Source organism: Rhizobium sp. NXC14 (assembly GCF_002117485.1).
Taxonomy (GTDB): Bacteria; Pseudomonadota; Alphaproteobacteria; order Rhizobiales; family Rhizobiaceae; genus Rhizobium.
Genome location: NZ_CP021030.1, coordinates 3647501 through 3762843, shown reverse-complemented (window position 1 = coordinate 3762843; position 115343 = coordinate 3647501). Strand labels below are relative to the sequence as shown.

The following is a 115343-nucleotide window of genomic DNA, read 5'->3' as shown; positions in this document are numbered from 1 at the left end:
CAAGGTAAAACAGGGAGAAAAATCAGACCAATTCACCGCTTGGAAAACTGTCTGAGATCCAGAGAAAGCCTGGATGAGTACAGTAATACCTCATAAAGCTTAATATTTTATTAACATTGTGCCGAATGAAGACTTGAGGCTGGCTCATTTTCCTGCCCATGCTCTTGTTTTCGGAGGCTTTTAGCGGATCACGAGCGGAAGAAGCTTTCAGCGGCCTGTCGCCCGGATGCCTTGCGACTAGCTTCAGCTTCGAGCCGGGCGATCTCGGTTTTCAGCAATTCCACTCGCGCCTTCAACTCATCCACTGAAAGCATAGAGAGATCGCCGCCGATCTCGTGGGCGGTTTTCTTCTGCGGTCGGTCGTCATCGATAAAGCTCATCGGTTCTCCTCCTTTTGCTGCCGGCAGCATAATGCCGAAAAATGCGGCCGACACGGAATCGGAATTTAGGTCGATCCGGCCCAAATCCAGCCTCGCCCTCCCCATTTTTATTTTTCCCGAGCCAGGGCGAAAACCGCAGTGCGGCTTTTGTAGAGAGGGCCTAACCGAACTTTACAGCAGGATCGCTGCTTTCGGGAGATTTGCCTGTGCCGCGATCGGCCAGCGACATGCTCTGCGGCGTCAGCATCGGCGAAGTGCCGGTCGGGATCGTCGTATAGGCGTCGCGGTCGCTGACTGGGACGGCCGCGCGGATGCGGCTTCTGATGATGGCGTAAACGGTGATCAGCACATGAGCGACGGCGGTGACCAGGAAAAGCGCATGCGGGGTGATTGCCGACATGACCGGGCCGCCGAGCGTCGGGCCGATGACTGTGCCGATGCCGTAGAGCAGCAGCAGGCCGCCGGAGACCTTGACGAAATCCTCCGACGCCGCGAAGTCGTTCGCGTGAGCCACAGCAATCGGATAGAGCGTGTTGGCCACCGCGCCGTAGAGGACAACGAGCCCGATCAGCAAGGCAGGGGATGTCGGGTGAAGCAGAAAGATCAGCAAGCCGGCGATGGCGGCAATCGCCGACAGGGCGGCGAGCACGTAGCGCCGGTCGATGCGATCAGAAAGCCGGCCGGCCGGCAGCTGCATCATCGCGCCGGCGAAGATGGTAGAACTCATCATGACGGCGATGCTGGTGTCGGAAAGGCCGGCGCCGGCGCCGAAGACAGCCCCGAGCGTGCCGTAAGCGCCGTTGGCAATGCCGACGAGCAGAATGCCGAGGCAGGACACGGGCGAATTGCGGTAGAGCGCCGGCAGGTCGAGGCGCACAGCTTTTAGCGGCTGCGGTGAGGCTGCGGTCGAAAGCGTCGTCGGCAGCATCGCGATGCAATAGAAGATGCCACAGATCATGAACAGCACCGGCGTGCGCACATCTTCGAGCGGGATCATCATCTGGCCGCCGACGACGCCGAGCAGGGTGATGCCGATATAGAGCGAGAAAATCGCGCCACGGCTCTCGTTGCTGGCGCGCTCGTTCAGCCAGCTTTCGATGATCATGGACGTGCCGGCGGTGGAGAAGCCAGTCACCGCACGCAGGATCACCCACCAGAACGGATCGATGATGATGCCGCTGACCAGTGCGATGATGGCGATGATCGAGATGAAGCCGGAGAAGGCTCTGACATGGCCGACGCGGTGCACCAGTTTCGGCGCCACCAGGCAGCCGATGACGAAGCCGCCCGCCCATGAGGTGCCGAGCAGGCCGAGCGTCGTCGTGGCATAGCCTTCGAGATTGCCGCGCACGGGAAGCAGGATGCCCTGCAGACCATTGCCCATGAAAAGGAAGAGCGTGCCAAACAGCAGCGCAGCGACAGACAGCAGATTTCTCTTCATTTCCCCAGACTCGGTCTTAACGATTTACGATGGACATAAGGCACGACCTCAGTCAGCCCAGTCTCAAGATGATTGATTGTGCCCCGGAATGTCTTTACGGCGTGTCGAGATCCTCTTGTTCGCGCGGAAAAATGTCCGTCCTGTGACATTCCGAAAAACGGAAAAAATAAAGCATGACAAAGCTGATAGCCTTGCTGCTCATCCTTGCCATGGCGATACAGGTGATCAAGCCGCTCGGGCTTCCCGGCCTCAGGCGGCGGATGGATTTCTGGAAGATCGCGCTGATCGCCTTCGGCATATGGGCAGTGGCGCTGCTGTCGCGCGACTTCCTGATGTAAGCCTCGGCAGAAGCCGCGATGTGGCCGTCAGTTCTGCAGGATGATTTCGCCGCGCATCACGGAAACGCAGCTTCCCGAGATGACGACGTCAGTGACGGTGCCATCGCACTTCGTGACATCAAGGGCGATGATGCTGCGGCGGCCCATTTCCACGCCCTGTTCGATGGTGATGCGGACGTTCATGTCGGCCTCCGCCGTCAGTGTGACGAGATAGGCACCGAGGGCTGCGGAAGCGCTGCCGGTCGCGGGGTCTTCGGGCACGTTATCGAGCGGCGCGAACATGCGAGCGCGTATATTCCACGGATCTTCGGATGTCCTGACATAGACGAAGAGCGAGAAGTCATGGCCGCTCGTCGTCTGGTGGCCGGCAGCCGCCTGGAATCCGGCAAGGTCCGGTCGGGCGGCGGAGAGCGCTTCAAGCCCGCTCAACTCGGCAATGGCGAAGTTCAGACCGAGCGAGGCAAAGACCGGGGCGTGGTTGGTCTTGACGATTGCGCCGGGTTCGAGCCCGATGCAGCGGGCGATAGTTTCCTCGGCAATGACATCGCCGATTGTCAGCGGCTGCGGCGCGCGGATGGCGGCGGCCGCGACCTTTCCGCCGCTGCGTTTGAGGGCGACTTCGACGATGCCAGCCTGTTCCTCGAAACGCAGCTTCTCGCCAACGGGCTTGCCGAAGATCTCCGCCTGCCGGCCGAGTACACAGGCGGTGCCGACGTTCGGATGACCGGCGAATGGTATTTCCATCGTCGGAGTGAAGATGCGGACACGGGCCGAATTGCGAGGATCCTCCGGCGGCAGGACGAAGGTCACTTCGGAATAGTTAAATTCGGTGGCGATCATTTGCATCGCTGCATCGCTGAGCCCGCGCGCATCGGAAATGACGGCAAGCGGATTACCCTCGAAACGCGCGGAGGTGAAGACATCGACGGTGACGTAGGGGATGGTATCCATAGCGGCTCCTGTTTCGGCGGGCCTTTATGAATAATCACGATTTTTCGTCAGGCGAAGCGTTATCTTGTCGCCGAGACAATGAGGAAGGGCGGCAACATAGCGTTGCCGCCCTTCCTGCAGGCGATTAAAGGCCCATTATAATCAGGCTGCCTTTTCCAGATCCTTCTGCCAGCTGCCCTTGGCGGCAAGGCTGTTCATTTCGGCGCGGTGCGTGAATTCGCGCTGGCCGGCGGCGACATTTTCCGGTTTGCCGTTCCAGGCCTTGAGCGCACTGTCCTGAAGGGCGCGGCCGTAGGAGAAGGTGACGAACCAGGGCAGGTCGGCCGTGGCATTGATGGCGGAAAGATGTGCGGTTGCCTCTTCGGTCGACTGGCCGCCGGAGAGGAAGGCGATGCCCGGAACCGCTGATGGGACCGTGCGCTTCAGCACCTGCACGGTGCGCTCCGCGACCTCGGCGACAGAGGCCTTGCGGGCGTTCTTGCCGTCGATGACCATATTCGGCTTCAGGATCATGCCTTCGAGGCTGACTCGGGCTTCGGCCAGCTCTTCGAAAACGATGCGCAGCGTGGATTCGGTGACTTCGGCGCAGCGGTCGATATTGTGGTCGCCCGGCTTGCCGTCCATCAGGCATTCCGGCTCGACGATCGGAACGATCTTGGCTTCCTGGCAGAGGGCCGCGTACCGGGCAAGCGCCTGAGCGTTGGCGCGAACCGAGCCGCGGGTAGGCAGCGTCGAGGAGATGGCGATGACGCCGCGCCACTTGGCGAAACGGGCGCCGGCCTCATAATAGCGAGCAAGGCGCTCGCCGAGGCCATCGAGGCCTTCGGTGATGGTTTCGCCCGGGAACTTGGCCATCGGCTTGGCGCCGGTATCGACCTTGATGCCGGGAATGGAACCCGCAGCGCGAATGATGTCGACGAAAGGCGTGCCGTCTGCGGCCTTCTGGAAGAGCGTCTCTTCGAAGAGGATGACGCCGGAAATATATTTCTTCATCGCCTCGTCGGAGCGGAAGAGCATCTCGCGGTAATCGCGACGGCTCGTTTCGGTCGATTCGAGATTGATCGTGTCGAAACGCTTCTTGATGGTGGAGGTCGATTCATCAGCCGCAAGCAGTCCCCGGCCGCCTGCAACCATTTGCACTGCAATGTCTTCCAGTCGTTCGCTCATTCGTTCTCTCCACAGCATGAAACATCGGCGGTTTAAGAATATAGGACGGCGATAACAGAAGTTTATAGGGAGGAAAATGGAAGGCTAAGTCATTGAAACGATTGAAATCATTTCAATCGTTTGAAAGACTGAGAATTTTTCCGGCGCTTGAGCAAAAGACCGCGGAAGGCTTCTCGCCGCCGCGGTCTATCCACATGTAAAATCTGCCAAATCCGCTTAGCGTCATTTATCGGCGTTGAGAACGGCGACGCCGGGTAACTCCTTGCCTTCCATCCATTCGAGGAAAGCGCCGCCTGCGGTGGAGACATAGGTGAAGTCGTCGGCAACGCCGGCATGGTTCAGAGCTGAGACGGTATCGCCGCCGCCGGCTACGGAGGTCAGCTTGCCGGCCGCCGTGCGCTCGGCGGCGTATTTTGCGGCAGCAACCGTTGCGGCATCGAAGGGCTCGATCTCGAAGGCGCCGAGCGGACCGTTCCAGACGAGCGTCGAGGCGCGCTCGATCCAGGCATTGATGGCCTGAACGGATTGCGGCCCGACGTCGAGCACCATGGCATCGGCGGGAATTGCGTTAATACCGACCGTCTCATTGGCGGCACCCGCCTTGAACTCGCGGGCGACGACGCCGTCTTCCGGCAGGATGATGGCACAGCCTGATGTCGCGGCCTCGATCATGATCTGCTTGGCGGTTTCAGCGAGATCATGCTCGCATAGTGACTTGCCGACATTGGTGCCACGCGCGGCGACGAAGGTATTGGCCATGCCTCCGCCGATGACGAGAGCATCGACCTTCTTCACGAGATTCATCAAAAGATCGATCTTGGTCGAAACCTTGGCGCCGCCGACGATTGCGACGACGGGACGGGTGGGATTGCCGAGACCTTTTTCAAGCGCCTCCAGCTCGGCCTGCATGGTGCGGCCGGCATAGGCCGGCAGGTGGTGGGCAAGGCCTTCGGTGGAAGCATGGGCGCGGTGGGCGGCGGAGAAGGCGTCGTTGACATAGATATCGCCATTGGCGGCAAGCGCCTTGGTGAAGTCAGGATCGTTCTTTTCCTCGCCCTTGTGAAAGCGGGTGTTTTCCAGCAGCAGAATATCGCCATTCTTCATTGCGGCAACGGCGGAGGCGGCGGCCTCGCCGATGCAGTCGGAGGCCGTCAGCACGGCATGATCGAGCACTTCCTCGACGGAAGGGGCGATTAGCGACAGCGACAGATCCGGCGACGGACCGTCCTTTGGCCGGCCGAAATGAGCAAGCAGGATGACCTTGGCGCCCTTGCCCGATAGTTCGAGGATCGTCGGCGCCACCCGCTCGATGCGCGTCGTATCAGTAACCTTGCCGTCCTTGACCGGGACGTTGAGGTCGACGCGGATGAGCACGCGCTTGCCGCTGATGTCGGAGAGATCGTCGAGGGTCTTGAAAGAAGGCATGGGGAAGATCCAGTCTTGGTTGGCGGAAGTCGCGCCGACCATAGCAAGGATCATTCGAGACGCAAGGCGTTCAGCGACCGTTTTCGCGTCTGGCTTTCTCGCCTCCGACCGATGTTTTCGGCATGGTTTCGGGGACCGCCGCTTCGCGGTTGCGGCGTCCCTTCAACCGGTCGCGGATGCGCTGAATAATGTCCTTGAGGTTGATGAAGATCGGCAGGGTGGTGGCGGGTTCGACCGCTTCGAGAGACATGCCGACGGAGGTGATATGGTCGTGCTCGTCGAGATCGCGGACGATGAGGATGATCGAGCCGAGACGGACGCGATCGGCATAATCGGCCTTGCCGCCGAGGCGCTGCCGCATCAGTTCCGCGATCGTCAGGCCTTTCTCGGATTCGTTGAGCAGGCCGGGCCCATAGGCGGCATCGAGATCGGCGGCGGGACGGGCAGGCGAGAGCGCGAAGGCGCCGAAGAATTCGGCATCATCCTCGTCCACCGGCGCCCGGCTGGCGAAGAGCCGGTCGAGCAGCCGGGAATAACTCGGCACGATGAAGAGATAGATCAGATCGTTTTCGCGCAGCCGCCCGGCATACTGATAACGCATTGACTTGCCGTCGCGAATGACAAGCGAAGGGGTAGCCCATCGCGGAATGCGCTCGCCGCGCAAAACCGGGCTATCCTTGATGACACGGTAGGAGAGAAGCTCATGGTTGGCAGCGCCCGGAAGATCGACCTCGACCTTGTCAACGGCGCCGATGCGCGGCGGAATGATCAGACCGAGCTTCTTGGCGATTGGCTTGATCGTCCAGCCCTGGACGAGCAGGGAAACCAACACAATGATGAAGGCGGTGTTGAAGAAGAGCTGACCGTTTTCCAGGCCGCCGAGGATGGGCATGATAGCAAGCAAAATGGAGACGGCGCCGCGCAGGCCAACCCAGGCGACGAAACCGATCTCCTGCTGCGTATAATCGAATGGAAGCAGCGACAGCCAGATTGCCAGTGGTCGGGCAATGAAGATCAGGAAGAGGGCAAGCAGGATGGCCGGTATGACGATGGCGGGAAATTGTGATGGAGTGGCGAGCAGGCCGAGCACCAGGAACATGATGATCTGCGCCAGCCAGGTCATGCCGTCCTGGAAGCGTTTGATGGTGCCGAGCGCCTGCATTCTCCGGTTTCCGGCGTAGATGCCGGCGACATAGACGGCGAGGAAGCCGCTGCCGCCGACTGCGCCGGCGAAGGAGAAGACGAGAAGTGCAAGCGCCAGCACGAAGATCGGCGTTAGGCCACGATCTGTATCGAGCTTGCTGACGATCAACACGATCATCATGCCGCCGAGCAGGCCGAGGATTACGCCGAGCCCCATCTGCTGCACGAACATGGCGAGCATGCCGATATTGATGCCGGCATAACGCTCGCCGCTCGCCAAGACCTCGACAAGGGCGATGGTGAGGAAGATCGCCATCGGGTCGTTGGTGCCGGATTCGACTTCCAACGTCGAGCGCACCTTATCGCGGATGTTGATGCCGCCGATGCGCAGCAGGAAGAAGACGGCGGCGGCATCCGTCGATGCGACGATCGAACCGAGCAGCAGGCCTTCGAGCCAGGTGAAGTTCAACAGCCACATGGCAGCGACGGCAAAGAGGGAGGCGGTGATCAGAACGCCGACCGAGGCGAGCGTCAGAGAAGGCACGGCCGCGAGCCGAAAGGCCTGCATCGGCGTGCCGAAGCCGGAATCGAACAGGATGACCGCGAGAGCAATAGAACCGAGAATATAGGCGAGATAGTTGTTGCTGAATTCGATGCCGAGCCCGTCGACGCCAGCGGCAAGGCCGATCATCAGGAAGAGCAGCAGCAGCGGGGCGCCGAAGCGGAAGGCGAGCAGGCTCGAAAAAGCGGCAAGAAGCACGAGCGCCGTCGCGACCAGCACCACGATATAGAACGCTTCCATGCCCACCCCTTTCTATCGAATCCTTCGCGGATGTGGCCACCCCCGACCGATCCGCCTGTCTCAACCCCTCCATTCCACGTCGATCCATCAGTAAACGGCAAACCGGCATAGAAGGGTAGGCCTTGCGGCTTAACCTCGTCTCGTGCTGCATCATGCTGCTGAACGGCTGCCGGACACCGACACGGAAATGCTACGGGAGAAACTCTCTACAAAGAATGTATAAGAAAATCAGGCAAGAGCAGGGCGAAAGACGGTACGATCGATTTTTCCTGCAGCTACCCATAGATCGCAATAGTATAGGACACATTCCTCCGCGCGGCCGGTTTGGCTTTGCCCGATGAAGCGAATAGTCTGCGGCGATGAGCCGACTGTGGCTATGTGGCCGGCCATTGCTCCGCTATCAAAACACCGCCTGAAGTATGATGACGGCGAGAAACGCAACACCGATGAACGCGGCGACCCGGACGACCAGACGATTGGCCTTTGCCAGCACGGCAGGTCGGACGTCCCGCTTGGGGTGAAACCGCTGCCGCCGCTTGAGGGTGCTGTGGGGCAAGCGTTTTTGCACCTCTGCCATTTATCGCCTCCGCTTGGATCAATCAGCCATTGTGCAACGTGATGCACCCTTCAGTTTATCACGCTTGGGCAGGGGATTGCCAACCGTGATTCCGTCCCGCGGCCGCAGCGAAATCGTCGCTTCGAGATTGGCTTTTAAACTTGGAAGGCCGATACATATCGACTGTCAGTCTTCGGTGTCCTCACCCTCGTCGGTCAGTTCTTCGACCGGGACCAGGAAAACCACGAACTCGTCGTCGATGGTCCTTTCCGGATCGTCGTCGAATTCATAGGCGTGCTCGACTTCGCTTGCTTCTTCAGCAGTCGCCTTTCGCAGGCTGAGCGTCGCCTTGCGGTCCCACAGGGGCTTGCCCTCGGACTCAAGGATGGTCAGGTCGTCGCGAAAATCTTCTGCCTCGAAGAAATGCGTCGCTTCCTCATGGTTTTTCGAACGGAAGCTGGCAACGGCGCGACCGGCGATTTCAACGGTAAAATAATCCATCCATCCCTCTTATCTCCCCGGGTGCGACTGCGGCTCCGGGGTTATCAACAATGCCATCACCGGCTTCGGACGCCTATAACAAAACGGCCCGGTTTCCCGGGCCGTCTGCGATTTTCGATAGTCGGGCGCTCAGATGAGCTTGGCGAAGGCCACGGCCGTATCCGACATGCGGCTGGAGAAGCCCCACTCGTTGTCGTACCAGGACAGGACGCGCACGAAATTGCCTTCCATGACCTTGGTCTGATCGGTTGCGAAGATCGAGGAGTGGCTGTCGTGGTTGAAGTCGCGGGAGACGAGGGGCTCGTCGGTGTAACCGAGGATGCCCTTCAGCTTGCCGATGGAGGCAGCCTTGATGGCTTCGTTGATTTCGCCGACTGTCGTGGCCTTCTTGGAGACGAACTTGAAGTCGACGACCGAGACGTTCGGGGTGGGAACGCGGATCGAGGTGCCGTCGAGCTTGCCCTTGAGGTGCGGCAGCACGAGGCCGACTGCCTTGGCGGCGCCCGTCGAGGTCGGGATCATGGAGAGGGCGGCAGCGCGGGCGCGATACAGGTCCTTGTGCATCGTGTCGAGCGTCGGCTGGTCGCCGGTGTAGGAGTGGATCGTCGTCATGAAGCCGTGGTCGATGCCGACGGCGTCGTCGAGAACCTTCACGACCGGCACCAGGCAATTGGTGGTGCAGGAGGCGTTGGAGATGACCATGTGCTCCTTGGTGAGCTGGTCATGGTTGACGCCGAAAACGACAGTCAGGTCAGCGCCGTCGGCGGGAGCCGAGACGATGACGCGCTTGGCGCCGGCCGTCAGGTGGGCGGCAGCCTTGTCGCGGGCGGTGAAGATGCCGGTGCATTCCATGGCGATATCGACGCCGAGCTCGCGGTGCGGCAGCGTTGCCGGATCCTTGATCGCGGTGACCTTGATCGGCTTGCCGCCGCCGACGATGATCGTGTCGCCTTCGACCTTCACCTCGGCCGGGAACTTGCCGTGGATCGAGTCGTAACGCAGCAGATGCGCATTGGTCTCGACCGGACCGAGGTCGTTGATGGCGACGACCTCGATGTCGGTACGGCCGGATTCGACGATAGCGCGGAGGACGTTACGGCCGATGCGGCCGAAACCATTGATGGCAACCTTGACTGTCATGTTCATTCACTCCCGATAGAATAGGGCCCGATAGGCCGGGCGGCCTGGAATTGAGGAGATGGAGAGCGCCTCAAGGCGCTCTCATTAAAGCTTTGCTTCGGCGGCCGCAACGACAGCGTCGGCGGTGATGCCGAAATGCTTGTAAACGTCCTTGACCGGACCAGACGCGCCAAAACCCTTCATGCCGATGAAGCTGCCTTCCGGTCCGATGAAGGCGTCCCAGCCTTCGCGAACGGCGGCTTCGACGGCAATCTTGACCGGTGAGTTGCCGAGCACGTCCTTGCGGTAGGCGTCCGGCTGCTCGAAGAACAGTTCCGTGCAGGGCACCGAGACGACACGCACCGAAACGCCCCTGGCTTCCAGAGTTGCGCGGGCGGCAACGGCGATTTCGACCTCGGAGCCCGAAGCGAAGATCGTCACCTTGGCATCGGCATTGCCGGCAAGCGTGTAGGCGCCGAGTTCGCAGAGGTTCTTCGCATTATACTCTGTGCGGACGGTCGTCAGGTTCTGGCGGGTGAGAGCCAGCGCGGACGGGCGGTTCTTGCTCTTCATGGCGATCTGCCAGCATTCCGCCGTCTCGACGGCGTCGGCCGGACGGAAGACCTGCAGGTTCGGAACGGCGCGCAGCCCGGCGATCTGCTCGACCGGCTGGTGAGTCGGGCCATCTTCGCCAACGCCAATCGAGTCATGGGTCAGGACGTGGATGACGCGAATGCCCATCAGAGCCGAGAGGCGGATCGGCGGGCGGCAATAATCCGAGAAGATCATGAAGCCGCCGCCATAAGGGATGAGACCGCCGTGCAGCGAAATGCCGTTCATGGCAGATGCCATGCCGTGCTCGCGGATACCCCAGTGCATATAACGGCCCTTGAAGTCCGTCGGGGTGATGGAGACCATCTGGCTGGTCTTGGTGTTGTTCGACGGCGTCAGGTCGGCGGAACCGCCGAGCGTTTCCGGCACGAAACCGTTGATGATTTCAAGCGCGTCTTCCGATGCCTTGCGGGTCGCAACCGTCGGCTTGGTTTCCGCGAGCTTCTTCTTGTAATCGTCGATCGCCTTGTCGAAACCTTCGGGCAGATCGCCGGCAAAACGGCGGGTGAACTCGGCCTTGGCAGGCGACTTGGCAAGCGTTTCTTCCCATGCCTTGACGATGTTGTCGGAGCGGGTGCCGGCCGCGCGCCATTCATCGAGAAGATCGGAGGGGATGACGAAGGGCTCGTACTCCCAATTCAGCGCCTTGCGGGTGGCTGCGATCTCATCGGCACCGAGCGGGCTGCCGTGAACCTTGTGGCTGCCGGCCTTGTTCGGGGCGCCGAAGCCGATCACCGTCTTGCAGGCGATGAAGGTCGGACGATCGGACTTGTGAGCGGCTTCGATCGCATCGGCGATGGCGGCCTGATCGTGGCCGTCGATCTCGATCGTGTTCCAGTGAACGGCTTTGAAGCGGGCGATCTGATCGGTCGAGTCCGACAGCGAGACGGCGCCGTCGATGGTGATCGAGTTGTTGTCCCAGAAGAGGATCAGCTTGTTGAGCTTCAGGTGGCCGGCAAGGGCGATGGCTTCATGGCTGATGCCCTCCATCAGGCAGCCGTCGCCATTGATCACGTAGGTGTAGTGGTCCTGGAGGTCCGCACCGAATTCCTCACGCAGCTTGCGTTCGGCGATCGCCATGCCGACCGCATTGGCGATGCCCTGGCCGAGCGGCCCGGTGGTGGTCTCGATGCCGGTTGCGTGGCCGTATTCAGGGTGGCCGGCGGTCTTGGAGCCGACCTGACGGAACTGCTTCAGGTCCTCGATCGTCATGTCGGGATAACCGGTCAGATACAGCAGCGAGTAGAGCAGCATCGAGCCATGGCCGGCTGACAGCACGAAGCGGTCGCGGTTTGGCCAATGCGGCTTCTTGGGGTCGAAGCGCAGATATTTGGTGAACAGGACCGTCGCCACATCAGCCATGCCCATCGGCATACCAGGGTGGCCGGAATTCGCCTTTTCCACGGCGTCCATGGCGAGGAAACGGATCGCGTTCGCCATCCGGTCGTTTTGTTGGAGAGAGGTCATGGCTTTTCTGCAAGCTCCGGGTGTCGGGGGATGGCCTCGAGCCTCCAAGACCATCGAGTGAAAGCGGCTGACACATAGCAGTTGGGGCTGGCGAGTCAATCAATGGCCGGGCAAAACCCAGCGGCCTGCGGCAATTTTTTGACATTTGCTCGCGCAACTTTACAAAAGACCAAAGCGGCACGGCGGGCCTGCCCAAACGTTCATCCACAGATAGGCAGGCCGCCGGGTGACGGGATTTATTGACGGGCCGTTGGCGAGCTGCATATCCTCTTGAAATCAAAAGATCGGCAGATGTGGCCGATTCGCAGGTCCTGCACGGGAATCGGAAAGGCATGATGCCCACAGGCAAAACCATGGAAGCAGCGCTGGACGAATTGAGACAGGCGATTTCGAGCCTCGAAAACGCCGTCGACATGCGCATTGAGCGGCAGCGAGAGCAGGGTGAGATCGAGGGCGAGGTGCGACGTGTGCATGCCGACCGCTCCCGTCTAGCCCAGGAGCTCGATCAGGCCGAGTTTCGCGCCAACCGGCTGGAAGAGGTCAATCGTGAGGTATCGCGGCGGCTGGTGACGGCCATGGAGACGATCCGCGCGGTTCTGGACCGCTGATGAGAGAGAATTTGATATGGCGCAGGTGACGGTAACGATCGACGGCAAGGCCTATCGGATGGCCTGCGAGGAAGGGCAGGAGGATCATCTGACCGACCTCGCCACCCGTTTCGACAGCTATGTCGGCCATCTCAAGGGCCAGTTCGGTGAGATCGGCGATCTCCGGATCACCGTCATGGCCGGTATCATGATCATGGATGAGATTGCCGAGCTGACACGTCGCATCGCGGAGCTGGAAACCGAGCTCGAGTCGCTGCGCGGCAACCGCGACACCGTGCTTGCCGCGACTGCCCGCACCGAGGAAAGCCTCGCGGCGGCGCTCGGCGAGGTGTCGAGCCGCATTCGCGGCATCACCGACAAGCTGAATGGCCGGGCCGCCCCCGAACTCAATTGATGTCAATTAAATAGAGTCGGGCTGCGGTCGCCACTGGCGCGCCGATGCAAACGACCTTATATATCGCGATGCGGTCTGCGCCTCTCGACAGGAACCACAATCCCTGGGGCCATACTCGATCCAAAGGGAGCTGTCCCTGTCCGGGCTCGTGGGCCTGGACACACGGTGCCCACCTACGTTTGTAGGCGCCCAGGATCGTAAACATCCATCGGTCGTCGTGGATCGCACTTTCTCTTTATCGTTGGCAGGGCGCCGGATGCAGGAGCGAACGTGAGTTGCACGTCCGCCCCTTTCAAGATGTCCTTATTTCTTCAGGGAAGGGTGACCTGGAAGACCTGGAACATCGTGTCGACGTCGGCGCCGCGTCCGCCTTGTAGGCTGCGCCCACCTGGAAGCCATCCTGTGTGAGGAAGTCGTTGTCGTTGGCGACAAACAGGAAGTAATCGTCCGGCGACTGCGGATTGAGAACGCTTGCAAGGCCCATGGCTTCGATGACGCTTTGCGATCCCGGCATTCAGCGTCTTATCTCAGGCGACCGGATAGGGTCCTTCAGCGAAGACTTCGTCATGATAGCCCTTGGAGCCGACGTCGATCGCCAATGGGCTTCGCCATTCCCGGCGCTCGCGCAGGCAGTCGACCACGAAACGGAAATCATAGCGCGGCTGCCAGCCAAGTTCGCGCCTTGCGCGTTCGTTGACGTAGACGCGATCGAGCGTCGGGAACATTTTCCAGCCGCGTTCGGCGTAAAGGGCGTTTGCACCTGGAAACAGCCGCTCGACGACAGCAGGCGCGTCACGCCTGAGCTCAGCAACGTCGCCCGATAGAAACGGCGTCGTGGCCGAGATGATATAGCGGCCGAAGCCGATCGCCGGTGCCTTTTCGAGCGCCAGCAAATGGGCGCCGACCACGTCGCTGATATCGACGCGGCGATGAAGCAACTCGTTGGCCTGCGCATTTTCCGCCGAATAGCTGTTGCGAATCTCGGGATCATCATCGCTTTCGGGAAAGAAACGCGATGTTCTGAGGATGACGACAGGCAGGCGGAATTTGCGGGCGAAGAGTTCGCAGACGCCTTCGGCGGCGAGCTTCGTCACGCCGTAGATATTCTTCGCTATAGGAGGCACGTCCTCGGTGACCCACGCGGCAGGTTCGCCGGCGGCCGGCGTCAATGCGGCACCGAAGGCGCTGGTGGTGCTGGTGAAGACGAAGCTTGCAACGCCCGCGGCGGTCGCCTCTTCAAGCAGGTTCAGCGTGCCGCCGACATTGGTGTCGAGGAAATCGCGATTGCCGTGGGTCGCCACATGCGGCTTGTGGAGTGTCGCGGCATGGACGACATGGCTGATGCCCGACATCGCCCGCCGGATGAAGCCTCGGTCACCGATGGAACCAACCATATCGGTAAAAGCCGATGGCTTGATGTCGATGCCCCGCGCCCACCGGCTCTGAGCTCTCAAGCTGCGCATCAGCGCCTCGCCGAGATGGCCTGCGCTTCCCGTCACCAATATCGTCATCGCATCCTCTCCTGACCGTGTCGGCGGCGGACCCTATAAAGACCGGTGTCGTGGGACAACGCATAAATTATGCATGGGCATGCAGGAAAGCTGCAGGCTCAGCGGATTGTGGTGACGAGGCGGCCAGCGCTGCCGTCGGAAAGCCTGATCCGCTCCCAGGTGACGCGGCCGGGGGCAATCGGCAGGCGTGCATTGCCGTTGGCGCCGGTATCGAAGGTCAACGACAGCAGCCTGCCCTCGTGCCAGCCTCTTACCTCCAGAGACTGTTCGGCGGCCGCGATCTCGGTGGAAGCGTAAGAGAAAAGAGAGCGGCCGACAAAAGTGCTGAGCGGGGCGCGCCATTCCGCCTGCCGCGAGCGAGAGGCAGATAGCAGCCGATGGGTGCTATCGCAGATCAGATGTACAGGCCGGACGGAATCCTCGACCAGGCGCCTTAAAGCCGCGTCGGCCGCAGCATGTTGCGGCGAGGCGAAGATCCGCTCCAGCTTGACGGCCTGTTCGGGCGAGGGTCCAAGCTGGCCGCGCTCCCAGCGCGAGACGGTCGCTTGGTTGACGCCGAGGAGTTCCGCAAGGTGCTGCTGCTTCATGCTGCGCAGCAACCGCATGCGGCGTATGCCGGCTCCTGATATCGTCATTTGTCGTGAGCTCCCATGCATCTCTGCCAGGATAGGAGTTCGGCGGGCCGGAAGGCAAGCCGATCCTCACGCCGGATCATTGTTCCGGCTGGTCTTCGAGATCGCTTCTTAGCTGATCGAGGATCGACAGGGCATGACCTGCATAGGCGCTGATCCAGCGGTCGTAGATATGCTTGATCGGCAGGCTGTTCAGGTGGTTCCAGCGTTCGCGGCCCTCCTTTCTGACGATGATCAGATCCGCTTCCTCAAGCACCTTCAGATGCTGCATCACCGTGCAGCGGTCCATTTCCGGAAACATTTCGCAAAGCGTTCCGGTGGTGCGGGGCGCGTCCTTGAGCAGGTCGAGAATCTCGCGGCGGCGATGATGCGCTAGCGCCTTGAAGACAGAGTTGTCGGTTGATTCACTTGACATGTTATATTTTTATAACATAATGGCATCAGGCACAATGGAGAAGAGGAGAAGTGCCATGTCTCTCGGAATCCGCGTTTCCGGCCGGATCGGCCGTCCTGTTGCCGAAGTGTTCGATGCCGTCGTCAACCCGAAGAAGCTCAGCAGCTATTTCACCACGATCGGCGGGGCGAGCGCCCCGCTCGTTCAAGGCACGACAGTAACCTGGTGGAAGGATGCGCCGGTCGAGGTTGTTGAGCTTGTGCCGGAAAGCCGCATCGTGCTTCGCTGGGACGGCGGCACCGCTGAGGACAAGACAAGGTATAAGACGCTGGTGGAAATGAATTTCAAGCCGCTGGAGGACGGCGGCACGCTGGTGACGATTGCCGAGAACGGCTGGCGCGAGGACGAGGCCGGCCGGCGCGGCACCTATCTCAACTGCGAAGGCTGGACGCAGATGCTTTGCAGCATGAAGGCCTTCGTCGAATACGGCATCAATTTGCGCGACGGCATGTATCTCAGCGAGATGAAGGGCGAGCCGGCCAGCGCCCCGGATGTCTGACGAGGCTGTCTCGAAGGAGATCGGCGGCCATCGCCAGACTTTGCTTGCCTGTCACACTGCGGGTGCTAGTTTCCGGAGTCGATACTTCATCTCGGTTTCCAGGAGATTCATTATGCAGCTTGGTATGGTCGGTTTGGGCCGCATGGGCAATTATATGGTCCAGCGCCTGATGCGGGGCGGTCACGAATGCGTCGTCTACGACACCAGGCCCGAAAGCGTTGCCGATTTGGCAGGTCTCGGCGCGACCGGCAGCGCTTCGCTGGAGGAATTCGTCTCGAAGCTCACGCATCCGCGTGCGATCTGGCTGATGCTGCCGGCGGCGATCGTCGACAAGGTGCTGGCGAGCCTGGTGCCGCTGCTGCAGAACGGCGATATCGTCATTGATGGCGGCAATTCCTACTATCATGACGACATCCGCCGCGGCGCTGAGCTGATCACCAAGGGCATTCATTATGTCGACGTCGGTACCAGCGGCGGCGTCTTCGGCCTGGAGCGTGGCTATTGCCTGATGATCGGCGGCGAAAAGGGCATCGTCCAGCACCTTTCGCCGATCTTCGCGACGCTGGCGCCAGGGGCCGGCAAGACGGAGGCCTCGCCGAACCGCAGCGCCGAGGCGGCCGCGGCCAGCACCGCGGAACAGGGCTATCTGCATTGCGGCCCGCATGGCGCCGGCCATTTCGTCAAGATGGTGCATAACGGCATCGAGTACGGTTTGATGGCCGCCTATGCCGAGGGCCTCAACATTCTGAAACATGCCAATATCGGCGCCGCTTCGCATGATGCCGATGCGGAAACTGCGCCGCTCGCACATCCCGAACATTTCCAATACGACTTCAATCTGCAGGATGTCGCGGAAGTCTGGCGCCGCGGCAGCGTCATCACCTCCTGGCTGCTTGATCTCACCGCCGATGCACTGCATGCCGACCCCGCACTTTCGAAATTTGCCGGGCGGGTCTCGGATAGCGGCGAGGGCCGCTGGACGATCATGGCGGCAATCGATGAAAGCGTGCCGACGCCGGTGCTGAGTGCGGCGCTCTACGGCCGCTTCTCCTCGCGCGACAATGACGAGTTTGCCAATAAGGTGCTGTCGGCAATGCGGGCGGGTTTCGGAGGCCACGTGGAAAAGCCGGCTTCGAAATCCTGAGGCTCCCTTCACTGAGTCCAAGGCGACCGTCGCCCCGTAAATGGCGGATTGAAGGCGTGGCTCGGGCAGGCGACAGCCGCGGCTGTTCCTAGCCATCGGCATGGTTTTTCTACCGCTTGCTGGCGGCAGCAGTCGCGAGTATCCATTGCAAGATGTCGGCCTCGTTTCGTGCAAGCGCCGACACTTCGTTGGAGGGCGGTCGTGAAGCGTGACAGGGCAGGCGGCTTGACGGCCGCCATATCGGGCATATTGGCATTCATTGCGCTTTTCTCCGTGGCTTCGCCCAGCTTTGCCCAGGCCCAGCCGGCGCAAGCGCCAGCCGCGGCCAACCCGCCGGCCCAGGTGCGTGAGATAATGCAGCTCATGCAGACGCCCGAGGTGAAGCAATGGATGTCGACCCAGATGGCGGCGACGCCCGCGGGCGATACAGCGGCGGAAAACCAGATGTCCGTCTTGTCGGGTTTGCTGCAGCATTCCCGTCGTCATGTCTCGATGGTTTCCGATGCCGCGATGACGCTGCCCTCGCAGATTAGCAATGTATCCTCGCTGCTTTTCGGCGAAATCGCCGCCACTGGTCGGGTCCGTATGATCGCCCAGTTCCTGGCGATCTTTCTGCTGGGCGCGATCATTGAAAGCATTGCCCGTTATGCCTTCCGCCGCCGCCGTCGCCGTCTGGCTCAGATGGCAGGCATGCATCTGGCGCCACGCGTCATCCCGGCACTGATCTTCGCGGCGGCGACTGTGTTGACGCTGCTCAGCCTCTACTGGCCGCCGCTCAGCCAGAGTATCGCGATCGTCTGTGTCGTTGCGCTGATCGTCCAGCGTTTTACAATCTGCCTCGGCGGTGTGCTGGTCGATCTCATCGGACTGGCGCGAGCCGAGGAAGAACGGCAGGGCGTCCCCGCGCCGACCATGCCGGGACGTGCCGTCGCACTCTTCTGGTATCGCCGCTCTGCAACCTTCGTCATCTATTTTATCTTTGGCTGGGCGGCCATTCAGTCGATGGAGCCGCTCGGCTTTTCCCCGAGCGCCCGGCTGTTTGTGGGGTACATTCTCGGCATTGGACTGCTGCTGATCGCCATCGAGGCGGTCTGGTCGCGGCCTCATAAGGACGAGAAGCGCGGTCACGAGATTTCCTGGACGCTCACCGTTTATTTCCTGCTGCTCTGGGGCCTCTGGGTCACCGGCTTCAACTGGCTGCTCTGGCTCGGCATCTATGTGCTGATGCTGCCGCGGGTGCTCGCCGTCGCGACGATCGCGGTGAAATCGCTGCGGCAGACCGAGGCGAGTTTCCTTGCAACGCGCCGCATCGCCACCGTGTTGCTTGATCGCGGTGTGCGTGCGCTGATCATCGCAATCGCGGCAATCTGGCTCGGTCGATTGCTTGGTGTCGGCGCTGACACGATGGCTGCCGGCGACAAGATGGTCGACAAGATCGCTCGCGGCGTCATCGGAGGCATTGTCATCCTGCTTGCGGCTGATCTGCTCTGGCACGTCGTCAAAGCCTATATTGACGGCAAGCTGCTCGATTCACCCCTGGATGGTACCGCGACGGACGAGGAAAAGGCGAAACATGCGCGGATCCAGACGCTGCTGCCGATCTTCCGCAATATCCTTGCCGTGGTTATCGCTGTCATCGCGGTTCTGATGGTGCTCTCCGGCCTCGGCATCGAGATCGGGCCGCTGATTGCCGGAGCCGGGGTCGTCGGCGTTGCCGTCGGCTTCGGCGCCCAGACGATCGTCAAGGACGTCATCAGCGGCATGTTCTATCTCTGGGACGATGCTTTCCGCGTCGGCGAATATATCGAAAGCGGCAGCCACAAGGGCGTCGTCGAAGCCTTCAGCCTGCGATCGGTGAAGCTCAGACATCATCGCGGGCCGCTGACAACAGTGCCGTTCGGCGAACTCGGCGCGGTGAAGAACTTGAATCGCGACTGGACGATCGACAAGATCAGCCTAAACGTCAAATACGACACCGATCTCGTTAAGGCGAAGAAGGTGATCAAGCAGATCGGCCAGACACTGCTCGAAAACCCGGAATTCGGCCCGCACATCATCGAGACACTGAAGATGAAGGGCGTCGAGCAATTCGGAGAATTCGCGATCGAGATCCGCCTGTCGATGATGACGAAGCCCGGCGAGCAATTCGTCATCCGACGCAACGCACTGGCGATGATCCGCAACGCCTTCAAGGAAAGCGGCATCGAGTTCGCCGTGCCGACGGTGCAGGTGGCGGGCGATCGAGAGGCCGATTTGGAGGCTGCCGTCGCGCGTTACGCTTCTCATATGCGAGCCAACGGCGAACCGGCTGCATGAATGCCGCCACCTGAACCTCATTACCGCCGCAAGGCATTCAAGCTTACGAAAATGCAATGTGCCATCAGGTATTCCTGCGCAAATTCGCCCCAATTGAAGATGATTGAGGCGCAGGCGGCGGGGTTGGGTAGCGTCGGCATGGCTTCATAGAGCTTCTATGCCCGTCATGTTACGTCTTCGAAAAATGATTCCCGTCGAATTGGAAACTGCGCAGGTAAGAGATGTCGGGTCACGGCAATTTGGAAGAGATCGAGGCGACGGACGGTTTTTCTTTTCGCACGCTTTTCAGACGTTACAGAACGCCGCTCACTGCGGCAGCGACGCTTATCGTCTTCTGTCTCGTCGGTTACGCGATCATGCAGCTTACCAACGAGGTGCGCTATGACGATGTCGTCGCAGCGCTGGCTGCGACGAGGCCGAGCGCGATCCTGCTTGCTCTGTTCTTCACGGCGCTGAGTTTCCTTTCGCTGGTCTTCTATGATCTCAATGCGATCGAATATATCGGCAAGAAGCTGCCCTTTCCGCATGTGGCGCTGACGGCATTCAGCGCCTATGCCGTCGGCAACACCGCCGGCTTCGGCGCACTGTCGGGCGGGGCGATCCGCTATCGCGCCTATACGCGCCTCGGGCTCTCGCCGGAAGATATCGGCCGCATCATCGCCTTCGTCACGCTCTCCTTCGGCCTTGGGCTGGCGGCCGTCGCGTCGATCGCCCTCATCATCATCGCCAGCGAGATCGGGCCGCTGGTCGGTGTCAGTCCATTTCTTCTGCGGCTGATTGCCGGCTCGATCATCGCCATTCTCGGGTCTGTAATGATCATCGGCCGCGAGGGTCGTGTGCTCGATTTCGGCGCCGTGGCAATCCGCCTGCCGGACTCGCGCACCTGGTCGCGCCAATTTCTGGTCACCGCCTTCGATATTGCCGCCTCCGCGTCGGTGCTCTACGTGCTCTTGCCGCAGACGGCGATTGGATGGCCGGTCTTCCTCGCCGTCTATGCGATCGCCGTCGGTCTCGGCGTGCTCAGCCACGTTCCGGCCGGGCTCGGCGTGTTCGAGACCGTGATCATCGCTTCGCTCGGCAGCGCGGTGAATATCGACGCGGTGCTGGGATCGCTGGTGCTCTACCGGCTGATCTACCATGTCTTGCCGCTGTTGATCGCCGTGCTCGCGGTCTCGGCGGCGGAGTTGCGCCGTTTCGTCGATCACCCCGCCGCCTCCAGCGTCCGCCGTATCGGCGGACGGCTGATGCCGCAGCTGTTGTCAACCTTGGCGCTGCTGCTCGGCGTCATGCTGGTGTTTTCGAGCGTCACGCCGACGCCGGACCAGAACCTGGAATTTCTTTCCAACTATCTGCCGTTGCCGATGGTCGAAGGGGCGCACTTCCTCTCCAGCCTGCTCGGGCTCGCGCTGGTGGTCGCGGCGCGCGGCCTCGGTCAGAGGCTCGACGGCGCATGGTGGGTGGCCGTGTTTTCGGCCGTTGCCGCATTGACCTTGTCGCTTCTGAAGGCAATTGCCCTCGTCGAAGCAGCCTTTCTCGCCTTTCTCATCTTCGGGCTCTTCGTTAGCCGGCGGCTCTTCACCCGGCATGCATCGCTGCTCAACCAGGCGATGACGGCATCCTGGCTGATGGCGATCGCCGTGATCGTCGTTGGCGCCGTCGTCATCCTGCTCTTCGTCTATCGCGATGTCGAATACAGCAACGAACTCTGGTGGCAGTTCGAATTCACCGCCGAGGCGCCGCGGGGACTGCGCGCCTTGCTCGGCATCACCATCATCTCCTCGGCGATCGCCATTTTCAGCCTGCTCCGACCGGCTGCTTTCCGGCCCGAGCCGGCGACAGAGGAGGCGCTGACGCGTGCCGTCGACATTGTCAGGAAGCAGGGCAATGCCGATGCCAATCTGGTGCGCATGGGCGACAAGAGCATCATGTTTTCGGAAAAGGGCGACGCTTTCATCATGTACGGCCGGCAGGGCCGCTCATGGATCGCACTGTTCGACCCGATTGGCGATCATCGCGCCGTGCAGGAACTTGTCTGGCGGTTCGTCGAAGCGGCGCGCGCTGCCGGCTGCCGCGCCGTCTTCTACCAGATTTCGCCGGCGCTGCTTTCCCATTGCGCCGATGCCGGCCTCCGCGCCTTCAAGCTCGGCGAACTGGCGGTGGTTGACCTCCGGACCTTCGAAATGAAGGGCGGCAAATGGGCGAACCTTCGCCAGACGGCGAGCCGAGCCCAGCGCGACGGGCTGGAATTCGCGGTGGTAGGGCCCGAGGACGTGCCTGATATCATCGATGATCTCGCCGCCGTTTCCACGGCCTGGCTCGAACATCACAATGCCAAGGAAAAAGGCTTCTCGCTCGGTTCCTTCGATCCCGATTACGTTTCCTCGCAACCGGTCGGCATCCTGAAGAAGGACGGCAAGATCGTCGCCTTCGCCAATATCCTCGTCACCGAATCACGCGAGGAGAGCACGATCGATCTCATGCGCTTCTCGCCGGACGCGCCGAAGGGCTCAATGGACTTTCTCTTCGTGCAGATCATGGAATATCTGCGTAACCAGGGTTTCACCCACTTCAATCTCGGCATGGCGCCTCTCTCCGGCATGTCGAAACGCGAAGCAGCGCCCGTCTGGGACCGTATCGGTAGCACCATCTTCGAGCACGGCGAGCGCTTCTATAACTTCAAAGGCCTTCGGGCATTCAAATCCAAGTTTCATCCGCACTGGCAACCGCGCTATCTTGCGGTTTCCGGAGGAGGCAATCCGATGATCGCGTTGATGGACGCGACATTTCTGATCGGGGGCGGATTGAAAGGGGTAGTGAGAAAATGATCAGGACAATCCTTCTTGCCACGGCATGCGTCTGCATGCTCGCGGCCGCGCCGGCTGATGCCGCCGAGGAAACCACGCAGAGCTTCGAAAGTGGGCTCATCCCATCGCCGCACATCTTCCTGCCGGAAGGGGAGGTGAAGGGCACCGTGATGCTGATCTCGGATGCCGCCGGCTGGGGCGATTATGAGAAGGCCGAGGCCGACAGGCTGGTCGCCGAAGGCGCTGTCGTCATCGGCGTCGACTTTCCCTCTTATATGCAGGCGCTCAGCCGCTACGACGTCAGCCTCAACGACGGCTGCATCTACATGGTCTCGGATATCGAATCGCTGAGCCAGCAGGTTCAGCGCGCGACCGGCAACAATGCCTATCACCTGCCGATCGTCGCCGGCATCGGCGAGGGCGGGGCCTTGGCCTTGGCGATCGCGGCTCAGACGCCGGATGCGACGATCGGTCAGACGCTTGCGGTCGATCCGCTGGCCGGCATTCCGCTAACCAAGGAGCTTTGCACGCCGGCTTCCAAGAAGGTGATCGGCCAACGCACGGTCTATGGCCTCAGCGACGGCGCCCTGCCGGATCCGATCATATCAGTTTTCACGCCTAAAGCTGACAAGGACGGCCGGGCGCATGCCGAGGCGCTACAGAAAGCCCATTCCGAGATCGAGATCCGCGATTCCACAGACGATGCACAGACGGTATTCGGCGACACGCTCGATGACCTCGTCACTGCCTCCGGCGCCTTCGGCAATCCGCTCGGCCTGCCGCTGGCGGTGCTGGAAGCAACGCCTGCCTTTGATACGATGGCCGTGATCTATTCCGGCGACGGCGGTTGGCGCGACATCGACAAGGAGGTCGGCGGCACGCTGCAAAAAGAAGGCATTCCCGTCGTCGGCGTTGATTCACTTCATTATTTCTGGTCGGAGCGCAAGCCCGAGGAGACGGCCAACGATCTTTCGAAGATCATCGATTTCTATCGTAAGCAGTGGAAGGTGAAGCATGTTCTGCTCGTCGGCTACTCTTTCGGCGCCGATGTCGTGCCCGCTACCTATCAGCTGCTCAAACCGGCCGAGAAGTCCTCCGTGGTGCAGTTGTCGCTGCTGTCGCTCTCGCACCAAGTTGATTACGTCATCTCCGTTCTCGGCTGGCTCGGCCAGAAGACCGAAGGGGCAGGGGGAGATCCGGTCAGCGACCTGAAGAACGTCGATCCGAAGTTGGTGCAGTGCATCTACGGCAAGGAAGATGACGATGATGTCGCTTGTCCGGCACTCAAAAATAGCGGCGCCGAAGTGGTCGAACTGCCCGGCGACCATCATTTTGATGAGAACTACGATCTTCTCACCAAGTCAATCATCGATGGGCTGAAGAGACGGCTGCAGGATTAACGCATCAGCCGTTCTTCACTCCAGCCGAGTTCGGCGAGTTCCCTGCCGCGAAACCGCGCATCATCGGCGACGATGAATTCGTCGAGCTGCGGCGGGGCAACGCTGGTGCCGGCAAGCATTGCATGGACCTGGCCGCGATGATGGGTCTGATGCTGAAAAAGGTGGGCAAGCACGTCGTCCATCCGCTCCTGCTGAATACGATCGCCGCGATGGAGACTGACGATCGAGATCAGCCTTTCCGGCGTCAGGACTTCGCAAAGGTCGATCAGGCGCTGATCGACCTTTGCCTGCGCTTGGGTCAGTGACTCGACATCGTCGAACGGTTCGTCCACCTCGAAAGCCTGGAAGCCGAGCGTGCCACCTTCCATGCCGTCGACATAGAACCAGTCGACGGTGATGATATGATTCAGGGTCTCCTTGATCGACGGAAAGAAGCTCGTGCGCGGCGCTTCGAATTCGCCCGCCTTCAACGCCGCGCAGGCGTGAAGCAGCCGGTGGTTGGCAAAGGCGTTGTTATAGGCAAACTTGCGAAACGCCCTGGCGGGATCGAAGGTCGACATCGGCGGCTTTCCTCTTTCAGCACTCCGGAATGTTTGCGTCAGTCATCGAGATTGCCGTCGAGCCAGACGAGATGACGTGGTGCCCCGGACAGGTTCTCGATTTCATCAGCGATGAAATAGGGCGGGATGTCGAGCGCGGTCAGGGCCGCGCGCGTTGCCGGCACCCATTTGAATTCGAGATGGTTGTCGCCATCTTCGACGCGATGGATGATCTCATGCGGCTGAAAGGGAAATTCCGCCGGGATTTCCATCAGATAATAGAAGCCGAGTTCATGCCAGTCGCGTTGTTCGTAGTGGAAAAAGTTCTCGACGATCCAGAGCAGGCGCAAGACGGTGACCTTGAGGCCAATCTCCTCCACCATCTCGCGTTTCAGCGTTTCCTCCGACGTCTCGCCGATTTCCGCCCGACTGCCCGGAAAGGTCCAGAAGGGCTCGTGCACGGCGCGATGAACAAGCACGTGCCCATCGCGAAAGCCGAGGCCGGCAATGCGGTAATTGAAACGCGCAGCACCCTGAGTCAGGCGGATGGGAGTGCGCTTGCTCATGTCGTTCTTATCCGAGATCGATTACGACGATTTCCGGCGGTACGCCGAAGCGGACAGGAGCAATGGAGCAGCCGAGCCCACCGGAAATGATGATATTACGCCCCTCCTCGACGATATGGCCATAGGCGTAGCGATCGCCGTAGCGCGACGGGACAATCGGTGAACGACCGAAGAAGCGGATCTGTCCGCCATGGGTGTGACCCGAGAGCGTCACCGAGACGCGCTCGGGCACGCGAGGAAATATATCGGGCTCATGGGCAAGTAGGATGACGGGCGCGTCATCAGTGACCTGAGCCATCGTTCCATCGAGATCGTCGAGGCCGGTCATGCGTGTGCGACCCCATTTCCTGCCCGGGAGCAGCGCCAGCTGATCTTCGAGCCCTGCGAGCCAGAAGCCGCGGCCATCCTTTTCGAGCCGGACGGCGCGGTTGCTGTAGACAGGGATGCCGACATCGGCAAGAGCCCGGTGCCCGAAGGTTTCCATCCCGCCGTTCTTCTGGGCGGTCCTGTCTTCCCACCAGTCGTGATTGCCCATGATTGCGTGGACGCCGAGTGGTGCCTGGAGTGCGGCCAGCGCCTTGGACCATTGGCTCGAATGCACGTACTGCGTCACCATGTTCATGCCCGAGGCGTAATCGCCGAGCAGGACGGTCACGTCGCCTTCGAGTTCATTGGCCCGGTGGCAGATCGAGGTAATGCGGTTTGCCGACATCCAGGGTTCGCAGGCATGGATATCGGCGAGTGCGACAACGCGAAGCTTCAGCCCCGATGTCCATCCCGGCGGCGTCAGTCGGTAGCGGGTGATGCCGAGCCGCGCCAGCGGTTCATAGGCGAAGGCATAACCGCCGAGCGCCATGACGCCTGCGACACCCCCGCCAAGAACGTTGAAAAATCCGCGGCGGGTGATCACTCAGTCGTCCTCCTGGAACAGCCGGAACTGCGCAGCCTCCATCTCCTTGGGCGGTTGCATTCCCAGATGTTTCCACGCGATTGCGGTCAGAACGCGGCCGCGCGGCGTACGCTGAATGAAACCCTGCTGGATCATGTAGGGCTCGATAATGTCCTCGATCGCGTCGCGCGGTTCCGAAAGGCCGGCGGCGATGGTTTCGATACCGACCGGTCCGCCGCCGAAATTGACGGCGATCATGTTGAGGTAACGTTTGTCGAGCTGGTCGAAACCGACATTGTCGACCAGCAGGCGGGTCAGCGCTTCGTCGGCGATCTCGCGGGTGACGGCCTCGGCCCTTGCCACTTCGGCGAAATCACGCACGCGCCGCAGCAGCCGGCCCGCAATGCGCGGCGTGCCGCGGGCGCGCCTGGCGATCTCGCGGGCGCCTTCTTCGGTCATCGGCAGGTTCATCAGCCGCGCGCCGCGGCGCACGATCAGCTCCAGTTCCTCGACGGTATAGAAGCTGAGACGTACCGGGATGCCGAAACGATCGCGCAGCGGTGTCGTCAGCAGGCCGAGGCGGGTAGTGGCGGCGACAAGCGTGAATTTCGAGAGGTCGATCTTCACCGAGCGAGCGGCAGGGCCTTCACCGATGATCAGGTCCAGTTGGAAATCCTCCATAGCGGGATAGAGGATTTCTTCGACCGCGGGGTTGAGGCGATGGATCTCGTCGATGAAGAGTACGTCGCGCTCCTCGAGGTTGGTAAGCAGGGCGGCGAGATCGCCGGCCTTGGCGATGACAGGACCGGATGTCGATCGGAAGTTGACACCGAGCTCCTTCGCCATGATCTGCGCCAGCGTCGTCTTGCCGAGGCCGGGCGGGCCGACGAACAGCACATGATCCAGTGCCTCGCCGCGGTTCTTCGCCGCCTCGATGAAGATCTTGAGATTGGCGCGCGCCTCAGCCTGGCCGGTGAACTCGTCCAGCGATTGCGGGCGTAGGGTGACATCAAGGTCTTCACCCCGCTTTTCCGGCGATATCAGGCGGGCGGGCTCGCTCATGCTCTCATTCCGTTTTGAAACCTGTTACAGCAATACACCAAAAGTCGGCTGCCTCGACATCCATTCCTAGGTTTTCCGGTCGTCACCGTGCCAGTTCTTTCAATCCGAGCCTGATCAGCTTGGCGCTGTCTGCGCCTTCGCCAGCCGTTTTCAATGCCGAGGCGACGGCATTCGCAGCCTGATCTCTGCTGTAGCCGAGGTTGGTCAGCGCGGACACCGCATCGGCAACCGGTGCGGCGGCGACACCTTCGCCGAGTTCCTGCTTGAGGGCGATATTGATCGCTTCCCCGGCATAGGCGGGCGCGCGGTTCTTCAGTTCGGTGACGAGACGCATCGCCACTTTCGGGCCGACGCCCGGTGCGCGCGAGACGGCGGCGCGGTCCTGCAGGGCGATCGCATTGGCAAGCTCGCCCGGCGTCAGCGTCGAGAGCACGGCGAGCGCCACCTTGGCGCCGACGCCCTGGACGCTCTGCAGCAGGTTGAACCATTCCCGCTCCAGTGCGGTCATGAAGCCGAAGAGCTTGAGCTGATCCTCGCGAACATAAGTCTCTATGAACAGTACGCAGGCCTCGCCGGCCGAGCCGAGCTTCGACAGCGTTCGGGCCGAGCAATAGGCGACGTAGCAGACGCCGTGCACATCGACGAGCACGTAGTCTTCGCCGATCTCGTCTATAGTGCCTTTCAGCTTGCCGATCATGGGTCGCGGTCTCTCAAGGGTGCGTTTCGGGAGAAATGATGTCCAATTCCGGGAAATAGGAGCGGTAGCGCGCGCCATCGCGTGTCAGAAGACGATGCGATCGAACGACGGCGTGCGCACCGATGAAAAAATCCGGCAGGGTGCGCTCGCGCGGGCCGCCGCTCCTCCGGTACTGTGCGTGCGCCATGCCGGCCCGGTAAGCGGCGGAAAACGGCAGGGCCTCACGGATCAGGTTTAACCGTGACAGGAGAAACGCAAGCGTTTCCTCGCGCGGGGTCATGCTTGCCAGCTCCGCCCAGACGACGGGTGTCATGATGAATTGTGATTCCGGGCGCAATGCGCTCAATGCGCGTGCGGACCATTGCCTGAAAGGATTGTCCGGGCCGAAGATATCGATGAAGATGTTCGTATCAACGAGGACTGAGGTCATCGCGTGGTCCCCTCAGCCATTCCATGAATTCATCGGTGGTCATGCCGTTGGTGTCGAAAGTACCGCTCATGCTGCCGAGCCAGGATTCAAAATCGTCCTGCGATGATTCCGTGCGGCTGGACAGAACGACGAGGCGGGCGCCCTTTTCATCCGCAATGAAATCGACCTCGGATCCCGGGCCGATCTTCAAGCGATCCCTGATGTCCTTGGGAATGGTCACCTGGCCTTTTTCGGTCACGCGCATGGTAATACCTCCGCGGTATTACTTACCAGGAGAAAAGAACAAGTCAAGAACGAATTATCCGGCCATCGCTTGACGCATCCGGTGGCCGCCGCGATTGTGAGCATGACAAATTGCGATCGCCAAGGCGTCGGCGGCGTCATTACCTTTGAATTCGACCTTCGGCATCAGGATCTTCAACATCATGTGAATCTGCTGCTTTTCGCCGTGACCGACACCGATGACCGCCTTCTTCACCGCGTTCGGGGCATATTCGGAAACCGGCAATCCAGCGCGCGCCGGCACTAGCATGGCGATGCCGCGGGCCTGGCCGAGCTTCAGGGTCGCCACCGCGTCCTTGTTGACGAAGGTTTGTTCGACGGCGGCTTCATCTGGCTGGTAGCTATGGACGATGTCGGCCAACCCATCATGCAACTGGCAGAGGCGGGAGGCGAGATCCATCTCGCCATCTGAGGTCACCGTCCCTGAGGCCACGAATTTCAGGGAATTGCCTAATGTGTCGATGATTCCCCAGCCAGTGCGGCGAAGACCGGGATCGATACCGATGATGCGAATCGTATTTTGCATGGTTCAACCTATAGCGATTGCAAAATAAGTGCCATCGATATGTGAACAAAACAAAAACATCGTTGTTTTCGGATGCGCCATTTACCGCGAATTAAAAGAGATGCCTGAATTCTTGTTCGTCGAATGTGCGTGGGGCTTCGTTCCGCAAGAATAAGCCCCCGATATTCTGTTGAGGTCAGCCGGCCGCGCGCCCAGGCTGGCAGGCGCCGTTCAGAGGGTTCGTCGTATATGGCTCAGAGATTTCAATCCCTGTCCTTCAAGGTCATTGCCACATTCATCCTGATGACCGTGCTGTCGATCGCGGTCATCGATGTGCTCGCCTATTTCGCCAGCAGCCGCATCTCCGACGAGCAGGCGCTGAAGGCCAAGGAGAGCGTGCTGATCTTCCGTGGCGACATGCTGCAGGACCAACTGGTGCAGCTCGAAAACCAAGCCAATTCCATCGCGCGCATCGAGGCGCTGCAGATGTCGATCACCAGCTTGAAGAGCGGCTGGAAGACAATCCAGAAGACTTCGGGGGATGCCCGCGCCGAGCTGAAGAAGGTTTTTGTCACGGGCAATCCCAACCCGGCAGACCAGCGCGAGAAGCTGATGAAGCCGGAAGGGCCGAGCGGGTTCTATTATTCAAACCATGAGCAGACGCAGGGCGAAGTTGCCCGTGACCTCGAAAACACCGCTTTCAGCGATCTGCTGATCGCCGATCTCGATGGTAGCGTACTCTATTCCTACAAGAAGGACGACGACTTCGCGGAGAATCTGAAGTCGGACGCCTGGAAGACAACCGGCGCCGGCGTCGCTTTCGCCAAGGCGATCGAGAATGCCGCCAAGGCGACGGATGACGCCGCACCGACGGGCTTCTCCGGCCTCCGTGTCGATGCGGCAAGCGGCAAGCCCGCGATCTTCTATGCCGTGCCGATCGTCAAGCTCGGAGCGGCCAAGGGCATTATCCTGTTCAAAGTGCGCGACGACATCATCTCGAGCATCCTTGCCAAGGGCATCGTCCAGGGCAGCACCGCGCGGGCTGCGATCGTCGCCAGCGATGGCTCCGCTATCGCCCTCGATGCCGGCGGCAAGCTTGCGACGCTCGATGCCACCCCCTTCACCTTCATCAAGGACGCGCTTGCCAGTTCCGCGATGACCGTGGCCGATTTCGACAGGGCGGATGGCGCGGCCCGTGCCTATGTCCGCGGCATCGACTATCGTGGCGACCGCTTTCTCGTGGTCGAGAGCGTGCTGCTCAGCGAGCTCAATGCCGGCTCGATCGAAATCGCCACTTTGCTGACGATGATTGGCTTGGGTGTGCTCGTCGTCATGGCGGTCGCAACCGGACTCGTCACGAATTTCCTGTTTTCGCCGCTGGCGCGGCTCGCCGGTGTGACTCGCGACGTCGCCGACGGCAAGCTCGACAGCGAGATCGGCAGCCTGAACCGCAAGGACGAGATCGGCACGATGGCGAAAGCGCTTGCCCGCTTCCGGCAGTCGCTGATCGAAGGCCGCGAACTCGAAGCGGCGAGCGAAGAGACACGCCTGCAGGCCGAGCAGGAGCGCCAGCAGAATCTCGCAGAACGGGAGGCCGAGGCGAAGTCGCTGCAGCAGGTGGTGGAAGCGCTCGATGACGGTCTGCATCATCTGGCAAGCGGCGATCTCGCCTACCAGATCGACACCCGCTTCCCGAACGAGCTCGAAAGCCTGCGCGTCAATTTCAACGAGGCGCTCGCAACGCTCAGCGAAACTATGACGGCGATCGGCGGCAACTCGATGGCGGTGCGTGCCGGCTCCGAGGAGATGCGCACCGGCGCCGACGAGCTTGCCGGGCGCACCGAACGTCAGGCCGGGTCGATCACCGAGACGGCGAATGCGATCAGCGCCATTACCCAGTCCGTTCGCCGTCAGATCGAGCGGGCAGAGCAGGCTGAGCGTATCGCCCGAGACGCCAAGAAGGAGACGACCGGCTCCAGCCAGATCATGCGTGAGACGATTGCGGCGATGGAGGCCATCCAGACTTCATCGCGCCAGATCAACACCATCATATCGGTTATCGACGACATCGCCTTCCAGACCAATCTTCTGGCGCTGAACGCTGGCGTTGAGGCGGCCCGCGCCGGGGAATCGGGCAAGGGCTTTGCCGTCGTCGCCATGGAAGTCCGGGAGCTCGCCCAGCGCTCATCGAGTGCGGCAAAGGAGATCTCCAGCCTGCTGCAGAAGTCCACGCATGAGGTCGAAAGCGGTGTCGCGCTGGTCGAGAAGGCCGGCGTTGCCCTTACCGGCATCGGCGCCCACGTAGAGGCGATCAACGGCCAGATCAACGAGATCATGGAATCGACCCGCGACGAAGCCAATACGCTGCGCGAGATCAACAATGCAGTGGCCGAACTCGACGCGATGACGCAGCAGAACGCCTCAATGGTCGAGGAGACAACGGCGGCGATCCACCGCCTGGCGACGGAAGCTCTGGAAATGGACCGCCAACTCGGCAATTTCACGCTGCCGCAGGGGCACCACAGATCGAGCGCCGAGGTGCATGTGTTGCGCCGTCACCGGTGAGGCATCGCTTGCAATATTCGACGAGAGCCGCCTTCGCGCGGCCCTTTGTTTGCGTGCACGGTTTGGAATGGGGCGGGCGCCAACCTACATAGACGGGATCCTTCAACTGCCCGGCAGGTTTCCATGGTTCCCTTCTCCATACTCGACCTTTCTCCCATTGCCGAAGGCAGCACCGTGCGCCAGTCGCTCGAAAGCTCCGCGCGGATGGCTCAGAAGGCTGAAGAGTTCGGTTACAAGCGCTTCTGGCTAGCCGAGCATCATGGCATGCCGGGCATCGCCAGTGCTGCGACCGCCATTGTCATCGGCCATGTCGGGGCTGCGACAAAACGCATCCGCATCGGCTCCGGCGGCATCATGCTGCCCAATCATTCGCCGCTCGTCATCGCCGAGCAGTTCGGCACGCTGGAGGCGCTCTTTCCCGGCCGCATCGATCTTGGTCTCGGGCGGGCGCCGGGAACGGACATGCGCACGGCGCAGGCGCTGCGGCGCAACCTCGAGGCCGGCGCGAACAGTTTCCCGAACGACGTGGTGGAATTGCAGCAGCTTCTCGGCACTCCGGTCGAGAACCAGGCGATCCTTGCGGTGCCCGGCAATGGTTCGCATATCCCGATCTGGCTGCTCGGCTCCAGCCTCTACAGCGCCCAGCTTGCCGCCATGCTCGGACTTCCCTATGCCTTTGCTTCGCATTTCGCCCCCGACATGCTGCTCGAGGCCATCGCGATCTACCGAGATCGCTTCCAGCCTTCGGCAACACTCGACAAGCCCTATGTGATGGTCGGCGTCATGGGCGCGGTGGCGGAAACTGATGGGGAAGCCCAATATCATTTCACCTCCGCCCAGCAGCAATTCGTCAACCTGCGCCGCAATGTGCGCGGCCCGTTTCCGCGCCCTGTCACTGATATGGAAGGCTTCTGGTCGCCGATGGAAAAGATGAACGTCGAACACACGCTGCGTTATGCCGTGGTGGGCTCACCGACGACGGCGGAGGCGAAGCTGACGGAGTTCCTCCGGGAGACTCAGGCTGACGAGGTGATCATCTCGATGCCGATCCATGACATCGAGGCGCGGCTGAGGTCGGTGGAACTGTTTGCCAGTCTCGGAAACTTCATGCGGACCGCCGCGTAGCATCACGGTAGCATCCCGAAAAAGCAGAAAACCCGGCGCAGAGGCCGGGTTTCTATTGATGATCGTGCGGAAACTCAGGCGGAGAGCTTGGCCAGAACCTCTTCCGAGACTTCGAAGTTGGAATAGACATTCTGCACGTCGTCGTCGTCTTCGAGCGAGTCGATGAGCTTCATTAGCGACTGTGCTTTTTCCTCGTCCACCGGCACGTTGTTCTGGGCGCGCCAGACAGCCTTGACGGTTTCGGCTTCGCCGAGGCTTGCCTCCAGGGCTTTCGACACTTCGCCAAGGGCTTCGAAAGCGCAGGTGATGTAATGGCCCTCTTCGTCGGTCTCGACGTCATCAGCGCCGGCTTCGATCGCGGCTTCCATTACCTTGTCGGCGTCGCCAGCGGAAAGTTTGTAGGTGATTTCGCCAACATGATCGAACGAGAAGGAAACGGAACCGGTTTCACCGAGAGCTCCGCCTGCCTTCGTGAAGATCGAGCGGACGTTGGAGGCGGTGCGGTTGCGGTTGTCGGTCAGGGCTTCGACGATGATCGCCGTGCCGCCCGGACCATAACCCTCGTAGCGGACTTCGTCATAGTTTTCGCTGTCGGCGCCGGCTGCCTTCTTGATGGCGCGGTCGATGTTGTCCTTCGGCATGGACTGGGCCTTGGCGTTCTGGATTGCCAGGCGAAGACGGGCGTTCATCGTCGGGTCGGGCAGGCCGGCCTTGGCGGCAACGGTGATTTCGCGCGCAAGCTTGGAGAACATTTTCGACCGCACGGCATCCTGACGGCCTTTGCGGTGCATGATGTTTTTAAACTGTGAATGGCCAGCCATGGCACCCCTGTTCACGTCTCATTGTTCGGAATGGGCCGCCTTATAAGAGCGAAACGGCACCCGTTCAAGGAAAAAGCAGTGGATTTGTCGCATGATGCACGGGGTTGCTGCCGTACTCAGTCAACTTTCAGCCGCTTGCGGCTAGCGAAGAAACCATGCCCGTCCTGCCGTCGGCAGCGCACCCCTTCGGTGCCGGAGGTGCAGAAATAAGGCCCGCCCTTCCAGCTATCTCCATAGTCGAGCACATGCTCGTCGCTGCAGCAGGCGGTGTCTCCGACCATCTTGAAGGTATAGGCCTTGCCGCTCGCACCGAGGATGAGGCGGACGTAGAGCGGCTCGATGCGATCGCAAGCAAGTTCCGGCCCGCCGTCTTCTGGCACATACATTTCGACGCCGCCCTTTGGCGTATAGACACAGCCGATATTTCTTGTGGGCGTGACGAAGACGATCTGACCGTTCTGGTCGGGTTTGAACGTCTTTTCCGCTGCAAAGCAGGCAGGTGCACAGGCTGCGCAGAAGATCAAAGTCAGAATCGAATGTCCTGCTCGCATGTGATCCTCCGCCGGTCAGGTGCACTATCGCATATTTCTCTGCGCTGAAAAGACGGCGCCGCCCGCTGCTTGCGAACGGAACAAAGGTAAGAGGATGACGTTTCAACCGAACTCCACCCAACGGAAAGGAACGGTCATGGCAAGTCTCAGCGAGGCGCGGGAGCAACCAGCACGTCAGCTTTGGGATCAGGTCAACGGTGTTCATGCCGGCATGCTCGGAATTTCCGGGCTTGATATGCACATGCAGCCGATGGCGCCGCATGCCGATCCCACCACCAACACGATCTGGTTTTATACCAAGACCGACGCCGACATCGTGCGGGCCATCAAACCCGGTAGTCGCGCGCATTTTTGCGTCGTCGGCAAGGATCACGATTATCACGCCTGCCTTTCCGGCGTCATCGAGGTACGCCCCGACCCGTCCAAGATCGAGGAATATTGGAGTTCGATGGTGGCGGCCTGGTATGACGGCGGCAAGAAAGACCCGAAACTCACCATGCTTTCCCTGCATGTCGATGATGCCGAGATCTGGGTTTCGACAGGCAGCACGCTAAAATTCGGTTGGGAGATCGCCAAGGCCAATCTCGACGACGACAAGATGCCCGAGGTCGGCGTCAAACGCCACCTGCAATTTGCTTGATCAGCAAGGTTTGGAGGGGCCCGCCGGCTTTTACTGCACGCCCTTCATCACATAGATCAGCGGCTTCCTGGGAAGCGTGCGCATGGAAACGGTGAGGCTGTCATCAGGCGCATAAGTGATATCGAAGTCCTTTCCGAACATGGAGACGAAGGCATTGACCGGCGGGCCACGGCGGTGCATCGGCAGGATCAGCGACGAGCGTAGCCGCTTGATGACGCGGCTCATGCTGTCGGCGCCCATGGTCAGGCCGCCGTCGACGGGCACCATGACGACGTCAAGGCGGCCGATTTCGGTATAATGGCTATCAGTCAGCTCGTAGTGCAGATGGCCGAGATGGCCGATGCAGAGACCGGCAATTTCGAAGATGAAAATCGAGTTTCCATCCTCCTGCGACCCGCCGAGGCCGTAGCTGAAGCGGATATCGGTCGTGACGTTGCGGATATAGGCATCGCCGACGACGAGATTGATGCTGGCCTTCTCGCCCGGCACGTCGCTCCAGCCGTGGAGCACATGCTTGATGTCGGGCTCAGGCGTCAGGGTGAAGTGAGTCGTATGAGCCTTGTTCATCGTGACGACATCGGGGGTCGTCGCCGGCTTGTACCAGCCATTATAATCCGTCGCGATAATGATGCCGCCGGGTGTCTCGATTTCGAAGGTGGAATGGCCGAGATAGGCAAATCTAACATTCTCGCCTTCGGATACAGCCGGCATCGGCGCCGGGGCGACGGAGAAACTGACGAAGGTCGCCCTGGGCATATTCTCGGCGATCACGTGGCATTGGCTGGCTCGCCGGCGCTGCTCCTGTGCCTCGGCGGGATCTGATGCGGCGAAGGCCGTCAGGCATGTGATAGCGAGGATAAGATAATGCGGCCTCATGCCACCCCTCCGGCGCTTTCATTGAGCGGCGGAGGATGCGTCATGAGGTCGCAGCGGTCCAGAGCCGCGATGCTCACAATTGCGTGTTGGAGCGGCTGGATTACCGCCAGAACTCCGGCACCGTTTCGGCCAAACGCGGCCCGAGCCGAAGCGGCGCGATCTTTTCGGCCAGTCCCGTGGCATCGGAAATCTCGACGCCGACGCCGCAGATCGTCGCCGGGCCGCTTGCCGCTTCCATGCGGCCCTTCGGCATCTTGGAGATGAAGCGGTTGAGTGGCTCCTCCTTGTCCATGCCGAGGGAGGAGTCGTAGTCGCCGCACATGCCGGCATCCGACATATAGGCGGTGCCGCCGTTCAGGATCTGCGCATCGGCGGTCGGCACATGGGTGTGGGTGCCGACGACGAAACTGGCGCGGCCGTCGACGAAATGGCCAAAGCATTGCTTCTCGCTGGTCGCTTCGGCATGGAAATCGAAGACGATTGCATCGGCCTGCTCTTTCAGCGGGCAGGCATCGAGGATCGCTTCCGCCGATTTGAAGGGGTCGTCGAGTTCCGGATGCATGAAGACGCGGCCCATGACATTGGCAACGAGCACCCGCGCACCGTTCCTGGCATAGAAAAGGCCGGAGCCGCGCCCTGGCGTGCCTTGCGGATAATTGGCCGGCCGCAGGAATTGATCGTGCCGCCCGGCAAAGGCGACGGCTTCCTTCTGGTCCCAGACGTGATTGCCGGTCGTCACCACATCGGCACCGGCATTGATCGTTTCGAGAAAGATGTCCTCGGTGATGCCGAAACCGCCGGCGGCATTCTCGCCGTTAACGACGACAAAATCGAGCCTGAGGTCGGAGATCAGGCCGGGGAGGCGGTCCCAGACCGCCGTGCGTCCCGTCTTGCCGACCATGTCACCCAAAAAAAGCAGCCGCATTCCCTATCCAATCCAAGAAGCAAAAAAGCGAAGGCCGCTTTCTGTCAGGATGGCATCCAGGCTTATGTCATGCGGCTCGTCGGGCACATGTGCCACTTCCTGGCAGTCGAATGCAATGCCGATCAGCTTGGGGTGCAGGCCTTTCTCTCTGAGCCGGCTGATGGCGCGGTCGTAGTGGCCGGCGCCGTAGCCGATGCGGTGGCCTCTGACATCGAAAGCCGAAAGCGGCACCAGCATGATCTCGGGATCCAGGACGGCGGCATGCTCGGTTGGGCCGACCGTGCCGAAACCGGTAGCGACAAGCGGTGCGCCTTCCGCCAATTCGCGAAAGACGATGGTCTGCTTGTCGAGGATCGCCGGCACGCAGAGCCGCGCGCCGCGTGCTGCAAAGCGCGACATCAGCGGCCTGAGATCGGCCTCCGACCGGATCGGCAGGAAGCCGGAGATGATGGTGCCCGGCTCGAAGGCGACCGCCTCGCCGGCGTGATCGGCCATTGCAAGGCTTTTGGAGATGCGCTCTTCAGGAGCGATGGCGTCGCGGGCGGCCAGCCGTTCGTTGCGCAGCTGCGCTTTCAGTTCTTTTGCGGTCATTCGATCTGCCGGATTGAGAGGTCTAACCGAGCATAGCCGGCTGGAGACCCGATGCAAATGCCGGCTGCGACAGGGCTGCACCCGTTTCACGTCGTATCACCCTGCGGTTACCGATCGTCAGACGAGGATGCCTATCGATACTGCGCAGATTCGTGCCGCGGCGACACCGGCAAGGCGGTCGCCAGCCACCGCATCGTTTCCTCGAACAGAGGAGTTCCACCTGGCAGCCAGCCGAGCGCACGGATTTTCGCCGTGTTCATCGGATTGAGGGCAGCCTTGTCGGCGGGGGGCGGCAAAGCGTGGGGACAGCTCGTTTCACGGCGGATAGCCGCGAGAATGTCGCGCGTGTCGACTGTTATGTCCGATATGTTGAAGACTTCGCCCGAGATGCGGGTGCTTTCCGTCTCCAGCATCAGCCGCACCGCGCGGCCGAGGTCGCGACCATGAACCTCCGTCCCGGCGCGAGCAGCGACCGGCCGGCCGGCGAGATAATCGGCGACGAGGCCATCCCATTTGTTCGGTGGGAGATCGCCATAGACACCAGTTGCCCTCAGGCTTACGCCGGCAAAACCCGGCGTCGAGAGATGGCTGAGCGCGCCTTCGGCGTCGAGTTTCACCTGGCCGTAGAGCGTCTCCGGTTTTGGAAGCATCGTTTCGACAAGCTCGGTTCCCGGCGGTTGATCGCCATAGGCAGCGCGGCTGGACAGGAAGACGCAACGGCGCGTCCCGGCGCGTTTGGCCGCTTCGAAGAGCCGGACGGTGCCGTCGAGGTTCAATCTGTGGAAGCTCTCGGGATCGTCGCCCTCGCCGCCGCGATATTTGCCGGGAACATGGCTGAAGGCGGCGTGCACGAAGAAGTAAGCGTCGTCGAAGACGTCGATCTGATCCTTATCGGGATCGAGGGAGAGTGCTGCGTACTCGACCGGGCGAGAGAAGAAACGCGGCAGCGGCGCCCGGCGCCCGCCGACAATCACCTGATAGCCGGCGGCCAACAGCTCCTCGACGACGTACCGGCCGACGAGACCCGTTCCCCCGGATACCAATACTTTCATGCCGTCCCTTCCGGATTTCCCAGCGCCGTGATCTGAGGCAAGTCGCCATGATCGTGTATATTGTGCCACAGGTCGATCAATGGTTGTAGTTGTTTTGCCTTGGGATGATCCTTTTCCCACGGTTTTTCATACTGATAGTGCACGATCGAAATGCTCTTCCAGTCCCAAAGCTCCGGCATGGTGAACCATACATATTGCAGCATGTTGAAATAGACCGGTAGGCCGTGCCATTCCGGGAAGAACGTCTGCAGAAAGGTCTGGTCGGTGCGTCGCCAGAAAGCCTCGGGCCTGTCGAGGCTTTCGAGCATTTTCCCGAATGTGTCATGCGACGGCGTGGCGACGAAGACGCCGGAATTCAAGCGGCGAAAGTCGGCGAGACTTTCATAGACGTTGGGAGCGGCAGAAAATTCCGGATAGAGGAAGAGCCTGTCGACGTTCTTCAGCACCAGGGCGTCGGCATCGATGAAGACGCAGCGCTCATACTCCACCAGCTGCCAGAGCCTGAGCTTGCAGAAATTGTCGAGCGGCGAATGGAACTCCGGCTTGCGGCCTTTAGTGAAGGGGGCGGCGGAGTGGAGATGGCCGCGGGCGTGGCGCTCGTTGAAGGTATCGGAGAGCGGCAGGTGCCCGACCTGGATCAGGCGGCAGTCAAGGGTCTTAAGCGGGGCGAGGGCCGCCGCGTCGACGCCCCCGGTGTGAAGGACGACGAGATCGGCTGCGGTGTCGGTCCGGCGCAGGGAGCGGGCGAGGGCGGTTGCGCCCATCGCATAATCAGCATTGGTGACCAGGGTGACGTAGGCGAAACGGCCGGGGATTTCGATCACTCTCGTCATATCGCCTTCGCTCATGACACAGACTTCAGCCGCTTGCCTTCCGGATCGTGATTGAGCGTCGCGGCAATGTCTTTAGTCCAGGCGGAGACGGCCGGCACGCGAGAGCGGTCGACGCGATAGGCGAATTTCTTCGCCACGTCGACGATTTCGCCCAGCAGCCCGGCTTCCAGCGTGGTCGGTTCAAGGCCAAGGTCGAGGAACTTTTCGTTCCGCACGATCAGCTCGTTTTCGGCAGCCTCCTTGCGCGGGTTGGGCAGCCAGGCGATCTTGGCGCCGCTCATCCTGGCGATCATCTCGGCGAGGTCTCGCACCCGGTGGGTTTCCGTCATTTGATTGAAGATCTCGACGCGGGCGCCGCGGACGGGCGGGTTCTTCAGCGCCAGCTCGATGCAGCGCACCGAATCCTGGATGTGGATGAAGGCGCGGGTCTGGCCGCCGGTGCCGTGCACCGTCAGCGGATAACCGATCGCTGCCTGAATGAGGAAACGGTTCAACACCGTGCCGTAATCGCCGTCGTAATCGAAACGGTTGATCAGCTGCGCGTGGCGGCGCGTTTGCTCGGTATGCGTGCCCCAGACGATGCCTTGGTGCAGGTCGGTGATCCGCAAGCCGTCGTTCTTGGCGTAGAATTGGAAGAGAAGCTGATCCAGGCACTTGGTCATGTGGTAGATCGAGCCCGGATTGGAGGGGTAGAGAATCTCCTGGCTGACCGTTTCGCCGTCCACGGTTTCAACGCCGACCGGCAGATAGCCTTCGGGGATGGCTGCACCGACCGTCGAATAGCCATAGACGCCCATGGTGCCGAGATGGATGAGGTGGGCGTCGAGATTGAGATCGGTCAGCGCGTTCAGGAGGTTGTGCGTGGCACTGACATTGTTGTTGACCGTGTAGTTCTTGTGGCGGTCGCTCTTCATCGAATAGGGCGCGGCCCGCTGTTCGGCAAAATGGATGATCGCGTCCGGCCGGTGTTCCGAAAGCCATTTCTTCAGAAGTTCGTAATCCCTAGCGAGATCGATCAGATTGAAGTGGATACGGCGTCCAGTTTCTGCGTGCCAGATGCGCGTGCGCTCCTGGATCGAATCCATCGGGGTGAGCGACTGAACGCCGAGTTCGGTGTCTATCCAGCGGCGCGAGAGATTGTCGAGGATATGGATGTCATGACCGGCATCGGAAAGGTGGAGCGAGGTGGGCCAACCAATGAAACCGTCTCCGCCCATAACCGCAATCTTCATCGCATCGTCTCCTGATCGGTCGCTATTATCGGGAATAGTTAGGAATTATGACAATCATTCAATGCCGGCCGGCGGCGCATTCCATGCCGGCCGGCCCGGCATTCAATGCTTGCTTGCCGCCAAACGTTGCGCCAAAGAGGGCACCTCACTTTGGAGAAAATTATGACCGAACGCCCTTTTTCCATCTCGGGAGAGCTGACGGAGGCCGGACATCGCCTCGTTCAGCGGGTCTATTATGAAGATACGGATTTCTCCGGCCTCGTCTATCACGCCCGCTACCTGCATTTCCTCGAGCGCGGCCGCACCGATTATCTGCGCTGCCTCGGCGTCGAGCAGCGCGAGCTCGTCAGCGCCGATGAAGAAGGCCTCGTCTTCGTCGTCCACCGCATGGAGATCGACTTCAAGAGTCCCGCGCGCATGGATGACGTGCTGACGATCCTGACGCATACTGAAAAGGCCGGAGGCGCCAAGATGGTGCTCAACCAGCAGATCCGGTCAGGCGAAACTCTGCTGATTGCAGCCAAGGTGATCATCGCCGTCATCAACGCCAAGGGGCGGCCGCGGCGGCTGCCCGAAACGCTGGCGGCAAAGTTCCTGGAAGGTAGCCGGCCGCTGTAGTTCCGAATCGGCCTTGTCAAAACTTGAACTTTATGTGAAGGAATTCCCGCGCTGCAGGATGAGCGCTCTTTCGGCAGCCGGACCATGCTCCGGTCAAGTAATCCATGGAACAAAACCTTCCGAACACAGGCTTTCTGTCATCGTCTGGCACTAACGATCTATTAACCATAATAGTGTCTTACTGGGAAAGTCGGAGTTTGTGCGGTGCACGCCTTCCTTTGACCAAATTTGACGGCAAGAAGGCGGAAGAAGAGCTTGGAAGCTTGACCAGGGCTTTGGGCGGCGGTCCCGGACACTTCTTGCGAGATCATTTTGTGCCGCCCGGTCCAGCGCCGGGCGTTTGGATTCGGGGATTTTGGATCAATGGAACAAGTAGGATTGGCAGCAGCCACGACGGACGTCAGCCTCTGGTCGCTTTTCATGCAGGCCGGCATCGTCGTCAAGCTCGTCATGCTCGGGCTCATCGCAGCCTCGGTCTGGACCTGGGCGATCGTCATCGACAAGTATCTGGCCTATGGCCGCGCAAGACGCCAGTTCGACAAGTTCGAGCAGGTTTTCTGGTCGGGCCAGTCGCTGGAAGAACTCTATCGTTCGCTGTCCGAACGCAACAACACCGGCCTGGCGTCGATCTTCGTCGCAGCCATGCGCGAATGGAAGAAATCCTTCGAACGCGGCGCCCGCTCGCCGATCGGCCTGCAGATGCGTATCGACCGCGCCATGGACGTGACGCTCGCCCGTGAAACCGAATATCTCGGCGCCCGTTTGGGATCGCTCGCGACCATCGGTTCGGCCGGCCCGTTCATCGGTCTCTTCGGCACGGTCGTCGGCATCATGACCTCGTTCCAGGCGATCGCTGGCTCGAAATCGACGAACCTCGCGGTGGTCGCACCCGGTATCGCTGAAGCATTGCTCGCCACCGCGATCGGCCTCGTCGCCGCTATTCCGGCCGTCATCGCCTACAACAAGTTCTCTGCCGATGCCGGCAAGCTCTCGGCGCGCATGGAGGGTTTCGCGGACGAATTCTCCGCCATCCTTTCGCGCCAGATCGACGAGAAGCTGCAGCCCCGCGCTGCCGCGCAGTAACCAACGGAGTATTCTCACATGGGTATGGCTGTTGGAGGCAATGGCGGCGGAGGCGGCGGACGCCGCCGTCGCGGCGGTCGGAACAAGGCCGTGATCTCCGAAATCAACGTGACGCCGCTCGTCGACGTCATGCTCGTGCTTTTGATCATCTTCATGGTCGCGGCGCCGATGATGACCGTCGGCGTACCGATCGACCTGCCGGAAACGCAGGCTAAGGCGCTGAATTCCGAGACGCAGCCGATCACGATTTCAGTCAAGAACAGCGGCGAAGTCTACCTGCAGGAAACTCCGATCCCGGCCGCCGAGATCGCCGCCAAGCTCGAGGCGATCGCTACCACCGGCTACAATGAACGCATCTTCGTGCGCGGCGACGCGACGGCGCCTTATGGTGTCATCGCCGACGTGATGGCTCGCATCCAGGGGGCCGGTTTCAAGAATATCGGCCTCGTGACGCAGCAGAAGAAGGACCAATAGCGTTCAAGATGAAGACCAGCGTCGTCACATCTGCTGTTCTGCATTGCCTGGTGCTCACCTGGGCGATGGTGTCGCTGAGTGCGCCAGAATCCTTCAAGGTCGAGGATTTCGAGGCGATGCCGGTCGATCTCGTGCCGGTAGAATCGATCACCCAGATGCAGCAGGGCGACAAGAAAGCTCCGAAGAAGGAGACGTCCGCGCCCGTGCCGACGACACGGCCGCCGATCGCGCAGCCGTCTGAGAATGCCGGCGACAACAATGCCGACCTGAAGACGCCGCCGGTCCCGAACGCCAAGCCCAGCAACAGCGAAGCTGCGGCGGCGAATTCGAGCGAGAAGCCATTGCCGACGATCGATCCCAAGCCGAACGACGTCAAGGAAGTCAACAAGGAAGAGACTGAGGTCGAGCAGCCGAAGGAGGTTGCCTCCATTCCGCCGCCGAAGCCCGTCGAAGTGACGCCGCCGAAGCCGGAGGAAAAGCCGCCGGAAGAGCAGGCCAAGCCTGAAGAGTCGCCGAAGCCGGATGCGGAAGCGCTACCGGATAAGGTGCCGACGCCTGTTGTCAAGCCGCAGGTAAAGCCGCCGGAACCGCAGAAGCCTGCCGAAAAGCCGCCGGAAAAGCCCGCGGACGAGCCGAAGGCTGCGGAAAAACCGACGGACAAGAAGAAGGCCGACAAGAAGCAGGAAGTGGCGAAATCGGCCTCCACGATGAAGAGCGATTTCAATGCTGACGAGATTTCGGCCTTGCTGAACAAGACCGACCCTGCCACCGGCGGCGCCAAGCGCTCGACGCAGGAGGCATCGCTCGGTGCGAAGAAGAGCAATGGCGGTTCAAAGCTCAGCCAGAGCGAAGAAGATGCTGTGCGCGGCTTGATCGAGGGGAACTGGCTTGTCACGCCGGGGATGGAAGGCCTTTCCGGCATGGTCATCAAGGTACATATGAAGCTCGACAGGGATGGCAACATTATCGGCCAGCCGGAAGTCGAGTCATCGGGCGGCAGCAGCAGCGATGCCACACGCCGTGCGTTGGAAGGCGGCGCATACAGAGCTGTCATGAAATCCGCACCCTTCTCGATGCTTCCGAAGGACAAGTATGACGCTTGGAATGAGTTCGACCTTAACTTCGATCCAAGCAGCATGGGAATCTAGATGCTGATGGACCTGTCCCATGGCAACAAGTCTATTGCAGCCGCCATCATGCTTGGAACGATTCTAGCTTGTGGGCCTGAAGCGTTGGCGCAGCCGGTCGATGCGGCGATCTCTGATAACTCGGCCGCGGATTTGCTCGCAATCGCTTCCTCCTTCAATGTTCCTCCCGGGCAGGCGAGGGACGGCGGAGTCGTGATTACTATCCACCTGTGGCTCGATAAGAATGGTGCGATCGCTGGTTCACCCAAGGTAACAGCCTCGGGCGGCACCGAAGCTGCTCGGAAAAGCCTGTCGGCTGCGGCCCTCCGCGCCGTCCGGCGTTCCGCGCCATTCACCATGCTCCCGAAAGAAAAATATGAATCCTGGAGGGAGGTCGTCCTGCACTTCGATTCCAGCGATCCGACTCCATAGATGCTGAAAGGCTGTTTGGTATGACAAAGTGTTCCTTTTTCCGCGCCATTTTGGTCGCGGTAGGTCTGATGACCACTGCCGTCTTTGCGACGCCGGCCAATGCGCTCGTCACCCTCGACATTCGAAAAGGCAACGTTCAGCCGCTGCCGATCGCGGTGACCGACTTCCTGCAGGGCGATATGGGTGCGCAGGTCTCGCAGGTGATTGCCGCCGACCTGCAGCGTTCCGGCCTCTTCGCGCCGATCAACAAGAGTGCCTTCATTGAGAAGATTTCCAATCCCGATGCGGCGCCGCGGTTCGAAGATTGGAAGGTCATCAACGCGCAGGCACTGGTGACCGGCCGCGTTACTCAGGAAGCCGACGGCCGCCTTCGCGCCGAATTCCGTCTCTGGGACCCCTTCGCCGGCCAGCAGATGACCGGCCAGCAGTTCTATACGCAGCCGGAGAACTGGCGGCGTGTCGCCCATATCATTGCCGACGCGATCTACAAGCAGATCACCGGCGAAGAGGGATACTTCGACACCCGCGTCGTCTTCGTCTCCGAATCCGGCACCAAGCAGCAGCGCAAGCGGCAGCTGGCGATCATGGATCAGGACGGCTTCAACGTGCGGATGCTGACGGATGGCAGCGACCTCGTGCTCACGCCGCGCTTCTCGCCGAGCCGGCAGGAAGTCACCTACATGTCCTTCGCCAACCAGCAGCCGCGCGTCTATCTGCTGCAGCTCGAAACCGGGCAGCGTGAAGTCGTCGGCAACTTCCCCGGCATGACCTTCTCGCCGCGTTTTTCGCCGGATGGCCAGAAGGTGATCATGAGCCTCCAGCAGGAAGGCAATTCCAACATCTATACGATGGACCTGCGCTCGCGCACGACGACGCGGCTGACCTCGACGGCGGCGATCGACACCTCGCCCTCCTATTCGCCTGACGGTGCCCGCATCAGCTTCGAAAGCGACCGAGGTGGCAAGCCGCAGATCTACGTGATGAACGCCGATGGCTCGGGCCAGACCCGCATTTCCTTCGGTGACGGCTCCTATTCGACGCCGGTCTGGTCGCCGCGCGGCGATCTCATCGCCTTCACCAAACAGTCCGGCGGCAAGTTCTCCATCGGCGTGATGAAGCCAGATGGCTCGGGCGAGCGCATCCTGACGTCCGGCTTCCACAATGAAGGCCCGACCTGGGCGCCGAACGGCCGGGTGCTGATGTTCTTCCGCCAAGCGGCAGGCGCGGGTGGCCCGCAACTCTATTCGATTGATCTGACTGGTTATAACGAGCAGCTGGTCAAGACGCCGAGCTATGCATCCGACCCGGCCTGGTCGCCGCTGCTGGAGTAGCGAGTGCATCACTGCCTTTATGTCGCCTCAAAGTCGTGGAAACCGGGCGACACGGGACAAATCAGTAAACTGTTAACCATAATCTTTGAGGGGCGGTTAACCGAGTGCGGTTACTGTCCGGAAACCCTGATGAACTCGCAAGGAGACCGGCCATGAGCCGAATTCATACCCCGGCAATGAGCCGTATGCAGAATTTCGCCCGCAACCCTGTCATGATCGCGCTTCTGGCCGGTCTCGCGCTTGCAAGCTGCGCGAACAAGAAGAACGGCGGCATGCCGAACAGCGCCGGCGACATGGGTCTCGGCGCAGGCGCCGCGACGCCGGGCTCGACCCAGGACTTCACGGTCAATGTCGGTGACCGCATCTTCTTCGATACCGACTCCACGTCGATCCGCGCCGATGCCGCACAGACGCTCGACCGTCAGGCACAGTGGCTCGGTCGTTACCCGAACTACCAAATCACCGTTGAAGGCCATGCCGACGAACGCGGCACCCGCGAATACAACCTCGCACTCGGTGCCCGTCGCGCTGCTGCCACCAAGGACTACCTCGCTTCGCGCGGCGTTCCGGCACAGCGCATGAAGACGATCTCCTACGGCAAGGAACGTCCGGTCGCCGTCTGCGACGATATTTCTTGCTGGTCGCAGAACCGCCGCGCGGTGACCGTGCTCGGCGGCGCCGGCATGTAATCTTCGGATATAATTCGTTTCCGCAGAGGCGGTCCCGCAGCGGGCCGCCTTTCTTTTTGACCACACTTTGGCCAGACTCCGTTGCTTTTTGACAGCAATTGGAAAAATCTCCTGTTCGTGCCTCATGGCGCGAAGAATCACTGGGACAGGACGATACATATGAAGAAACTTGTCGTGGCAGGCATGCTGTGCCTGGCGGCTATCACCGGGAGCGAACGGACGGCTTATTCGGCCTCGTTCTTCGGGCTGCATCTCGGCGGCCGATCCGCGGAACAGCAGTCGGCCCCGCCCGTCGTCAAGGTGCAGAGCGGAGACGCGGAAATCCGCGTGCAGCAGCTCGAAGAGCAGATGCGGCAGCTGAATGGCCGAATCGAGGAGATGAGCTTTCAGCTTCTGCAGATGCAGGAGACGATCCGCAAGCAGCAGGAAGACAATGAATTCCGGTTCCAGCAGCTCGAAAAAACCGGTAGCGGTGGCGGCGCCAAGGCTCCTGTCAAAAAGAGCGAGACCGATCCCGCTCCGGCAGCGTCCGGCAGCGACGACGTCGCCAGAGTGATTCAAGCACCGCAGGGGGCCGAAACGGCTCCCTCCACCGAGGTGCCTGCCAATACCGGCCTCGGCCAGCCGCCGAAGCAGCTCGGCTCGATCGAGTTCGATCAGAACGGCAATGCGATCGGCGGAAGCGTCGATGAAAACGCCACCATCGGTTCCGGCCCGGTTCCCACTGCCAACAGCGGCACGCCGCAGCAGACGGCCTCGCTCGGCGGCGAGGCGGATCAGTATAAGTCAGCATACGGCCACGTGCTCTCGGGCGATTACGGCACGGCCGAGCAGGAATTCAATCAGTACATCGCCCGTTACCCGAGCAGCGCACGCGCGGCGGACGCCAATTTCTGGCTCGGCGAAGCGCTCTATTCGCAGGGCAAATATAACGAGGCGGCCAAGACTTTCCTCAATGCACATCAGAAATACGGCAGCTCGGAAAAGGCGCCGGAAATGCTGTTGAAGCTTGGCATGTCGCTTGCTGCCCTCGACAACAAGGAAACCGCCTGCGCGACCCTGCGCGAAGTCTCGAAGCGTTATCCGAAGGCGTCACGCGCCGTCATAAGCAAGGTTGCGAGCGAACAGAAACGCCTCGCCTGCTGAGGTCTTCCGGAATGTCTCCGGACGCCGCATCGCCCCGACAGGCGATCCGCCAGTTTCTCGCATCGCTTCGAAGTCCTGCGCGCATTCTCGTCGCGATCTCTGGCGGCAGCGATTCCACCGGCCTGCTTCTCCTCCTCGATGAAGTCGTGAAAGCCGCGCCCCAGCTTGAAATTTCCCTTTGTGCCGCGACCGTCGACCACGCGCTGCGCGCCGGTTCCGCAGACGAGGCGCGAGAGGTCGCAGCCCTCTGTGCAGCCCTCGGCATTCCCCATATGAGCGCCACATGGCAGGGCGAAAAACCGAAAACCGGCATCATGGCCGCGGCACGCGAGGCCCGTTACAGCCTTCTAGCCGAGGCAGCCGAAGCGCTCGGCGCCAACCTCATCGTCACCGGTCATACGCTGGACGACCAGCGCGAAACGCTTGCCATGCATGGCATGCGAACGGAGCAGGTTTCCACCGGTATTGCCGATGCCGTGCTTTTCGACCGGCGATTCTGGATTTTGCGCCCGCTTCTATTTTCCACTCGGATGGATATCCGCGCTTTCCTGCGGGCGCGGGGCGTGCGGTGGATCGACGATCCGAGCAATGAGGATACGAATTACGAGCGTGTGCGGATGCGCCGGCAACTTTCGGCCCATACATCTGTGGAGAAGAATATACGCGCCGCCTGGGCGGAGCGGCTCACTCTCTCGTCTCGAGCCGCCGAATGGCTGGATCGCCATTTCCAGCTTCACGGCGGCGTGCTTGGGCAGGTGATGCCTGGCGGGTTGCGGCAGGACCCTGCGGTCCTCGACTATACGATCGGCCGCCTGACGGCGGTATTCGGCGGGCAGCCATTCGCGCCGGGCAGGGTGAAGATGGAACGTATTCTCGCATTCGCCGCCGGCAGCAGCGCGCCGGGACGGATGACCGCCGGCAGAGTGGTGTTCGATCTGAGGCGCGACGGGCTTTATCTGGCGCGCGAGTACCGAGGGATGGTGCCGCTGATATTGCCGTCGAGGGAGACGGGGGTTTGGGATGGCAGGTTCCGTGTTGAAAACCGGTCAGGAACGACCATGAGGGTGGAAGCTCAGGCCGCGCGCTCCTCCCTCCTTCCTGTGCCCGTCACAGGAATCCAGCCACCGCGCGTCGGCGCGGTGAATGACTCACCGATGCGTAAGGAGTCTTCTGCGCCCAAGGGCTTGGGCGCGCTGGATCCCTGTGACGAGCACAGGAATGAGGGAGGGCGCGGCAGGGAGCTTCCCGCATCCGCATGGAAACGCGCAATCGCGTCGGCGCCTGCCTTATCCTCAGATGGAGCCTATTTATCTCCAGAATCCGCTTCCATGGTTGAACTGACGCCTTATTTCGCACCCTTCGACCGCTTTTTGACACGATTTGATTTCATCTTTGCCGACAGGCTTTCGGCGGTTTTCGCGATGGCGCCCTATGCGGGGCTGCCTTTAAGAAGTATTGACGGAAAAACCATCTGACTTGGGGGATTGCCTTGGCAATAGCGCGGGGCAACCCTATGTTAGAACCTAATAAGACGGTCGCCATGAGGCGGCTGTTGCAGTGCTGGGGAGTTCAATGAACCCTAACTTACGTAATTTCGCATTGTGGGCGATCATCGCGCTTTTGCTGATCGCCCTTTTCAGCATGTTTCAGACGGCGCCGGCGCAGACGGGCTCCCGCGATATCCCTTATTCGCAGTTCCTGCGTGAGGTTGATGCGGGCCGTGTGAAGGAAGTCGTGGTCACGGGCAACCGGGTCTCCGGAAGCTATGTTGAAAATGGCTCCACCTTCCAGACCTATTCGCCTGTGATCGACGACAGCCTGCTCGATCGCCTGCAGCAGAAGAATGTGCTGGTGTCCGCCCGTCCCGAAACGGATGGTTCTTCGGGTTTTTTGAGCTATCTCGGCACGTTGTTGCCGATGCTTCTCATTCTCGGCGTCTGGCTGTTTTTCATGCGGCAGATGCAGGGCGGCTCGCGCGGCGCGATGGGTTTCGGCAAATCCAAGGCCAAGCTCCTGACGGAGGCGCATGGCCGCGTTACCTTTGAAGACGTCGCCGGCGTCGACGAGGCCAAGCAGGATCTCGAGGAAATCGTCGAATTCCTGCGTGATCCGCAGAAGTTCCAGCGTCTCGGCGGCAAGATCCCGCGCGGTGTGCTGCTGGTCGGCCCTCCTGGCACCGGTAAGACGCTGCTCGCCCGCTCGGTCGCCGGCGAAGCCAACGTGCCCTTCTTCACCATTTCCGGTTCCGACTTCGTCGAGATGTTCGTCGGCGTCGGTGCAAGCCGTGTGCGCGACATGTTCGAGCAGGCGAAGAAGAATGCGCCCTGCATCATCTTCATCGACGAAATCGACGCCGTCGGCCGCCATCGCGGCGCCGGTCTCGGCGGCGGCAATGATGAACGCGAGCAGACGCTGAACCAGTTGCTCGTCGAAATGGACGGCTTCGAGGCGAATGAAGGCGTGATCCTGATCGCTGCCACCAACCGCCCTGACGTTCTCGATCCCGCGCTACTGCGCCCCGGCCGTTTCGACCGCCAGGTCGTGGTACCGAACCCCGATATCGTCGGCCGTGAGCGCATTCTCAAAGTGCATGCCCGCAACGTTCCGCTGGCGCCGAATGTCGATCTGAAGGTTCTCGCCCGCGGCACGCCCGGTTTCTCCGGCGCCGATCTGATGAACCTCGTCAACGAAGCCGCCCTGATGGCTGCCCGTCGCAACAAGCGCGTCGTCACCATGCAGGAGTTCGAGGACGCCAAGGACAAGATCATGATGGGCGCCGAGCGCCGTTCCTCGGCAATGACCGAAGCGGAAAAGAAGCTCACCGCCTATCACGAGGCCGGACACGCCATCACCGCGCTGAACGTCGCCGTTGCCGACCCGCTGCACAAGGCGACGATCATTCCGCGCGGCCGTGCGCTCGGCATGGTCATGCAGCTTCCCGAGGGCGACCGCTACTCGATGAGCTACAAATGGATGGTCTCGCGCCTCTGCATCATGATGGGCGGGCGCGTCGCCGAGGAACTCACCTTTGGCAAGGAGAACATCACTTCCGGTGCCTCCTCTGACATTGAACAGGCGACCAAGCTTGCCCGCGCCATGGTCACGCAGTGGGGCTTCTCCGACCAGCTCGGTCAGGTCGCCTATGGCGAGAACCAGCAGGAAGTCTTCCTCGGTCACTCGGTCTCGCAGTCGAAGAATGTTTCGGAAGCGACCGCGCAGAAGATCGACAATGAGGTGCGCCGCCTGATCGACGAAGCCTACGACCAGGCCCGCACGATCCTAACGGAAAAGCACGATGAGTTCGTCGCGCTTGCCGAAGGCCTGCTTGAGTACGAGACGCTGACCGGCGATGAGATCAAGGCGCTGATCCGGGGCGAGAAGCCCTCCCGCGACCTCGGCGACGATTCGCCGCCGAGCCGCGGATCGGCCGTTCCGAAGGCTGGGGTGCGGCCAGCCACCAAGGGCGATGAGCCCGAAGGCGGCCTTGAACCGCAGCCGCATTGAGCTGCGACACGATCTCGAAAAAGGCCGGATTTCCGCGATGGGAGATCCGGCCTTTTTCATTGGTAACGGGATATAATCATTTTTCTCGCTAATTTACGTGCCGATTGCCGCAATTTGTGGCATTCCGCTGAAGAGAAGCAAGCATGAATCACGCTCCTGGACTGACGACAATCCATTGAAGCCGGATTTGCTTGGAACGATGCGCTGCCTTGAATGGCACGCCAAAGCGCAGGAGTGCAGATGAAAAGACGCTATTTCGGTACGGACGGTATTCGCGGTCAATCCAACGTCTTCCCGATGACGCCGGATCTTGCCATGCGGGTCGGCATCGCCGCCGGCACGATCTTCCGCCGGGGCAACCACCGTCATCGCGTCGTCATCGGTAAGGATACGCGCCTTTCCGGCTATATGCTTGAGAATGCGATGGTGGCAGGCTTTACGGCTGCGGGCCTCGACGCCTTCATTCTCGGCCCGATCCCGACGCCTGCCGTCGCCATGCTGACGCGTTCGCTGCGCTGCGATATCGGCGTAATGATCTCTGCTTCGCACAATCCTTATGAAGATAACGGCATCAAGCTGTTCGGTCCCGACGGTTACAAGCTGTCGGACGACATCGAGGCCGAGATCGAGGACCTGCTCGAAAAGGACCTTAACGCGCAGCTTGCCAAATCCGACGATATCGGCCGGGCCAAGCGCGTCGACGGCGTGCATGACCGTTATATCGAACATGCTAAGCGCACGCTGCCGCGCGACGTGACGCTGCAGGGACTGAGGGTGGCGATCGATTGCGCCAATGGTGCTGCCTACAAGGTGGCGCCCGCCGTGCTCTGGGAACTCGGCGCCGATGTCGTCACCATCGGCAACGAACCGAACGGCACCAATATCAATCTCAATTGCGGTTCCACCAGCCCCGTCGCATTGCAGAAGAAAGTCGACGAGGTTCGCGCCGACATCGGCATCGCGCTCGACGGCGACGCGGACCGCGTCATCATTATCGATGAGAACGGTTCGATCGTCGACGGCGACCAGCTGATGGCCGTCATCGCCGAGAGCTGGTCCGAGAGCCAGCAACTGCGCGGTAACGGCATCGTCGCCACCGTCATGTCCAATCTCGGCCTCGAGCGTTTCCTCGACGAACGCGGCATGGCGCTTGCCCGCACGAAGGTCGGCGACCGCTACGTTGTCGAGCATATGCGCCAGCACAATTACAATGTCGGCGGCGAGCAATCGGGCCATATCGTGCTTTCGGATTACGGGACGACGGGCGACGGTCTGGTCGCGGCGCTGCAGATCCTTGCCGCGGTCAAGCGCACCGGCCGCACTGTCAGTGAGGTCTGCCGCCGCTTCGAGCCGGTGCCGCAGCTCCTGCGCAATGTCCGCATCAGCGGTGGCAAGCCGCTGGAGGATATTCAGGTGCAGAAGGCGATCGCCGATGCCGAAGCCGAGCTCGCCAGAAACGGCCGCCTCGTCATCCGGCCTTCCGGCACCGAGCCGCTGATCCGCGTCATGGCCGAGGGCGACGACCGCGCCCAGATCGAGCGTATCGTCAACGAGCTGATCGGCACGATCTCCAATGTCCGGACCGCTGCCTGACCCTGCAAGAACAGACGATCAAAAGGCCGGTGCGTGAGCGCCGGCTTTTTTGTTGCGTACGCGGGTGGCATGTATCTCTGCGCAAATCATTTCACGACGCGGTCGATCTTCTGTTTCATGCGGCCGAGAAGCTTGAAATCAAAGTAAACAAGCGTGGTTAAGCACCCTTTAACGTTTCCCATTCATTATCCATGCAAAGCGTATCAGATTGGCAGCGACGGAGCTTGCCGACGCAACGGGATTTTGGAGTGAAATCCATGAAAAGAAGCTTATCCGGCATCTTCGCCGCATTCTTGATAGCGACAAATGCCTATTCTGCGGATCTCGCCCCTGCCGAGCCCATTCCGGAGCAGCCGCCGGAGGTGACTGTCAGCGAAGCGACCGGGTGGTATCTGCGCGGCGATGTCGGTTATGCTTTCACAGATCTCCGCGGCGCGCGCTATTTCCAAGGCAGCAACGCCACCGAGGTCGATTTCGACGACGCCGATCTCGATGACGCATGGACGGTTGGTGGCGGTGTCGGTTACCAGATCAACAGCTATCTGCGCACCGATCTGACTTTCGACTATCTCACCCAGGCGGATTTCAAGGGCTCGACATCCGGGCAGTGCGGCTTCCCGCTGGTGGATTGCACCTCAAGCGACCGCTCTTCGCTGACCGCCTATACGCTACTGGCCAACGCCTATGTCGATCTCGGCACCTACGGCTATGTGACGCCCTATGTCGGCGCCGGTATCGGCGGTTCCTACGTCAAGTGGAAAAACCTGCGCAACGTCGCCTGCGCCGATGACGGCAGCTTCTGCGACGATGAGGTGACCCATGGCGGCAAGGGCAACTGGCGCTTCACCTATGCGCTTATGGCCGGCGCCTCGATCGACGTGACCTGCAACATCAAGGCCGACGTCGGTTACCGCTATCTGCATATCGACGGCGGCAATATGTTCGGCTACGCCGATAATGGCGGCCCGGGCCGCGACAGGGGCCTCAACGCCCATGAAGCCCGCGTGGGCGCCCGCTACCTCTTCGGTGGCTGCGCTCAGCCGGTCGCCTACGAGCCGCCGGCAATCCCGCTGCAGCAGCCGGTCTACAAGTAGGCCGATCAACCATCGCATCAGAAAGCCGCCCTCGCGCCGGGCGGCTTTTTCATTTTTTTCGCCACCCTGCCTGCGTCAAAATATCTACAGCTTGCGACACTTCGATCTTGACTATGACGCTTCCGATCCATACACACGGCGGCGGGACACCCTTCCCCAACGAAGGGCTTTCTATCTGAGAGGATAGCATCATGGCGAAGACCGCAAAGCCGGACATCCGTCCGCACAATACCCATTTTTCTTCTGGCCCCTGCTCGAAGCGCCCCGGTTGGTCGCTCGAAGCCCTTTCCGACGCGGCCCTCGGCCGTTCGCACCGCGCGAAGGTCGGCAAGGCCAAGCTCAAGCAGGCGATCGACCTTACCCGTGAAATTCTCGAAGTGCCGGCGGATTACCGCATCGGCATCGTGCCGGCTTCCGACACCGGTGCCGTCGAAATGGCGCTCTGGTCGCTGCTCGGCGAACGCGGCGTCGACATGCTCGCCTGGGAAAGCTTCGGCGCCGGCTGGGTCACCGATGTGGTCAAACAGCTGAAGCTCAAGGATGTGCGCAAGCTCGAAGCGGGCTACGGCGAGCTTCCCGATCTATCCGCCGTCGATTTCGACCGCGACGTCGTCTTCACCTGGAACGGCACGACCTCGGGCGTGCGCGTGCCGAATGCCGATTTCATTCCTGCCGACCGCAAGGGTCTGACGATCTGCGACGCCACCTCGGCCGCTTTTGCCCAGGAGCTCGATTTCGCCAAGCTCGACGTCGTCACCTTCTCCTGGCAGAAGGTGCTGGGCGGTGAGGGCGCCCATGGCGTCATCATTCTCTCGCCGCGGGCCGTCGAGCGTCTCACCACCTACACGCCCGCCTGGCCGCTGCCGAAGATTTTCCGCATGACCTCGGGCGGCAAGCTGACCGAAGGCATTTTCCAGGGCGAGACGATCAATACGCCTTCGATGCTCTGCGTCGAGGATTATATCGACGCGCTGCTCTGGGCCAAGGAGATCGGCGGTCTCCAGACGCTGATTGCTCGTGCCGACGCCAATGCCAAGGTCATCCACGATTTCGTCGCGGCGAACGACTGGATCGCCAATCTCGCCGTCAAGGCGGAAACGGCCTCCAACACCTCCGTCTGCCTGAAGATCGTCGACAAGGACATCACCGCGCTCGATGACGACAGCCAGGCGAATTTCGCCAAGGGCCTCGTCGGCCTCCTGGAAAAAGAAGGTGTCGCTTATGACATCGGCCATTACCGCGACGCGCCGTCCGGCCTGCGCATCTGGGCCGGCGCCACGATCGAAGCATCCGACATGCAGAAGCTGATGCCTTGGCTTTCCTGGGCTTTCGAAACGCAGAAGGCGCAGCTCGCTCAGGCCGCTGCCTGACGTGATCGCATCCGGCTCCGCCACTGGGCGGAGCCCCTGATTTCAATCATCGCTGAACACTTTTGAAGGAGGCCACAATGGCACCTCGCGTTCTCGTATCCGACGAATTGTCGGAAACCGCTGTCCAGATCTTCCGCGACCGTGGCGTCGAAGTCGATTTCGAGCCGCAGCTCGGTAAAGACAAAGATCGTCTGCTCGAAGTCATCGGCAAATATGACGGCCTTGCCATCCGCTCCGCCACCAAAGTGACGGAAAAGATCATCGCAGGGGCGACGAATCTCAAGGTCGTCGGCCGCGCCGGCATCGGCGTCGACAATGTCGATATCCCGGCCGCCTCGCGCCGCGGCATCATCGTCATGAACACGCCCTTCGGCAATTCCATCACCACGGCCGAACACGCAATCGCGCTGATGTTCGCCGTCGCCCGCCAGCTGCCTGCGGCCGATGCCTCGACGCAGGCCGGCAAGTGGGAAAAGTCGAAATTCATGGGCGTCGAAATCACCGGCAAGACGCTCGGCGTCATCGGCGCCGGCAATATCGGCTCGATCGTCTGCGCCCGCGCTATCGGCCTGAAAATGCATGTCGTCGCCTATGACCCGTTCCTGTCCAAGGAGCGCGCCGAGGAGATGGGCGTCACCAAGGTCGAGCTGGACGAGCTTTTCGCCCGCGCCGATTTCATCACGCTGCACGTGCCGATGACCGACAAGACGCGCGGCATCCTCAACAAGGAAGCGCTGGCCAAGACCAAGCCCGGCGTGCGCATCATCAACTGCGCCCGCGGCGGCCTCGTCGATGAGGCAGCCCTTGCCGAAGCCATCAAGTCAGGCCACGTCGCCGGCGCTGCCTTCGACGTCTTCGAGGTCGAGCCCGCCAAGGAAAGCCCGCTCTTCGGCCTGCCGAACGTCGTCTGCACGCCGCATCTCGGCGCTTCGACGACCGAAGCCCAGGAAAACGTCGCCCTGCAGGTCGCCGAACAGATGTCGGATTACCTCGTCAACGGTGCCGTCTCCAACGCCATCAACATGCCGTCGATCACCGCGGAAGAGGCGCCGATCCTGAAGCCGTTCATCCGGCTTGCCGACGTTCTCGGCGCCTTTGTCGGCCAGGTCACCGAAGAGCCAATCAAGGAAATCGAAATCCTCTATGACGGCATGACCGCCAACATGAACACGCGGGCGCTGACGAGCGCAGTTCTCGCCGGCCTGATCCGTCCGCAGGTCGCCGACGTCAACATGGTTTCCGCGCCGATCATGATCAAGGAAAAGGGCATCGTGCTCTCCGAGGTCAAGCGCGACAAAACAGGTGTCTTCGACGGCTATATCAAGCTGACGGTCACGACCGAAAGTATGACGCGCTCCGTCGCCGGCACGGTGTTTTCGGATGGCAAGCCGCGCTTCATCCAGATCAAGGGCATCAACCTCGATGCCGATGTCGGCTCGCATATGATCTACATCACCAATACCGACGTCCCTGGCATGATCGGCTTCATCGGCACGACGCTCGGTGGGGCCGGCGTCAACATCGCCAACTTCCAGCTTGGCCGCGACAAGCAGGGTGGCGACGCCATCGCGCTGCTCTATGTCGACGGCGAGGTGGAGGATGGCGTGCTCGCACAGCTGACGGCCCACCAGGCGATCCGCCAGGCGAAGCTGCTGACCTTCAACATCGACTAAAGCGCGTCGCGGCGCGACCTGCTCTGGTTTCCTCCTCCCAAGGAAAACATGGAAAACCCGGTGCCAGAAACGGCGCCGGGTTTTCTACGTTGGGGAATGATGATTTTCAGTGGTGCCGGCGTTTGCGGCGGACCATCTTGCCGAAGCGGGCTCTGTCGTCCTCGGCTTTCGTGCGGTGAAGGAAGGCGAGTCTGCTTTCGTCAAAACCCTGGAAGAACTCGTCCCAGGAGATCTCCTCCTGTGAGTCCGCCGAGAAATCGACGCGAACAGTTTCGCTATCCCTCGCATCCTTGATCCGGGCGGGATGACCGCCGCGCGCCTCGATCCAATCTCTGATCCTGCTGTAATCTGTCGTCGTGCCGAACCTGGCCATCAAACCCTCCGCAGCATTCGATTGCGACATTGATTACTTGCAACGCATGATCGACGGAATAGTTCCATAGGGTGATGATTAATTGTCCGGCGATCTCCAGTTGAGCTAGTTGATGCTCAAGCGTTCGTTATTTTGAGTTAATTCATATGGGCTGAAACGGAGGATGATGTGAAACGCCATTCATTCTCGATAATCGGACTGGCGATCGTGTCTGTTGTCATGGCCAATCCAGGCATCGCATTCGCCTGCAACGAGCTGATCGGCACCTGAGCCGCACCCCGCTTCCAAGGCGTGACTTCGGCCGCGCCTTCCTTTGTGACGCGATTGCGAAACGATCGGCTCCCCTTGCGTCCTGCTGCAATCCTTTCTATATCGGTCGCTTACCCAGAAAGGCGGCCGATCCCGCCTGAGATCAGCAATCCGCCGCAATTGCAGCGCAAGGGCGGGTTATGAGCGCGCAGAATTTGGCACCACCGTTGAACACACTGGATTTTGATAAGAAGCCGGAAGAGACCCGCGTTGTCGTCGCCATGTCGGGCGGCGTCGATTCCTCCGTCGTGGCCGGCCTTCTCAAGCAGCAGGGTTACGATGTGCTTGGCATCACGCTGCAGCTCTACGATCACGGCGCCGCTGTTCACCGTGCCGGCTCCTGCTGCGCCGGCCAGGATATCGACGACGCCCGCCGTGTCTGCGAAACCCTCGGCATTCCGCATTATGTGCTGGATTACGAGAAGCGCTTCCGCGAGACGGTGATAAATCCTTTCGCCGAAAGCTACGTGGCCGGCGAAACGCCGATCCCCTGCGTTTCCTGCAACCAAACCGTCAAGTTCGCCGACCTTCTGGCAACGGCGAAGGAGCTCGGCGCCGACGCGCTGGCGACCGGCCACTATATCCGTTCGCGACCGAACCCCTCGTCTGAACATCCCGGCCGCCGCGCGCTATTCCGTCCGGCCGACGCCGACCGCGACCAGAGCTATTTCCTGTTTGCCACGACGCAGGAGCAGATCGACTATCTCCGCTTTCCCTTGGGCGGCCTGCCGAAGGCCGAGACCCGCCGGCTCGCCGAGGAGATGGGCCTCGTCGTCGCGAAGAAGGCCGACAGCCAGGACATCTGCTTCGTGCCGCAGGGCAAATATTCCGACATCATCACCAAGCTGAAGCCGAATGCGGCGCTCGCCGGCGAGATCGTCCATCTCGACGGCCGCGTGCTGGGAACCCATGAAGGCATCCTGCATTTCACCATCGGCCAGCGCCGCGGCATCGGCATCGCCACGGGCGAGCCACTCTACGTCGTCTATCTCGATGCCCGCTCGCGCCGCGTCATCGTCGGTCCAAAAGAGGCGCTGGAAACGCACCGCGTCTATTTGCGCGACTTCAATTGGCTGGGCGACGTCTCGCTCGCAGAAGCCGCTGCCGACGAAGGTTTCGCCTGCTACGCCAAGGTCCGTTCGACGCGGGCACCGGCGCCTGCCGTACTGCATATCGATGCGACAGGCACCTATGTCGATCTGACCGTCGGCGAGGCGGGCATCGCGCCCGGCCAGGCCTGCGCGCTTTATTCCGCGCCCGGCGACGACGCCCGCGTCTTCGGTGGCGGTTTTATCGAACGCTCCGAACGCGAACCTTCGGCCGAAGCCTCGCTGAAGGCTCTGCTGGCCGGCCCCGTCGCCGCCTGAAACCCATTGGAAACGACGGGCGGCAAAGCTCAGCGTTTTTCTCCATCCTGCGCTTGACACAGAGCCGAAGCGCACCTTATAAGCCGCTCATCCCACGAGCCCGCAGCGCTTCGCGAGCAGGTATCGTTTGACCAGTGGCGGAGTAGCTCAGTAGGTCAGAGCAGAGGAATCATAATCCTTGTGTCGGGGGTTCAAATCCCTCCTCCGCTACCATCTCTTTGTTAAAGAATTTGTGTTCCTTGCGGCTCGATATTGAGCGGCATTCACGCGGGCGCGGTAGCACATTCCAGCTCCAAACGCTGCGGCAGGCGGACAAAACAGTTCAGGCTCAACGCTACGCCCAAGAACAGTTATCTGTAGAGCGCTAAATGCAACAGCGGCATTTTCATCGCGTAGAGATGGGATGCGGCAGCGATGATAGCAGCCCATACGGCCAGTGAGAACATCACCGCCGCTAACTTAACCCCGACTGACTGCATCATTTCCTCCATCCGAGTATGATCGTGCTCCTCCGCACGATCGAAGGCTAGCAGGGTGGAGGCCGATCAGCTATCGCAAGAAATCGCTACCAGAAAAGCCGCTCGGTAAGCTGGGAAAGCCTTCGGGAACTCGACGCCCTCCCCATTCTCAAACGACAAAGTAAAAATTGTCGTATTGCGCGCCATAATAATCAGGCCCGCTCGTTTCGGGGATGACGGGTTCGGTGTCGAGTATGAGATAGTCGATCAGCCCATAGGCGCTGAGATCAATCACTTGCGGGTCATGAATGCTGTCGGCGGTCACGTCGACCGTGACCAAGAACACGGTATCGCCGTTCAGCCTACCTTCGATCGTCAGAACGTTGTCGTAGTCTGATGTGCCGTTTGCCACGCTGAATTGCTCGATCTGAAAGGTGCCGCCATCTGCGGCCTGGATGGGCGTCCAGAATACGCCGCCTGAGAGATAATGATTGCCATCAGCTTCCTTTTGTATCGTCGCATCATCGCCATCGTGCCAGGCGCCCCAATCGAAGCCTTTGTAGCCTGTGGGGAAATCGTGTTTGCCGACATCCTCGAAATTGACGAAGATGTCGCCGCGCTCCGGCAGGTCGACAGCAATATTGAGCAAGCCGAAGTCGGTAGCGCCTCTACCGTCCGAAATCTTGAAACTGAACTGGTCGAGGAGTTGATCTCCCGGGCCGAGCGCTGATACCACCGGATTGGAGGGATCGAGTTTATAGGTGAAATAGCCGTTGGAATAGACGGTCAGCGTGCCGTACTTTCCCTCGATCGTCGTCGTGGCCGGTCCATCCGGATTGGGCGGTTGCGGAATTCGCTGCCCGTTCACGAAGTTGAGACGCACAAGATCTCCGTCGGCATCCATGTAACTGGTGCTGTCCAGAATGTTGCCGTCAATCGGCTTGTCGGCATCGAAAATAGGCTGGTATACGTCACCTGCGATAGGCTTGTGGTTTGCCATTTCCACCTCCCGTCTGAAGTATTGTTGGAATATGCAACCCTATCGGGTGCTTGGCAACGAAATTGACGGAGCGTCAGATCAATTCAGCTGTCAAATCCAACAGGCGCAATTTTTCTGCAGCTCAAATATCCAAGTAGAGGCGTCGGCTTCGACGTCTGCGAGCCGATGATGACGTGATCCCGACGATATGCTGCATTGATTGCTTCAATGCAGGCCGCCCACTCCGAGCAAGCTTTCTACTGCTTGGTGATCCTTCGACAAGTCCGACGGCGTACCGGTCCAGGCCATCCTCCCGCGTTCGAGAATGATGACCCGATCGGCGAAATCAAGCGCGCTCTGAATGCGTTGTTCGACCAGAAGGATCGTCATGTCGCCTGATTTGGCGAGTTCTGTGAAGGCCGCCATCAGTTCCTCGCAGATCACGGGGGCCAGGCCCTCCAACGGTTCGTCGAGCAACAGCACGGACGGGCGTCCGAGAATGGTGCGGGCTGTTGAAAGCATCTGCTGCTCGCCGCCGGAGAGTTGGTTGCCGAGGTTTCGGCGGCGCTCCTTCAGGCGCGGGAACATGGCATAGGCTTCCTCCAGCGCCGTCTTCGGCCGCGCCTTCAGCCCGACGAAAAGGTTCTCTTCGACCGTCAACGTCGGAAAGACGCAGCGTGTCTGAGGCACATAGCCGAGACCCTTATGGGCGCGCATTGCGCTCGGTGCTGCGGTGACATCCGAACCACCGAGGTGGATCTGGCCTTGATACCGCCTGGTCTGGCCGGCAAGCGTTGCCAGGAGCGTGGTCTTGCCCATACCGTTACGGCCGAGCACTGCTAGACGGGTGCCCGCCGGCACGGCGAAGGAGATGCCTTCGAGCACCCGCGTCGGCCCGTATCCGGCCGACAGGTTTTCAACCTCAAGCGACAGGGCTGGCATTGGCATAGCTCCCGAGATAGGCCTCGCGCACGCGGGCATCCTTGGTGACATCGGCCGGCAGGCCGTCGAAGATGATCGCGCCGGCCGCCAGCACGATGACGCGCTTGGCAAAACGGAAGACGAGGTCCATGTCGTGTTCGATCATCAGGACGGCGAGATCGGCGGGAAGGTCGGCCAGCGCCTGTTCGATTCGGCCGGTATCGCTTTGCGGCACGCCGGCCGCAGGCTCGTCGAGCAGCAGCACCTTCGGCCTCAGCGCCAGCGCCACGGCAATTTCGAGGAGCCGCTGCTGGCCATAGGCGATCTCGCTGACTCTGCGATGCATCAGCGAGGCCAGCCCGAGTTTACCCAGGAGATCGTCGACCTCCGCCATGACGTCGGGCATGGCGAGGAAATTCCCGAACATCTTGCGGGTCTTTCCGTCACGCTGAAGGACGGCGAGCCCCACATGTTCGGCGGGCGTCATATCCTGAAAAAGCCGCGTCACCTGAAAGGATCGGACGAGGCCGCGTTTGACCCTGCCGATCGCATCCACCTTCGTCACCGCCTCGCCGCCGAGGCGAACCTCGCCGGAATCGGGGGAGAGATTGCCGGTGACGAGGTTGACGAAGGTGGTCTTGCCGGCGCCGTTCGGGCCGATCAGCGCGATGCGGTCGCCGGGCGCCATTGCCAGCGAGACATCATTGGTGACGGCAAGGCCGCCGAAGGCTTTCCTGAGATTGGTTACTTCGAAGACCGGGCTCATGCGCGCGTCTCCTTCCGGCGGCCGATCAAGGCGGCGGCCGTTCCGTAGAGGCCTTTCGGCGCAAACAGCACGACGGCGATCAGCAGGGCGCCGACCATGGTCAGCCAGTGAAAGGGGTTGGCGGCCGAGACATAATCTTCGAAGAACATGAAAATGACGGTGCCGGAGAGCGCGCCGAACAGGGAACCGGTGCCGCCGAGCACGAGCATGACAAGCGCTTCGGCCGATTGCGTGAAGGACAGGCTGTCGAGCCCGACGACCTGGGTCGAGATCGCATTCAGCGCGCCGCCGACGCCGGCAACGGCGCCTGAGATCACGTACGTCTTGATGAGAGCGGCCTTCGGCGAGCCGCCCATGGCGCGGATGCGCAGCGGGTCTTGCCGGATGCCGCGGCAGAGCATGCCGAAGGGTGAGCGAACCAGCAATCGCAGCAGCACGAAGACGATGACGAGCAGTGTCGTTCCGAAGAAGAAGGCGGTATGGCCGTAAAGATCGAATTCGAAAATGCCGAATATCGGGTCCGGCGCAATGCCGGAAAGCCCGTCGCTGCCTCCCGTCCAGGCGGAGGCCTTGTTGGCAAATTCATGGAAGAGGTGGATGAGCGCAATCGACAGCACGAGTTGCGGCAGCCCATGCGCGCGCAGGATGATCGCGCCGCAGAGCAGCCCGGCAACCGCGCCTCCTGATATGCCTGCAAGCATCATCAGCAGCGGATCGTTGATGCCGTAATGCGCCGACAAAATTCCGGCGGCATAGGCGCCTGAGCCAAAAAGCGCGGCATGGCCGAGCGTTGCGACACCGCAATAACCGGTCACGAGATCGAGCGACAGGACGAGCAGGGCGATCGTGATCATCCGCGTCAGAAGCGCCAGATTGTCGGGAAAGGCGAAATAGCCGACCGCGGCGATGGCCGTGATGGCCGCTACTCCGAGAAGATCGGCATTCACTGCGCGCCGATGCCGGAGGCGTTCGGTTTCGTTGTTCATGACGAGCGTCATCCTATTTCATCCTTCCGGCAAGGCCGCGCTGGAAGATGCAGATGATGGCGATCACGGCGAGATAGAAGAAGAATTCCCCGAATTCCGGCATCAGATAGCGTCCCGTCGTATCGATGGCGCCAAGCAGCAGGCAGGCAATCAGCGCGCCCGGAATGGAGCCGGCGCCGCCGACGGAGACGACGACGAGGAAGGTCACCATATAGCGAAGCGCGTAGTAAGGTTCGACCGGCAGCAGTTCGGCGCCGACCACACCGCCGAAGGCGGCAAGCCCGACGGCAACGGCAAAGCTCACCGCATAGATGATCTCGGTGCGCACGCCGAGTGCGGCAGCCATCGCCGCATCGTCGACGGAGGCGCGCAGCTTGACCCCGAAGCTCGTTCGCTCGATCGCGAACCACAGGGCGAGCGCAACGGCGAGACCGCAGAAGATGACGAAAAGCCGGTGCACGGGAATGGTGCGGAATCCGAGATCGGCCGATCCCTGCAAGGCGCCGGCAAGCGGTATCGTCTTCAGCGTCGGTCCCATCACGTAGTTCGCGATGCCGATGACGCAGAAAGTGATGCCGATTGTCATCAGCACCTGGGTCAGTTCAGGGGCGCCATAGATTCGGCGGTAGAGAAAACGCTCGAGCGGAATTGCGATGATGATCGTGACGAAGACGGCCGCGACGACTGCGACAGCATAACCAAGACCGAGGTCACGGGCGGCATAGGAGGCGATGTAGCCTCCGATCATGGCGAAGGCGCCATGCGCCAGGTTGACGACACGCATCAGCCCCATGGTCACGGAAAGGCCGATCGAGATCACGAAGAGCGCCATTCCATAGGCAAAGGCGTCGACGGCGATGCTGAAGACTGTCTGCATGAAAATACCTTACTTCGATGCGGCGGGCGCGATGCGCGAGCCCGCCGCCGGTCCGGATGCCGCAATCTTACTTGGCCGCCGCGAGGCCCGGATCGCCCTGCTTCTCGAACGTCTGGATCTCCTTGTTGATGTAGGTCCCATCATCGGCCTTGACGACTTCGCGCAGATAGATGTTCTGGGTGATGTGCCGCCTTTCCGGATCGATCGAGACCGGGCCGCGCGGGCTCACCCAGGCTAGGCCCTTGACCGCGTCGACGGCCTTCTCTGCATCCTGCTTGCCACCCGTCGCCTCGATCATCTTGTAGATGACATACATGCCGTCATAGGCGCTGACCGAGGGGAAGGAGAGCTCTGCCTTGTTGCCGATCGCCTTGGCGGCAGCCTCGACGAAGGCCTTATTCTCGGGCGAGTCGTGGGAAACGGCATAGTGGAAGGTCGTCTGGATGCCGAGTGCGGCATCGCCGAGCGCCGGCAGATCGGATTCCTGCGTCAGATCTCCCGGCGCGAAGAACTTGATTCCGGCGGCCTTCAAGCCATTCTCGTTATAGGCCTTGACGAAGCCGAGCGTCGTCGGGCCCGACGGCAAGAAGGCGAAGACGCCCTCGGCGCCGGAATCCTTGATGCGCTGCATGATCGGGCTGAAGTCGTTGGTGGCAAGCGGCATGCGGATGGCCTCGACCACCTGACCGCCGGCCTTTTCGAAGCCGGCCTTGAAGGCATTCTCGGCGTCGATGCCGGGGCCGTAATCGCTGACGACCGAGATCACTTTCTTGACGCCTGCGTCGAAAGCGACCTTGGCGATCGGCGTCGAGGTTTGCCAGGTCGTAAAGGAGGTACGCACCACGAGCGGGCTCTTGGTCACGATCGCCGAGGTGGCGGCGTTCATGATCACCATCGGCACGTTGCCCTGCTTCAGGATCGGCGTCACGGCCATGGCGTCGGGGGTGAAATAGAAGCCGGCGAGATACTGGACCTTTTCCTTGACGATCAGTTCCTGCGCCAGCGCCTTGGATTGGGCCGGATCGGCCTGCGGCACGTCGCGGTAGACGATCTCGACCGTGTCGCTGCCGACCTTGTTGCCGTTGACAGCCATATAGGCGTCGATGCCGGCCTTGAAATTCTTGCCCTGGAGCGCGAAGGGACCGGAGAACGGCCCGATGACGCCGACCTTGATGGTGTCGGCATAGGCGCTGGTGCCCATAACAATTGCCGCAGCGGCGGCCAGAAACAGCTTCCTCATTTTTCTCTCTCCCTTTTCGGCGTACTCCAGCGCCGTATTGAATTCCTGGTTAGCTTGTCATGCGAAATGGTGATGTAAAATGAAATAAATCCCCAAACACATGATTTGCCGGTTATGGTTCTGCGTGGTCATGACCACTCGTTGTTCGCTGCGTCTATGCGCGACTTTCATGCTCGATCTTCGTGTCAGAACGGCAATCCCACGTAGTTTTCCGCGAGCACCGTCGAGGCCGCACGGGAATGTGTGAGATAGTCGAGTTCGGCTTCCTGGATCTTCTGATCGAAATCGCCGGTATCGGGAAATCGGTGCATTATGGTCGTCATCCACCAGGAAAACCGCACGGCTTTCCATACGCGGGCGAGCGCCGTCTGCGAATAGGCGTCGATGCCGCTGTCGGAGCCTTCGCGGTAATGCTCGAGGAGCCCGCAGAACAGGTAATGGACATCGCTAGCTGCAAGGTTCAGCCCCTTGGCGCCGGTTGGCGGCACGATATGGGCGGCGTCGCCGACGAGAAAGAGCCGGCCGAAACGCATGGGCTCGGTAACGAAGGAGCGTAGCGGAGCGATCGATTTTTCGAAGGATGGGGCGGTCGGCATTGCTTCGGCGTGATGGGCCGGCAGGCGCCGTCTCAACTCGTCCCAGAAGCGCTCGTCGCTCCAGTCTTCGATCTTGGCGTCAAGCGGGCACTGGATATAGTAGCGGCTGCGCGTGGCCGAGCGCATCGAACAGAGCGCGAAGCCCCTCGGGTGGTTGGCGTAGATCAGTTCATGGCTGACCGGCGCCACGTCGGCGAGTAGGCCGAGCCAGCCGAAGGGATAGACCTTCTCGAAACTTCGGATCGCCCGTTCGGGAACGGCTCTGCGGCTTATTCCATGAAAGCCGTCGCAGCCGGCGATGAAATCGCAATCGATGCGGTGGCTGATACCATCCTTCGCGTAGGTAACGAAGGGCGAGCCACCGTCGAAATCATGCGGAGCCACATCGGCGGCATCATAGATCGAAAGGGCGCCACAAGCTTCCCGCCGCTCCATGAGATCGCGCGTCACCTCGGTTTGTCCGTAAACGGTCACACGCCTGCCGCCGGTCAATTCGTGAAGATCGATACGATGGTCGCGGCCGTCGAAGGCTAGCGAGAAGCCGTCATGGGGCAAGCCTTCGGCATGCAATCTTCTTCCAGCTTTGGCCTCGTCCAACAGCCCGACAGTGCCTTCCTCCAGCACGCCGGCGCGGACGCGGCCGAGGATATAGTTTTTGCTCACGCGGTCGAGGATGACGTTGTCAATTCCAGCTTCGGTCAGAAGCTGACCGAGCAGAAGGCCGGATGGCCCCGAACCGATGATGGCGACCTTAGTTCGCAAATGCTTCCTCCCTCGTATTTTTGCGTTTTGTCAGATTCTGCCGTGCCGCCATTGCCGCAACAATGGACATTCCGACCGGAAAATTGCACTTATCGAACATGGGCGCAGGAGAGACCCGATGAGCAGGCATATACCGACCTACGAGCTCTATGGCGAAAACACCGGGCGATCTCCGGAATTCTGGTTGCATTGCGAAACAATCCGCTCCCGCAGCAGCCTGCATCAATGGGAAATTCGGCTTCACCGCCACGAGAGCTTCTTTCAGATATTGTACATCGAAGCCGGTTCGGGCGATGCGATCTTCGGCAACAGGAATCACGTCATCCGCCCGCCTGCGATCATCACGGTTCCCCCTGGGCTTGATCACGGCTTTCGCTTCTCACGTGATATCGACGGCCTCGTGATCACTATCTTGAGGTCCCATCTTAGCCACCCGCCAGGCGAGCGAAGCCAGCTGGGCGAGTGGCTGGCGATGCCGCATCTGACGCCGCTCGCTCCCGATAATGCCGAGGCTGCCTATGTCATGCAGACGCTGAGGCGGCTCGGCGACGAATTCGAAAACCGCCGCGGTGGTCGCAACGAGGTATTGGCTGCCTATGTCGGGCTGGCGCTGCGGCTGACGGCGCGGATCTCGCATGAAGGACATGCACAGGAGCTTCCGTCAAACGAGAACGAGCGGCGGATGGAGATGCTGGACGAACTGATCCAGCAGCATTTTCGATCGCACAGGCCGGCGTCCTTCTACGCCAGGGAACTCGGCATTTCGTCGACGCATCTCACCCGTATCGTTCGCTCCATGACGGGAAACACCCCGCATGAGCTGATCGCCGGGAAATTGATCGAAGAGGCGAAGCGCCAGCTCGTCTTTACCATCGGCAGCGTTCAGGAGATCGGATTTCGCCTTGGCTTTGCTGATCCCGCTTATTTCTCGCGCTTCTTCCTGAAATATACGGGCGAAACGCCGCGGGTCTGGCGGATGAACGAAAAAGCTCGGCTTGAACGGGCATAGGGTCCGGCATTCGGTCATCCGACATCGCGTGCGTCAGTCGCAGATGTCTCACGCCGCCGGCCACATCCAGTTCCGCACCTCCGGCATGTCCTCGCCATGTTCCCTGACGTAATCATGATGTTCCGCGAGCTTGCCGCGGAAGGCGGCCAGCGTGTCCTTCGCCTTCTCCTTCAGGCCCGGCACGCGCTCGATGGCTTCGATGGCGAGATGGTAGCGGTCGAGTTCGTTAAGGACGGTCATGTCGAAAGGCGTGGTCGTCGTTCCCTCCTCGACGAAGCCGCGGACGTGGATGTTTTCGTGGTTGGCGCGCTTATAAGTCAGGCGATGAATGAGATAGGGATAGCCATGATAGGCGAAAATGACCGGCTTATCGGCGGTGAAGATCGCGTCGAAGGCCTCGTCGGCAAGGCCGTGCGGATGCTGGTCTCTGGATTGCAGCGCCAAGAGGTCGATGACATTGACGGTGCGGATCTTCAGCTCGGGAATGGCCTTGCGCAGAAGATCGACGGCGGCGAGCGTTTCCATGGTCGGGACATCGCCGGCGCAGGCCATGACGAGATCAGGCGAGATCGTGTCCTCCTCGTTGCTTGCCCAGTGCCAGATGCCAATGCCGGCCTCGCAATGTTTCACCGCCTCGTCCATCGACAGCCATTGCGGCTCCGGCTGCTTGCCAGCGACGATGACGTTGACGCGGTCATAGGTGCGCAGGCAATGATCGCCGACCCAGAGCAGGCTGTTGGCGTCCGGCGGCAGGTAGATGCGGACGATGTCGGCCTTCTTGTTGGCGACGAGATCGACGAAACCAGGATCCTGGTGGCTGAAGCCGTTATGGTCCTGTCGCCAGACATGCGAGGTCAGCAGGTAGTTCAGCGATGAGATCGGCTTTCGCCATTCGAGCTCGCGCGTCACCTTCAGCCATTTGGCGTGCTGGTTGAACATGGAATCGATGATGTGGATGAAGGCCTCGTAACAGGAAAAGAGGCCGTGCCGGCCAGTCAGGAGATAACCTTCCAACCAGCCCTGGCAGAGATGTTCGGAGAGCACCTCCATGACACGCCCATCGCGAGAGAGGTGGACATCATAGGGTTCGATGTCCTCCATCCAGACACGGTCGGTGACGTCGAAGACGCTGCCGAGGCGGTTCGATTCCGTCTCGTCGGGGCCGAAGATGCGGAAGTTTGCCGCCTTGGCGTTGAGCTTCATCGTGTCACGCAGGTAATGGCCAAGGATCTCCGTCGACTGGGCGACAACGCTGCCGCGCTTGCCGATGTCGACTGCATAATCCCGAATATCGGGCACGGCCAATTCCTTGCGCAGCAGGCCGCCATTGGCATGCGGATTGGCGCCCATGCGGCGTTTGGCAGCGGGGGCAAGCGCCCGCAGTTCCGGTTTCAGCCGGCCGTCGGCGCCGAAAAGGTCTTCGGGATCATAGCCGCGCATCCAGTCCTCGAGAATCTTGCGGTGGTCGTCATTCCCGCGGCAGTTGGAGACCGGCACCTGGTGGGCTCGCCAGAAATCTTCCACCTTCTTGCCGTCGACCTCCTTTGGGCCTGTCCAACCCTTGGGGCTGCGCAGCACAATCATTGGCCAGCGCGGGCAGCCGGCTGTGCTCTTGCCGCTGCGGGCTTGCTCCTGGATCTCGCGGATGCGCTCGAAGACCCGGTCCAGCGTCGCAGCCATTTGTTGGTGCATGTCGCGCGGCTCATGGCCGGTGACGAAAAGCGGCTCGTAGCCGTAGCCTTCGAAGAGACGTCGGAGGTCGTCGTCACCCGCCCGGCCTAAAATGGTCGGATTGGCGATCTTATAGCCGTTCAGATGCAGGATCGGCAGAACGGCGCCGTCGCGGGCGGGATTGAGGAACTTGTTGGAATGCCAGCTGGCGGCGAGCGGCCCGGTTTCGGCCTCACCGTCGCCGACTATGCAGGCGACGGTGAGGTCGGGATTGTCGAAGGCGGCGCCATAGGCATGGACGAGGGCGTAGCCGAGTTCGCCGCCCTCATGGATCGACCCCGGTGTTTCCGGCGCCGCATGGCTTGGAATGCCGCCGGGAAAGGAAAATTGGCGGAAGAGCCTGCGCATCCCCTCGGCGTCTTCGGAAATATCGGGATAGATTTCGCTGTAGGTGCCTTCGAGATAGGTGTTGGCGACCATGCCCGGCCCGCCGTGACCGGGGCCGCATATGTAGATGACGTCGAGATCGCGGGCTCGGATGAGGCGGTTCAGATGCGCATAGATGAAGTTGAGGCCGGGCGTCGTGCCCCAGTGGCCGAGCAGACGGGGCTTGATGTGCTCTGACTTCAGCGGCTCGCGCAGCAGCGGATTGGCAAGCAGGTAGATCTGGCCGACCGAGAGATAGTTGGCGGCCCGCCAGTAGCGGTCGATCAGGGTCAGTTCAGCATCGGTCAGGGCGGCGGCGGTCGAGACATGCTTTTCCATTGGCTTCTCCCGTTCGAAAACACGTTCAACGTCAGTTCTAGCCGTTAGCGCCGGCGCGCCATTGATCTGGATCAGCGGGCGCGAAGAACGGACAGCGCTTCATCGGCGATCACCTGTTCTTCGTCCGTGGCAATGACATGGGCGACAATGCGGCTTTCCCTGGTGCTGATCGTGAAACCATTGGCGGCATTGGCCTTCTCGTCGATCGAAAGGCCAAGCCAGGACAGGCGTTTCGCCACGCCGGCGCGGATTTCCGGCTGATGCTCGCCAATTCCGGCGGTGAAGACGATGGCATCGAGGCCGCGGAGGGTTACCGCCATGCGGCCGATCTCGCCGGCAATGCGCAGTGTGAAAAGGTCGATCGCCTGGCGCGCTTCCGGCCGGCTGTCCTTCAACAGATCGCGCGTGTCGGCGCTGATGCCGGAGACGCCGAGCAGGCCTGAGCGGTGATAGAGCAGATCCTCGATCTCACCCAGAGACCGTTTTCTCTCTCCTGCCAGGTGCAGGATCACGCCGGGATCGAGGCAGCCCGGGCGTGTCGCCATCGGGATGCCGTCGAGGGTCGAAAACCCCATGCTGCAATCGCGGCTGATGCCGTCTTCCATCGCACAGAGGCTGGCGCCGCTGCCAAGATGGGCGACCACAGCCCTGACCGTATGCGGTGCCTTGCGAGCGAGTTCACTGGCGATGAACTTATAAGAAAGCCCGTGGAAGCCGTAACGCTTGATGCCCTCCTCATGCAGGGAACGGGGTATGGCGAGGCGGCGCACGAGATCGTCCTGCGTAGCATGGAAGGCCGTGTCGAAGGAGGCTGTCTGGACAAGATGCGGCTTCAGGTGACGGAGCGCGCGGATGAAGCGCAGCGCTTGCGGTTGGTGCAGGGGAGCGAGCGGGATCAGCGCTTCGATCCCATCGGTGGCGACGTCATCAAGCGCGACGGCGCTCGTGAAGCGCTCGCCCCCATGGACGACGCGGTGGCCGGCTACGGCCGCCGCTGCCATATCGAAGTGATCGGCGAGACGCGTGAAGGTCTCGTCGATGACCCCGTGCAGATCGTCCGTCACCTCCGCCTTCAGGGACATATCGAATGTCTGCGATCCCTTGGTCAGGACAAGCGAGAGCGGCTCGGCGCGGAGATCGATGACGCCCTTTCCTAGGTGTCGTGCCTCGGCACCATCAATCGAGAAGACGCCGACCTTCACCGTCGATGAGCCGGCGTTGAATGTCAGGAGGAGGTCGGTGGATGACATGTCTTCAGAGACTCCGCACAGTCGTCACGATGACCGAACTTAGCGCCGAAACTCCCGCCGGAAAGGCATGGCCGCCCGAGCGCCACATGCTGACGGTGCGTGGCAGCCTTGGGACAGTTTTGTCGAATTACGCGAGGGTCAGGCGGTTGACGCCAGATTGGCGTTGCGATCGCGGATGAAGATGCTCGCCTCGGCGGCGGGCATCGCCTTACCGAAAAGATAGCCTTGGCCGATGTCGCAGCCGAGCTGCAGCAGGAAGGCAAGCTGGCCATGCTCCTCGACACCTTCCGCAGTCGTCTTGATGTTGAGGCTTCTGCTGAGGCCAAGCATGGCGCGGACGATTTTTTCCTGGCGTTCGTCGTCGCGATAGGTGGCGATGAAGCTCTTGTCGATCTTGATCTTGTCGAAGCGGTAGCGGGCGAGCTGGGCAAGGCTCGAATAGCCCGTACCGAAATCGTCGAGAGCGATCTGGATGCCGGCCGCATGCAGCTCTTCGAGAATGATGGCGGCGATAGCGGGATCCTGGATCAGCGCGTTTTCGGTGATCTCAATCTCCAGGCGTTGCGGCGGCAGCCGGCTTGCTGAAAGGACCTTGAGGATGCGGGAGGCCAGCAGCCTGTCTTCCATCTGCACCGGCGACACATTGAAGGACAACGTGACATGCGCTGGCCAAGTGAGCGCATCGCCGCAGGCCTGCGCAAGGAGATCCTCGAACAGGGCGGTGATCATCCCGGTTTCCTCGGCAATGTCGATGAAAACAGGCGGCGGAATATTGATACCATCCTCGCCGACCCAGCGCGCGAGGGCTTCGAAACCGCAAAGCCGGCCGGTTTTCAAATCAATCAAAGGTTGATAGAAAGGCATGATCGCCTTGTCGGCGATTGCCGCGCGCAGCCTGCTTTCCAGAGAGGCACGTTCCGTTACCTTGTCCTGCATCGAAGCTTCGAAGACGAGATAATGGTTGGGGCCGCGTGATTTGGCCTCATACATGGCGAGATCCGCACGGTGGGCGGCGTCTTCCAGCGGCTCGCTGCCCTCAAGCCAGCGATCGTAGCCGACGCTGGCGCCGACTTCGACGGCAAAGCCATCGATATGGATCGGCCGGGTGACTGCCTGGATCAGCAACTTGGCGAAACGCTCCTCGCGCTCTGCCGTCAGGGAAAAGGCGACGATGATGAATTCGTCACCGCCGAAGCGGTAAACGCAATCCGCGTTGCCAAGCGCGCAGATGCGTCTGGCAACTTCGACCAGCAACACGTCGCCGCCCTTGTGGCCGACGAGATCGTTGACTTTTTTGAAGCCGTCGAGGTCGACGGAGAAGATCGTGACGTTGTCGTCCCATTCCTCGATCTTGCCCTCGTCGCTTCCGACCGGCCGTGAGAGGATTTTGCGCTCGAAGGCGTAGCGGTTCGGCAGCTTGGTCAGATGGTCGTGGGTTGCCGTCCAATCGGCCTTTGCCTGTTCGGTGGCGCGCAGCTCCATTTCCTTGCGCAGGTCGGCGATGCGAAGCACCGAATAGATGAAGCTCATCGCGCCAGCGATGCCGAGAGCCAGAACGAGCTTATCCGCCCCGTACTCGCCGAAACCGGTCATGAAGGAGACGAGGCGGTCGTCGAAGTGCAGCACCGTGCCGAGGATCCAGAGGGTTACTCCGAAAACCACAACCGACACGCATTGCCTTCCGGCCCTGCTTCGGAAAAACGCAGGCATTATCGCATTCTCCATCTCCACCCTCTGCCGGACTATCAGGAAAATCTGAAATGTTCGTTGAAACCATAAGGCGAATTGTTGAAGGTGGCAGCCCGTCCGTTGCGGTGCTGTCGGGACGTCGGCTGCGCTACGGCGTTTCGCTGGTGCTGCTTCGAAGACTAGAGATTGTCCGGATTCAAGACGAGGGGAGCCTCACGAAAGAACGAGGGCGAGCGTGCTGTCGCATCGCTCGCCCTGTCTCGCTCTTCAGGCGGTGACGATCAGCAGCGGAACGCTGACGACCAGACCGACCATAACTAAGGTGAACGTCACGACCCTCATCAAGCGCAGGCGCCGCGTACGCTCCCCACTCCAATCATATGCCATAGCTTCCGTCTCCTTGGGACAAGGAAGTAGTCCCGGTCAGACCCGGTTCAATAGAGATGACGCGATTTGCTTGCGTAAGGCTGGATAGTATGAGGGATGTCTAATTCTCTAGAGGCGCAGCGACCAGCGCTGTCCATTGCTGGTCATCCGAACGACCACCAGCGGCTCGACGTCGACGAGCCAGAAGGAGGGGAGGGGAGCCTGAAGCACATGCGCAATCGCTGTTCTTATAATCGGTGCGTGGGTGACGGCTATCACATGACCGCCGAGCGTGGATTGTTCATCCATCCAGCCGGCGACGCGCGTCCGCAGACCGAGAAAACTGTCGCCGCCATGTGGGGCGGCTTCCGGATCGCTCATCCAAGCCATGAGGTTCTCCGGCTCTTCGGTGCCGATTGCCGCAATCGGCCTGCCGGCCCAGCGGCCATTGTCGCAGTCGGCAAGCCGCTGTTCTATTTGAGCGTCGAGACCGAGGGCTGTAGCGGTCTGGCGGGCACGCAAAGCCGGGCTAGTGACGATCCGGTCGGCCTGAGGCAGGGCGGTCATCCGGCCGGCTTCTTCAGCGGCCTTGTCTTCCAGCGGCTCATCCAGCGGGAACAGGGCCTTGCGGCTTGCCGCCGTGGCGCCGTGACAGATCCAGGTGAGGCGGGTATTCACGGTTGTTCCGATCATCGCAATATGGTGGGGACGACCCTTCGACGGCGTCTCGAAGTTTCGTTGACAGTCTCTTCGGCGTCCAGATATAACCGTGCTGTTGCGGGTTTGGAAGCCGGTGGAAATCCGGCGCGGTCGCGCCACTGTGACCAGCGTGTCGAAGTTCTTTACGCTGGAAGTCAGACCCTGCCGCACAACACTCTTTCGACTGAACGCGTCATTCCGGAGGGATACATGTCTGACACCACTTTCGCGCCCGTTGCGGCACCGGCGCCAATCCCTGTAGGGGAAATCCTGCCCTGGGCGGTTTTCGGCGGCCTGCTGATGCTCATCGTTCTTTATTTCGTCGGCACCGAGGAAGGCGCGATGGCGCTGTTCAACGGCATGTATGTGCACGAATTCGTGCATGACGGCCGCCATCTGCTCGGCTTTCCCTGCCACTAAAGCGCATCGCGATCTTTCAGATTCGCTTCTCGCGCTTTAGGTCTTTGTTTACACATGTCGTTGTCGCAAAACCGCTGCACACTTTTGCGCGACATGCTTAGGGGGAATACTGACATGGTTGGAAGGCTTCTGCTTCGCGGCATGCTCGCGGGCCTGATTGCTGGCATCCTCGTTTTCGCTTTCGCCCATATCTTCGGCGAGCCGCTGGTTGATGCGGCAATCGCCTTCGAGGAGGCGAGCGCTGAGGCGGCGGGCGAAGCTGCCGAACCTGAAATCGTCAGCCGGGCCACGCAGGCTGGTCTCGGCCTTTTCACCGGCGTCATGGCCTACAGTATCGCCGTCGGTGGGCTCTTTTCGCTCGCCTTCGCCTTCGTACATGGCCGCTTCAGCAGCCTCTCGGCGCGCGGCACCTCGGCCGTCATCGCCATTGCCGCCTTCGTGGCAGTGGTGCTTGTTCCCGGAATCAAATATCCGGCCACCCCCCCGGCGGTCGGCAATCCCGAAACGATCGGCGTCAGGACCGAGCTGTTCTTCCTGATGATTGTCGTTTCGCTCGCCTCGCTGGTTGCCGCGATCGCGCTGTCGCGCCGCCTTGGCGAGCGCTTCGGTCTCTGGAACGGCGCGATCATCGCCGGCATCGCCTATCTCGTCTTCATCGGCTTCGTGCTTTATCTGTTGCCGCCGATCAACGAGGTGCCCGAGAATTTCTCGGCGATGGTACTCTGGCGGTTCCGCACCACCTCGCTCGGCATGCATGCGATCCTTTGGGCAACGCTCGGTCTGGTTTTCGGAGCGCTGGCAGAAAGGGGTCTTGCCGCCAAGAGTGGACTGCGGCCGGCGTTCCGGTGATGCGGCATATCGGAAGGTTTGCCTTTCTCGGTCTCATCGCGAGCCTGTTGCCAATGTTTATCGGAAATGCTTTCGGCCATGGGAGCAGCTCTGGCGGCTCCGATACCGGGCTCGATATTCCGGCAATTTCCCACGGCGAGATGGCGATCATTTCGGAGTATCGCAGCAGCATCAGCATGCTGGCGTCACGGGCTGCCGATACGAACGAATCGTTCCGGCGTGTCCTGAACTACGCCGAAATCCAGTATTCCTATTGCCTCTGGGGTCGGATGCCCGGCAGCGTGACGGACGAGGAGAGCCCGTTCAACGAATGCGCCCATGCCTATCTCGCGGCGACGAAAGCCGTGCTGCTGGCGATGCGTGAGATGCCGCGGGAGGCAACCGCGGCGGGCGAAATCATCTCGGCCATCGACGCCGAGATGGCGGGTCGCGGGCTTGCCTTTATTACCTGCCAGTTCAGCGGCGAGGCATTCAATACCGCCAATATCGTCAAGCCGAGCTGGAGCAAGGTGCCGCTGCATCCTGCCAGCATGGCGTCTCTGACGGCGTTGGCCGCCATGTTGGGGCTTGCCATCCTGACGCTTCGCCGTTTCCTGCGGCCGAAGGCTCAGTCGTCGGAATAGCGCTGCTCGCGCCACGGATCGCCATACATATGGTAGCCGTTCTTTTCCCAGAAGCCGGCCTCGTCGGCGGCGAGCAACTCGATGCGGCGCAGCCATTTGGCGCTTTTCCAGAAATAAAGATGCGGCACGACGAGGCGCATTGGGCCGCCGTGCTCCGGTGTCAGCGGCAGGCCTTCCCAGGAGGTCGCCAGGATCGCATCCTCGGCGGCGAAATCGGCGAGCGGCAGATTGGTGGTGTAGCCGTCATAGCTCGTCAGCATCACGTAGGCTGCTTCCGGTTTCGGCATGGCGCGATCGAGCAGATCGCGCGTCGATACGCCCTTCCATGTGTTGTCGTAGCGCGACCAGGTGGTGACGCAGTGGATGTCGCTCACCCCAGTGCTCTGCTCCATCGCCTGGAAATCGGCCCAGGTGAGGGTGAGAGGCGTTTCGACCAGACCACGCACTTCAAGCCGCCAGCTCTCGGTTGAGATGACCGGCTGCTGGCCGAGATCGAGCACCGGCCAATTCTTGACGAGGTGCTGGCCGGGCGGCAGGCGCTCGGTCTCGGGCCTGCTGATGCGCCCGGTCAGGAACTTGCCCTCTGACGCCCAGCGGCGCTTGGAGTTGGTGAGTTTGCTGTCGGCGGGCGTTTGGTCGTCGCTCATGAATGGGTTTCCTTGCGGTGCAGCAATAGGACATCCGTCCCTGCCGAGTGTCAAGTTCCGGTGAGCCCTTGGAAATCCTCGCTTGCCTCATTAAACTGAGCCGTCGGGCATGCCTTGCTGGGGAGTGAAGGCAGAAAGGGAGGAGCCGGATCTGTCTTCGAAATATCGTGCCATCGCGGCGCTGCTGGTGGTGCCGTTTGTGATCTTCGCCTTCTTCACCTATGGAAGCGCGATTGCGACGCGCGCCTATATGCAGGAGGCTTCCGCTCAGGCGGGAACGGCGCTGCGCCTTGCCGTCTCGGCGCTCAGCGGCCACCTCAACCGCTACGAGGCGCTGCCGGCGCTGATCGCCGATCACGACGATATCAAGGAACTGGTGAGCGCGCCCAACGATATGGCGCTGCGTGATGCGGCCAATCTCTATCTCAAGGAGATCAACGGGCTTTTAAAATCCTCCGACATCTATGTGGTGAAGCCGGACGGGGAGACGATCGCGGCGAGCAATTACGATGGACCGGGGAGCTTCGTCGGCCAGAATTTCAATTACCGGCCCTATTTCCAGGAGGCGATCGAAGGCCGGCAGGCGCGGTTTTACGCACTTGGCACCACATCGCTAAAGCGAGGATATTATTTTTCGGCTCCGATCAGGGTCGGTGCGGACATTCGCGGCGTCATCGTCTTCAAGGTCGATATCGACATGATCGAATCCTCCTGGAGCGGTGGCGAATACAAGATCTTCGTCTCCGATCCCGAGGGCATCATCTTCATGTCCGGCAGCCCGGAATGGCTCTATGGCGCGATCCTGCCGCTGACCGCCGATCGTATTGCCCGCACCGAGGCGTCGCGGCGATACGCCAATGCGAAGCTGACGGCGCTGCCGGTGACGCGCCATCGCTTCGAGCCGCATGATCTGATGACGCTTGCGAGTGATCGGGGCGCAAGCGAGTATCTGGTGCTGTCGCATTACATGCCGGCCGAGGACTGGACGGTGAATGTGCTGATGGAGACAAGCTCCATCCGCGCTCAGGCGCGCACCGCGCTTGTCGCCGTCTTTCTCATCCTTTGCATCGCCGGCCTTGCTGTCGCGGTCATTCGCCAGCGGCGGGCGCGACTTGCCGAGCGCATGCAGATGCAGGCCGAAGCGCGGGGTGAGCTCGAGCGGCGGGTGGAGGAGCGCACGGCGGATCTTGCCCGCGTCAACAGCCGCATCGAGGAGGAGATCGCCGAGCGGCGGCTGACCGAGCAGCAGCTTCGCCAGACCCAGGCCGATCTCATCCAGGCGGGCAAACTCGCTGGGCTCGGGCAGATGTCGGCTGCCCTTTCGCATGAATTCAATCAGCCGCTCGCCGCCGCCAAGACCTACACGGACAGTGCCTCGGTGCTGATCGATCGAGGCCGGACGGAGGAGGCGCGCGACAATATAAGGCGGATCGGCGGGTTGATCGACCGCATGGCCGCAATCAGCCGGCACCTGCGCAATTTTGCCCGCAAGCCGAACGAGAAGCTCGGGCCCGTTTCACTCGACGAGGCGATGCGCGATACACTCGAGATCATCGCCTGGCGGCTGAAGGCGGCGGACGCCGAGCTCCGGCTCGATCTCGGAACGCACCCGCCGGTGGTGCGCGCCGGCTCGGTGCGGCTGCAGCAGGTGCTGGTGAATGTGATCTCCAACGCGGCCGATGCGGTGGAGGGGTTGGATGACAGGCGCATTGAGGTTTCGGCTTTCGAGGAGGCCGGCAAGGTGGTGCTGACGGTGCGCGATCACGGACCGGGCGTGTCGGCGGCCATCGCCGAGCGCATCTTCGATCCCTTCTTCACGACCAAGGGTGTCGGCAAGGGGCTCGGCTTGGGGCTTTCGATCTCCTACAACATCGTTAAGGATTTCGGCGGCAGCCTGACGGCTGCCAATCATTCCGAAGGGGGCGCGGTGTTCCGCATCGAGCTGCAATCGGCGGCAGGGCTGATTCCGGAGGCGGCGGAATGAATGATGCGAAGATCCTGCTCGTCGACGACGAGGAAGAATTGCGCCGCTCGACGGCGCAGGCGCTGGAACTCTCCGGCTTCAGCGTCGAGACCTTTTCGAGCGGCGAACATGTGCTGGAACTGATTGGCTACAGTTTTCCCGGCGTCGTCGTCAGCGATATCCGAATGCCCGGCATTGATGGAATGACTTTGATGCAGAAGATCCGTGAGATCGATCAGGAGGTGCCCGTGATCCTCGTCACCGGCCACGGCGATGTACAGCTCGCGGTCAAGGCGATGCGCGAAGGCGCCTATGATTTCATCGAGAAGCCGTTCACGCCTGAAATGCTCGCCGGCGTCATTCGCCGAGCGATGGAGCGGCGCGGGCTGGTGCTCGAAAACCGACTGCTGAAGGCGGTTGCCGGCAAACGCGACGACATCGAGGCGCGGCTGCCGGGGCGCACGCAGGTGATGGTGGATCTGCGCTATCGCATCCGCGCGATCGGCGCCAGCGATGCCGATACGCTGATCGTCGGTGATACCGGGGCGGGCAAGGAGGTCGTGGCCCGCGCACTTCACGATATCAGCGCCCGGGCGAGCCGGCCGTTCATTGCGATCAACTGCGCCGCGCTGCCGGCGAACCTGATCGAGAGCGAGCTCTTCGGCCACGAGCCTGGCGCCTTCCCGGGCGCGGTCAGGCCGCGTTACGGGAAGTTCGAACATGGGCGCGGCGGCACCATCCTGCTCGACGAGATCGGCTCCATGCCCTTCGATCTGCAGGCGAAGTTCTTGCGGGTGCTGCAGGAGCGGGTGATCTCCAGGCTCGGATCGAACGAGGTCGTGCCGCTCGACGTGCGCTTCATCGCGACGAGCAAAGTAGACCTAGAGGCGGAGGTAGCCGCTGGCCGCTTTCGCGCCGATCTGTTTTACCGACTGAACGTCGCGACGCTGCATGTGCCGTCGCTGTCGCAGCGGCGGGCGGACATTCCGCTGCTTTTCCTGCAACTGTTGCGCGAAGCGGCCGCCCGCTACGGCCGCGACGAGGTGGCCGTGCCGCCGGAGGTGATCTCCGACATCGCCCAGCGCGACTGGCCCGGCAATGTGCGGGAACTGAGGAATGCCGCCGACCGTCTGGTCCTGGGTCTCGACAATGGCGGACGGCATACCGAGGAGGCAATCGGACTTGCAGAGCGGGTCGCCGAATTCGAGCGAGGGATTATCGCCAGCGCGCTGGTGGCGCATGGGGGCAGCCTCAGGCCTGTTTATGAATCCCTCGGCATCTCCCGCAAGACCCTTTACGAAAAGATGCAGAAATACGGCCTCGACAAGCGGATGCTGACGACCGAAAGCTGATCCTGGTTTGCGTCGTGCATTCTCCGGGACAATGGTGCTCCAGCCCTGGAACGTTGCGCGTTGGGTGGAAATCCACCCATCGCCTATGCCGTTTGTTTCCAAATCGACCCATGCTGCATTGCACTGCCGCAGAATCATCTTGCGGAAGCGACGGTAATGATTGCGGCGCGATTTCTCTCGGCGGCAAATAGGTCATCCCCGGCGCGGAGGATGTGTCGGCGGGGTTGCTGTTTCATCAGGGAGGAAACGATGAAAATCCTGAAGGCCGTGCTCGGCCTGACCGCGGCTGCCGCGGTCTCTCTTCTCGCCGGCGTCGCTTCGGCGCAGACCTACCCCGAACGCACCATCACCATGGTCGTCCCCTTTGCGGCGGGCGGCCCCACCGACACGGTTGCGCGCCTTGTGGCGGAATCCATGTCGAAGGATCTCGGCCAGCAGATCGTCGTTGAAAATGTCGGCGGCGCCGGCGGCACGCTCGGCGCCGGCCGGGTGGCGAGCGCCAATCCCGATGGTTACACCATCCTGTTGCACCATATCGGCATGGCGACCAGCGCCACGCTCTATCGCAAGCTCGCCTACGACACGCTCGGCGCCTTCGAATATGTCGGCCTCGTCACCGAGGTGCCGATGACGATCGTCGCACGCAAGGATTTCGAGCCGAGTGATCTCAAGGGACTGATCGACTACGTCAAGGCCAACAAGGACAAGGTGACGGTCGCCAATGCCGGCATCGGTGCGGCTTCGCATCTCTGCGGCATGATGTTCATGAGCGCCATCCAGACGCCACTCACGACCGTACCCTATAAAGGAACCGGCCCTGCGATGACGGATCTGCTCGGCGGCCAGGTCGATATCATGTGCGACCAGACCACCAACACGACGAAACAGATTAAGGGCGGCACGATCAAGGCCTATGCGGTGACCTCGCCGAAGCGTCTCGAGGTGTTGAAGGATGTACCGACGGCTGTCGAAGCCGGCCTGCCGGGCTTCGAAGTGGGCATATGGCACGGCATCTACACACCGAAGGGTACGCCGGCCGCGATCAACGAGCGCCTGTCCAAGTCGCTGCAGCTGGCGCTGAAGGATCCGAATGTCAGCGCCCGCTTCGCCGAACTCGGCACGGCGCCGTCTTCCGATGCGGATGCAACGCCTGCTGCTTTGAAAGCGAAGCTGGAAAACGAGATAGCCCGCTGGAAGCCGGTGATCGAGGCTGCCGGGGAATATGCGGACTAGTGAGGGATGTGCCAGGAATAGCCCCTCACCCTAACCCTCTCCCCTAAACGGGGAGAGGGGACTTGCCATGCGAGACGTGGCGGGGGACGGAGAGGCTGCGGCATGTTCCCTTCTCCCCGCGAGCGGGGAGAAGGTGCCGGCAGGCGGATGAGGGGCCATCGCGGCAGTGACGGCATCACGTGAACCATCTCCAACTTCAGGAGACACCATGAAATCTATCAGTCTCGATAGCACCAATGCGATCTGCGGTGCGCTTTTCGTCGCGATCGGCGCTTTCTTTGCCTATCAGTCGGTCGGGCTCGACCTCGGCACGGCATTGCGCATGGGCCCCGGCTATTTTCCGTTTATCCTTGCCTGCGCGCTGATACTTCTCGGCGCGATCATCTTCATTCAGGCGATGCGTGTGGAGGGGGAGCCGGTCGATCCGTTCGCCTGGCGCGGTATGCTCTTCATTCTGCCGGCTCCCGTATTCTTCGGATTGACGGTGCGCGGGCTCGGATTTGCGCCGGCGCTGTTCTTCACCGCCTTTATCGCCTGCTTTGCGTCGCGCAAGATGAATCTGGTGTTCGCGGTCATCCTGTCGCTGCTGCTGACGGTCTTTTCGGTCGCCGTCTTCAGCTATGGGCTCGGACTGCCGTTCGAGCGTTTCGGGCCCTGGGTCCGGTTCTAGGAGGCGGCGATGGATCTTTTCAGCAATCTCGCGCTCGGCTTTGCCACGGCGGCAACGCTCGATAATCTCCTCTTCTGCCTGATTGGCGTGCTGCTCGGCACGCTGATCGGCGTACTGCCCGGTATCGGCGCCACGGCGACGATCGCCATGCTTTTGCCGATCACCTTCCAGCTCGAGCCGGTTTCGTCACTCATCATGCTCGCCGGCATCTATTACGGCGCGCAGTATGGCGGCTCGACAACGGCGATCCTCATCAACATGCCGGGCGAATCCTCCTCGGCCGTCACCGCGATCGACGGCTATCAGATGGCGCGCAAGGGCAGGGCGGGGGCGGCGCTGGCGATCGCCGCGCTAGGCTCGTTTTTCGCCGGTACGGTCTCGACCTTTCTCGTTGCGGTCTTCGCGCCGCCGCTGACCGACATCGCGCTGCAATTCGGATCGGCTGAATATTTCTCGCTGATGATCGTCGGCCTCGTTTCCTCGATCGCGCTGGCGCATGGCTCGGTCGTCAAGGCGCTGGCGATGGTGGCGCTCGGGCTGCTGCTCGGCCTCGTCGGCACCGATATCTATACCGGCACGCCGCGTTTTACGCTCGGCATCCGCGAATATGCCGACGGGCTGAATTTCGTGGCGCTCGCCGTCGGCGTCTTCGGCGTCGCTGAAATCCTGCGTAATCTCGAGGGAGAGTCGACAAGAACGGTGCTGATGGCCAAGGTATCGGGCCTCTTGCCTTCGCGCCAGGAATTCAAGGAGATGGTCGCGCCCATCATTCGCGGCACCGCCATCGGCTCGGCGCTCGGCATCCTGCCGGGTGGCGGGGCGATCCTCGCTTCCTTCGCCTCTTATACGGTGGAAAAGCGCTTGTCGAAGACGCCGAAGGAATTTGGCCAGGGCGCGGTTGCCGGCGTTGCAGGCCCGGAATCGGCCAATAATGCCGGAGCGCAGACCTCATTCATTCCGTTGCTGACGCTCGGCATTCCGGCCAATCCGGTGATGGCGCTGATGATCGGCGCCATGATCATCCAGGGCATCGTGCCAGGCCCGAACGTCGCCACCGAGCAGCCGGCGCTGTTCTGGGGCATCATCGCCTCGATGTGGATCGGCAATCTGATGCTCGTCATCCTCAACCTGCCGCTGATCGGGCTCTGGGTGAAGCTGTTGACGGTGCCTTATTACGTACTCTTCCCCATCATCATGGCCTTCTGCTCGATTGGGGTCTACAGCGTCAATTCCAACGTCTACGATCTCTATGCCGTCGCCTTCTTCGGCCTCATCGGCTATGTGCTGGCCAAGCTGCGCTGCGAGCCGGCGCCGCTGCTGCTCGGCTTCGTGCTCGGGCCGCTGCTGGAAGAGAACCTCAGACGCGCCATGATCCTGTCGCGCGGCGACCCTAGCACCTTCATCACACGGCCGATCAGCGCCACGCTTCTGGCTATCGCGGTCGCCGTGCTCATCGTCGTCTTCCTGCCGAGCGTCAGGAAGAAGCGCGAGGAGGTATTCGTCGAAGAAGCTTGAGGGTTGAACTCGCGAGCTGTTTGATGAAAAACGAATGATCTGACGCGGGCGCCGTTCGGGCGCCCGTTTCACATGGAGGGATATCCAGCCCATGAGTATTCCTGCCCGGATCAAGGACGATCTGCCGTTCCTCACCGCCTTGCGCCGCGATCTGCACGCCCATCCGGAACTCGGTTTCGAGGAGGAGCGCACCGCCGGTATCGCCGCCAAGCTTCTTGAGGAGGCCGGCATCGCCGTGCATCGCGGGCTTGCCGGCACCGGCGTGGTTGGCACGCTGCAGGTCGGCAATGACACGCGCAGGATCGGGTTGAGAGCCGATATGGATGCGCTCGCCATGCCTGAGATGGCGGAGCGGCCCTATAAATCGACAGTGCCCGGAAAGATGCATGCCTGCGGCCATGATGGCCATACGGCAATGCTGCTCGGCGCCGCGCGGTATCTGGCGGCGACACGGAATTTTTCCGGCACCGTGCATTTCATCTTCCAGCCGGCCGAAGAAGGCCGCGGCGGGGCGAAGCGTATGGTCGAGGAGGGGCTCTTCCGGCTTTTCCCCTGCGATGCCGTCTATGGCCTGCACAATATGCCGGGCCTTGCGGTCGACGAGATCGCCGTGCTCGAGGGACCACAGCTCGCCTCCTCCGACAGCTGGCGCATCACCTTTCGCGGCGTCGGCACGCACGGCGCCAAGCCGCATCTCGGCCGCGATCCGATCACGGCAGCCGGTACTTTCCTATCATCGCTGCAGACGATCGTCGGCCGTGTTGTCGACCCGCTGCAGCCCGCGGTCGTCAGCGCCTGCTTTCTGCAGGCGGGCGATGCCAAGGCGTTGAACGTCATTCCCGATATTGTGGAGATCGGCGGAACGGCACGGGCCTATTCGCCTGAGGTGCGTGACCAGCTGGAGGCAGAGATCGCCCGGTTGGCGAGTGGGACGGCTGCGATGTACGGCGTATCGGCCGACTATCGTTTTGAGCGGCGCATACCACCTGTCGTCAATGATGCGGATGCGACATCACGGGCGCTTGCCGCCGCCGGCATCGTCTTTGGTGAAAAAGTGCGGAGGAAATTTCCGCCATCGACGGCCGGAGATGACTTTGCCTTCTTCGCGCAGAACGCGCCGGGCTGTTATGTCTGGCTGGGCAATGGACCGGCGGTTGACGGTGCGCTGCACCACAACACGGCTTATGATTTCAATGATGAGGCGCTTGGATACGGGGCGGCTTACTGGGTGGCGTTGGTGGAACGGGAGTTGAAGGTTTAAGCGATGTCCATTGCTCCGTTTTCGCTGTTTTGCGGCGCTGTGGCAGTCACGCACGACTTTTCGGAAGTGAGGCGTCGTTCCACACTAGTTGACGGGCCAGACAAATAGCAGCGCCGGCACGCTGACGAGAATAATCAACGCCGACAGCGGCAAGCCGAGCCGCGGATAATCGGAAAACTTGTAACCGCCAGGACCGAAGACGAGCGTGTTGCACTGATGGCCGACAGGCGTGAGGAAGTCGCAACCCGCGCCAATGGCCACCGCCATCAGGAAGGCTTCCGGTTTGAAGCCTAGACCCGTTGCAAAGCCTGCGGCGATCGGTGCCATGACAAGGACCGTTGCAGCGTTGTTGAGGAAGGGAGTAACGGCCATGGCGGTCACCAAGATCAGGCCGAGCGCACCCCATGCCGGCAGGTTCATCGCCGCCCCACTCAGCCAGCCGGCAATCAGATCGCTGCCGCCGGAGGTGCGCAAGGAGTCGGAGACGGGAATAAGGGCCGCGAGCATCACGAGGATCGGTCCATCAACCGATTTATAGACATCGGCAAGTGGAACAGCTCGAAAAACGACCATGCCCAGGGCGGCCGCGAAGAAGGCCACCGGAACCGGCGCGAGGCCGGCCGCGGTCGTTGCCATCGCGAGCGCCAGGATAAGAAGCGGAATGAAGGCGCGGCGGCGGGTGCCGAGCAGCACCTCGCGCTGTGCGAGTGGCAGCAGGCCGAAATCCTGCAGAAGGGCAGTCAGGCTTTTCCGGTTGCCTTGCAGAAGGAGCACATCACCGGTGCTGATCGTCAAGTTTCCAAGACGTTCCTTGAGGCGTTCACCGCGCCGGCTAATCGCCAAAAGGTTGACGCCGCGCGTGTAGGAAAGCGCCAATTCTTTGGCCGAAAGGCCAGCGAGGGATGATTCCTGACTAACGATTGCCTCAAGCGAAATTATGTCTGCTTCCGGATGGCCGCCTTCCGCCAGAGGCTTGCCGGAAAGCTTCAATTTCCCCTGGGATACAATGCGATCCATCGCTGCCGATGGACCTTCAAGCATGATAATATCCTCAGTGCGAAGCGTGAGATCAGGGAATGCAGCCATTCGGGTACCACCCCGCAGCACAGCCGTGGCTATGACCTCACCATCACCGAGCTTCAGGAGATCGCTCAAAGCCTGCTCAACCAGAGTTGACTGGTCTGTGATCGCGACTTCGCTGGTGTAATTCTTGATTTCGATTGCATCTTCAATCGAGCTGTTCTGCTTGGTGCGGCTTGGCACCAGCCAGTGGAAGAACAAGAGGAAGGTGATGCCAACAATCGTGAGAACACCACCTGTCGGCGTGAAGTCAAACATGGTGAAGGAGGTCCCCGTCATCTCCTCCCGCAATCGTGAAACGACGATGTTGGGCGAGGTGCCAATCTGCGTCATCAATCCGCCAAGTAAAGCGGCAAACGACATCGGCATCAGGTATTTTGAAGGAGAGGCGCCGGATTTTTTCGCGAACTTGAAGGCGACCGGCATCATGATCGCAAGCGCGCCGATATTTTTAATGAAAGCAGAAAGCATCGCCACCGCAATCATCAAGAGCGCAAGCTGCGTGTAAAATGTGTCCAGATTCGGGAAAAATCTCTTGATTGCCGAATCCACAATGCCTGACCGCGCTACGCCTGCGCTGACGACCAGTGCGCTGCCAACGATAATGACGATGTCATCCGAAAATCCGGAAAACGCTTTTTCCGGCGGCACAATGCCGGTCGCGACTGCCAATACAAGCGCACAACACGCGACAACATCATAGCGGAAGCGATCCCATATAAAGACCGCCATCATGAGCCCGATGACAGAAAAGGCGATTATCTGTTGTGTTGTCATGCGGCCCTGGGAAGAGGCTGGGATGTTGCGGACAGCCGAGCTGAAAATGATATTCAAAAACGCTGTAACGTTGTGCAAGTTCCTCGGCACCAACTCCGGGGCCCGAAGCTCTGGATCTGCGGAGATACTCTCCGTTTTACGAGAAAAAACTCAACCTCCGATAAGGTTCTCCCCGGCGGCACCTCACCCATTTTGGTGATGGAACTAAACTGCTTAGCCGTGGTTCGGCGAGCTTTCACGGTTTCGAAGCATAAGGGAAATCCTTTGAACGAGCTGCATCACGAATTCCAGCTACGAAGAGATTTTCTGCCGAGAGCCGAGGAGGACCAGTGGCCTCAACCTGAGCCTGCGGCATTGTCGGTGCACAGTCCACCGGACCTGCAAAGATCGCTGTCGCCCCGCCCATTAGTGGTTGATCTTGACGGCACCCTGGTGCGATCCGACCTGCTAATTGAGGCGGCCTTCTCGGAGCTTAGCCGTCGGCCCCATTCGATCGTCGATTTCATCAGGTCGCTTTCCGCCGGAAAGGCATGTCTGAAGCACCGCCTGTCTCAGCCAGCGGATTTCGATCCATCCATCCTTCCTTATGACGCGGAAGTGCTGAAGGTCATCAAGACCGCACGGGAGGAGGGGCGTTCGGTTTATCTCGCTTCTGCAACCCACGAGCGCCTGGTTTGCGCGGTTGCAGACCACCTCGGCCTCTTCACCGGCTGGTTTGCAACAAGCGAGACGATGAATTGTGCCGCCGAGCTAAAGGCGGCAAAAGTCGTGGCCGCCTTCGGAGAGGGTGGCTTCGACTATATCGGCAACGACTCGGCCGACTTGGCAGTCTGGCGCCACGCCGCAAAGTCTTATGCCATAAGGACATCGGCGGCAGTTGCGCGAGCGCTTTCGTACCAATGCGAGAACGTCGAGCATCTGAGCCACGACAAACCGACATGGCGGATTTGGGCGCGTTCGTTGCGAGTGCATCAATACGTCAAGAACGCGTTGGTATTTGTCCCGTTGCTGACAAATCAACTCTTTGAGCTCCATAGCCTTGCGAATGCCTGCTTGGCTTTGGTGGCTTTTTCGCTCTGTGCCTCGGGCGTTTATCTCCTGAACGACTTGGTCGATCTGCAGGACGACCGCCGGCATAAAACCAAATGCCGCAGACCCCTTGCCTGTGGCGAGATACCGCTTTCGCGCGCCGTTCTGGCAATCCCGATCCTGCTTTTGCTGGCGCTAACGGTCGCCGCCATGGTTTCATCGGTCTTTGTGCTCGTGCTGGCGGGATATTTCGCCTTGACCACCGCCTATTCTTTCTTCCTCAAGCGGAAGATGATCCTGGACGTGGTGGCTCTCGCCTCCCTTTACACCACACGGGTGATCGGCGGCGCTGCCGCCGTCTCGGTGTGGCCATCTCCCTGGCTGCTTGCCTTCATGATGAGCTGGTTTCTCTCGCTCGCTTTGGTGAAGCGATACACCGAGCTCATTTCGCGACGCGCCGCGCACCTGCCGGACTCCAGAAACCGCGATTACAGGAAGGCGGATATTGGTATGGTGGGTGCCCTGGCAGCTGGAGCAGGAATGAACGCGCTGACGTTATTTGCCCTCTATGCCGCAAGCGACAGTGCCCAAGACATCTACACTAGGCCAGCTATGCTGTGGTTGGCCGGGCCGATCCTTGCCTGCTGGATTGCCCGCATCCTCATGCTCGCCCATCGGGGGCAGATGCATGACGATCCAGTCGTCTTCGCGATGAAGGACAAGGTCAGCCTTGCCACGCTCGGCGTTGCCGGCGCACTTGTCATCGCCGCGATGTGAGGTGGTCGCATGGGTCGTCAGTCTTCAGAGCGAAGCACTTCTGCCAGCCTCGCAACCCGCTACCTCGCCTTTGCCATGCTCTCCACGGCCGCCAATTTCGCGGTCCAGGCTAGTGTCATGCAACTGGCCCCGTCGCCGAGCCTCATGCCATCTATGCTCGCAGGGACTGCTGCCGGCTTCGGCTTGAAATACGTCCTCGACAAAAGATGGATCTTCTTCGACGGCTACACGTCATACGGCGACGAGATGCTCAAGCTGGCGCTTTACGGCCTGTTCAGTGTCCTGACGACGCTCATATTCTGGGGGTTTGAAATTGCTTTTTGGACGGTCTGGAAGACGGACCTCGCAAAATACACCGGCGGAGCGCTCGGCTTGGCGATCGGCTACATCTCCAAATACGCATTGGACCGGAAATTCGTCTTCAAACCAGAGGAGGCGTGACAAACTCATGGAGGGCTGGGGACGCTATCCGCACCATGAGAGCGAGGCAATCGACTGCCGGCTGCCGGAGGCGCTTGCAGGCACCGTGGCGGCTTGCGTGGGACTGATCGGGCGCGGAAATGGGCGCTCTTATGGTGACGCGGCGATCGGCGAATACTCCACCTTAATGTGCCGTGGGCTAAGCCGGATTCGGAGCTTCGATCCCACCAATGCGACGCTGACCGTGGAAGGGGGCGTAATGCTCTCGGACATTCTGCGCTCGTTTGTCCCGAGAGGCTATTTTCCGCCTGTGGTACCGGGCACCAAATTTGTCACGGTCGGCGGGATGATCGCCTCTGACGTGCACGGCAAGAACCATCATCGCGACGGCGGGTTCGGTGACCATGTCAGCGAGCTCAAGCTGGTGGTCGCCGGCGGAGAGATCCTCACCTGTAGCCGCACGCGCAACCCTGAGCTTTTCTTCGCGACGGTCGGTGGCATGGGTATGACCGGGATTATCGCGGAAGCGACCTTCCGCTTGAGACCGATCGAATCCGGCTGGATCGCGCAAAAGACGATCGTCACGAAAAACCTTGGCGAGGCGTTGAAGGCGCTGCAGCAGACCGAGGATGCCACTTATTCGGTCGCCTGGATCGATTGCCTTTTGCAAGGCGCTTCCCTTGGACGCTCGCTGATTTTCGCCGGCGAACACGCGTCGCTGGACGAGGTCGGCGGCATGCCGGAGGCCGATCGTTTTGCAGCGAAAAACGAGGGGAGGTTTTCACTGCCATTCGATCTGCCGCAATGGGTGCTCAACAAAACAAGCGTAGCAGCCTTCAACGAGCTTTATTTCAGGGCGGGAGCGCGAAAGGCGGCCAAGACGTCGCTGGTCCACTGGGATAAATACTTCTTTCCACTGGACGGTATCCTTGAATGGAACCGGCTGTATGGCAGGAGGGGATTTCTGCAGCATCAGTGCGTGGTTCCTGCTGAGGATGCGCTGGCAGTCCTGAGTGGCATTCTCGAGCGCTTTGCGCGCTCAGGAAAAGGCTCCTTTCTGGCCGTTCTGAAGAAGCTGGGGCGCGGGAGCGGGCTGCTGTCCTTTCCTGCCCCGGGCTACACGCTCGCACTCGACCTTCCCGTCACGCAGGAAGTGTTCCGGCTGCTCGACGAAATCGACGAGCAGGTTGTCAAGGCAGGGGGGAGGCTCTATCTCGCCAAGGATGCACGACAGTCACGTCACACATTCGAGGCCGGTTACCCTCGGTTGGCTGCGTTCAAAGAGCTACGCAAAATAACGGGCGCCGATCGTCACTTTAATTCCCGCTTGGCAAAGAGGCTCGGCATATGACGGGGATCTGCAAGACATTGCTCCTGATAGGCGGGACGTCGGATATCGGTCGCGCGACGGCGCTGATCTATGCGGAGGCCGGATGGAATTTGCTTCTCACCGGACGAAAGCTCTCCGCCGTACAGCGCGAAGCCGACGACATCAGCGCGCGGACCGGCGCTAATGTCCTGGTTCACGAACTCGATATCCTCGCCACGAGCCACTTCGAAGATTTTGTGGGCGTCGTTTCGCCTCTGCCCGACACGGTGGTCTGCGTTGTCGGCGAACTGGGTGAGCAGTCTCGCGCAGAACGGCAGCTCGAGCACGCCGCCATGATCATGCGGACGAACTTCGAAGGACCAGCTTTGCTTCTTGGCCTTCTGGCAGAACGTTTTGCGGCAAGGGGATCAGGTAGCATCGTCGGCATAAGCTCCGTCGCCGGAGATCGCGGACGCGCGTCCAACTATGTCTATGGCGCCGCAAAAGCCGGGTTGACCGCCTACTTGTCTGGCCTGAGAAGCCGGCTGTCCGGGTCCGGCGTGCGCGTGCTCACCGTGAAGCCGGGTTTCGTTCGGACACGCATGACGCATGGCATGAAGCTGCCGCCGCTTCTCACAGCCGAACCTCGGGAGGTCGCGCAGAAGATCTTTACTGTCGCGGAGGGAGGCAGAGGCGGGGACGTCGTCTATGTCAGACGCATATGGCGGCCGCTCATGACGGCGATCCGGTTAATTCCGGAACCGATCTTCAAGAGGTTGCGGCTGTGACGGAACCTGGCAATCACGCCGCTTACGCGGCCATCGGAACGAGCGCAGGTGCCAGCAAGCGACCGGCGGCGAGGATACGGCGGTTGCTGTCGGCCGAAGGCGCAATCATTCTAACAGCATTGGCCTGCGCGGCCATGCTTGCCCTGCCCGGGAGGACCATCAACGCCGCCTTTATCAATGACGTACTGGTCTTTATCGACGGTGCGCACCGCATCACGTTCGGTCAGGTGCCGAATCGCGATTTCCACACGGCGCTCGGGCCACTCGTCTTTTATCTTCCGGCGGCTGGATATCAACTCACGGGGAATTTCGGCGCTGCCATACCGGTTGGAATGGCTATTGTTGTCGTCGCCTTCATCCCGGCGATGATCCGCATTCTCGTGTCCCGCCTCAGCCCGTCATTGGCGGCCGCGCTCGGCATATTCCTCACTCTCATCCTTGCGGCGCCGATCAATCTCGGCAGTTCCATCTGGTATCCATCCTTCGCGATGTTTTACAACCGCATCGGTTGGGTCGCGTTTGGCCTGCTGCTGGTGATGTATCTGACGCCGCAGCCCGCGCGCGGGCGAAGCGATGCCGCCGATACTCTTGCCGCCGTCTTTCTTCTGCTCGTCTCATTCTACACCAAGGCGACCTACGGGCTTGCTGGAACCGCCTTTCTGGTGATCATCCTATTGGATCGGCAGCAGCGTCGCTGGGTCGTGACCGCCCTGCTGCTGACGGGGCTGGCCATGATCGCCATCGAGTTTTTCTGGGGCGGGACCGCTCAGCACATTGAGGATCTGCGGGCGGCGGCGCGTGTCAGCGGCGGCCATGACCTCGGCAGCATCCTGAAGAACCTACGTGAGAACCTTTCCGACCTCGTCGTATTTGCGACCTTCGCTTTGATCGCCATCTGGCAAAACCGCAGCTTCCGCGATTTTCTCTTCTTCGGGTTCTGCGTAGGCGCTGGCTTGGCGATCATCAACCAGAACGCCCACAGCTGGGGCATCATCACGCTCTACTGCGGTGCAGTCGTTCTGGCGCAGAAAGCCGCGTGGCTTCAGCAAGGCGATGAAGGGAGAAGGGCGGGAGGTTTGGCTCTTCCTGCCACGGCTCTGCCGCTGCTTGCGACCTTATTCCTGTTGCCGCCGATCGTACACCACGCCGCAGCTCTCATTCTGCATACATCGCTTGCGGCTGAGAAAGCCGGGCAATCTCTTGGGCTGCCGCGTTTCGACGATGTTCGGGAGATCGATCCGCCCGGCGGCGAGCCTGACTTCATAAGGCGTTATCTCGACGACATCATCACCGGGGGAAGTCTGCTGCAGGCATTGCCGGTACCGCCGGAGCGCGTTTTCGTGCTTGATTTCGCCAATCCTTTTTCAGCGGGGCTCGGCATTCGTCCGCCTACCGGTGACTCCGCATGGTTTCACTGGAACCGCAATATCAACGAGAAAGCCTACATCCCACCGGAAGTGCTTTTTGCGGATGTAAAGTTCGTCATGGTGCCAAAAACAGGAATCAACAGCCTGCCGCTGCAGGCGCTGTACGGCCCGTTTCTTTCGGCTCGGTTCGAGGTCGTTCAGAAAACATCCGAGTGGACGATCTACCAGTGGCGCCAGGCGAAGACGCAAAGCGAGGTGCAGTGACTGAGACGGAAAGGTCGGTGGAAACGGCAGACGCCGCATCGCCCCTGGCGTCACGGTTGAGCCGGTCGTGGGTTGTCATCGTCGGCATGGGTTTCGTTCTCGCCGCCCTTCTCGCTTTGCCTGGCCGAACGGCGACGACCAAGTACGTCAACGACCTCTTCGTTTTCCTGGATGGTGCTCATCGCATAGTGCGTGGCCAGGTGCCGAATGTGGATTTCCATTCGTCGCTCGGGCCGCTGACATTTTATATTCCCGCTGCCGGCTATGGCTTGTCGGGCAATCTGGGCGGCGCGATGCCGTCTGGAATGGCGATAGTGGTCCTCCTGCTTACTGCCATTGCCGCGGAAATCGTGAGCGGCCGGATGCATAAGGCGTTCGGACTTCCGCTTGCGCTCTTCCTGCTCCTGATAGTTGCGGCTCCCGCGAATCCGGGCGAGCGGATAGGGGAGCTAACTTTTGCCATGTTCTACAACCGGATTGGATGGGCGTCGCTCGGCTTTTTGTTGGTGATGTATCTGCCTCGATTGCCGGCCGCCGGGAGTAGCAAGGCAGTCGATGCGGCATGCGCCAGTTTCCTTGTGTTGCTGATGCTCTACACCAAAATCACCTATGGGGTCGTAGGGCTTGGCTTCCTATTGTTCATGCTTTTCGATCGTCGCCAGATCGGTTGGGTGAGGTTGGCGCTGGGGATGATCGCCTTCAGCGTCATCGCGATTGAAATCGTCTGGCGCGGCGGGTTCAACTACCTTGCTGACCTTGGCCTTTCAGCAAAGAACAGCGGCGGCGTTCTGACGTTGACCGCACTCGGTCATTTGGTACGGAACAATCTCGCCGACCTTCTTGTCTATCTGACAGTCGTGCTCATCGTTCTCAATCTGACGCCGAGCTATCGGCATCTGCTCTTCGTTGCCTTCTGCGGCACGACCGGAATCCTCTTGATTGGGCAGAATTTCCAGACCGTCGGTATTCTGACTCTGGGTGCAAGCGCCGCCATCATCACGGAAAGCCTCTTTCGCGCCAAGCCGCTCTCCCGATTCAGGAAAGCGCGGTTCGCGCTGCCGCTACTCGTGGGGTTCCTGCTATTGCCCGCCGCCGTCGGCAACGCTGCATCATTCGCAATTCACGCCTATTACGCTGCCGGCGGCCGAGGCAAAGCGATCCCGCTGCCGGCGTTTTCCGAGATCAGGCTCGTTGAGATGTGGAGCGCCGGCCAATACGAATATTTTGAGGAATACAACAGGACACTGGTGGACGCTTCGGCCATCCTGTCGCAACTCATGTCTGGTGACGAGCGCGTCGCGGTTCTCGATTTCGTCAATCCCTTCTCCGCCGGCCTGGGGCTGACGCCGCCCGCGGGCGACAGCGTCTGGTATCATTGGGGGCGAACTCTTGGGCCGTATGATCATCCGGCCGCGGAAGAGATGTTCGCCGACGTCGATCTTATCCTCGATCCGAAATGGCCGATCGAGATCTGGACGGGCAACGGGCTGCGCGATCTTTACGCCCACTATATCGCCCGCCACTATGCGCTGGTGCGGGAGACGGCCGATTGGCGCATTTACCGCAGAAAGGCTTCCTGAGCCGGCGCAGCCTGTTTTTTCACCTCCGCGGCGATCAGGCCGATGAGCATCAGCACGAGCGCCCAGGCGTAAAGGATCCTGCCGGCAGCTGGTTCAACGGAAAGCCCCGAAGTAACTGAGTATGACGGGGACCGGGATCACCAGCGCTGCTGCCGCCAGCCATGCCCACGAGCGCTGCCAATGGTGAAACAGCACGGGTCGGAGGAAGAGCGTGTAGTGGATCCGTCCGAGCGGCGAAGCCAGCGAGATGCCAACAGCACGAAGCCACTCATTGCGGCGACCGCCAGGAACAGGAATGCCGAAATTAGTGGATTTTGGCGCCATATGCTCCAGTTCTGTGCGCTCGCCGCGGCCTCGTCATCAGCATGTCGCGGAGTGGCCCTGCTGCGTCGTCGCAATCCGATTGCTCCGTCTGTCTTTGACGCTTGCTAACTCTCCCTTGATGCGGATGTCCCGGCCGGTCTGCAGCAGCGAGGCCGGGCGGCCATCCCGACTTACGACAGCTTCCTGATGGTGCTGTAAATGATGTTACGGTTGGCACCGAACCAGACTGTCTTCTCAACGGTGTTTTCCGCCGCACTACTATTGGCAATACGCCACATGTCGGCCTCGGAACGCTGGAGGAGCTCCCAGTTCATGTAGGATTCCATGTATCCGTCATCCGCCATCTCATCGGAGAAGTTGGCAAAAAGAAAGACGCCGCCCGGTTTCAGCATTTCCATGCAAATCTGCGTGAGCCGGATTGCTACTTTATCGGCGAGGTAATCGTACAGCCCTGCTGCGTAGATCAGATCGAAGGTGCCAAGCTGATGTTTGCGCGCGAGCAAACCGCGCACCGATCCGTCGATAGGCTCGACAGAAGTCCCATGGAATTGGCTCGCGATTGAACCAATACTTTGCGGATCCTGATCAAGAGCAACCCAGCGCTTAAGGCGGCCTTCTGCAAGCGCCTTTGATGCCTCCGCTTCGCGAAGGTGACCCGCGGCGATGGCCAGAACTTCGGCGTCCGACCCCCTTCGCGCGGCGGTGTCATCAACGTAGCGGGTCAGAATGTCGCGACGTTCCCTGACCGCTACCGGGCCGGGCGCATTGATCGTGTATTCAAAGATATCCAGGCCGAGAAGCGTGGATCTGGCCACTTCTTCGGCGACCGCCGGATGCCCATAAATAAAGTCTATAAGACTGGCGTCACCGGAATAGCCGCGAGGTTTTTCAAAGGACCAACGAGTGAACGGGCACTGCTGCAGAATCTTTGCCGAGTGATGGGCCTGAATGAATGGGATGAGCTTTTGCCATACAGCAGCACCGTATTTTTGGCGGACGTCATGAAGCTGACCGATCAACCACCTGACTGCACCAGGCAGGTCTTTCCCGGCGCTGAACCGCTGCATTGCAATGTTGATGAGAATCGCAAACTCGGCCTCTGCCGCCCGCGGGAGGTCCGTTTCATTATGGTGGTGAGGTGAGGGGAACTTTTTGCTGACTGACTGCGGTGTAATCAAGCTTTGGCCATCAAGAGAAAAGAGGGGCTGAGCCACGGAAACCTCATTGGGGATAATAATTTAAACATTGAGTAAAATCTTCATCATTCTCATGAAGGTCAAGCGTCGAGGTTGGAGCGCGGTCGAAATGCACGTTTTAATTTTAGAAAATGTTAGTGAACCCGACAGATACTCTGCCCGCCGGAAGCTCGGTGCAGCGTTATCGGTTGATGTGGAGTCTGCGGGGGGCTATCCAGCGTTAGCTAGCAGTCTGCGCAGGGCAATGCTGCATTATTTTGGGTGGCAGGGGCATGATGCACGTGTTAGCCGAGACCGCAGTCGCCACCATAGGGCCGACGCTATCGTCAGAACAGTTGCGTCGCCTTTACAAGCAGAAGAGCGAGAGCGGCCGAAAGACCGCTACGCGCAGCGGCCTCTGGATAGCGGTGGCTGCTTACCTTGCATACTCTTTCACTGACTACCTTTTTATTGGCGATGTCGTCCGGTACACGATCGCCGGCCGATTGGCGGTTGGCGTCGGTGCGATATGCATGCTGGAGCTCTTGCTCTACCGCAAAGCAAAGGCCGATACGGTCGATATGGCGGCGGCGACATCCGTGCTAGCGGCTTATTTAGTCTGGCTTCTGACGGCACAGATGACCACTGTCAGCGACGCCTTCTCATATTATATGGTTTTTGGCTCGATCTTCATGATGAGCGTCAACTTGTTCTTCAGTTTCCGGTTTCCGCTAGCTCTTGCGGCCTCCGTAACGAACATGCTCATCTTCATCGGCGCGCTCTATCTATTCGCGCCTATGTTGCTTCTTCACAAGCTGATCTTCGGTGCGTTCTGCATTTCCTGCTTTATTTTTACGTCTTACGTAAACCTTCAACTTAACAGAGAACGCTATAAAGTTTTCCTGAATGCTCTTGAAGCGAGTTTGCAGCAAGCCGCCGCCGAGGAAAGGGGCAAGGCGCTTTTGCACCTCTCAAACACCGACTCGTTGACCGGCCTGGAAAATCGCCGGGCGATCGACCAACGGCTGCGTGATTATTGGCAACGCTGGCAGGACCATAGGGCGCCCTTTGCCGTGCTGCTCATCGATGTCGATTATTTCAAACATTACAACGACTGCTATGGCCATCAAGAAGGCGACCGGTGCCTTGTCGCTGTCTCGCAGCTTCTCCAAAGTGTGGCCTCGTCCTGGGACTCGATCATCGGACGATACGGGGGTGAGGAATTCATCCTCATCACACCAATGCTGAATTCGGAAAGAGCGACCGAACTCGCAGAAGCGATTTGTGCTGCCGTTCGAGAGCTGGCTTGGCCACACGAGCACAGGCGAGACGGGACCACCGTCATCACGGTGAGTGTCGGCGTGTCCTATACCAGGGGTGAAACCAAACAGGTCGACAAGGTCATTCATGAAGCTGATCGCGCGCTTTATGCGGCCAAGGCATCGGGTCGCAACACTCTCGTGGTCTTCGATCCCGAAGACCCGCAGAGGAGCGATGACAGCGAGGATATAGCCGCGACCTTGAAAATCGCGATTGAACACGGCCTTGTCTCCCTCGTCTATCAGCCGATTCGCAACATTCAGACAGGCAAGACGGACGGCGTTGAAGCTTTGATGCGTTTGAGGATGTTGGACGGGACGCAGGTGTCACCTGCTATGTTTATTCCTGTTGCGGAAAGGACAGGTTCGATCGTTGAACTCGGCCGGTGGGCAATTCGCACCGTTTGCCGAGACCTGTTGGCGACCGGCTTGGTGCAAGTTGCCAGCGTCAACGTTTCGCCGATTGAGCTCAAAATGCCGGGTTTCGCCAGCTATGTCGCCGCGACGCTCGCAGAATTCGGCGTGACGGGCGCTCGGCTTGCTTTCGAAATTACCGAAGGCGTTGAGCTGGAAATCGACCAGACCGTGGTTCGTTGCATCAGCGACCTGAGGAGGTTGGGCGCTCAAGTCTGGCTGGACGACTTCGGCACAGGCTTCGCCGGGCTCTCGTGGCTTCGCCTGATCGAATTCGACACTGTCAAGATCGATCGATCCTTCCTCCATGATTGCCATACTGAAAAAGGCAAGAGGATGTTGCTTGACATCATCAGCCTGCTGCGCAATCGCGGCGTGAGGATACTCATTGAAGGCGTTGAGACCATTGAACATCAGCGGCTGATGCAGCAGTACGGAATCAACCAGATCCAAGGATATTACATCGGACGGCCCGCGCCGGCAGCCCAGCTTGAATCTGATAACGTGCTGCCTTTCGGCCTGGTCAGGACTCATTGATTCCAAACGTCCATTTCGGAATGGGCAATGAGTTTTGTTGGTCACGGCGGCAGGCGCCCGTAGGCGGATTGCACGGCACTCCCGCTCGCTTTTGATCCGTGCGTCCCTGCCTAGATAATTTCCAGCACCGGATCTTCCAGCACTTTCCCCGTCACCACATCCGCAATCCCCCGGTCCGTTTGATGCGGGCCGGCATTGCAGGCGAGTGTCGCGCCGAAGCAGGCCTTGAAGACGCGGTAAGGTGGCTTCCAATCGACGATCTTGCCCATGGCCTTACGGATGTCTGCAAAGGCTGAGGCGGTGTCCTTCAGTGAGGCGTCGGTGACGAGGCCGGAGAGCGGCAGCGGCAGGATCGCTTCGATTTGGCCGTCCTTGGCGACCGCCATGCCGCCGCCGGCTGTTATGACAGCGTTGGCAGCGAGCGCCATGTCGGCTGCATTGCCGCCGAAGACGGTGAGGTTGTGGCTATCATGCGAGACGGTGGTGCAAAAGGCGCCGCGCCATTCGCCCCAGCCGCTGAGGAAACCGTTGCGCGGGGTGCCACCGGCCTTTCCGTGGCGATGGGCGACGGCGATCATGGCGCTGCCGACAGGTGGCACGACGAAGCCGTCCCGGATATACGTTTCCGCCTCTCCCCATTGAGTGAAGCGTGGGCGGTCGATGGTGGCGACGCGGACGCGCTCGCCTTTCGCGGGGATGCGGAAATCGTCGTCGGTCAGCAGCGGCAGCTTCACCGACTTGATCAGCGGCGCCGTATCGAGCGGCTGAACGGTCGCCTCCATGCTGCCGTTGCGGGCGACGACGCGGCCATCTGATATGACGAGGCGTGCTCGGAATTCCGTGAGATCCTCGAAGAGAACGAGGTCGGCGCGGCGGCCGGAGGCGACAAGGCCGAGATCGGAACGCTTCAGCCGCTCAGCGGCGTTGAAGGTCGCGGCGCGCAGTGCCCATTCCGGTTTCATGCCATAGCGCACCAGGCGGCGGGCGACATCATCGAGGCCGCCGCTTTGGTAGAGTTCATCGGGAAAGACGTCGTCGGTGCAGAGCGTAATGGTTGGCGGCAGATGGCCGAGGCCGTTCAGCACCTCGACGAATTCCTGCAAGAGATGGTCGTGAGAGCCACGCAGTTCGATCGTCAGACCGGCGGAAAGTTTGGCGCTAAGATCGGCGCCGGAGGTGAGTTCGTGGTCCGACGTGACGCCCGCTGCCATGAAGGCGTTGAGGTCCGCGCCGGTGAGGCCGCGGGCATGGCCACAGACGAGCTTGCCGGAGGCAAGGCCTGAGTTGACGATGGCGCTCATGCGCGGATCGCCGTCGATGACGCCGCGCATGTTCATGACTTCGGCAACGCCGCTGACAGCAGGAGAACGCAGCATCTCGGCGACGACGGCGGCATCGAAATCGGCGCCGGCGAGTTCCAGGCCCGGCGCAGACGGCACGCAGGAGGGGGCGAGCAGGATCATGCGCAGCGGCAGAGCACGTGCCGCCTCGATCGCCCACCGCACGCCGTCGAGGCCGTGGACGTTGCCGAATTCATGCGGATCCCACACGACCGTGGTGACACCGCGCGGTAGCACGGCGCTTGCATATTCGGCGGGTGTCACCATCGAGCTTTCGACGTGCATGTGCGTATCGATCAGGCCCGGCGTCAGCATGCCGCCAGTCGCATCGATGATTTCGACCGCGTCCATGCGGCTCGCCCGGGCATGGACGCTGGCGATGAGCGCGCCGACGAGGCCGATATCAGCCTCCCGGATCAGGCCCGTCACCGTATCGAGCAGGCGACCGCCGGTGATCAGCATATCGAACGGGGCGTCGCCGCGGGCGGCGGCAACGGCGCGGGCGCGCAAGGCTGGATCGTTGAGATCGAAAGGTTCCTGACGAGCAATGGCGTTCATCTGCGGGCCTCATTGATCAGGGCGGCGAGAATGATGTTAAGCGCCTTCTCAACGTCGATATCGGCGGCGAATTGGGCGTTGAAGGTCGCATGCGTGGCGCGGGTCTCGACGACGGTGCGGCCACGGGTGAGGGCGCCCTGCAGTTCGACGTCGATGCGCGCGGGGCGGAAGCTGACGATATCGGGGGCGACGAAGCCCACGGCGGCGGAGGCATCGTAAATTGCCATGCCGGGACGGCCGCGGCTGGTGCCGATGCTTATATAGCCGGCGAACATGTCGCCGATCAGTTCGGCATTAGCGCCGCCGGCACTGAGCACCGGCTCGACATCCTCCGGCCTTGCCAGCACTTTGCGGCAGAGGTCGAGATCGACCATGCGCAGCGGCAGGCCATGGGCGATAACGATCGCCAGCGCCTCGGGATCGGCGAGCGCATTGAACTCGGCGGAGGCCGTATGGTTGCCCGATGTGACGCCGCCGCCCATCCAGACGAGTTCGGTGATACATGCGGCAAGATCGGGGCGTGCGAGCGCCACGGCGGCGATATTGGTCAGGGGACCGAGAGCCAGGATGCGGTGTGGTCCGTTGCCCTCGAGCCAGCGGCAGAGCGCGGAGAAGGCGTCGCTCTCGGCAAGGGCGGCGGCTTTCGGTAGGCTCTTGCCGGATGTCGGAATTCCGGTTTCGCCGAGGATCGCCTGGGCGGTTTCGAGTTTGCCGAGAACGGGTGCAGCACGCCCGGTATGGACGGGGAACGTCCAGCCGAAGGCGCTGGCGGCGCCTGCGGCATTCGCCCGCACCTGCGGCAGCGGCGTATTGCCGAAGACCAGCGAGACGCCGTCGATTTGATATTTCGACAGTGCCACCACCAGAATGGCGGCGATGTCGTCGAAGCCCATGTCGGTATCGATCCACACACCCATGATGTCACCCGAAGCGCTTGAGGTTGGCCGCGCCGGCGACCGGCAGATCGAAGGCGAGCGCACTGCCGATCTCGTGTGGCGGCAGGCTCGCGTCGATTTCAGCCTTGATAGGCCCAAGCGGCGTATGGAGGAGGTATTCGCGTGTGTTGCCGGCGAAAGACGTGCCGTGCACTTTGCCTTGGAACGGACCGGAGCCGAGGGTCACCGTACGCGGGCGCCAAGCCAGGCCGGCCGCAGCTTGGGGCGGCGGATCAGAGAGTGCTGCGGGGCCGTGCGGCGTCACAAGCTTTCCGTCTTTCAGAGCGAAGACATTTTCGAAGCCCACGAAATCGGCGACGAAGGCGGAGGCGGGATTGTTATAGATCTCCTCCGGCGTGCCGATCTGTTCGATGCCGCCGTCCAGCATGACGACGATGCGGTCGGCGAGCGCCAAGGCCTCGACCTGGTCGTGAGTGACGAAGATCATGGTGACGCCGGTCTCCTTCTGCACGCGCTGCAATTCAGCGCGCATTTCGAGACGAAGGCGGGCGTCGAGGTTAGAGAGCGGTTCGTCAAGCAGCAGGACCTTCGGCTCCATCACCATGGATCGCGCCAGTGCGACACGCTGCTGCTGGCCGCCGGAGAGTTCGGCGGGCTTGCGGCCGGCGAAAGTGGTGAGGCCGACGGATTTCAGGCCGGCGCCGACGCGGGCATCGAGATCCGCGCCCGAAACGCCTTTGAGGCGCAGGCCGAAGGCGACGTTCTCGTAGACCGTCAGATGCGGGAACAGCGCGTATGACTGGAAGACGAGGCCGACGGCGCGCTTGTTGGCGGAGACGCCGGTTATATCGGCGCCGTCGAGGCCGATGCGACCGGATGCGGGCTTCAGCAGGCCGGCAATGGCGCGCATCGTTGTCGTTTTGCCACAGCCGGAGGGGCCGAGAAGGGCGACGAGCTCGCCCTTGGCGATCGCAAGGTCGAGATCCCTCACGGCGACCGTGTCACCATAGCGAAGCGTCAGCTTGTCGAGTTGGAGATAGGCATCAAACATAACGCGAGAATCCCAGGAAGCGTTCGGCGAGGAAGACGATGCCGATCGAGAGGAAAGCGAGAAGGGCGGAGAGCGCCGCGATGGAAGGATCGTAGGTGGTTTCCATATAGCCCAGCATATCGATCGGCAGGGTTCGGACACCCGGGCCGGAAAGGAAGAGCGAGACCGGCACCTGATTGAAACTGGTGACGAAGCCGAGGATAAAGGCGGCCAGGATGCCGCCGCGGATATTCGGCATGACCACGCGGAAAAAGGCACCGAGCCTGGAGGAGCCGAGCAGGACGGCGGCCTCCTCGATATCCGAGCGCAGATTATCGAGGCTTGCCGACACGACGCGCACGGCATAGGGCAGTACGAGGGCCGCATGGGCAAAGAAGAGCGCAAGCGTGATGTTGAAGCCGAAGGGCACGACGAGATAACGCAGCAATGCCAGGCCGACGATTATGCCGGGGACGATGATCGGCAGCGAGACGATGGTGCGGACGGTCTCTGCTGCGGGCAGCGGGTAACGCGACAGGGCATAAGCGGCCGGGATGCCGAGGATGAGGGCTGCCAGTGTTCCGAAAACGGCAAGGAACATCGACATGGCGAAGCTGTCGCGAAAGCTTTCAATAGTGAAGACCTTCATCACCCAGCGCAGCGAGAGGCCCTGCGGCGGGAAGGCCAGCGTGTCGCCAGCCGAGAGCGAGGCGGCGATGATGATCAGGAACGGGCCGATCAGGAAGACGAGGAGCAGGAAGAGGACGACAGGCGAAAAGAGACGGATGCTCATCTGCGGCTCCTCGATGTCGCAAGGCGTTTAAGCAGGATATTGGCGGCAAAGCTCATGACGATCAGAATGAAGGCGATGACGCTTGCCGAGACGAAATCATTGGCGACGGACACCTGCTGATACATCAGCGTTTCGAGCATCAGCACCTTGGAGCCGCCGAGGATGGCGGGAGTGATGTAAGCGGTGAGCGAGCCGGTAAAGACAAGCGTGCCGCCGATGACGAGGCCCTCGCGCGTGAGCGGCAGGACGACTTTCCAAAAGACCTGGAACCAGTTGGCGCCGAGCACGCGGGCGGCCGGGATCGCATCCCTCGGCATGTTTTCCAGCGCACTGATCAACGACAGGATCATCAGCGGCAGGAAGAGCTGCAGGAGGCCGATGAAGACGGCGGTTTCGGTGAAGAGCAGGCGCAGCGGGTCGTCACTGAAACCGAGGCCCGTGATCGCCTTGTTGACGATGCCAGTGCGGCCGAGAATGACGATCCAGGCATAGGTGCGCGCCACCGGCGAGATCATCAGCGGCAGGGTGACTAAGCCGATCATGCGGCCTTTGCCGTTCGCCGGCAGGTTGACGATTGCAAAGGCTGCGGCGTAGCCTATGACGGCCGAGACGGCGGTGACCTCGATGGCGAGCCGGAAGGAGCGCAGGAAAACGGTGCGGTTCAGCGTTTCGGAAAAGAAGCCTGTGTAGGCCGATATCGTCCAGGCATCGCCGGCGCGAAAACCCTCCGACAGCAGGATTGCGACGGGCAGCAGGAATACCACCGTCGCGAAGACGGCTGCCGGCAGGGCAAGCGCCAGGGCTTCCGCGCGGTTCTGGAACATGAAACGCCTTTCCAGGAGAGGAGATGGCCCCGGCGAGCGGCCGGGGCGAGTTCATGCGGGCTCTACTGGCCGACCTTCTCGTTCCAGGTCTTCAGCCAAGCGGCTCGGTTGTCGAGGGTGACGGCAGAAGGGATCAGTTTGAGGCTCTTGGCCGTTTCCTCGCCATAGGTGAGGTTGCCAGCGGCAGCGTCCGAAAGCTTGACCTCGCTATTCGCTGGGCTGTCGATCAGCTTTTCGGCGAGCTTGGTTTGGGTCTCGGTCGAGAGCCAGAAATCCATGAACTGCATGGCGAGATCCTGGTTTTTCGAACCTTTGGTCAGCACGAGAACATTCATGCCGCCGGTCTGTCCCTCTTTCGGCGTTGCCCAGGCAATGGGGAGGCCGAGCTTGGTGAAGCCGGCCCAGGAGAAACGGCCGATGGGGGCTGCCCAGATTTCCTCCTGCTGCATCAGTTGCACGAGCTGCGAGGATTTTTCGTAGAAGGTGACGATGTCGTCCTTCTTGTCGCCCAGCGCTGCGATCGGGCCTTGCAGATCGGGCGTATCCTTGCCGAGCGCCAGGCCCAGCATGTAGAGCGCCGGCGGGCCCTGATTGGTGGTGACGTTCGGGAAGGCGACATGGCCAACATATTCCGGCTTCAGGAGATCGGCCCAGGACTCGATCTTCATCTTGTCGGAACGATAAGCGATCGACGTGGCATAGAAAGTGTAGCCAACGCTCATGCCGTTGCCGTTGGGGTCCTTGGCGACGTCGTAGAGCTTGGCGAAATTGGCAAGCTTCGCGGTATCGATCTTGTCGATCAGTCCGGCGCGTGATGCGGCAAGCGCATCGGCCATCGAAACGGCGGCGAGATCGACCACGGGGTTGGCCTTGTTCGCCTCCATTTTTGCCAGCCGCTCGACGCTGTTGCCGGTCTCGACCACCAGCTTGCAGCCGCATTGGGCTTCGAACGGATCATAGACCAGCGTCTTGAAGTCGTCCTGCGCGAAGGCATAGACGGAAATGGTCAGTGTCCGTTCGGCTGCGGAGGCGGCAAACGGCCAAAGTGCGGCGAGTGCCGCCGACGCCATGAGAGCTTTTTTCATCTTACATGTTCTCCATCTCTGAGGTTTTTGGTGCCGGGCTCGCAGGCCCGGATGATTGGCGGACAATCAGCTGCATTGCGACGCGTTCGATTTCCGCGATAACGAGAACGCCTTCCCGGGTGCGGCTTTTTCTGATGGTATCGGCCAGCGCCGACACGGCAATCCCCGCAATTCTATCCATGTCCATTCTGACCGTCGTCAGCGACGGTGTGACGACAGGCGACCAGATGAGGTCGTCGAAGCCGGTGACGCTCACATCGCCGGGAACGCTGATGCCGGCTTGCTGCAGCTCGGTCAGCGCGCGTAATGCCTGCAGATCGGAGAGAGCCGCGAAAGCGGTAAAACCCTCCCGCACCTTTTCGGCAAGGCCGAGCGGACAGCCGCTGCCGCCATCCTGCTCTACCTTCCCGATCCACAGCGTTTCGGTATGCATGCCCGCGTGCATTCCGGCGCGAATCCCATTGGCGCGATCGTTCTGAACGCTGGACTCCTGGTTGTTGCCGATGATGAGGATGCGTTGGTGGCCGAGGGCCGCGAGATGGAGAGCGATTTCGCGGCCGCCCTGCCAATGGTCGGCGGAAACGGTGTTGCCTGGCGTCGAGGGGGTATCGATGAGAGCGACTGGGCAGGCGGCGGACAAAATGCGGGTGGCGCGGCGGGGAATAATGACCATGCCGTCGACGCCGCGTTCGACGAGACGATTGATCGCCTCGGTCTGAGTGGCAGCATCGCCGCGGGAGTCGGCGATTAGAACACCGTAACCAGCGGTGGAGGCGGCAAATTCGATCGCCTGTGCGATCTTCGGGAACAGAGGATTGGCGATGTCCGGCAACACCAGGCCGAGAACGCCGCTGCGGCCGGTTCTGAGCGCGCGGCCGGCCTGGCTCGGGACATAACCCAGTTCGGCGGCATGTTCGCGGATCCGTTCGACCAGTTGGCCGGAGACCCGGCCTTTGCCGGAAAGCGCATTGGAGACCGTGGCAATAGAGACGCCGAGCGAGGTCGCTATCCTGCTGAGGTTCGGTCCGGAGCGCGATGTAGCCATGATCTGATGCATTCTGATTAATCGTTTAATCAGTGCTATAGCAGCCGTCTCCGCTTGTCCAATCCAAATTCGTCTGGTGCCCGATTATTCCGGGATATTGTCGGGCATGAAAAAACCCCGCGAGGTGATCGCGGGGTTTCGCATTTCCAGAAAGGCGAAATGCCGATCAGCTCTTGGCCTTTGCCGGCACCGGCGTTACCGCTGCTGTGGTCTTGCCGCCGGGCGCGTAGCCGCCGCCGACCGCAATGTTCAGCGAGACGTAGTCCTTGGCCATCTGCTGGACGGCCTGTGCAAGGCTTGCCTGGGCAAGCGAGACCTGGCGCTGTGCATCGAGAACGTCGAGCAGCGAGGAGGCGCCGTCCTTGTAGGACGCGGTCGACAGTTCGAGCGTTTCCTGCGTGGTCTTTACCTGAGCCTGTAGGGCTGCGACCGTGCGGGCGTCACGGCGGACAGCGGCGAGTGCGTTCTCGACCTGTTCGACCGCGGTCAGCACCGTCGACTTCCAGTTGAGGTAGGCGGTCGCGGCAGTGGACTGCGCCGACTTGACGTTGGCGCGCAGACGGCCACCATCGAAGATCGGCAGGTTGAGGGTCGGGCCGAAGGACCAGGGGGTCAGGTCTCCATGGATGCCGCGCTGGTTGATGTAGGACGGCGAGATCGAGCCGCTGAGCGAAATGCTCGGATAGAGCTGCGCCTCGGCAACACCAATATTGGCCGTTGCGGCGGCGAGATCACGCTCGGCGACGCGAATGTCGGGACGGTTGCGGATCAGGTCCGCCGGGATCCCCGAGTTGATGCCGCCACGGAAGACCGGCTGACCGCGACCCTTCAGCAGCTCGTCGACGAGTGCCGAGGCCGGCAGGCCAAGCAGCGTGGCGATGTGATGGGCGGATATACGGATGTTGGTTTCGAGGCCGGGAATTTCGGCGAGCGTCGACTGCACGAGGCCTTCGGCCTGAACGACGTCGAGACGGGAAGCGGCGCCGGCTTCAAGCTGGAACTTGGTCAGCTCGTAGGTTTCCTGGCGGGACTTCAGGTTGGCTCTCGAAAGCGCCAGGCGCTGCTGATAGTAGCGAACATCGATGTAGCTGGAGACAAGATCCTGCACGAGAGTCAGCTTGGCGACGTCGGCGGATGCGTATGCGGAATCGAGCGAAGCGAGCGCACTTTCGGTGCTGCGCTTGTAGAGGCCGAAGAGATCGAGCAGCCAGGTCAGCTGGACTTCGCCGGCACTGGTGTTGCGTGTGTCGAACTGCGAGCGCAGCTCGCCCTTCTGACCGCTGACCGTGTGCGAAGCGCCGACATTCAGGTTCGGCAGGGCGCCTGCGCCGGCGGTGGTGACGTTTGCAGATGCCGCATTGATGCGTTCGATTGCCTGCTGGACCGTTAGATTCTGCTCGAGCCCGGCCTGGACATAACCATTCAATTTGGGATCGTTGAAGGCCGTCCACCAGGCTGCGGTAGCAACGTCACCTACACTTTTCGTGCCGCCTTCTCCGAATTTGGCGGGCAGCGGCATTTCAGGAGGAGCATGATCCGGGCCAACAACGCAGCCCGACAGTAATAACAATAATGCCGGTGTGGCAAAACGAAGAGATACCATTCATTTCATCCTGTACTCGAGCAAGTCAATTCTTGTCCGAAGCTTCATGCTTCACTATCGCAGCCGCGCCTCGTCCTACCACAAACACACACACCGAAGCAGTCGGGCGCAATGTAGCAATCGGAACAGCATTATCACAGTGCATTTATATCACACTCCTGCCGCATTTTTGTCGCGTGTGGCAAAGATGCGTCGAATGACGACGTAGAAGGACGGCACGAAGAAAATTCCGAGCATCGTTGCCGACAGCATGCCGCCGAGAACGCCGAGGCCGATAGCGTTCTGCGCCGCAGAGCCCGCGCCCGTAGCGATCGCCAGAGGCACAACGCCGAGGATAAAGGCAAGCGATGTCATAATGATCGGCCGCAGGCGCAGCCGCGCCGCCTCCAGTGTCGCCTCGAAAAGGCCCATGCCGCTTTCCATGCGATCCTTGGCGAATTCGACGATCAGGATCGCGTTCTTCGCCGCCAGGCCGATCGTGGTGAGCAATCCGACCTTGAAATAGACATCGTTGGCTTGGCCGAAGAGTGTTGCCGCCGCCAGGGCGCCGAGAACGCCGACCGGCACTGCCATGATCACCGAGAAAGGGATCGACCAGCTTTCGTAAAGTGCTGCCAAGCAGAGGAAGACGACGAGTACCGAGATCGCATAGAGCATCGGCGCCTGTGAGCCGGAAAGGCGCTCCTGATAGGAAATGCCCTGCCAGGTCACCGTGTAACCGCCGCCGAGTTGCTCGGTCAGCTCTTCCATTTCGTTCATGGCATCGCCGGAGGACACGCCGGGCGCGGCGGCGCCATCGAGCGGAATCGCGCTGACGGCGTTGAAGCGGGCAAGCGAAGGTGCGCCCTTCACCCATTCGGTTTTGGTAAAGGCGGAGAAGGGCACCATCTCGCCGGCCGTGTTGCGGGCATACCAGTGGTTAAGATCGTCCGGCTGCATGCGGAACGGCGCGTCGCCCTGGACATAAACCGGCTTGATCTCGCCGTTCAGTGTGAAGTCGTTGACATCGCGGCCGGTGAAGATGATCGACAGCATCGAATTGACCGAGGCGATGTCGACGCCCATGGCGCCGATCTTTTCCTGATCGAGCACGATGCGCATTTGCGGCTCGACTTCCTTGTTGCTGCTGCGCAGCGCCACGATCCTACCCGAGCTGTTGCCCATCTGGATCAGCCGCTTGGAAGCAGCCGTCAGGGCGTCGTTGCCGTGGCCGCCGGTATCGACAAGATACATGGAAAAGCCGCTCGACACGCCGAGGCCCTGAATCGCCGGCGGCAGGAGCGCGAAGACCTGTGCCTCGCGCATCGCAAAGAAGCTGCGCAGCGCCCGGTTGACAACCGACTGGGCGCTCAGATTTGGATCAGTGCGCAGCGAAAAATCCTTGAGCTTGGTGAAAACGATGGCGCTGTTTTGGCCGGAGCCGTTGAAGCCAAAGCCGAGTGCGCCGAAGACGGATTCGACGGCATCCTTCTCATTCTCGCGATAATAGTTTTCCACCTTCTCGACGACGGCCTGAGTCTGCTGCGTCGTCGAGCCCGGCGGCGTGGTGACGATAGTCAGCAGCACGCCCTGATCTTCCTGCGGCAGGAAAGAACTCGGCAGCCGGGTGAAGAGGTAGGCGCAGCCGGCGCCGACGAGAAGGAAGACCAGCATGACGCGGATCGGGCGCTTCAAGAGATAGCCGATAGTCCTGACATAGCCGTTGGTCGAGCGCGTGAAGTTGCGGTTGAACCAATCGCCGACGCGGTGCTTCCGGTGTTCGCTGACCGGCTTCAGCATGGTGGCGCAGAGCGCCGGTGTCAGCACGATGGCGACGAGCGCCGACAGCAGCATGGCCGAGACGATGGTGATGGAAAACTGGCGATAGATGATGCCGGTCGAGCCGCCGAAGAAGGCCATCGGAATGAAGACGGCGGTTAGCACGAGCGCAATGCCGACGATGGCGCCGGTGATCTCGCCCATCGATTTCTCCGTCGCTTCGAGCGGCGAAAGCTTCTCTTCGGACATGATGCGTTCGACGTTTTCGACCACGACGATCGCATCGTCGACCAAAAGACCGATGGCCAAAACCATGGCGAACATCGTCAAAGTATTGATCGAATAGCCGGTGGCCGCCAGCACCCCGAAGGTGCCCAGCAATACCACGGGAACGGCGATGGTCGGGATCAGCGTTGCCCGAAGATTCTGCAGGAAGACGAGCAGCACCACGAAGACGAGCACGATTGCCTCGATCAGCGTATGCACGACCTTCTCGATCGACAGTTCCACGAAGGGCGTCGTGTCGTAGGGATAGGTAATCTTCACGCCTTCCGGCAGAGTGCGGCCGATGACATCGAGTGCGGATCGAACGCGTGCGGCCGTATCGATGGCGTTGGCGCCGATCGCGAGGTTGACGGCAAAACCGCTCGAAGGCAGGCCGTTGTAACGCGAACTGCCGCCGTAGCTCTCCTGACCGATCTCGATGCGCGAGACATCGCTCAGGCGCACGGTCGCGCCGTCCTTTTCGACCTTCAGGATGATGTGCTCGAAGTCGGCGACGGTGGTGAGCTGGCTTTGCGCAGTGATGGTGACGTTGAGCTGCTGACCTGACATCGTCGGCTGGGCGCCGAGCGAACCGACGGAAACCTGAGTGTTCTGCGCCTGGATCGCCGCCGTGACGTCGCTCGGCGTCAGCTGATATTTCACTAGCTTGAAGGGATCGAGCCAGATGCGCATGGCGTATCCGGAACCGAAGACGTTGATACTGCCGACGCCTTCCAGGCGCTGGATCTGATCCTCGATGGAGGTCGACATGATGTTGCCGAGATCGACCGAATTGCGCTTGCCGTCGGTTGAAACGAGCGAGCCGACGAGGAGGATGCTCGAGGTCGAGCGCGTCACGCTGATGCCGGCATCGATAACGTCGCCCGGGAGCTGCGACTGGACCAGCTGCAGCTTGTTCTGCACCTGCACCTGGGCGATGTCGGGATCGATGCTGGTTCCGAAAGTGAGCTGGATACTGGCCGATCCGGTCGACGAAGTCGAAGTCATATAGGTGAGGTCGTCGAGGCCGGTCATGCCGTCTTCGATGATCGTCGTCACCGATTTTTCGACCGTCTCGGCGCTGGCGCCGCGATAGGTGGCGTTGATGCGCACCGTCGTTGGGGCAATGTCGGGATATTGCGAAATCGACAGGGTGAAGATCGCCAGCAGGCCGGCGAGCATGATGGTGATCGCAATGACCCAGGCGAAAATCGGACGTCGGATGAAAAACTCGGCCATCGGTTGTTCCTGTGCGGCTGAGACGGTGACGATGCCGGCTCGCAGCGATTACTTCGCTGCGGGCTTCTCAGCGTCACCGGCCGCGGGCTGCTCGGCAGCCACGACCACGCCATTGTCGTTGATCTTCATCGGAAGCGGCTTCACCGGCATGCCCGCCGTGACCGACTGCAGGCCGGTGACGATCAGCTGATCGCCGTCCTTGATGCCTTCGGTTACCAGCCAGGAATTGTTGGAGGGCGAGCTGTTCTCGAAGGCGCGAGTTTCGACCTTGCCGTCGGCGGAAACGAACTGCGCCGTCAGCCGGCCGTTGGCGTCACGGCTCGTCGCCAGCTGCGGCAGCGCATAACCGGTTTCGGCGCCGAGCTCGACCGTGGCGCGGACATACATGCCGGGCAGCACGATCCGATCGGGATTGGGGAAGAGCACACGAATGATGAAGGTGCCTGTGGTCTCGCTGACCACCTGCTTCGACATGTCGAGCTTGCCCTGCTGATTATATTCCTTGCCGTCTTCGAGGATCAGGTGGAAGGCGACATTCTCCGCGCCCTTGATATCGCCGGCGGCCATCGCATCGCGCAGCCTCAGCAGATTGGTGCTCGACTCGGTGAGCGAGATGTAGATCGGATCGAGCTGCCGGATCGTCGTCAGCGCCGTCGTCTGGTTGGCCGAGACGACATTGCCGATATTGTAGGCGGTCTGGTCGATGACGCCGTCGAAGGGTGCGACGATCTTCGTATGGTCGAGGTCGATCTGTGCCGCGGTAAGGGCAGCCTTTGCCGACTCGACCTCCGCCTTCGCCTGGAGAAGCGTCGTTCTCGCCGTCTCATATTCGATCTGGGTGGCGCCGCTGCCGACGAGGCGCTGGTAGCGTTCGAGATTGCTTTCAGCGCTCGGCACGCTCGCCTCGGCTTTGGAGATGGCCGCCTTGGCCTGCTCGACGGCGGCGATATAGGGCGCATCCTCGATCTGATAAAGAAGGTCGCCCTTCTTTATCTCTCCGCCTTCCTTAAAGGCGATTTCGCGGATGATGCCGCTCACCTGCGGCCGGATATCGGCCGTCTGGAAGGCTTCGGCGCGGCCAGGAAGAATTGTCGTGATTGGGAAACTCGCCTTCGCCAGGGCGATCACCCCGACGGGGATTGCCTGCTGCGCGGCCGCGCCGGCATTGCCCGCGGGCTTGCCGGCGTTGTCGCTGCAGGCGCCAAGCAATGCGCCGGCCATCAGGGCCGAGGAGATGAGAACGGCACGCCGAATCATTCTAATTCCTTCATGCGGTGGCAATCGCCGTCGATCTACGGGCTCGGCCGGGCCGAGGCAGGCTTGTTTAAGCGTCAGGATGAACTTGGCCTCAATATCCCGAGTCTAACAAAATCTTTACGAAGTGACGTAATTCAGCAACCGTCACTTAGCAAGCGCTATTTTGCAGTGCGGCATCGACAAAGCCGACGATTTCCTCGGCACGATGCACCAGTGTCTCAGTGTCGTCGCGAACGATGAGGACAGGGTGCAACACGCAGGCCAGCACATCGGCGACGGTCTGTGCGGCACGCTGAGGGTCGCGGCAGTGATAACGTCCTTCCACCATGCCTTTGCGGATGATCTCGCCGAGTTTCTCCTCGATACGGGCGCGATAGCGATTGCCGGCTTCGAGTTTGGCTTCGATGGTCGAGAGCACCATTTCGAAGATGTAAGGGTTCTTCTGGATATCCTGCAGATGACCCTCCAGCAGGCGCAGGACGAAGCGGAGCAGTTGCTCTTTCGCGGGCATGTTCTGGTCGAGGGGGACAAAACGCTCGGCGGCATTGTCGAGATGGCGCCCGGCGATCGCATCGACCAGCGCCACCTTGGAACGGAAATGCTTGAAGACATTGGCGGGCGACATGCGCAGCGCAGCTGATATATCGGCGATCGACACTGCGGCGAAGCCACGTTCGCGAAACAGCATCTCCGCCATCGAGAGGATGTCCTGTCGCGTTTCCTCGGCCTTGCGTCTCGGCCTTCTTGCCATCCGTCCCCCGCCGGGCCGCGCCCGGTACTCCTTTTTTGCCGATGCTAGCGCTATTCAGCGAAAACTGCCAAGCCGATGCAAGGCCCGGCGGCTTTCGCACGTCGCCTTTTCAAGGGAAATAGGGGGCGAGGTTGCTGCGGACACGGGCAAGCGGCGTCTCGCCGCTATTGTCGGGAACAAAGCGCTCGCCGGTTATCGCCTCGTAGGCTCTGATATAGACGGCCGAGGTCTGCTCGATCAGTCCGGTGGGGATTTCTGGAATCTCGTCCTTATAAGGGTCGCAGCGCTCCGCCACCCACGCACGGACGAAATCCTTGTCGAAACTATCCGGGCGCTTGCCAGCGGCAAAACTTGCCGTATAGGTTTCGGCAAGCCAGTAGCGGCTGCTGTCCGGCGTGTGGATCTCGTCGGCGAGTATAATATTGCCGTCGCCATCGGTGCCGAATTCATATTTGGTATCGACGAGGATCAGGCCTTGCCTCGCGGCCATTTCCTGGCCGCGGGCAAAGAGCGCGAGTGCATATTTCGACAAGGTTTCCCACTGCTGGCTGGTCAGAAGGCCTCGCGTGACGATTTCCGCAGGCGTCAGCGGCTCGTCATGGCCTCCGTCGAATTCCTTGCTCGTCGGCGTGATGACGGGTTCCGGCAGGATCTGATTGTCGCGCATGCCGTCCGGCAGACGCATGCCGTACATTTCCCGCTCACCCTTCTTATAGAGGGTCAGGATCGAGGTGCCGGTGGTGCCGGCGAGATAACCGCGCACGACAATTTCAACCGGCAGGATGTCGAGCCGCCTGCCGATGACCACATTCGGATCGGGATAGTCGAGCACATGGTTCGGGCAAATGTCCCTCGTCGCCTCGAACCAGTAACGCGCCGTCTGCGTCAGCACCTGACCCTTATACGGAATACAGGTGAGAATGCGGTCGAAAGCGCTCAGCCGATCTGTGCTGATGATGATGCGGCGTCCGTCGGGAAGGTCGTAATTCTCGCGCACCTTGCCGCGATAGTAGTTCGGCAGTTCCGGGAAATGGGCTTCGGAGAGGATTCGCACGGCGCTCGACTGTCCTTGTATTTGGCTGATGGCTTCCTGCTCTAGTTTCATTACCGGCGAAGTCAAGCCGAGCGGAAGTATCGCATCACAGCCAGAACAGAGCCAGAAGAAACAGAGCGAGGCCGTAAGTTGCGACGGCAAGCGGCCAGCCGGCCCGCAGGAAGTCGCTGAAGCGGTAACTGCCGATGCCCATCGCCAGTGTGTTGTTGTGATGGCCGAAGGGCGTCAGAAAATCGAGCGAGGCCCCGACGGCAACCGCGATCAGATAGGCGTCGGGTGGGTGCCGCCCGATCCTCGCAAATTCGAGTGCGATCGGGGCGAGTACGATTGCGACCGTCGCGTTGTTGACGAAGGGCGTCAGCGCCATCGCGAGGAAGAGGATGAGGGCGATGCCGGAAAGCGCATGGTTAACCGGCACGATGAGGCTCAGCCAGCCGGCAATCGCTTCGGCCGCTCCGGTGCTGGCCACTGCCTGGCCGATCGGAATCATCGCCGCGAGCATGATGATGATCGGCCAGTTGAGGTCGGCCATCGCCTGGCGGATATTGAGATGATTGAGCAAAGCGAGGACGAGGACGACACCCGCAAAAGCGACCTCGGGATGCAGGCCCGCCGCCGACGCGGCGACGCCGCAGGCAAACAATGCGAAAGGCCGCCAGGAGAGGAGGGCCGGTTCAGCTGAAGCTGTCGGAGCAAGCGGCAGGCACTCGCTTTCCTCCAGCGCTTCGGCAATTGCAGTACGCGGCCCTTCCAGGGTCAATATATCGCCGATCGACAGTTGCAGATCGAGAAAGCGGCCTTCGATGCGCGGTGTGCGCATGGAAAGAGCAGTGACTGCGATGCCCCGATGGTGAAAGACTTCGAGTGAACTGACGCGCGAACCCACCAGCGTGCTTTCGGGCATGACGACGGTTTCGACCCGGGTGAAATGTGGCGGCCGAATATTCAGATTGGCATCTGCCACCAGCGCCTGTGTGGCGGCAAGGCCGGCAAAGATGTCATCGGCGCCTTCGGCAAGCAGCACGTCGCCCGCGCTGATCATCGACTGGTCGAGCGGGCTAAACACGAAATTGCCGTCGCGGATCAGCGCGTGCGGTTTGATGCCGAAGCGGGTCGGACACTCCGAAAGCCGCGTGCCGATCAGCGGCGAAGCATTGGGAATGCGACGTTCGACGACGACGCGACGCGAGCCTTGGGCGAGCGTCGCCGGCACTGTGTCGGGTTCCGGGAACAAGTATCGGATCCGAACGGCGATGAGCAGGATGCCGACGATCGCGACTGGCAGCCCGACATAGCTGAAATCGAAGAAATGAAAACCCACACCGGACGTCTTGGCAAGCGCATCGCTGACGAGCAGGTTGGCCGGCGTGCCGATCAGCGAAACGAGGCCGCCGAGCAGGGCTGCAAACGAGATGGGCATGACGAGCTGACGGCGGGGGATTGAAAGCGCCACGCCGAGCCGCAGCGCCACCGGCAGGGTGATCGCAAAGGCGCCGATATTGTTCATGAAGATGGAAAGAAAGCCTGCAAGCGAGGAAGCGCCTGATATGACCTTGAAGTTCGACGGTCTTGCGGTTGCGACACGCGCAGCGAGGTTGTCGAAGAGTTTGGCGCGTGCGAGCACCTGGACGATCAGCAGGATTTCGACGACGGTGATAACGACGGGGCTGGCGAAGCCCGCGAAGATCTGATCGACTGGATAAAGTCCGAGCGCATAGCCGGCGAGCAGGCCGGCAATCGCAGTCACCTCGATGCGTATGCGTTCGAGCGAGAAGAGAACGAGCATCACCAGCAGAAGGATCAGCAGGGATGCTTGCTCAAACGACATGGGCGGATCCGGTGTTTCATCGATGGAGGCATGTCGCTGTACCGCAACCGCTGCAGATTTCCGGGTGACAGGCCTTGGGCGGACTGTAGTCGTTCCTCATCTGCTGTACAGAGGCGTCAGCCGGCAAAATTGAACGATGTCACGTCTTCGGTCGGGCCGAAGCCTGCCAGCGGCCCTCAGCATTCCGCTCCAGCACGGGCGTTGCGAAGACACCGCGGACGCGCGCGACCCACTGCGGCCCGGCAGTTGCGAGGCTGTCGCGCCAGCGCTCCGATTGCAGCATGGCCGCGCCTATGACGACGGGTTCGATGCCGCAGGCCGTCAGCAGATCAAGGCCCGAGACGATCGATGCGCCGCTGGAAATGACGTCATCGATCAGGGCGACGCGCCGCCTGGTCAGCAGCGGCAACATGCGCGGATCGATATAGAGGCGCTTGTCCTGTGTCGGCGTCGTGATCGATGACAGAGGAACGGAGAGCTCGTCGCGGTACCAGAACTTGCGCGAGGTGCCGAGCGGGACATAGCGGCCGTGATCGAGCTTCTGCGCAACGGCGGCTGCAAGCGTCAAGCCGAGCGTCGGCAGGCCGGCGACGACGTCGACGCCCATAGGTCCGATCTTTTCCGCGAGACCGTCGGCCAACGCGTCGAGGACGGCGAAGCTCGCCTGGTTGACAATCAGCGAAGCGAGGGCGTGATCGCCATCTGCCAACACACGTATCGGCAGGCGAAGCTGGCGGCCGTCTTCCAGCGTGGCGACATAGAAAGTCGTGAACTCCCGATCGTGGGGAAAGGTGCCGGGCGGGTGAATCTCCTGCCAGAAGTCATGCGGCGCCATCTGCGACAGATCGGTCAACGTCTCGCCCTTTCCAAGCCGGCTCTTCGGCGCAACCCATGCAATTCTCCTTCGGTCAGCGCACGCACGGCGCCTTTTGGGAGTTCGCCGAGTTCGAGCCCGCCGATTGCGACCCGCACAAGGCGCAAACATTCGGCCCCGAGCGCCTCCAGCATACGACGGATCTGACGATTGCGGCCTTCATCGAGCTCGACCTCGATCCATGAGTTTCTGTCACCCTGGCGCAGGCGTCGTGTGGCGGTGGCCGTCAGCAATTCGCCGTCGTGACGGATGCCGGATGTCATAGCGGCAATCTCCTCGTCGTCAATGAGGCGGTCGATCTGGACATGATAGGTTTTGGTCACATGGGTGAGCGGATCGAGCAAGGTCTGGGCGAACTCGGTGTCGTTGGTGAAAAGCAGCAGGCCTTC

104 protein-coding genes, 1 tRNA gene, 1 other RNA gene and 1 riboswitch (1 of these 107 cut by a window edge) are annotated in these 115343 nt (G+C 61.0%); of the genes, 45 read left to right on the top strand and 61 right to left on the bottom strand.

The annotated features are described in order from the left end of the window. Window positions 1-188: 188 nt before the first annotated feature. Both NXC14_RS18405 and NXC14_RS18400 read right to left on the bottom strand, forming a co-directional pair. Window positions 189-380, bottom strand: coding sequence for a DUF1192 domain-containing protein (locus NXC14_RS18405; RefSeq protein WP_085780186.1), 192 nt, complete (start codon window positions 378-380; stop codon window positions 189-191). Between the two features lie 160 nt (window positions 381-540). Further along, entirely contained in the window at window positions 541-1821 is a 1281-nt protein-coding gene (locus NXC14_RS18400) for an MFS transporter (protein ID WP_085779356.1), read from the bottom strand. Between the two features lie 173 nt (window positions 1822-1994). Between NXC14_RS18400 and NXC14_RS33060 the strand changes: the two genes are divergently transcribed. Beyond that, entirely contained in the window at window positions 1995-2159 is a 165-nt protein-coding gene (locus NXC14_RS33060) for a hypothetical protein (RefSeq protein ID WP_184455040.1), read from the top strand. Window positions 2160-2186: 27 nt separating this feature from the next. On the opposite strand, the gene NXC14_RS18395 is transcribed toward NXC14_RS33060, so the two are convergent. The 8 genes from NXC14_RS18395 to tkt form a co-directional block, all read right to left on the bottom strand. Next, window positions 2187-3110: a PhzF family phenazine biosynthesis protein gene (locus NXC14_RS18395; protein ID WP_085779355.1), complete on the bottom strand. Its 924-nt coding sequence runs from the start codon at window positions 3108-3110 to the stop codon at window positions 2187-2189. A gap of 141 nt (window positions 3111-3251) precedes the next feature. Continuing rightward, window positions 3252-4277: a class I fructose-bisphosphate aldolase gene (locus NXC14_RS18390; protein ID WP_085779354.1), complete on the bottom strand. Its 1026-nt coding sequence runs from the start codon at window positions 4275-4277 to the stop codon at window positions 3252-3254. Between the two features lie 222 nt (window positions 4278-4499). Continuing rightward, window positions 4500-5702, bottom strand: a complete 1203-nt coding sequence (locus NXC14_RS18385; protein ID WP_198175466.1) for a phosphoglycerate kinase — start codon at window positions 5700-5702, stop codon at window positions 4500-4502. Between the two features lie 70 nt (window positions 5703-5772). Continuing rightward, window positions 5773-7647, bottom strand: a complete 1875-nt coding sequence (locus tag NXC14_RS18380; protein WP_085779352.1) for a potassium/proton antiporter — start codon at window positions 7645-7647, stop codon at window positions 5773-5775. Between the two features lie 400 nt (window positions 7648-8047). Continuing rightward, the gene (locus NXC14_RS33055; protein WP_198175465.1) at window positions 8048-8224 is read right to left on the bottom strand and encodes a hypothetical protein; all 177 of its coding nucleotides are present in this window, start codon (window positions 8222-8224) and stop codon (window positions 8048-8050) included. Window positions 8225-8389: 165 nt separating this feature from the next. Further along, on the bottom strand, window positions 8390-8704 hold the full coding sequence (locus tag NXC14_RS18375; protein WP_085779351.1) for a hypothetical protein: 315 nt from the start codon (window positions 8702-8704) through the stop codon (window positions 8390-8392). A gap of 129 nt (window positions 8705-8833) precedes the next feature. After that, a complete protein-coding gene (gene gap, locus NXC14_RS18370) occupies window positions 8834-9844 on the bottom strand; it encodes a type I glyceraldehyde-3-phosphate dehydrogenase (RefSeq protein ID WP_085780185.1) in 1011 nt (336 codons plus the stop codon). Window positions 9845-9928: 84 nt separating this feature from the next. Next, window positions 9929-11902 carry a transketolase gene (gene tkt, locus NXC14_RS18365; protein ID WP_085779350.1) on the bottom strand — a complete coding sequence of 658 codons (1974 nt, stop codon included), beginning with the start codon at window positions 11900-11902 and terminating at the stop codon, window positions 9929-9931. Between the two features lie 332 nt (window positions 11903-12234). Here tkt and NXC14_RS18360 point away from each other — a divergent pair, with 332 nt between their 5' ends. The 3 genes from NXC14_RS18360 (at window position 12235) to ssrS (ending at window position 13132) form a co-directional block, all read left to right on the top strand. After that, window positions 12235-12510: a DUF4164 domain-containing protein gene (locus NXC14_RS18360; RefSeq protein ID WP_011426717.1), complete on the top strand. Its 276-nt coding sequence runs from the start codon at window positions 12235-12237 to the stop codon at window positions 12508-12510. A gap of 16 nt (window positions 12511-12526) precedes the next feature. Further along, window positions 12527-12904, top strand: coding sequence for a cell division protein ZapA (locus NXC14_RS18355; protein WP_085779349.1), 378 nt, complete (start codon window positions 12527-12529; stop codon window positions 12902-12904). Window positions 12905-12973: 69 nt separating this feature from the next. Next, a non-coding RNA gene (ssrS, locus tag NXC14_RS18350) (6S RNA) lies at window positions 12974-13132 on the top strand. 64 nt (window positions 13133-13196) lie between these two features. Here ssrS and NXC14_RS33050 read toward each other — a convergent pair. From NXC14_RS33050 to NXC14_RS18335, 4 genes are all read right to left on the bottom strand, one after another. Continuing rightward, the gene (locus NXC14_RS33050; protein ID WP_198175535.1) at window positions 13197-13418 is read right to left on the bottom strand and encodes a hypothetical protein; all 222 of its coding nucleotides are present in this window, start codon (window positions 13416-13418) and stop codon (window positions 13197-13199) included. Window positions 13419-13431: 13 nt separating this feature from the next. After that, entirely contained in the window at window positions 13432-14415 is a 984-nt protein-coding gene (locus tag NXC14_RS18345; protein WP_085779348.1) for an NAD(P)-dependent oxidoreductase, read from the bottom strand. A 98-nt stretch (window positions 14416-14513) separates the two neighbouring features. Beyond that, window positions 14514-15050, bottom strand: a complete 537-nt coding sequence (locus NXC14_RS18340) for a helix-turn-helix transcriptional regulator (RefSeq protein ID WP_085779347.1) — start codon at window positions 15048-15050, stop codon at window positions 14514-14516. Window positions 15051-15126: 76 nt separating this feature from the next. Beyond that, window positions 15127-15462 carry a metalloregulator ArsR/SmtB family transcription factor gene (locus NXC14_RS18335; RefSeq protein ID WP_085779346.1) on the bottom strand — a complete coding sequence of 112 codons (336 nt, stop codon included), beginning with the start codon at window positions 15460-15462 and terminating at the stop codon, window positions 15127-15129. A gap of 55 nt (window positions 15463-15517) precedes the next feature. Here NXC14_RS18335 and NXC14_RS18330 point away from each other — a divergent pair, with 55 nt between their 5' ends. The 5 genes from NXC14_RS18330 (at window position 15518) to NXC14_RS18310 (ending at window position 23664) form a co-directional block, all read left to right on the top strand. Then, window positions 15518-16000 (top strand): SRPBCC domain-containing protein, encoded by a 483-nt coding sequence (locus tag NXC14_RS18330; RefSeq protein ID WP_085779345.1) that lies wholly within the window; start codon window positions 15518-15520, stop codon window positions 15998-16000. Window positions 16001-16112: 112 nt separating this feature from the next. Beyond that, window positions 16113-17144 carry a phosphogluconate dehydrogenase (NAD(+)-dependent, decarboxylating) gene (gnd, locus tag NXC14_RS18325; RefSeq protein ID WP_085779344.1) on the top strand — a complete coding sequence of 344 codons (1032 nt, stop codon included), beginning with the start codon at window positions 16113-16115 and terminating at the stop codon, window positions 17142-17144. 201 nt (window positions 17145-17345) lie between these two features. Further along, window positions 17346-19460 (top strand): mechanosensitive ion channel family protein, encoded by a 2115-nt coding sequence (locus NXC14_RS18320; RefSeq protein ID WP_085779343.1) that lies wholly within the window; start codon window positions 17346-17348, stop codon window positions 19458-19460. A gap of 221 nt (window positions 19461-19681) precedes the next feature. Beyond that, window positions 19682-22285 (top strand): bifunctional lysylphosphatidylglycerol flippase/synthetase MprF, encoded by a 2604-nt coding sequence (gene mprF / locus NXC14_RS18315; RefSeq protein ID WP_085779342.1) that lies wholly within the window; start codon window positions 19682-19684, stop codon window positions 22283-22285. Then, window positions 22282-23664: an AcvB/VirJ family lysyl-phosphatidylglycerol hydrolase gene (locus NXC14_RS18310; RefSeq protein WP_085779341.1), complete on the top strand. Its 1383-nt coding sequence runs from the start codon at window positions 22282-22284 to the stop codon at window positions 23662-23664. The genes mprF and NXC14_RS18310 overlap by 4 nt, the downstream gene beginning before the upstream one ends. Here the strand turns inward: NXC14_RS18310 and NXC14_RS18305 are convergent. From NXC14_RS18305 to ruvC, 8 genes are all read right to left on the bottom strand, one after another. Continuing rightward, the gene (locus tag NXC14_RS18305) at window positions 23661-24224 is read right to left on the bottom strand and encodes a DinB family protein (protein WP_085779340.1); all 564 of its coding nucleotides are present in this window, start codon (window positions 24222-24224) and stop codon (window positions 23661-23663) included. The genes NXC14_RS18310 and NXC14_RS18305 overlap by 4 nt on opposite strands. A 38-nt stretch (window positions 24225-24262) precedes the next feature. Beyond that, window positions 24263-24769: an NUDIX hydrolase gene (locus tag NXC14_RS18300; protein ID WP_085779339.1), complete on the bottom strand. Its 507-nt coding sequence runs from the start codon at window positions 24767-24769 to the stop codon at window positions 24263-24265. Window positions 24770-24776: 7 nt separating this feature from the next. Further along, window positions 24777-25679 (bottom strand): metallophosphoesterase, encoded by a 903-nt coding sequence (locus NXC14_RS18295; protein WP_085779338.1) that lies wholly within the window; start codon window positions 25677-25679, stop codon window positions 24777-24779. Continuing rightward, a complete protein-coding gene (ruvB, locus tag NXC14_RS18290; protein WP_064694410.1) occupies window positions 25680-26720 on the bottom strand; it encodes a Holliday junction branch migration DNA helicase RuvB in 1041 nt (346 codons plus the stop codon). An 82-nt stretch (window positions 26721-26802) separates the two neighbouring features. After that, entirely contained in the window at window positions 26803-27417 is a 615-nt protein-coding gene (gene ruvA, locus NXC14_RS18285) for a Holliday junction branch migration protein RuvA (RefSeq protein ID WP_085779337.1), read from the bottom strand. A gap of 13 nt (window positions 27418-27430) precedes the next feature. Beyond that, window positions 27431-27847 carry a type II toxin-antitoxin system VapC family toxin gene (locus tag NXC14_RS18280; protein ID WP_085779336.1) on the bottom strand — a complete coding sequence of 139 codons (417 nt, stop codon included), beginning with the start codon at window positions 27845-27847 and terminating at the stop codon, window positions 27431-27433. Continuing rightward, window positions 27828-28091, bottom strand: a complete 264-nt coding sequence (locus tag NXC14_RS18275; protein WP_085779335.1) for an AbrB/MazE/SpoVT family DNA-binding domain-containing protein — start codon at window positions 28089-28091, stop codon at window positions 27828-27830. Before NXC14_RS18275 ends, NXC14_RS18280 begins: the two co-directional genes overlap by 20 nt. 54 nt (window positions 28092-28145) lie before the next feature. Beyond that, window positions 28146-28655 carry a crossover junction endodeoxyribonuclease RuvC gene (gene ruvC / locus NXC14_RS18270; RefSeq protein ID WP_085779334.1) on the bottom strand — a complete coding sequence of 170 codons (510 nt, stop codon included), beginning with the start codon at window positions 28653-28655 and terminating at the stop codon, window positions 28146-28148. A 228-nt stretch (window positions 28656-28883) separates the two neighbouring features. Between ruvC and NXC14_RS18265 the strand changes: the two genes are divergently transcribed. After that, window positions 28884-31199 carry a methyl-accepting chemotaxis protein gene (locus tag NXC14_RS18265; protein ID WP_085779333.1) on the top strand — a complete coding sequence of 772 codons (2316 nt, stop codon included), beginning with the start codon at window positions 28884-28886 and terminating at the stop codon, window positions 31197-31199. A 123-nt stretch (window positions 31200-31322) separates the two neighbouring features. After that, entirely contained in the window at window positions 31323-32324 is a 1002-nt protein-coding gene (locus NXC14_RS18260) for an LLM class flavin-dependent oxidoreductase (RefSeq protein ID WP_085779332.1), read from the top strand. A gap of 74 nt (window positions 32325-32398) precedes the next feature. Here the strand turns inward: NXC14_RS18260 and NXC14_RS18255 are convergent, their stop codons facing one another. Both NXC14_RS18255 and NXC14_RS18250 read right to left on the bottom strand, forming a co-directional pair. Then, window positions 32399-33145, bottom strand: a complete 747-nt coding sequence (locus NXC14_RS18255) for a YebC/PmpR family DNA-binding transcriptional regulator (protein ID WP_085779331.1) — start codon at window positions 33143-33145, stop codon at window positions 32399-32401. Between the two features lie 116 nt (window positions 33146-33261). Further along, window positions 33262-33696, bottom strand: coding sequence for a DUF6636 domain-containing protein (locus tag NXC14_RS18250; protein ID WP_085779330.1), 435 nt, complete (start codon window positions 33694-33696; stop codon window positions 33262-33264). A gap of 136 nt (window positions 33697-33832) precedes the next feature. Here NXC14_RS18250 and NXC14_RS18245 point away from each other — a divergent pair, with 136 nt between their 5' ends. Next, the gene (locus tag NXC14_RS18245) at window positions 33833-34336 is read left to right on the top strand and encodes a pyridoxamine 5'-phosphate oxidase family protein (RefSeq protein WP_085779329.1); all 504 of its coding nucleotides are present in this window, start codon (window positions 33833-33835) and stop codon (window positions 34334-34336) included. A gap of 30 nt (window positions 34337-34366) precedes the next feature. Here NXC14_RS18245 and NXC14_RS18240 read toward each other — a convergent pair whose 3' ends face one another. From NXC14_RS18240 to NXC14_RS18215, 6 genes are all read right to left on the bottom strand, one after another. Next, complete coding sequence (locus tag NXC14_RS18240) at window positions 34367-35212, bottom strand: MBL fold metallo-hydrolase (RefSeq protein WP_085779328.1); 846 nt, start codon at window positions 35210-35212, stop codon at window positions 34367-34369. Between the two features lie 100 nt (window positions 35213-35312). Then, window positions 35313-36137: a YmdB family metallophosphoesterase gene (locus tag NXC14_RS18235; protein WP_085779327.1), complete on the bottom strand. Its 825-nt coding sequence runs from the start codon at window positions 36135-36137 to the stop codon at window positions 35313-35315. Between the two features lie 3 nt (window positions 36138-36140). Further along, complete coding sequence (locus NXC14_RS18230; RefSeq protein ID WP_085779326.1) at window positions 36141-36728, bottom strand: 5-formyltetrahydrofolate cyclo-ligase; 588 nt, start codon at window positions 36726-36728, stop codon at window positions 36141-36143. A 131-nt stretch (window positions 36729-36859) separates the two neighbouring features. Further along, on the bottom strand, window positions 36860-37780 hold the full coding sequence (locus NXC14_RS18225) for an NAD(P)-dependent oxidoreductase (RefSeq protein WP_085779325.1): 921 nt from the start codon (window positions 37778-37780) through the stop codon (window positions 36860-36862). Beyond that, a complete protein-coding gene (locus NXC14_RS18220; protein ID WP_245362108.1) occupies window positions 37777-38628 on the bottom strand; it encodes a glycosyltransferase in 852 nt (283 codons plus the stop codon). The genes NXC14_RS18225 and NXC14_RS18220 overlap by 4 nt, the downstream gene beginning before the upstream one ends. Continuing rightward, on the bottom strand, window positions 38625-39845 hold the full coding sequence (locus NXC14_RS18215) for an NAD-dependent epimerase/dehydratase family protein (RefSeq protein ID WP_085779324.1): 1221 nt from the start codon (window positions 39843-39845) through the stop codon (window positions 38625-38627). The genes NXC14_RS18220 and NXC14_RS18215 overlap by 4 nt, the downstream gene beginning before the upstream one ends. Before the next feature lie 162 nt (window positions 39846-40007). On the opposite strand from NXC14_RS18215, the gene ybgC reads away from it, so the two are divergent. From ybgC to serA, 14 genes are all read left to right on the top strand, one after another. Then, window positions 40008-40463 carry a tol-pal system-associated acyl-CoA thioesterase gene (gene ybgC, locus NXC14_RS18210; RefSeq protein WP_085779323.1) on the top strand — a complete coding sequence of 152 codons (456 nt, stop codon included), beginning with the start codon at window positions 40008-40010 and terminating at the stop codon, window positions 40461-40463. Between the two features lie 363 nt (window positions 40464-40826). Further along, window positions 40827-41546, top strand: a complete 720-nt coding sequence (gene tolQ / locus NXC14_RS18205) for a protein TolQ (RefSeq protein WP_004671617.1) — start codon at window positions 40827-40829, stop codon at window positions 41544-41546. Between the two features lie 18 nt (window positions 41547-41564). After that, complete coding sequence (gene tolR / locus NXC14_RS18200) at window positions 41565-42020, top strand: protein TolR (RefSeq protein WP_008536277.1); 456 nt, start codon at window positions 41565-41567, stop codon at window positions 42018-42020. Window positions 42021-42028: 8 nt separating this feature from the next. Then, window positions 42029-43168 carry a hypothetical protein gene (locus tag NXC14_RS18195; RefSeq protein ID WP_085779322.1) on the top strand — a complete coding sequence of 380 codons (1140 nt, stop codon included), beginning with the start codon at window positions 42029-42031 and terminating at the stop codon, window positions 43166-43168. Continuing rightward, complete coding sequence (locus tag NXC14_RS18190) at window positions 43169-43579, top strand: energy transducer TonB (RefSeq protein ID WP_085779321.1); 411 nt, start codon at window positions 43169-43171, stop codon at window positions 43577-43579. A gap of 20 nt (window positions 43580-43599) precedes the next feature. Beyond that, window positions 43600-44910 carry a Tol-Pal system beta propeller repeat protein TolB gene (gene tolB / locus NXC14_RS18185; RefSeq protein ID WP_085779320.1) on the top strand — a complete coding sequence of 437 codons (1311 nt, stop codon included), beginning with the start codon at window positions 43600-43602 and terminating at the stop codon, window positions 44908-44910. Window positions 44911-45062: 152 nt separating this feature from the next. Further along, window positions 45063-45599 carry a peptidoglycan-associated lipoprotein Pal gene (gene pal / locus NXC14_RS18180; protein WP_011426686.1) on the top strand — a complete coding sequence of 179 codons (537 nt, stop codon included), beginning with the start codon at window positions 45063-45065 and terminating at the stop codon, window positions 45597-45599. Window positions 45600-45758: 159 nt separating this feature from the next. Next, window positions 45759-46745: a tol-pal system protein YbgF gene (gene ybgF / locus NXC14_RS18175; protein ID WP_085779319.1), complete on the top strand. Its 987-nt coding sequence runs from the start codon at window positions 45759-45761 to the stop codon at window positions 46743-46745. A gap of 11 nt (window positions 46746-46756) precedes the next feature. Further along, window positions 46757-48220: a tRNA lysidine(34) synthetase TilS gene (tilS, locus tag NXC14_RS18170; protein WP_085779318.1), complete on the top strand. Its 1464-nt coding sequence runs from the start codon at window positions 46757-46759 to the stop codon at window positions 48218-48220. A 97-nt stretch (window positions 48221-48317) separates the two neighbouring features. After that, a complete protein-coding gene (gene ftsH / locus NXC14_RS18165; protein ID WP_085779317.1) occupies window positions 48318-50249 on the top strand; it encodes an ATP-dependent zinc metalloprotease FtsH in 1932 nt (643 codons plus the stop codon). 240 nt (window positions 50250-50489) lie between these two features. Continuing rightward, window positions 50490-51842, top strand: coding sequence for a phosphoglucosamine mutase (glmM, locus tag NXC14_RS18160; protein ID WP_085779316.1), 1353 nt, complete (start codon window positions 50490-50492; stop codon window positions 51840-51842). Between the two features lie 257 nt (window positions 51843-52099). Next, window positions 52100-52936, top strand: a complete 837-nt coding sequence (locus tag NXC14_RS18155; protein WP_085779315.1) for an outer membrane protein — start codon at window positions 52100-52102, stop codon at window positions 52934-52936. A gap of 191 nt (window positions 52937-53127) precedes the next feature. Next, window positions 53128-54306 carry a phosphoserine transaminase gene (locus NXC14_RS18150; RefSeq protein ID WP_085779314.1) on the top strand — a complete coding sequence of 393 codons (1179 nt, stop codon included), beginning with the start codon at window positions 53128-53130 and terminating at the stop codon, window positions 54304-54306. A 77-nt stretch (window positions 54307-54383) separates the two neighbouring features. Beyond that, window positions 54384-55979, top strand: coding sequence for a phosphoglycerate dehydrogenase (gene serA, locus NXC14_RS18145; protein ID WP_085779313.1), 1596 nt, complete (start codon window positions 54384-54386; stop codon window positions 55977-55979). A 106-nt stretch (window positions 55980-56085) separates the two neighbouring features. Here serA and NXC14_RS18140 read toward each other — a convergent pair whose 3' ends face one another. Beyond that, window positions 56086-56352, bottom strand: coding sequence for a hypothetical protein (locus NXC14_RS18140; protein ID WP_085780183.1), 267 nt, complete (start codon window positions 56350-56352; stop codon window positions 56086-56088). A 476-nt stretch (window positions 56353-56828) separates the two neighbouring features. Here NXC14_RS18140 and mnmA point away from each other — a divergent pair, with 476 nt between their 5' ends. Together mnmA and NXC14_RS18130 are read left to right on the top strand one after the other, a co-directional pair. Next, entirely contained in the window at window positions 56829-58028 is a 1200-nt protein-coding gene (gene mnmA / locus NXC14_RS18135; RefSeq protein ID WP_085779312.1) for a tRNA 2-thiouridine(34) synthase MnmA, read from the top strand. A 136-nt stretch (window positions 58029-58164) separates the two neighbouring features. Continuing rightward, a tRNA-Met gene (locus tag NXC14_RS18130) sits at window positions 58165-58241 on the top strand. A gap of 137 nt (window positions 58242-58378) precedes the next feature. Here NXC14_RS18130 and NXC14_RS33880 read toward each other — a convergent pair. The 8 genes from NXC14_RS33880 to pobA all read right to left on the bottom strand — a co-directional run bounded on the left by NXC14_RS33880 (window position 58379) and on the right by pobA (window position 65613). Next, window positions 58379-58510 (bottom strand): hypothetical protein, encoded by a 132-nt coding sequence (locus NXC14_RS33880; protein ID WP_281064501.1) that lies wholly within the window; start codon window positions 58508-58510, stop codon window positions 58379-58381. Window positions 58511-58655: 145 nt separating this feature from the next. Then, a complete protein-coding gene (locus tag NXC14_RS18125; protein ID WP_085779311.1) occupies window positions 58656-59486 on the bottom strand; it encodes a VCBS domain-containing protein in 831 nt (276 codons plus the stop codon). Between the two features lie 204 nt (window positions 59487-59690). Beyond that, entirely contained in the window at window positions 59691-60407 is a 717-nt protein-coding gene (locus NXC14_RS18120; protein WP_085779310.1) for an ABC transporter ATP-binding protein, read from the bottom strand. Next, entirely contained in the window at window positions 60388-61152 is a 765-nt protein-coding gene (locus NXC14_RS18115; protein ID WP_085779309.1) for an ABC transporter ATP-binding protein, read from the bottom strand. Before NXC14_RS18115 ends, NXC14_RS18120 begins: the two co-directional genes overlap by 20 nt. Continuing rightward, window positions 61149-62150: a branched-chain amino acid ABC transporter permease gene (locus tag NXC14_RS18110; RefSeq protein WP_085779308.1), complete on the bottom strand. Its 1002-nt coding sequence runs from the start codon at window positions 62148-62150 to the stop codon at window positions 61149-61151. Before NXC14_RS18110 ends, NXC14_RS18115 begins: the two co-directional genes overlap by 4 nt. Window position 62151: 1 nt before the next feature. Continuing rightward, on the bottom strand, window positions 62152-63015 hold the full coding sequence (locus NXC14_RS18105; protein WP_085779307.1) for a branched-chain amino acid ABC transporter permease: 864 nt from the start codon (window positions 63013-63015) through the stop codon (window positions 62152-62154). A 67-nt stretch (window positions 63016-63082) separates the two neighbouring features. Beyond that, on the bottom strand, window positions 63083-64255 hold the full coding sequence (locus tag NXC14_RS18100) for an ABC transporter substrate-binding protein (protein WP_085779306.1): 1173 nt from the start codon (window positions 64253-64255) through the stop codon (window positions 63083-63085). Between the two features lie 185 nt (window positions 64256-64440). Beyond that, window positions 64441-65613 carry a 4-hydroxybenzoate 3-monooxygenase gene (pobA, locus tag NXC14_RS18095; protein ID WP_085779305.1) on the bottom strand — a complete coding sequence of 391 codons (1173 nt, stop codon included), beginning with the start codon at window positions 65611-65613 and terminating at the stop codon, window positions 64441-64443. Window positions 65614-65731: 118 nt separating this feature from the next. Here pobA and NXC14_RS18090 point away from each other — a divergent pair, with 118 nt between their 5' ends. Then, window positions 65732-66622 carry a helix-turn-helix domain-containing protein gene (locus NXC14_RS18090; protein WP_085779304.1) on the top strand — a complete coding sequence of 297 codons (891 nt, stop codon included), beginning with the start codon at window positions 65732-65734 and terminating at the stop codon, window positions 66620-66622. A gap of 48 nt (window positions 66623-66670) precedes the next feature. Here the strand turns inward: NXC14_RS18090 and NXC14_RS18085 are convergent, their stop codons facing one another. The 4 genes from NXC14_RS18085 to NXC14_RS18070 form a co-directional block, all read right to left on the bottom strand. After that, window positions 66671-69058 carry a phosphoketolase family protein gene (locus NXC14_RS18085; protein WP_085779303.1) on the bottom strand — a complete coding sequence of 796 codons (2388 nt, stop codon included), beginning with the start codon at window positions 69056-69058 and terminating at the stop codon, window positions 66671-66673. A gap of 71 nt (window positions 69059-69129) precedes the next feature. Then, window positions 69130-70308, bottom strand: a complete 1179-nt coding sequence (locus NXC14_RS18080) for an acetate/propionate family kinase (protein ID WP_085779302.1) — start codon at window positions 70306-70308, stop codon at window positions 69130-69132. A 138-nt stretch (window positions 70309-70446) separates the two neighbouring features. Beyond that, window positions 70447-72018 carry a bifunctional diguanylate cyclase/phosphodiesterase gene (locus NXC14_RS18075; RefSeq protein WP_085779301.1) on the bottom strand — a complete coding sequence of 524 codons (1572 nt, stop codon included), beginning with the start codon at window positions 72016-72018 and terminating at the stop codon, window positions 70447-70449. Between the two features lie 474 nt (window positions 72019-72492). Beyond that, window positions 72493-73041, bottom strand: coding sequence for a histidine phosphatase family protein (locus NXC14_RS18070; RefSeq protein WP_085780182.1), 549 nt, complete (start codon window positions 73039-73041; stop codon window positions 72493-72495). 56 nt (window positions 73042-73097) lie between these two features. Continuing rightward, a riboswitch (cobalamin riboswitch) is annotated at window positions 73098-73247 on the top strand. Between the two features lie 25 nt (window positions 73248-73272). Here NXC14_RS18070 and NXC14_RS18065 point away from each other — a divergent pair. The 3 genes from NXC14_RS18065 to NXC14_RS18055 all read left to right on the top strand — a co-directional run bounded on the left by NXC14_RS18065 (window position 73273) and on the right by NXC14_RS18055 (window position 74954). Further along, window positions 73273-73482, top strand: coding sequence for a CbtB domain-containing protein (locus NXC14_RS18065; RefSeq protein WP_085779300.1), 210 nt, complete (start codon window positions 73273-73275; stop codon window positions 73480-73482). A 114-nt stretch (window positions 73483-73596) separates the two neighbouring features. Then, window positions 73597-74331: a CbtA family protein gene (locus tag NXC14_RS18060; RefSeq protein ID WP_085779299.1), complete on the top strand. Its 735-nt coding sequence runs from the start codon at window positions 73597-73599 to the stop codon at window positions 74329-74331. Between the two features lie 53 nt (window positions 74332-74384). Further along, entirely contained in the window at window positions 74385-74954 is a 570-nt protein-coding gene (locus NXC14_RS18055; protein WP_245362107.1) for a hypothetical protein, read from the top strand. Here the strand turns inward: NXC14_RS18055 and NXC14_RS18050 are convergent. After that, window positions 74939-75601 carry a sulfite oxidase-like oxidoreductase gene (locus NXC14_RS18050; RefSeq protein WP_085779297.1) on the bottom strand — a complete coding sequence of 221 codons (663 nt, stop codon included), beginning with the start codon at window positions 75599-75601 and terminating at the stop codon, window positions 74939-74941. The two genes, NXC14_RS18055 and NXC14_RS18050, sit on opposite strands and share 16 nt — an antisense overlap. 109 nt (window positions 75602-75710) lie before the next feature. Between NXC14_RS18050 and NXC14_RS18045 the strand changes: the two genes are divergently transcribed. From NXC14_RS18045 to NXC14_RS18020, 6 genes are all read left to right on the top strand, one after another. Next, entirely contained in the window at window positions 75711-77585 is a 1875-nt protein-coding gene (locus NXC14_RS18045) for a sensor histidine kinase (RefSeq protein WP_281064500.1), read from the top strand. Further along, entirely contained in the window at window positions 77582-78916 is a 1335-nt protein-coding gene (locus NXC14_RS18040) for a sigma-54 dependent transcriptional regulator (protein ID WP_085779296.1), read from the top strand. Before NXC14_RS18045 ends, NXC14_RS18040 begins: the two co-directional genes overlap by 4 nt. 249 nt (window positions 78917-79165) lie before the next feature. Further along, a complete protein-coding gene (locus tag NXC14_RS18035) occupies window positions 79166-80149 on the top strand; it encodes a tripartite tricarboxylate transporter substrate-binding protein (RefSeq protein WP_085779295.1) in 984 nt (327 codons plus the stop codon). 208 nt (window positions 80150-80357) lie between these two features. Then, window positions 80358-80819, top strand: coding sequence for a tripartite tricarboxylate transporter TctB family protein (locus tag NXC14_RS18030; RefSeq protein ID WP_085779294.1), 462 nt, complete (start codon window positions 80358-80360; stop codon window positions 80817-80819). Between the two features lie 9 nt (window positions 80820-80828). Next, the gene (locus tag NXC14_RS18025) at window positions 80829-82334 is read left to right on the top strand and encodes a tripartite tricarboxylate transporter permease (RefSeq protein ID WP_085779293.1); all 1506 of its coding nucleotides are present in this window, start codon (window positions 80829-80831) and stop codon (window positions 82332-82334) included. Between the two features lie 91 nt (window positions 82335-82425). Further along, a complete protein-coding gene (locus NXC14_RS18020; RefSeq protein ID WP_085779292.1) occupies window positions 82426-83595 on the top strand; it encodes a M20 aminoacylase family protein in 1170 nt (389 codons plus the stop codon). An 84-nt stretch (window positions 83596-83679) separates the two neighbouring features. On the opposite strand, the gene NXC14_RS18015 is transcribed toward NXC14_RS18020, so the two are convergent. Continuing rightward, window positions 83680-85452: an SLC13 family permease gene (locus NXC14_RS18015; RefSeq protein WP_085780180.1), complete on the bottom strand. Its 1773-nt coding sequence runs from the start codon at window positions 85450-85452 to the stop codon at window positions 83680-83682. 264 nt (window positions 85453-85716) lie between these two features. Here NXC14_RS18015 and NXC14_RS18010 point away from each other — a divergent pair, with 264 nt between their 5' ends. The 6 genes from NXC14_RS18010 to NXC14_RS17985 all read left to right on the top strand — a co-directional run bounded on the left by NXC14_RS18010 (window position 85717) and on the right by NXC14_RS17985 (window position 92986). Continuing rightward, window positions 85717-87258, top strand: a complete 1542-nt coding sequence (locus NXC14_RS18010) for a UbiA family prenyltransferase (RefSeq protein ID WP_085779291.1) — start codon at window positions 85717-85719, stop codon at window positions 87256-87258. Between the two features lie 9 nt (window positions 87259-87267). Then, the gene (locus NXC14_RS18005) at window positions 87268-87699 is read left to right on the top strand and encodes a GtrA family protein (RefSeq protein WP_085779290.1); all 432 of its coding nucleotides are present in this window, start codon (window positions 87268-87270) and stop codon (window positions 87697-87699) included. A 7-nt stretch (window positions 87700-87706) separates the two neighbouring features. Beyond that, window positions 87707-89029 (top strand): FAD-binding oxidoreductase, encoded by a 1323-nt coding sequence (locus NXC14_RS18000; protein ID WP_085779289.1) that lies wholly within the window; start codon window positions 87707-87709, stop codon window positions 89027-89029. Further along, window positions 89026-89775: an SDR family oxidoreductase gene (locus NXC14_RS17995; protein ID WP_085779288.1), complete on the top strand. Its 750-nt coding sequence runs from the start codon at window positions 89026-89028 to the stop codon at window positions 89773-89775. The genes NXC14_RS18000 and NXC14_RS17995 overlap by 4 nt, the downstream gene beginning before the upstream one ends. Beyond that, window positions 89709-91406, top strand: a complete 1698-nt coding sequence (locus NXC14_RS17990) for a hypothetical protein (protein WP_245362106.1) — start codon at window positions 89709-89711, stop codon at window positions 91404-91406. The genes NXC14_RS17995 and NXC14_RS17990 overlap by 67 nt, the downstream gene beginning before the upstream one ends. 86 nt (window positions 91407-91492) lie before the next feature. Beyond that, window positions 91493-92986 carry a hypothetical protein gene (locus NXC14_RS17985; RefSeq protein ID WP_245362165.1) on the top strand — a complete coding sequence of 498 codons (1494 nt, stop codon included), beginning with the start codon at window positions 91493-91495 and terminating at the stop codon, window positions 92984-92986. A 494-nt stretch (window positions 92987-93480) separates the two neighbouring features. Here the strand turns inward: NXC14_RS17985 and NXC14_RS17980 are convergent, their stop codons facing one another. Beyond that, a complete protein-coding gene (locus tag NXC14_RS17980) occupies window positions 93481-94524 on the bottom strand; it encodes a class I SAM-dependent methyltransferase (protein ID WP_085779286.1) in 1044 nt (347 codons plus the stop codon). 254 nt (window positions 94525-94778) lie between these two features. Between NXC14_RS17980 and NXC14_RS17975 the strand changes: the two genes are divergently transcribed. Next, complete coding sequence (locus tag NXC14_RS17975) at window positions 94779-96755, top strand: EAL domain-containing protein (RefSeq protein ID WP_198175464.1); 1977 nt, start codon at window positions 94779-94781, stop codon at window positions 96753-96755. A gap of 110 nt (window positions 96756-96865) precedes the next feature. Here the strand turns inward: NXC14_RS17975 and NXC14_RS17970 are convergent, their stop codons facing one another. The 15 genes from NXC14_RS17970 to NXC14_RS17900 form a co-directional block, all read right to left on the bottom strand. Next, window positions 96866-98653 carry an adenine deaminase C-terminal domain-containing protein gene (locus NXC14_RS17970; RefSeq protein ID WP_085779285.1) on the bottom strand — a complete coding sequence of 596 codons (1788 nt, stop codon included), beginning with the start codon at window positions 98651-98653 and terminating at the stop codon, window positions 96866-96868. Then, window positions 98650-99570 carry a nucleoside hydrolase gene (locus NXC14_RS17965; RefSeq protein ID WP_085779284.1) on the bottom strand — a complete coding sequence of 307 codons (921 nt, stop codon included), beginning with the start codon at window positions 99568-99570 and terminating at the stop codon, window positions 98650-98652. The genes NXC14_RS17970 and NXC14_RS17965 overlap by 4 nt, the downstream gene beginning before the upstream one ends. Before the next feature lie 4 nt (window positions 99571-99574). After that, window positions 99575-100600 carry an ABC transporter ATP-binding protein gene (locus tag NXC14_RS17960; protein WP_085779283.1) on the bottom strand — a complete coding sequence of 342 codons (1026 nt, stop codon included), beginning with the start codon at window positions 100598-100600 and terminating at the stop codon, window positions 99575-99577. Further along, the gene (locus NXC14_RS17955) at window positions 100593-101372 is read right to left on the bottom strand and encodes an ABC transporter permease (protein ID WP_064811236.1); all 780 of its coding nucleotides are present in this window, start codon (window positions 101370-101372) and stop codon (window positions 100593-100595) included. The genes NXC14_RS17960 and NXC14_RS17955 overlap by 8 nt, the downstream gene beginning before the upstream one ends. Beyond that, entirely contained in the window at window positions 101369-102196 is an 828-nt protein-coding gene (locus tag NXC14_RS17950; protein ID WP_085779282.1) for an ABC transporter permease, read from the bottom strand. The genes NXC14_RS17955 and NXC14_RS17950 overlap by 4 nt, the downstream gene beginning before the upstream one ends. Window positions 102197-102258: 62 nt before the next feature. Then, entirely contained in the window at window positions 102259-103281 is a 1023-nt protein-coding gene (locus NXC14_RS17945) for an ABC transporter substrate-binding protein (RefSeq protein ID WP_085779281.1), read from the bottom strand. Window position 103282: 1 nt separating this feature from the next. Next, a complete protein-coding gene (locus NXC14_RS17940; protein WP_085780178.1) occupies window positions 103283-104326 on the bottom strand; it encodes a LacI family DNA-binding transcriptional regulator in 1044 nt (347 codons plus the stop codon). Window positions 104327-104492: 166 nt separating this feature from the next. After that, complete coding sequence (locus NXC14_RS17935; protein ID WP_085779280.1) at window positions 104493-105929, bottom strand: efflux transporter outer membrane subunit; 1437 nt, start codon at window positions 105927-105929, stop codon at window positions 104493-104495. A gap of 150 nt (window positions 105930-106079) precedes the next feature. Then, window positions 106080-109190 (bottom strand): efflux RND transporter permease subunit, encoded by a 3111-nt coding sequence (locus NXC14_RS17930; RefSeq protein ID WP_085779279.1) that lies wholly within the window; start codon window positions 109188-109190, stop codon window positions 106080-106082. Window positions 109191-109238: 48 nt separating this feature from the next. After that, the gene (locus NXC14_RS17925; protein ID WP_085779278.1) at window positions 109239-110447 is read right to left on the bottom strand and encodes an efflux RND transporter periplasmic adaptor subunit; all 1209 of its coding nucleotides are present in this window, start codon (window positions 110445-110447) and stop codon (window positions 109239-109241) included. A gap of 148 nt (window positions 110448-110595) precedes the next feature. Then, window positions 110596-111198: a TetR family transcriptional regulator gene (locus NXC14_RS17920; RefSeq protein ID WP_085779277.1), complete on the bottom strand. Its 603-nt coding sequence runs from the start codon at window positions 111196-111198 to the stop codon at window positions 110596-110598. Window positions 111199-111307: 109 nt separating this feature from the next. Further along, window positions 111308-112252, bottom strand: coding sequence for a phosphoribosylaminoimidazolesuccinocarboxamide synthase (locus NXC14_RS17915; protein WP_085779276.1), 945 nt, complete (start codon window positions 112250-112252; stop codon window positions 111308-111310). A gap of 85 nt (window positions 112253-112337) precedes the next feature. Beyond that, the gene (locus tag NXC14_RS17910) at window positions 112338-114080 is read right to left on the bottom strand and encodes an SLC13 family permease (protein WP_085779275.1); all 1743 of its coding nucleotides are present in this window, start codon (window positions 114078-114080) and stop codon (window positions 112338-112340) included. 139 nt (window positions 114081-114219) lie between these two features. Then, window positions 114220-114915: a phosphoribosyltransferase gene (locus tag NXC14_RS17905; protein ID WP_085780177.1), complete on the bottom strand. Its 696-nt coding sequence runs from the start codon at window positions 114913-114915 to the stop codon at window positions 114220-114222. 14 nt (window positions 114916-114929) lie between these two features. After that, window positions 114930-115343, bottom strand: partial view of a pseudouridine synthase gene (locus NXC14_RS17900; RefSeq protein ID WP_085779274.1) — the 3' portion only. It continues 390 nt past the right edge of the window; only the last 414 of its 804 coding nucleotides appear in the window; its start codon lies off the right edge, out of view; the stop codon is at window positions 114930-114932.

Bases quoted from the DNA above. Each gene is read 5' to 3' on its own strand.
- NXC14_RS18405 (WP_085780186.1), bottom strand. From the start codon at position 380: ATGAGCTTTATCGATGACGACCGACCGCAGAAGAAAACCGCCCACGAG.
- NXC14_RS18400 (WP_085779356.1), bottom strand. From the start codon at position 1,821: ATGAAGAGAAATCTGCTGTCTGTCGCTGCGCTGCTGTTTGGCACGCTC.
- NXC14_RS33060 (WP_184455040.1), top strand. From the start codon at position 1,995: ATGACAAAGCTGATAGCCTTGCTGCTCATCCTTGCCATGGCGATACAG.
- NXC14_RS18395 (WP_085779355.1), bottom strand. From the start codon at position 3,110: ATGGATACCATCCCCTACGTCACCGTCGATGTCTTCACCTCCGCGCGT.
- NXC14_RS18390 (WP_085779354.1), bottom strand. From the start codon at position 4,277: ATGAGCGAACGACTGGAAGACATTGCAGTGCAAATGGTTGCAGGCGGC.
- NXC14_RS18385 (WP_198175466.1), bottom strand. From the start codon at position 5,702: ATGCCTTCTTTCAAGACCCTCGACGATCTCTCCGACATCAGCGGCAAG.
- NXC14_RS18380 (WP_085779352.1), bottom strand. From the start codon at position 7,647: ATGGAAGCGTTCTATATCGTGGTGCTGGTCGCGACGGCGCTCGTGCTT.
- NXC14_RS33055 (WP_198175465.1), bottom strand. From the start codon at position 8,224: ATGGCAGAGGTGCAAAAACGCTTGCCCCACAGCACCCTCAAGCGGCGG.
- NXC14_RS18375 (WP_085779351.1), bottom strand. From the start codon at position 8,704: ATGGATTATTTTACCGTTGAAATCGCCGGTCGCGCCGTTGCCAGCTTC.
- gap (WP_085780185.1), bottom strand. From the start codon at position 9,844: ATGACAGTCAAGGTTGCCATCAATGGTTTCGGCCGCATCGGCCGTAAC.
- tkt (WP_085779350.1), bottom strand. From the start codon at position 11,902: ATGACCTCTCTCCAACAAAACGACCGGATGGCGAACGCGATCCGTTTC.
- NXC14_RS18360 (WP_011426717.1), top strand. From the start codon at position 12,235: ATGATGCCCACAGGCAAAACCATGGAAGCAGCGCTGGACGAATTGAGA.
- NXC14_RS18355 (WP_085779349.1), top strand. From the start codon at position 12,527: ATGGCGCAGGTGACGGTAACGATCGACGGCAAGGCCTATCGGATGGCC.
- NXC14_RS33050 (WP_198175535.1), bottom strand. From the start codon at position 13,418: ATGCCGGGATCGCAAAGCGTCATCGAAGCCATGGGCCTTGCAAGCGTT.
- NXC14_RS18345 (WP_085779348.1), bottom strand. From the start codon at position 14,415: ATGACGATATTGGTGACGGGAAGCGCAGGCCATCTCGGCGAGGCGCTG.
- NXC14_RS18340 (WP_085779347.1), bottom strand. From the start codon at position 15,050: ATGACGATATCAGGAGCCGGCATACGCCGCATGCGGTTGCTGCGCAGC.
- NXC14_RS18335 (WP_085779346.1), bottom strand. From the start codon at position 15,462: ATGTCAAGTGAATCAACCGACAACTCTGTCTTCAAGGCGCTAGCGCAT.
- NXC14_RS18330 (WP_085779345.1), top strand. From the start codon at position 15,518: ATGTCTCTCGGAATCCGCGTTTCCGGCCGGATCGGCCGTCCTGTTGCC.
- gnd (WP_085779344.1), top strand. From the start codon at position 16,113: ATGCAGCTTGGTATGGTCGGTTTGGGCCGCATGGGCAATTATATGGTC.
- mprF (WP_085779342.1), top strand. From the start codon at position 19,682: ATGTCGGGTCACGGCAATTTGGAAGAGATCGAGGCGACGGACGGTTTT.
- NXC14_RS18310 (WP_085779341.1), top strand. From the start codon at position 22,282: ATGATCAGGACAATCCTTCTTGCCACGGCATGCGTCTGCATGCTCGCG.
- NXC14_RS18305 (WP_085779340.1), bottom strand. From the start codon at position 24,224: ATGTCGACCTTCGATCCCGCCAGGGCGTTTCGCAAGTTTGCCTATAAC.
- NXC14_RS18300 (WP_085779339.1), bottom strand. From the start codon at position 24,769: ATGAGCAAGCGCACTCCCATCCGCCTGACTCAGGGTGCTGCGCGTTTC.
- ruvB (WP_064694410.1), bottom strand. From the start codon at position 26,720: ATGAGCGAGCCCGCCCGCCTGATATCGCCGGAAAAGCGGGGTGAAGAC.
- ruvA (WP_085779337.1), bottom strand. From the start codon at position 27,417: ATGATCGGCAAGCTGAAAGGCACTATAGACGAGATCGGCGAAGACTAC.
- NXC14_RS18280 (WP_085779336.1), bottom strand. From the start codon at position 27,847: ATGACCTCAGTCCTCGTTGATACGAACATCTTCATCGATATCTTCGGC.
- NXC14_RS18275 (WP_085779335.1), bottom strand. From the start codon at position 28,091: ATGCGCGTGACCGAAAAAGGCCAGGTGACCATTCCCAAGGACATCAGG.
- ruvC (WP_085779334.1), bottom strand. From the start codon at position 28,655: ATGCAAAATACGATTCGCATCATCGGTATCGATCCCGGTCTTCGCCGC.
- NXC14_RS18265 (WP_085779333.1), top strand. From the start codon at position 28,884: ATGGCTCAGAGATTTCAATCCCTGTCCTTCAAGGTCATTGCCACATTC.
- NXC14_RS18260 (WP_085779332.1), top strand. From the start codon at position 31,323: ATGGTTCCCTTCTCCATACTCGACCTTTCTCCCATTGCCGAAGGCAGC.
- NXC14_RS18255 (WP_085779331.1), bottom strand. From the start codon at position 33,145: ATGGCTGGCCATTCACAGTTTAAAAACATCATGCACCGCAAAGGCCGT.
- NXC14_RS18250 (WP_085779330.1), bottom strand. From the start codon at position 33,696: ATGCGAGCAGGACATTCGATTCTGACTTTGATCTTCTGCGCAGCCTGT.
- NXC14_RS18245 (WP_085779329.1), top strand. From the start codon at position 33,833: ATGGCAAGTCTCAGCGAGGCGCGGGAGCAACCAGCACGTCAGCTTTGG.
- NXC14_RS18240 (WP_085779328.1), bottom strand. From the start codon at position 35,212: ATGAGGCCGCATTATCTTATCCTCGCTATCACATGCCTGACGGCCTTC.
- NXC14_RS18235 (WP_085779327.1), bottom strand. From the start codon at position 36,137: ATGCGGCTGCTTTTTTTGGGTGACATGGTCGGCAAGACGGGACGCACG.
- NXC14_RS18230 (WP_085779326.1), bottom strand. From the start codon at position 36,728: ATGACCGCAAAAGAACTGAAAGCGCAGCTGCGCAACGAACGGCTGGCC.
- NXC14_RS18225 (WP_085779325.1), bottom strand. From the start codon at position 37,780: ATGAAAGTATTGGTATCCGGGGGAACGGGTCTCGTCGGCCGGTACGTC.
- NXC14_RS18220 (WP_245362108.1), bottom strand. From the start codon at position 38,628: ATGAGCGAAGGCGATATGACGAGAGTGATCGAAATCCCCGGCCGTTTC.
- NXC14_RS18215 (WP_085779324.1), bottom strand. From the start codon at position 39,845: ATGAAGATTGCGGTTATGGGCGGAGACGGTTTCATTGGTTGGCCCACC.
- ybgC (WP_085779323.1), top strand. From the start codon at position 40,008: ATGACCGAACGCCCTTTTTCCATCTCGGGAGAGCTGACGGAGGCCGGA.
- tolQ (WP_004671617.1), top strand. From the start codon at position 40,827: ATGGAACAAGTAGGATTGGCAGCAGCCACGACGGACGTCAGCCTCTGG.
- tolR (WP_008536277.1), top strand. From the start codon at position 41,565: ATGGGTATGGCTGTTGGAGGCAATGGCGGCGGAGGCGGCGGACGCCGC.
- NXC14_RS18195 (WP_085779322.1), top strand. From the start codon at position 42,029: ATGAAGACCAGCGTCGTCACATCTGCTGTTCTGCATTGCCTGGTGCTC.
- NXC14_RS18190 (WP_085779321.1), top strand. From the start codon at position 43,169: ATGCTGATGGACCTGTCCCATGGCAACAAGTCTATTGCAGCCGCCATC.
- tolB (WP_085779320.1), top strand. From the start codon at position 43,600: ATGACAAAGTGTTCCTTTTTCCGCGCCATTTTGGTCGCGGTAGGTCTG.
- pal (WP_011426686.1), top strand. From the start codon at position 45,063: ATGAGCCGAATTCATACCCCGGCAATGAGCCGTATGCAGAATTTCGCC.
- ybgF (WP_085779319.1), top strand. From the start codon at position 45,759: ATGAAGAAACTTGTCGTGGCAGGCATGCTGTGCCTGGCGGCTATCACC.
- tilS (WP_085779318.1), top strand. From the start codon at position 46,757: ATGTCTCCGGACGCCGCATCGCCCCGACAGGCGATCCGCCAGTTTCTC.
- ftsH (WP_085779317.1), top strand. From the start codon at position 48,318: ATGAACCCTAACTTACGTAATTTCGCATTGTGGGCGATCATCGCGCTT.
- glmM (WP_085779316.1), top strand. From the start codon at position 50,490: ATGAAAAGACGCTATTTCGGTACGGACGGTATTCGCGGTCAATCCAAC.
- NXC14_RS18155 (WP_085779315.1), top strand. From the start codon at position 52,100: ATGAAAAGAAGCTTATCCGGCATCTTCGCCGCATTCTTGATAGCGACA.
- NXC14_RS18150 (WP_085779314.1), top strand. From the start codon at position 53,128: ATGGCGAAGACCGCAAAGCCGGACATCCGTCCGCACAATACCCATTTT.
- serA (WP_085779313.1), top strand. From the start codon at position 54,384: ATGGCACCTCGCGTTCTCGTATCCGACGAATTGTCGGAAACCGCTGTC.
- NXC14_RS18140 (WP_085780183.1), bottom strand. From the start codon at position 56,352: ATGGCCAGGTTCGGCACGACGACAGATTACAGCAGGATCAGAGATTGG.
- NXC14_RS33880 (WP_281064501.1), bottom strand. From the start codon at position 58,510: ATGATGCAGTCAGTCGGGGTTAAGTTAGCGGCGGTGATGTTCTCACTG.
- NXC14_RS18125 (WP_085779311.1), bottom strand. From the start codon at position 59,486: ATGGCAAACCACAAGCCTATCGCAGGTGACGTATACCAGCCTATTTTC.
- NXC14_RS18120 (WP_085779310.1), bottom strand. From the start codon at position 60,407: ATGCCAGCCCTGTCGCTTGAGGTTGAAAACCTGTCGGCCGGATACGGG.
- NXC14_RS18115 (WP_085779309.1), bottom strand. From the start codon at position 61,152: ATGAGCCCGGTCTTCGAAGTAACCAATCTCAGGAAAGCCTTCGGCGGC.
- NXC14_RS18110 (WP_085779308.1), bottom strand. From the start codon at position 62,150: ATGACGCTCGTCATGAACAACGAAACCGAACGCCTCCGGCATCGGCGC.
- NXC14_RS18105 (WP_085779307.1), bottom strand. From the start codon at position 63,015: ATGCAGACAGTCTTCAGCATCGCCGTCGACGCCTTTGCCTATGGAATG.
- NXC14_RS18100 (WP_085779306.1), bottom strand. From the start codon at position 64,255: ATGAGGAAGCTGTTTCTGGCCGCCGCTGCGGCAATTGTTATGGGCACC.
- NXC14_RS18090 (WP_085779304.1), top strand. From the start codon at position 65,732: ATGAGCAGGCATATACCGACCTACGAGCTCTATGGCGAAAACACCGGG.
- NXC14_RS18085 (WP_085779303.1), bottom strand. From the start codon at position 69,058: ATGGAAAAGCATGTCTCGACCGCCGCCGCCCTGACCGATGCTGAACTG.
- NXC14_RS18080 (WP_085779302.1), bottom strand. From the start codon at position 70,308: ATGTCATCCACCGACCTCCTCCTGACATTCAACGCCGGCTCATCGACG.
- NXC14_RS18075 (WP_085779301.1), bottom strand. From the start codon at position 72,018: ATGCCTGCGTTTTTCCGAAGCAGGGCCGGAAGGCAATGCGTGTCGGTT.
- NXC14_RS18065 (WP_085779300.1), top strand. From the start codon at position 73,273: ATGTCTGACACCACTTTCGCGCCCGTTGCGGCACCGGCGCCAATCCCT.
- NXC14_RS18060 (WP_085779299.1), top strand. From the start codon at position 73,597: ATGGTTGGAAGGCTTCTGCTTCGCGGCATGCTCGCGGGCCTGATTGCT.
- NXC14_RS18055 (WP_245362107.1), top strand. From the start codon at position 74,385: ATGTTTATCGGAAATGCTTTCGGCCATGGGAGCAGCTCTGGCGGCTCC.
- NXC14_RS18050 (WP_085779297.1), bottom strand. From the start codon at position 75,601: ATGAGCGACGACCAAACGCCCGCCGACAGCAAACTCACCAACTCCAAG.
- NXC14_RS18045 (WP_281064500.1), top strand. From the start codon at position 75,711: ATGCCTTGCTGGGGAGTGAAGGCAGAAAGGGAGGAGCCGGATCTGTCT.
- NXC14_RS18040 (WP_085779296.1), top strand. From the start codon at position 77,582: ATGAATGATGCGAAGATCCTGCTCGTCGACGACGAGGAAGAATTGCGC.
- NXC14_RS18035 (WP_085779295.1), top strand. From the start codon at position 79,166: ATGAAAATCCTGAAGGCCGTGCTCGGCCTGACCGCGGCTGCCGCGGTC.
- NXC14_RS18030 (WP_085779294.1), top strand. From the start codon at position 80,358: ATGAAATCTATCAGTCTCGATAGCACCAATGCGATCTGCGGTGCGCTT.
- NXC14_RS18025 (WP_085779293.1), top strand. From the start codon at position 80,829: ATGGATCTTTTCAGCAATCTCGCGCTCGGCTTTGCCACGGCGGCAACG.
- NXC14_RS18020 (WP_085779292.1), top strand. From the start codon at position 82,426: ATGAGTATTCCTGCCCGGATCAAGGACGATCTGCCGTTCCTCACCGCC.
- NXC14_RS18015 (WP_085780180.1), bottom strand. From the start codon at position 85,452: ATGACAACACAACAGATAATCGCCTTTTCTGTCATCGGGCTCATGATG.
- NXC14_RS18005 (WP_085779290.1), top strand. From the start codon at position 87,268: ATGGGTCGTCAGTCTTCAGAGCGAAGCACTTCTGCCAGCCTCGCAACC.
- NXC14_RS18000 (WP_085779289.1), top strand. From the start codon at position 87,707: ATGGAGGGCTGGGGACGCTATCCGCACCATGAGAGCGAGGCAATCGAC.
- NXC14_RS17995 (WP_085779288.1), top strand. From the start codon at position 89,026: ATGACGGGGATCTGCAAGACATTGCTCCTGATAGGCGGGACGTCGGAT.
- NXC14_RS17990 (WP_245362106.1), top strand. From the start codon at position 89,709: ATGGCGGCCGCTCATGACGGCGATCCGGTTAATTCCGGAACCGATCTT.
- NXC14_RS17985 (WP_245362165.1), top strand. From the start codon at position 91,493: ATGGGTTTCGTTCTCGCCGCCCTTCTCGCTTTGCCTGGCCGAACGGCG.
- NXC14_RS17975 (WP_198175464.1), top strand. From the start codon at position 94,779: ATGATGCACGTGTTAGCCGAGACCGCAGTCGCCACCATAGGGCCGACG.
- NXC14_RS17970 (WP_085779285.1), bottom strand. From the start codon at position 98,653: ATGAACGCCATTGCTCGTCAGGAACCTTTCGATCTCAACGATCCAGCC.
- NXC14_RS17965 (WP_085779284.1), bottom strand. From the start codon at position 99,570: ATGGGTGTGTGGATCGATACCGACATGGGCTTCGACGACATCGCCGCC.
- NXC14_RS17960 (WP_085779283.1), bottom strand. From the start codon at position 100,600: ATGTTTGATGCCTATCTCCAACTCGACAAGCTGACGCTTCGCTATGGT.
- NXC14_RS17955 (WP_064811236.1), bottom strand. From the start codon at position 101,372: ATGAGCATCCGTCTCTTTTCGCCTGTCGTCCTCTTCCTGCTCCTCGTC.
- NXC14_RS17950 (WP_085779282.1), bottom strand. From the start codon at position 102,196: ATGTTCCAGAACCGCGCGGAAGCCCTGGCGCTTGCCCTGCCGGCAGCC.
- NXC14_RS17945 (WP_085779281.1), bottom strand. From the start codon at position 103,281: ATGAAAAAAGCTCTCATGGCGTCGGCGGCACTCGCCGCACTTTGGCCG.
- NXC14_RS17940 (WP_085780178.1), bottom strand. From the start codon at position 104,326: ATGGCTACATCGCGCTCCGGACCGAACCTCAGCAGGATAGCGACCTCG.
- NXC14_RS17935 (WP_085779280.1), bottom strand. From the start codon at position 105,929: ATGGTATCTCTTCGTTTTGCCACACCGGCATTATTGTTATTACTGTCG.
- NXC14_RS17930 (WP_085779279.1), bottom strand. From the start codon at position 109,190: ATGGCCGAGTTTTTCATCCGACGTCCGATTTTCGCCTGGGTCATTGCG.
- NXC14_RS17925 (WP_085779278.1), bottom strand. From the start codon at position 110,447: ATGATTCGGCGTGCCGTTCTCATCTCCTCGGCCCTGATGGCCGGCGCA.
- NXC14_RS17920 (WP_085779277.1), bottom strand. From the start codon at position 111,198: ATGGCAAGAAGGCCGAGACGCAAGGCCGAGGAAACGCGACAGGACATC.
- NXC14_RS17910 (WP_085779275.1), bottom strand. From the start codon at position 114,080: ATGTCGTTTGAGCAAGCATCCCTGCTGATCCTTCTGCTGGTGATGCTC.
- NXC14_RS17905 (WP_085780177.1), bottom strand. From the start codon at position 114,915: ATGGCGCCGCATGACTTCTGGCAGGAGATTCACCCGCCCGGCACCTTT.